Here is a 109144-nt window from a genome sequence, read left to right as displayed (position 1 = left end):
CTTGCTGCCACAGGTCATCCTCGGAATGCCTGTCACTGAGATTATCGTGTCTCACTTGAGGGGTGCAGTCCAGTCCAGCACTGTCACCGTAATTTTGGGCCTGCACTGCATTCCTCTCCCGGTGCTTGCGGCGTCAGGGATGAGTGCATCCGGCGAGATGTCGATGTGACCTCTCTCACAGCCCGCGACGGGATTGTGCGTCAATGTCGTCCCATGTGGTCCTGGCACGTCGACAAGGGAGGTGATGACATGCGCTGGAGTGAAGCAGCCAAGGGATTTGCGGTCGTCGTGGCGGTGACCGTCGCCGGAGTTCTGTCCACGACCTATGTCGACCACCGATTTGCCGCGCTTGAAGCATCGCCGGACGCGACAACGAGTCCGTCCCAGGCAACCGCCGCTTGCGTCGGCGAGGATGGCCGCTGGCACAATTGGCCGTGGGCGAACGTGCCGATGCTCTCGCCGGCGTGTCGGCAAGATCGATAGCGTGTCGGGCGGATGAGGGGAGCGCCATCCGCCCTGCGGGGATCATCGATGTCGGCTTTGGGCTGTCGGCCGCGAGCTCGATGAGCAGCCACTTGCCAATCAAGCTTGATCACGGGGGAAGTGCGCGTCCTCCGGAATTCGGGCCGGCGACTGTTGGCAAGTAAGACGGCGGATTACGCTGCGCTCATCCGCCCTACGAACTACGAATTACGCCGACGATTGCCGACTCGAAGTTTCAGGCATCCCACGGCGGCCGCGAATCCGGCTTTGACTCCAGGTTGCCGAAGTGATCATCTTCTCTGCTGACGGGAGAAGCAGGGCTCCAGCCAATCACACGCACCCAGGGAGGCGATGATGAACGGCAACAACAACAAGCTCGTGGCGGAGGCGATCGGGACGTTCTGGCTCACCTTCGGCGGTTGCGGCAGTGCGGTGATCGCGGCCGGGGTGCCTGATGTCGGGATCGGGATGCTCGGCGTGGCGCTGGCGTTCGGGCTCACCGTGGTGACGATGGCCTATGCGATCGGGCACATCTCGGGCTGTCATCTCAATCCGGCCGTGACGGTGGGGCTGGCGTGCGGCGGGCGGTTCCCGAGCAGCCTGATCGTGCCCTACGTCATCGCGCAGGTGGTCGGCGCGATCGTCGGTGCGGCCGTGCTGTATGCGATCGCCAGCGGCGCGCCGGACTTCAGCATGGCCGGCGGCTTTGCCGCCAACGGCTATGCGGAGCATTCGCCCGGCAGATATGGGCTCGGGGCCTGCCTGCTCAGCGAGTTCGTGCTGACGATGATGTTCCTGTTCGTGATCATGGGCGCGACCCATGGCAAAGCGCCGGCCGGATTTGCGCCGCTGGCGATCGGGCTGGCGCTGACGCTCATTCATCTCATCAGCATCCACGTCACCAACACCTCGGTGAACCCGGCGCGCAGCACCGGGCCGGCGCTGTTCGTCGGCGGCTGGGCGCTGGCACAGCTCTGGCTGTTCTGGGTGGCACCGCTCGCCGGCGGTGCGGCCGGCGGCTTCATCTATCGCTGGCTCAGCCCGGAGCCGGCCGGCGAGGTGACCGGCGAGCGCGCCGGGCAGGGCGTGGTCGCGAAGAGCGCCTAGCGAGATTTTCCCACGCGGTCGCGCTCACACCTTCATGTCGATCACGGTGCGGCTCATCTCGTCGCTCGCCTTCAGCACTTTCGCGTTCGCGGCAAAGCTGTATTTGGCGACGAGCTGGCTGATCATCTCCTGCGCGAGATCGACGTTGGGCGCGGCGACCAGGCCGTCCTTGTTGGCGAATGGCGCGGAGGGATCGTAGCTCGCGGACGTGCCCGAGCTCGACCGGGTGATGGTCGTCTGCGTGCCGCCGCCGGCGACGTCGCTCTGCACCAGCGCGAGCGGGTCGTAGGCCTTCGGCGCGCCGGCCGGCAGCGTGCCGTCGGCATTGGGCAGCGCGCCCGTGCTCCGGGCATTGGCGATGTTCGAGGCGGACACCTCGAGCCGGCGCGAGGCGGCCTGCATGCCGGAGACTGCGATGGTGGCGGTGGGGCTCATGGCGGCGCTTGCTGGTGACGTGATGCGTCAGCTAAGCCCGCGGCGCACCAAGCAAGCGTCAAGACCGCCGATGAGACTCGAGCGTCCGGCGTAAGGTCCTGTTCACCATCACGATCTCAACCCGGCCTGTTCGGATCATCGCGCAGCAGCGCCAAGGCGCTGGGCACGTCCTTGGCTGCGGAGACGAGTACATATTCGCCACGCGCCGCGCGGACGCCGCCGGTGACCACGACCGCCCGCTTCGGGCACAGGCCGAAGCAGCTCGTCATGACGATGCGCGCCGGCTTCTCGCCCGCGCCGTTGCCGGGGCCGTCCGGGGATTTCAGCGCGTTCTTGATGGCCTTCCTGATTTCCTTGGGGTCATCGCTGCGCTTCAGGCATTTGCGGCAGACGAGCACCGGAGCGGCGCGGCGGGGGCGGGCGAGAGCAGGGAGGGCCATGCCTCCGAGCTAAGCGGCCGGCCGAGGCGCCGCATCCCTCGCGGATGCGCAGCCGTCGTGCGGCGAGCGAGGTTCCGGGGCTTGGGTTGCAACCTTCCGAGCTTGGGCTATTGCCCATGATCGGGGCATATGATCTGGTCCGAATGACCCGGCCGCGTCCGGCTGGGGATGGTGGCGGGCTTCGGTTCCCGGCGCCGTGGCGGCCATGCCATAGTGCCGGCCGATCACCGTCGTGCCCCTGCTCGGCCGGGGGACGACGTGTCTGAGAAGGAGACCGCTCTGCGTCATGGCAGGCGACAGCGAAAAATCCCGGCTCGACGACGCCGCCCGCGCCGGCTGGCTGTATTTCATCGCCGGCCACACCCAGGACGAGATCGCCCGGATGCTGCAGGTGTCGCGCGCCTCGGCGCAGCGGCTGGTGTCGCTGTGCCTCGCCGAGCGGCTGATCACCTTCCGACTCGAACACCCGATCGCGTCCTGCATGGCGCTCGCGGCGCAGCTCAGGGAGCGGTTCGCGCTGGTGCATTGCGAGGTGGTACCGACCGATCCGGCCGCCCCGGCGGGCGCCGCGGGGATCGCCGAGCGCTGCGCCAACCTGCTGGAGACGACCTTGCGCGCCGAGACGCCGGTCATCATTGCGCTCGGAACGGGGCGGGCGGTGCGCGCCGCGGTCGAGCGCGTCTCGCCGGTCGACCGTCCCGAGCACCAGATCGTCTCGCTGGTCGGCAACATCCTGGCCGACGGCTCGGCGAGCTTCTTCGACACCGTCGGCCGGCTCGCCGACCGCACCGGCGCGCGGCATTATCCGATGCCGCTGCCGTTCCTGATGGGCAGCGAGGACGAGCGCGACCGCATGGTCCGGCTGAATGCCATCGCCAAGGTCAAGGCGGTCGCCGACAAGGCCGATCTCAAGCTGGTCGGCATCGGCCAGATGGACCAGAAGGCGCAGATGCATGTCGACGGCTTCGTCACCCGCGACGAGCTCACCGAGATGATGCGGCTCGGCGCCATCGGCGAGATCACCGGCTGGGCCTATGACGCCGGCGGCAAGGTGATCGCTGGCGGCACCAACCGCCGGCTCACCAGCATTCCGCCCGAGGTGCCGGCCCGCGCCATGACCATCGCGGCGGCGCTGGGGCCGGCGAAGATCCCGGCGATCCGCGCCGCACTGACCGGTCGTCTCATCAATGGCCTGATCACCGACGAGGCCACGGCGCGCGCCGTCCTGGGGTGAATGCCCGCGGCGCTGCGCTTCCTTCTATCAAAGTCCGATCTCTGTCGCGCCGCACAACCTGTGGGCGCCGGCGCATGCTTGACAAAGCCCGACCAGTGTTGTGAACATCAGCTCAGCCCGTGAGCATATATTCAAAAGACACGGGAAGGGAGGAGACCGTGAAGACCATCTTCACTCGGACGAGCACGCTTGCCGCCCTGATGGGCGCCGCCACGCTGCTGACAGTTACGCCCGCACTGGCGGAGACGAGCCTGACCATCGCCACCGTCAACAACGGCGACATGATCCGGATGCAGGGCCTCACCAGCGAATTCACCAAGGCCAATCCCGACATCTCCGTGAAATGGGTGACCCTGGAAGAGAACGTGCTGCGCCAGCGCGTCACCACCGACATCGCCACCAAGGGCGGCCAGTTCGACATCCTCACCATCGGCACCTACGAGGTGCCGATCTGGGCCAAGAAGAACTGGCTGGTGCCGCTCGACAAGCTCGGCGCCGACTACGACGCGAACGACATCCTGCCCAAGATCAAGGACGCGGTGTCCGTCGACGGCAACCTCTACGCCGCGCCGTTCTATGGCGAGAGCTCGATGGTGATGTACCGCACCGACCTGTTCGACAAGGCCGGGCTGAAGATGCCGGAGAGCCCGACCTGGGACTTCGTCATCGACGCCGCCAAGAAGCTCACCGACAAGCAGGCCGGCGTGTTCGGCGTCTGCCTGCGCGGCAAGGCCGGCTGGGGCGAGAACATGGCGTTCCTGACCGCGATGTCGAACTCGTTCGGCGCGCGCTGGTTCGACGAGAAGTGGCAGCCGCAATTCAACACGCCGGAATGGAAGAAGACGCTGTCGACCTATGTCGAGCTGATGAAGGAGGCCGGCCCTCCCGGCGCCAGCTCCAACGGCTTCAACGAGAACCTCGCGCTGTTCAACTCCGGCAAATGCGCGATGTGGATCGACGCCACGGTGGCGGCCTCGTTCGTGACCAATCCGAAGGAGTCCAAGGTCGCCGACAAGGTCGGCTTCGCGCTGGCGCCGAACACCGGCCTCGGCAAGAACGCCAACTGGCTGTGGGCCTGGAGCCTCGCGGTGCCCGCCGGCTCCAAGAAGGTCGAGGCGGCGGAGAAGTTCATCGCCTGGGCGACCAGCAAGGACTACACCAAGCTCGTCGCATCGAAGGACGGCTGGGCCAACGTGCCGCCGGGCACGCGCACCTCGTTGTACAAGAACGAGGACTATCTGAAGGTCGCGCCGTTCGCGAAGATCACGCTCGCCTCGATCGATGCGGCTGACCCGAGCCATCCGACCGTGAAGCCGGTGCCCTATGTCGGTGTGCAATACGCCGCCATTCCCGAATTCCAGGGCATCGGCACCGCGGTCGGTCAGCAGTTCTCGGCGGCACTCGCCGGCTCGATGACGGTGGATGCGGCCCTCAGCGCGGCGCAATCGGCCACCGAACGCGAGATGAAGCGCGCCGGCTACATCAAATAGGCGCGCCAAGTTTATCAGCTCGACACGAAACTCCTCCCGAGCTGATCACTGGCGGCCATCCCTACCCATGGGGATGGCCGCATTTTCTCTCTGGTCTAACGCGAGATCCGTAGGGTGGGCAAAGCGAAGCGTGCCCACCGTCCGGCCGCAACCGTGAAGTCGGTGGGCACGGCGCTCCGCGCCTTTGCCCACCCTACCGCAAACTCACAATCGTCATTGTGAGGAGCGAAGCGACGAAGCAATCCAGAATCCCGCCCACGACTCTGGATTGCTTCGCTTCGCTCGCAATGACGGCGGTGTTTATCGAGCAAGACGGATAGCGACAATGGCCACTCGACAGACTCAACTGCTCGCGCGGGCGCTGATGTCGCCGGCGGTGATCCTGCTGTTCATCTGGATGATCGTGCCGCTGGCGCTGACGATCTACTTCTCGACCTTGCATTACAGCCTGCTCGATCCCGGCTCGGAAAGCTTCGTCGGCTTCGAGAACTTCACCTACTTCCTCACCGATCCGGCCTTCCTCGCCTCGCTGCAGAACACGCTGGTGCTGGTCGGCTCGGTGCTGCTGCTGACCATCGGCCTCGGCATTCCCCTTGCGATCCTGCTCGACCAGCCCGTCATCGGCCGCAACTTCATCCGCCTGATGGTGATCGCGCCGTTCTTCGTGATGCCGACAGTCAGCGCGCTGGTGTGGAAGAATCTCCTGATGCACCCGGTGTCCGGCCTGTTCGCCTGGATCGCGACCTCGCTCGGAATGACGCCGGTCGACTGGTTCACCGACGCGCCGCTGCTCGCGGTCATCTTCATCGTGGCCTGGCAGTGGCTGCCGTTCGCCACGCTCATCCTGCTGACCGCGCTGCAGTCGCTCGACGAGGAGCAGAAGGAGGCCGCCGAGATGGATGGCGCCAGCGCGCTGTCGCGCTTCATCTACCTGACTGTGCCGCATCTGGCGCGCCCGATCACGGTGGTGATCCTGATCGAGACCATCTTCCTGCTCACGGTGTTTGCCGAGATCTTCGTCACAACCGGCGGCGGGCCGGGGCTGCAGACCACCAACATCGCCTTCCTGGTCTATTCGCAGGCGCTGATCCAGTTCGACGTCGGCACCGCCTCGGCCGGCGGCCTCGTCGCGGTGGTCATCGCCAACATCGTCGCCTTCTTCCTGGTCCGCATCGTCGGCCGTAACCTCGAGGCGTAACACCATGGCGCGCAAGGTCACCGGACGTCATGTCGCGATCTCCACCGTCGCCGCCTGGCTTGCGGGCTTCGTGATCTTCTTCCCGATCCTGTGGATGGTGCTGGCGAGCTTCAAGACCGAGCTCGAGGCGTTCGCGACGCCGCCGTCGTTCCTGTTCTTCCACTGGACCACCGAGAACTACGTCACCGTGCAGGAGCGCAGCGACTATCTGCACCACGCGCTGAACTCGCTGATCGTCGCCGGCGGCTCGACGCTCATTGCGATGCTGATCGCCATTCCGGCGGCGTGGTCGATGGCGTTTGCGCCGACCAGGCGCACCAAGGACATCCTGCTCTGGATGCTGTCGACCAAGATGATGCCGCCGGTCGGCGTGCTCGTTCCGATCTATCTGATCTACAAGAACATGGGGCTGCTCGATACGCGGACTGGGCTGGTCTTCATCCTGTGCCTCGGCAATCTGCCGATCGTGATCTGGATGCTGTTCACCTACTTCAAGGAGATTCCCAAGGACATTCTCGAGGCAGCGCGAATGGACGGCGCCACGATCGGGCGCGAGCTGATCTACGTGCTGACGCCGATGGCGATCCCGGGTCTCGCCTCGACCCTGCTGCTCAACCTGATACTGGCCTGGAACGAGGCGTTCTGGACCTTGAACCTGTCGACCCTGGAGGCGGCGCCGCTGACGACCTTCATCGCCTCCTATTCGAGCCCCGAAGGCCTGTTCTGGGCGCGGCTGTCGGCGGCTTCGACGCTCGCGATCGCGCCGATCCTGATCATCGGCTGGTTCAGCCAGAAGCAGCTCGTGCGCGGGCTGACCTTCGGCGCAGTGAAGTAATAAAGGGGCTGAATCATGGGACGGATCACGCTTGAGGGTGTGCAGAAATCGTTCGGGCCGGTCCACATCATCAAGGGCGCCGACCTCGACATTCCCGACGGTGCCTTCGTGGTGTTCGTCGGCCCCTCCGGCTGCGGCAAGACCACGCTGCTGCGCCTGATCGCAGGGCTGGAAGATGTCTCCGGCGGCCGCATCCTGATCGACGGCAACAATGTCGTCGACGTGCCGCCGGCCAAGCGCGGCCTGTCGATGGTGTTCCAGTCCTATGCGCTGTATCCGCACATGAGCGTGCGCGGCAACATCGCCTTCGGCCTGAAGATGGCCGGGCTGCCAAAGGCCGAGATCAACAGCAAGGTCGAGGCCGCCGCGGCGACCTTGAACCTCACGCCCTATCTCGACCGCAAGCCGCGCGAGCTCTCCGGCGGCCAGCGCCAGCGCGTCGCGATCGGCCGCGCCATCGTGCGCGAGCCGAAAGCGTTCCTGTTCGACGAGCCGCTATCCAATCTCGATGCCGCGCTGCGCGTGCAGATGCGGCTCGAGGTGACGCGGCTGCAGAAGCAGCTCGGTACGACGGCGATCTACGTGACGCACGACCAGGTCGAGGCCATGACCATGGCCGACAAGATCGTGGTGCTGAACGCCGGCCGCATCGAGCAATATGGCTCGCCGATCGAGCTCTATCAGCGACCCGCCAATCTGTTCGTCGCCGGCTTCATCGGCTCGCCGAAGATGAACTTCATCACCGGCGCGGAAGCGGACAAACACCATGCGACCACGATCGGCGTGCGGCCCGAGCATGTCGCGGTCGTCGATGAGGGCGGCGGGGGCTGGCCCGGCAAGGTCGTGATCGCCGAGCATCTCGGCAGCGACACCTTTCTCTACGTCGACGCCGGCGCGCTGGGCACGCTGACAGTGCGCGTCGTCGGCGAGAAACGGCTCAGTGCCGGCGACGCTGTAACGCTGCGGCCCGAGCCCAGCCGCATCTACCGCTTCGACCAGAGCGGCAATTCGATCTTCGCATGAGAGGTGACGTCCCCTCCGGGCGTCAACGACAACAACGGACCACGACGATGTATCTCGAAAAATTCAAACTGAACGGCAAGACCGCGTTGGTCACCGGCGGCGGGCAGGGCATCGGCCTGGCCTGCGTCGAGGCGCTGGCGGAGGCGGGCGCGCATGTGGTGATCGCCGATCGGGATGCGAAGGCGGCCGCGGACGCACAGGCGGCGATGAAGGCCAAGGGCTTCACCACCGAGACCGCGCTGATGGACGTGACCAATTCGGCGCAGGTTACGGCGGTCGCCGACGATCTGGTGGCGCGCTACGGCAAGGTGGACATTCTCGTCAACAATGCCGGCATCGCGCGCAGCGAGACACCGGCCGAGACCGTCACCGACGAGCACTGGCTCAACGTGCTCGATGTCAACCTCAACGGCACCTTCTGGTGCTGCCGCGCCTTCGGCCAGCACATGCTGGCGGCCAAGAGCGGCAGCATCGTCAATATCGGCTCGATGTCCGGCTTCATCGTCAACAAGCCGCAGGAGCAGTGCTTCTACAATGCGTCCAAGGCCGCGGTGCACCATCTGACCAAGTCGCTGGCGGCCGAGTGGGGGGCGCGCGGCATCCGCGTCAACGCGGTGGCGCCGACCTATATCGAGACGCCGCTCAACGCCTTCGTGAAGAGCAATCCGCGCATGTACGACGCCTGGATCGGCGGAACCCCAATGGGCCGCATGGGTCAGGTCGAGGAGATCGCCTCGGTGGTGCTGTTCCTGGCCTCCGAGGCGGCAAGTTTGATGACCGGCAGCGTCGTCGTTGTCGATGGCGGCTACACTTGCTGGTAAGCTCTCGTCAAATTGACGGGAGCGGAACATGCAGGCCTTTGTCGGTGTCGATGTCGGCACGACCAGCACGCGCGCCGGAATTTTCGACAGTCACGGTCGGCTGCTTGCCGCGGCGCGGCATCCGATCCAGACCTGGCATGAGGCCGGCGATGTCGTCGAGCAATCGTCCGACGACATCTGGCGCGCGTGCTGCGCGTCGGTCAAAGCCGCGCTGGCGGAAGCGGGGATCGCGCCGGATCTGATCAGGGGCATCGGCTTCGATGCGACCTGCTCGCTGGTGGCGCTCGATCCCACGGGCGCGCCGGTCACGGTCAGCAGCTCCGGCGACGCCCGCCGCAACGTCATCGTCTGGATGGATCATCGCGCGCTGACGGAGGCACGCGACATCAATGCGACCGGGGACGACGTGCTGCGCTATGTCGGCGGCTCGATCTCGCCGGAAATGGAGATGCCCAAGCTCTTGTGGCTGAAGCGGCATCTCCGCAAGAGCTTCGACGCCGCCGGCCACTTCTTCGATCTGGCCGACTTCCTGACCTGGCGCGCGTCAGGCTCGCTGGCGCGCTCGATGTGCACGGTCACCTGCAAATGGAATTATCTCGCCCACGAGACGCGCTGGAGCGCAGCCTATTTCCGGCGCATCGGGCTGGACGATTTCGTCGCAGACGATTACGCGCGGATCGGCACCGAGATCGTCGCACCGGGCACGCCGCTCGGCCACGGGCTGTCCCGCGTCGCAGCCGAGGAGCTCGGGCTGGCCCCGGGCACGCCGGTCGGCGCCGCGCTGATCGATGCCCATGCCGGCGGCATCGGCGCCATCGGTGGCCGAGCGGCTGACGGCGGTGAGGTGAATGTCTGCGACCGCCTCGCCTACATCATGGGGACCTCGGCCTGCATCATGGCGACGACGCAGGCGCCGTCCTTCGTGCCCGGCGTATGGGGACCTTATTATCAAGGCATGGTGCCTGGGTCCTGGCTCAACGAGGGTGGCCAGTCCGCCGCGGGCGCGGCGATCGACCATCTGCTGCGCTCGCACCCGGCCTCTGTCGAGGCGACCGCTGCGGCGCGCGCGGAAGGGCTCGACCTGATCAGCCTGCTCGAAAAACGGATCATGGCGCGGGTGCCGAATGCCGGCAGTGCGGCGCTGCTGGCGCGTGATCTCCACATTCTTCCGGAATTTCTCGGCAACCGCTCGCCCTATGCCGATCCGGATTCGCGCGCCGTCATCGCCGGCCTCGATCTCGATGCCGATATCGCGGCGCTGGAGCGGCTGTTCGTGGCGGGGTTGTGCGGGCTCGCCTATGGCCTGGCCGACGTGATCGATGCCTTCGCCGCCAATGGCGTCACCAGCCGCACGCTGGTGATGGCCGGCGGCGCCTCGCGCAGCCCACTGGTGCGCCAGATCATGGCCGATACGACCGGGTTGACGGTGGCGCTGCCGGGGACCCAGGAGCCGGTGCTGCTCGGGGCGGCCATGCTGGGCGCGGTCGCCAGCGGCGCCTTCCGCTCGATCGGCGACACGATGGCCTCGATGTCCACGCTGGGGCGTCTCAGCGACCCGACCGATCCGAACATCGCGGCCTTCCATCGCCGCAAGCGGCGCATCCACGGCATGCTGCGGACGCTTGATCGCGAGAGCCGTTCCGTGATGCATGGGGGCCACGGGGAGGCATGACCATGATCCTGAGCTGCGGTGATGCGCTGATCGATTTCGTCCCGGCCAGATTGCCTGACGGGCGCGATGCCTTGCGGCCCGTGGTCGGCGGCTCGTGCCTGAACGTCGCCGTCGGTGTGGCCCGGCTCGGTGCGCCCACGGGCTTCGTCGGCGGCATCTCGACCGACCTGTTCGGCAGCATGATCGCGGCGCATGCCCAAGGCTCGAACGTCGACCTCGGCTACGCCACGCGCAGCCCGGACCAGACCACGCTCGCTTTCGTGCGCCATGTCGGCAGCGAGGCGCAGTATGCCTTCTACGACGCCGAGACCGCCGCGCGGAAATGGACGTTCAGACCCGGCAGCATCCCTTTTGCTGACATCGACGCCATCCATGTCGGATCGACCACGCTGATCCACGATCTCGGTGCCGCGGAGACCCGTGCGCTGATCGCCGCCACGCAAGGCACGGTGACGATCTCCTTCGACCCGAACTGCCGGCCGAATCTCGTGACCGACAAGGCCGCCTATCGCGCCGGCATGGATAGATTTGCCGCGAGCGCCGATCTGATCAAGATGTCGGATGTGGATTTCGACTATCTGCATGGCCACGACGATTACGCCGCACGGGCCGACGCGCTGCTTTCGCGCGGCACCAGCCTGGTCGTCGTCACCCGCGGCCCCAACGGGGCGCTCGGCTGGCATGCGCAGGCCGGCGCGGTCGAGGTCTCGGTCCCCCAGGTCGAGGTGGTCGATACGATCGGCGCCGGCGATACGTTCCAGGCGGGGCTCCTGTTCGCGTTGCGCAAGCTCGGCCGCATCGGCCGGGAGGCCCTGAAGGCATTGAGCCAGACTGAAATGCGCAAGGCGCTCGCCTTTGCCGGGGCGTGTGCGGCCGTCACCTGCACCCGCGAGGGCGCCGACCCGCCGCGCTGGGACGACATGGCTGCAACCTGGGATCGCCTGGGCTGAAGCACCCCATTGCACTCGTCATTGGGAACTGGTTGGCTGTTCCCCCGTCATATGTGAGGTCCGGACAGCGGAGCGCGATCGCGAAGCGTCCTTGTCGGGGCCGCCGAAATCATGACGCGACAACGAGTTGCAGGGAGGAGAACTATGGCAGTCGCCGCCAGGACCGAGCCGCTGTCCCGTCACGCGCTGGCCTTCGTGCTGGCAGGCGGCCGCGGCAGCCGCCTGCTCGAACTCACCGACCGGCGTGCCAAGCCGGCGGTCTATTTCGGCGGCAAGTCGCGCATCATCGATTTCGCGCTGTCGAACGCCGTCAATTCCGGCATCCGGCGCATCGCCGTGGCGACACAGTACAAGGCGCACAGTCTGATCCGGCATCTGCAGATGGGCTGGAACTTCTTCCGTCCCGAGCGCAACGAGAGCTTCGACATCCTTCCGGCGAGCCAGCGCGTCTCGGAGACCATGTGGTACGTCGGCACGGCCGACGCCGTGTACCAGAACATCGACATCCTCGAGACCTACAACACGAAATACATCGTCGTGCTGGCCGGCGACCACATCTACAAGATGGACTACGAGCTGATGCTGCAGCAGCATGTCGACCAGCGCGCCGACGTCACCGTGGGCTGCCTGGAGATGCCGCGTGAGGAATCCTCGGGCTTCGGCATCATGCACATCAACGATGACTACACGATCCGCGACTTCATCGAGAAGCCGGCCGATCCGCCGCCGATGCCGGGCAAGCCCGACAAGTCGCTCGCCAGCATGGGCATCTATGTGTTCGACGCCAAGTTCCTGTTCGAGGAGCTGAAGCGCGATGCTGCCGACCCGAACTCGAACCATGATTTCGGACGTGACGTCATTCCCCACATTGTCAGGAACGGCCGCGCCGTTGCCCATCAGTTCTCGCGCTCCTGCGTTCGTGCCGATCACGATCCGCGCAGCTACTGGCGTGACGTCGGAACCGTCGACGCCTATTGGGCCGCCAATCTCGACCTGACGGACGTCGTGCCGGAGCTCGATCTCTACGACCGCTCCTGGCCGATCTGGACCTATTCGGAGATCACGCCGCCGGCCAAATTCGTTCACGACACGGATGGCCGCCGCGGCGAGGCGACCTGCTCGCTGGTCTCCGGCGGCTGCATCGTCTCCGGCGCGCAGGTGCAGCGCTCGCTGCTGTTCACCGGCGCGCACCTGCATTCCTACGCCAGAGTGCAGAACGCGGTGCTGCTGCCCTACGTCAACGTCGCCCGCCACGCCCGCCTGACCAACGTCGTCGTCGACCGCGGCGTGCAGATTCCGGAAGGGCTGGTTGTCGGCGAGGATCCGGAGTTCGACGCCAAGCGGTTCAGGACCACGGAGAACGGCGTGACCTTGATTACCCAGCCGATGATCGATGGGCTCAATTCATGACGCCGCTGCGCGTTCTGTCGGTTGCCTCCGAGGTCTATCCCATCGTCAAGACAGGCGGTCTCGCCGACGTCGTCGGCGCGCTGCCCTGGGCGCTGCTGGCCGAGGACGTCGAGGTCCGCACGCTGATTCCCGGCTATCCCGCCGTGATGAAGGCGCTGGAGCAGGCCAGCGAGATCAGCTCATTGCCGAACTTCTTCGGCGGCAACGCCCGGCTGCTCGGCGGCAGCCATGGTGCGCTCGATCTGTTCGTGCTCGATGCGCCGCATCTCTACGACCGCGAGGGCAACCCCTATCTGGGGCCCGACGGCAAGGATTGGCCGGACAATGCGTTCCGCTTTGCCGCGCTGGCCCGCGCGGCGTCCTATATCGGGCTCGGCGCGGTGCCGGCCTTCGTCCCCGACATCGTCCACGGTCACGACTGGCAGGCCGGGCTGGTGCCGGCCTATCTGCTCTACAGCCACCGGCCGCATCCGGGCACGGTCATGACGGTGCACAATCTGGCGTTCCAGGGCCGCTTCCCCCGTCATTTCCTGCCGCCGCTCGGACTGCCGCCGGAATCGTTCTCGATCTACGGCCTCGAATATTACGGCGACATCAGCTTCCTCAAGGCGGGGTTGCAGTTCGCCGACAAGATCACGACGGTGTCGCCGACCTATGCGCGGGAGATCCAGAGCGACGAGCACGGCATGGGCCTCGGCGGCCTGCTGCGGCAGCGATCGTCCGACCTCGTTGGCATCCTCAACGGGATCGACACGGCGGTGTGGGATCCCGGCAGCGATCCGGCGATCGCCTCTCATTTCGGCATCGACCGGATCGAGGCGCGGGCGCCCAACAAGGCTGCGCTGCAGACGCGCATGGGCCTGCAGGTGGCGCCGGAGACGTTCCTGCTCGGCGTCGTCAGCCGGTTGACCTCGCAGAAGGGGCTCGACCTGCTGCTGTCCTGCCTGCCGACCTTGACCAGTAGCGGCATCCAGCTGGCCCTGCTCGGCGACGGCGAGGCCGAGCTGCGCGACGCGTTCCGCGCCGCGGCCGCGAACGATCCCGGAAAGATCGGCGTCGTCATCGGCTACGACGAGGGCTTGGCGCATCTCATCCAGGCCGGCTGCGACGCGCTGGTCGTGCCGTCGCGGTTCGAGCCGTGCGGGCTGACACAGCTCTGCGCGTTGCGTTATGGCGCGCTGCCGATCGTCACTGCGGTGGGCGGTCTCGCCGACACCGTCATTGACGAGACGGAGGCCGGCGTCGCCGCGACCGGGTTCAAGTGCGCGTCCGTGACAGCGGAGGCGCTCGACCAGACCCTGCGCCGCGCCGCTGCGGCCTTCTACGCCGCGCGCAGCAACGCCTCGAATTGGACCCGCATGCAGCTCAACGCGATGCTGACCGACGTCTCCTGGCGCCACCGCGCCGGTCGTTATGCCGAACTCTACCGGCAGATCGTCGCGCAGCGGCGTCCGGCAGGCTGAGCGCCGCGGCGTGCGGGTCAGGACGCCTATGTCTCGATGAGAACCTTCAACGCATGGGTCTTGGCCGCGGCGCCGAACGTCTCGTAGGCATCGAGGATCTGATCAAGCCTGAAGCGGTGGGTGATCAGCCGCTTCGGCTCGAGCTTGCGCGACTGCACGGTCTTCAGCAGCATCGGCGTCGTCACGGTGTCCACCAGCCGTGTCGTGATCGCGATGTTGCGGTCCCACAGCTTCTCCAGATGCAGATCGGCCTTGACCCCGTGCACGCCGACATTGGCAATCACACCGCCGGGGGCGATGATGTCTTCGCAGGTGACGAACGTCGCGGGCACGCCGACCGCCTCGATCGCCGTGTCGACGCCGCGGCCGTTCGTCAGGGCCATGACCTTGTCGACCGCCTTGCCGTCGGTGTTGTTGATGACGCTGGTGGCGCCGAAGCGGGTGGCGACCTCGAGCCGGTTGTCGTCGAGGTCGATCATGATGATCTCGGCCGGCGAATAGAATTGTGCCGTCAGCAGCGCCGCCAATCCAATCGGACCGGTGCCGACGATCGCCACCGTCGAACCCGGCTCGACCTTGCCGTTGAGCACGCCGCATTCGAAACCGGTCGGGAGGATGTCGCTCAACATCACCAGCGCGTCCTCCTCGGTGCCCGCGGGCACGTGGTAGAGGCTGGTGTCGGCGTGAGGCGTCCGCACATACTCCGCCTGGGTGCCGTCGATCTTGTTGCCGAGGATCCAGCCGCCGTGGCGGCAGTGCGAATACATGCCGCGCCGGCAATAGTCGCACGTTCCACAGGCCGAAATGCAGGAAACGATGACGTGGTCGCCCGGCTTGAACGCGCGCACGGCGCTGCCGACCGCATCGACCACACCGACACCCTCGTGACCGAGAATGCGGCCCGGCGTACATGTCGGCACGTCACCCTTGAGAATATGAAGGTCGGTCCCGCAGATCGTCGTCTTCAGGATTTTGACCACCGCGTCGCCCGGCTCGATGACGGTCGGCTTCGGGCGCTCGTCCAGGGATTTCTTGCCGGGACCATGATAGACCAGGGCTTTCATGACTTACCTCCGCAGGTTTCTGCCCGGAGGATGGATGGCGCAAGAGAGGTCGCGCGCCGTTGAGGCGTATCAATCCTGACCAGAGTCCCTATCACTATCGTGTGTCCCGGGTGGCCAGGGCGAGATGCGGACGGCGGACGCGCGTCGCGCCTCCAATGCAGTCCAGCCCGGCTCAGATCACATGCGCATCGCTCTGGACGCATCGGCGCGGCTCGCGGATAGTCTCCCGGCTTCCTACCATTCCGCGTGAGATTTCATGACCGACAGCCAGCCTTCGTCCGTGTCCTTCGACCTGATCATCCGCGGCGGCACCGTCATCGACGGCACGCGTGCGCCACGCTTCGAGGCTGATATCGGCATCAAGGATGGCCGCATCGTCGCCATCGGCGGGTTTGACGGCCGGAAGGCCACGCGCGTGATCGACGCCACCGGCCTCATCGTTGCGCCGGGCTTCATCGACTCCCACACCCATGACGACAGCGCCGTGCTGGTCGATCCCGACATGACCTGCAAGGTCTCGCAGGGCGTGACCTCCGTCGTGACCGGCAATTGCGGCGTCAGCATCGCGCCGCTGAAGCCAGGCTCGCCGCGGCCGATGCCGCTCGGCTTGCTATCGCCAAGCGAGGGACAGGTGGTCGAGTATGCCGCGTTCGCCGACTACGTCGCCGCGTTGCGCGCGGCGCCGGCTGCGGTCAACGTCGCGCCGATGGTCGGCCACACCGCGCTGCGCGCCTCGGTCGTGAGCGATCTCGGCCGGGCCGCGACGGCAGACGAGATCGCCGAGATGCGCGCCCACGTGCAGGAGGCGCTCGATGCCGGCGCCATCGGCGTCTCGACAGGGACGTTCTATCCGCCGGCGGAGGCGGCGCCGACCGAGGAGATCATCGAGGTCTGCCGTCCGCTCACCGGCAGCGGCGGCGTGTATGCGACGCATATGCGCAACGAGGCGAACGAGGTCATCCAATCGCTGGAGGAAAGCTTCGCCATCGGCAAGGCACTCGACGTCCAGGTCGTGATCTCGCATCACAAGGTGGTGGGCCCTGCCAATTTCGGCCGCACCAGGGAGACGCTGCCGCTGATCACCAAGGCGATGAGCTGCCAGTGCGTCGCGCTCGACTGCTATCCCTACAACGCCTCCTCGACCATGCTGCATACCGATCCGGCCAAGCTGCAGGTCAAGGTCGTCGTCGCGGCCTCCGGACCCCATCCGGAAGTGGCGGGGCGCGATCTCGCCGACATCGCCGCCGATTGGGGCGTCGACCGGCTCGAAGCCGCGAAGCGGCTGCAGCCGGCTTCGGCGATCTACTTCGCGATGGACGAGGCCGACGTGCAGACCATCCTCGCCTTCGAGCCGACCATGATCGGCTCCGACGGCCTGCCGTTCGGCGAGCGTCCGCATCCGCGGCTCTGGGGCACATTCCCGCGTGTGCTCGGCTACTACTGCCGCGAGCTCGAGCTGTTCCCGCTGGAAACCGCGGTGTGGAAGATGAGCGGGCTGACGGCGCAGAATTTCGGCATCAAGGGACGGGGCACGCTCGCGGTCGGCAACCATGCCGACATCACGCTGTTCGATGCGGCCAGCGTGCGCGACGGCGCGACCTATGATGCCCCCTGCGTGCCGGCCGCCGGCATCGAGGCCGTCATCGTCAATGGCGCGCTGACCTGGTGGCAGGGCGCGCATCAGAAGGCGCATGCGGGGCAGGTGATCACCCGCGGTACGCTGCAGTGAGCTACGCGGCCATCGCGCGCGCGAATTCCGGGTAGCATTCCGCGAGTTCGTCGCGGATCCGGCCGCGGATCAGCTCGACCGTGGCGCGATCAGGGCCGGCCGTCGGCGGTACCATTTCCGGGGAAGCGTAGTCGAACCCGGTTCGGTCGCGGACGTCCTCGGCCGTATAGCCGGAATGCACCGAGCGCAGCCGGAAGCCGGCGCGCTCGCGGTCGAAATCGAACAGCGCGAGATTCGTCAGCAGCGCATGCGGCCCGCCGCGGCGCTTCACCTCCGGCGTTACGGCGGCGGCGCTGACGAAGTCGACCTTCGGCACCAGCACGCGCGGCGAATGCTCCTCGCGGAACAGGATCACGCGCGGGATCAGATGATAGAGATAGGCCGAGCCGAACGAGCCCGGCCAGCGCACGTCCATCCGCGGATAGTCGCCGGTGCCGACCAGGTTGATATTCCCGGCGCCGTCGATCTGGCCGCCGCCGAGAAAGAACGCGTCGACGCGCCCCTGCGCGGCACAGTCGAACAGCTCGACGCCGCCATTGGTGAAGAAATTGTGCCGGCTGGAGCCGAGGATCGAGATGCGGACCGGCGGCTTGCCCGCTTGCGCGTTGCGTGCGCGCAGCAGCATCGCGCCGGCCGCCGGGACCGGCGACGAGGCGCCGACGGCGACATGGCGGACGCCCTCGAGCAGATCGGCGATGACGGTGATCAGCAGTTCCTTGCGTGCGCGCTCGTCGTGCATGGTCATGCCACCTTGCTACGGCTCAGGAAGGCGGAGAGATAGGCGCGAAAGCCTTCGTCGCTGCGCGCCATCGCGGCGTAGCGCGAAAGCTCGGCGCCATCGGTCTCGTACTCGTCCCACAGCGGCAGCGGCCAGGCCCCGTTCTCCGCGACTGCGATGGCATCGACGTAGAGCGCCGGCAGTACGCCGGCCGCGGAGTCTTCGGTCGCCAACAGATCGCGATCGACGATGCGCTCGACGGTGACCAGCGTGCGCTTCGCCGCATAGGCCATCGTCGCCAGCTCGCGGTAGCGGCCGATGCGGACATTGCCGAAGCGGTCGGCCTCGGGCGCATGAAACAGCGCCACGTCCGGCGTGATCGCCGGCACCACGACCACCTTGCCGGGCTCGCCGACCGGACTGTCGATCACCTTCCAATCGGGGCGGACCCGCAACAGGTCGCTGCCGATGATGCCGGCGATCGGCATGAACGGCACGCCCTTCTGCCCGGCCAGCAGGCCGGCATGGATCGCAGGGCAGGTGGCATCGCGCAAGGTGATGCTGCCGTCGCGCACGGCCGCGACGAAGCGCGGGGCGCCGCCGGCCTCGCCGAGCGAGACGGCGCTGGTTTCCACCACCGCGGCCACGCCGGCGCCGATCAGCAGATCGGCCTGCAGGCCTGATATCGGCACGCAGACGAGATGCAGCCCGGTCAGGCCGGCCTCGATCATGGCCGCCGTCGCCGCCATCGAGACGCCGGCACGGTCGACCGGGATCGCGATCGATTGCTCCGGTGCGATGGATGCGACGAGCGCCTCCAGGCCGACCATCTCCGTCATCGGCTTATCCTCCCGTTGTTGCTTGGCCGCCGAGTGTAGCGATGGGCCGCGGGTCTGTCAGTGCTCGTATGCGATCGTCGAGCCGCGGATGATGAGCTCCGGCGCCAGTACGATGTGGTCGGTCACGGCCTCGCGCCCGGCAAGGCGGTCGAGCAGCAGCCGCGCCGCGGCTTCGCCCATGTCGCGCTGGGCGATCCGCACCGTGGTCAGCGGCGGCGCGACCATGTCGACGAACGGCATGTCGTTGTGGCCGACCACGGAGACATCGCCGGGGCAGGCGAGGCCGCGCGCGGCGAGCGCGTCATAGACGCCGAGCGCCAGCAGGTCATTGGCGGCGACGATGGCGGTCGGGCGCGTCCGCCGCGCGAGCAGGCGCAGCGCAGCCTCGCGACCCGCCGCCCGCGTATAGGCTTCGACGGCTTCGACCGGCGCATGGCGGGCGGACAGTCCCGCAGCCGCGATGCTGGCCTCGAAGCCGGCGCGGCGGCGCGCGCCGGTCGAGATGTGCTGCGGGCCCGCGACGTGACCGATGCGGCGGTGGCCGAGCGCGACGAGATGCTGGACGGCGAGACGCATGCCGGCGGCATCGTCGCTGGCGGCCGACGGCAGCAGTCCGGCGGCATCGACGCGATTGACCAGCACAACAGGGAGCGCCGCGTCCAGGCAGTGCTTCACGACATCGTCGCGCAGGCTCACCGTCGCCAGCACCAGACCGTCGACGCCGCGGGCAATCAGCCGGTCGACCAGATCCTGCTCCGAGCCCTTGCTGCCGACGTCGACGACGATCGTCGCATAACCCTCGGCGTTGAGATGATCGGCGATGCCGGACAGCACGGGCGGGAAGCCGGGATCGGCGATATCGGGCGCGAGCACACCGATCAGGCCGCTGCGCCCGGTGCGCAGGCCCTTGGCGGCCATGTTCAGCCGATAGCCGAGCGCGTTGGCGGCGGCCTGGATCCGCTCCACGACATCGCCCGCCACCAGATGCTTCATGGCCGGGCTGAGCGCGCGCGACACCGTGGAGGGATGCACGTCGCAGCGCGCCGCGACATCCTTGATCGTCGGACGTGAGGACGCCGCTGCGCGCGGGCTCCTTGTCGATGGCGACGTCCTTTTCATCTCCGCCCCCTGATGCCGCAGCGCAACGACGTTTTGATCGCGCGGTACCTTGACACATTTTGCGTGCATGCAATAAACCCGGCTCTGCAATCGATTGCAATAGCACAATGGGAAACGCCCACATGACAGCCAGCGCGTTGAAGCCGCATCTGGTCAGCCCGGAGCATCTCGATCCGCATTGGCGCTGGGGGCGGGCGATTCCATCGCATGGCCATGTCTCGGTGGATTTCGAGCGCCGCGTCGATTTCGACAGGTTGCGGCGCTACCGGCTGGCGCGGGCGCGCGCGGCGCTGAAGGCGTCGGGCTATGGTGCGCTGCTGCTGTTCGACGTCAACAACATTCGCTACGTCTCCGGCACCAAGATCGGCGAATGGGAGCGCGACAAGCTGTGCCGTTTCGCGCTGCTGGCCGGCGACGGCGAGCCGATCGTGTGGGATTTCGGTTCGGCAGCCGTCCATCATCGTCTGTTCTGCGACTGGCTGGCGCCGGAGAACTGCCGGGCCGGCATGCTCGGCATGCGCGGCACCGTGCCGCCGGCGGTCGGGCTGATGAAGGCGCATGCCGAGGAAGTGATGAGCCTTTTGCGCGCAGCCGGCGTTGCCGACATGCCGGTCGGCGTCGACCTCGCCGAGACCGCGATGTTCTTCGAGTTGCAGAAGGCCGGCATGAAGGTGGTCGACGGCCAGCAGGTCATGCTGGACGCGCGCGAGATCAAGAACATCGACGAGATCATGCTGTTGAATCAGGCCGCGGCCATGGTCGACGGTGTCTATCATTCGATCTACGAGCACCTGAAGCCGGGCGTGCGCGAGAACGACATCGTCGCGCTCGCCAACAAGATGCTCTACGAGATGGGCTCCGACGACGTCGAGGCGATCAATGCCATCTCCGGCGAGCGCTGCAATCCGCATCCGCACAATTTCACCGACCGCATCCTGCGTCCGGGCGACCAGGCGTTCTTCGACATCCTGCAGTCCTATCAGGGCTACCGGACCTGCTACTACCGCACCTTCAACGTCGGCCGCGCCACGCCGGCGCAGCACGATGCCTACAAGCAGTGCCGCGAATGGCTCGACAATGCGATCGCGCTGATCAAGCCGGGCGTCTCGACCGACACCGTCGCCAAGGTCTGGCCAAAGGCCGAGGAGTTCGGCTTTCCCTCGGAGATGGCGGCCTTCGGCTTGCAGTTCGGCCATGGACTTGGACTTGCGCTGCATGAGCGTCCGATCATCTCCCGGCTGGTCTCGCTGGACAATCCGATGGAGATCAAGACCGGCATGGTGTTCGCGCTCGAGACCTACTGTCCGGCGACCGACGGCTTCTCGGCTGCGCGGATCGAGGAGGAGGTCGTGGTCACCGACAAGGGCTGCCAGGTGATCACGCTGTTTCCTGCGGAAGAGCTGCCGATCGCCAACCGCTACTGAGCGGATGGGCAATGCGCCCAATAGAGCGATCTTTGTGATTTTCGTCATTGCGAGCGAAGCGACGTGTCCGCCGTAGCTCGAAGAGCGAAGGCGGAAGCAATCCAGGGCGGGAGTCGTGACTCTGGATTGCTTCGTCGCTTCGCTCCTCGCAATGACGAAGACTGTGATCAGTAACGAGGAGAGGACGATGACCGCGACGCATTCGCTCGGCTGGATCGGCATGGGGCGCATGGGCTATCCGATGGCTGAGCGCCTGCTCAAGGCCGGCCACAAGGTGTCGATCTACAATCGCACCCGCGCCAAGGCCGAGCCGCTGGCGGCGAAAGGCGGCGTCATCGTCGATCATCCCCGCGATCTCGCCGCGTGCGACATCGTGTTCACGATGGTGTCGACCGGCAAGGATCTCGAGCAGGTGTATTTTGGCGACCACGGCCTGGTGGCCGCAAGTTCTGGATCGCGTCCCCAGATCCTGGTGGACTGCTCCTCGATCGGTATCGAGCAGTCGGAGGCGATCGCCGCCAAGCTGAATCAGCTCGGTTGCGAGTTCGTTCGCGCGCCGGTGTCCGGCAACGGCAAATGCGTCAAGGCCGGCAAGCTGTCGTCGGTCGTCTCCGGCCCCAAGGCCGCGTTCGATACGATCGAGCCGTATCTCGCCAAGATCGCCGTCTCCGGCGTGTCCTATGTCGGCGAGGGCGAGCTCGCGCGCATCTGCAAGATCGCGCACAACGTGTTCCTCGGCGTCGTGATCCAGAACCTCGCCGAGATCACCATCCTGGCGCAGAAGGCCGGCGTGCCGCGCCATGCCTTTCTCAACTTCATGAATGCCAGCGTGATGGGCTCGACCTTCACGAAGTACAAGAGCAACGCGCTGGTCAATCTCGATTGGACCACGACCTTCACGCCGCCGCTCTTGCGCAAGGATCTCGATCTCGGCCTGTCGGCGGCGCGCCAGCTCGACGTCGCCATGCCGGTGACGGCGGCGACGCGCGAGGCGCTGCAGGCCCATGTCGGCGCCGCCTCGCTGCAATCGGACCCGGCCGCTTATCTGGAGAAGGATTTCGCGGCGCTGCTGGAGACGGTGGCGCTCGCGGCGGGTCTCAAGCTGCAGCCGGAAAATGTGCCGATGCCGACCGGGCTGGAAACCGAGGGCTAAGCAGGCGCAGGGGTCGTGAGGGCCCGCCAGCGCGTGTCGCGCGCCGACGGGCGGCGGTGCAGGCGGGCATCGAGCGCCTCGCGGGCCGGCAGCAGCGCGCCGCTGCGGATGAGGGACAGGATGTAGGTGTCCTCGATCACCTCGCGCTGGGCGTGGCTGCCGCCGATGCGGGCGAGGTCGCCGATGACAGGGGTGAGCTCGCGCGCGCAGGCGCGCCAATTCTCTTCGGCGAAGGCGCGCAGCGCCCGCAGCATGTGCGGCACGATGCGGCCCGCCGGCAGCGTGCCTTCGGTCTGCCGCCGCTCGATCGCGGCGAGACGGCCCTTGAGCGCCGCGGTATCATCGGTGGCCGCAGCGATCATCACCAGGTGCATCTCGATGAAGGCGAGCGTCGAGCCGGTGAAACGGGGGCTGGCATAGGCCGCCACCTCGGCCCAAGCGCCACCCGGCACGGTGTAGTTCTCCGCCAGCAGTCGCCACAGCAGCGAGGCGCAGTCCGACAGCGTGTTGAGCGGCGGCGCGGTGTCCATCGTCGGTACCAGCACGTCGGTGTAGACTTTGAGTGCCCCGGCGGCATCGCCGCGGTCCAGGGCGCCGAGCGCCTGGTGCCAGCAGATATGACCGTGCAGCATCCCGGTGCGATCGTAGTCGCCGATCCACCCCTCGACGAGCGCATCGGCCTCGTCCAGCGCACCAGCCTCGAACATCGCATGAAGCAGCGCATGCACGGCATAGGCGTTGTGCCGGCGCAACGCGAAGCTGCGCTCGGTGACGGCGCGTCCCTGCGCGATATCACCGGCCTCGGTGAGCGCCCAGCCGTGGTTCGATAGGAACCACCAGTCCTCGCCATAGGCGGCGGCAAACCGGTCGCACAGCTCGCGTCGGGCGGCGTCGTGATCTCTGCGACCGGAAAAGGCCAGCAGGCCGAAGGCGCCGAGCGGCAGCGCCATGATCATGGCGTCACGCGGCCAGCTTTCCAGATGGGCCAAGGTCGCGTCGAGCGCGTCGGTGCCGCGGCCCTCGATGGCGAGCACCAGGGTCGCGACATGGCTCTGCTCGCGCGGCGTGCCGCGCCTGGCGACGAGGTCGCGGGCCCGCTTGATGGTCTGCAGCGCCGCCTCGCGCTGCATATAGATGGCATGAATGCGCGCGCGGGCGGCGTGCGCCAGCGCGAAATCCGGATCGAGCATGATCGCCCGCTCGAACGCATCTGCCGCGCTGGGCCAGAAGGCGAGCAGCAGGTCGACGCCCTCGCGATAGGCCGCGGCCGCATCAGTGGAGGCGGTCGACAGGGGCAGGCCGTAGCGATCCTCCTCCATCTCAGCCCACCCGCGGCCTGCGGCCCTCGATCGGATAGGCCGGATCGTTGTAGCCGGGCGTCGAAGCGTGACCGGTCACGACCAGCCGGTCGATCAGCGCCTCGTCGTCGGCGGCGAAGGGATAGTCAAGCGCGCGGATGTAGTCGTCCCATTGCGCCTCGGTGCGCGGACCCGCGATCACCGAGCTGATGAAGGCGGAGTTGAGCACCCAGGACACGGCGAACTGCCCCGGCGTGAAGCCCTTCGTCTCGGCGTGGCGCTTGATCTCCTGCGCCAGCTTCAGCGATTCGGGCCGCCACTCGGTCTGCATCATCCTGGTGTCGTTGCGGCCGGCGCGGGTCTCCTTGTCCGGCGGCGCATCGGGGCTGTACTTGCCGGTGAGCACGCCGCGCGCCAGCGGGCTGTAAGGCACGACGCCGAGGCCGTAATAGCCGCAGGCCGGCAAGTGCTCGACCTCGGGCATCCGGTTCATCGCGTTGTAGTAGGGCTGGCTGACGACAGGACGGTCAATGCCCATGCCGTCGCAGAGATTGCAGATCTCGGCGAGCCGCCAGGCGCGGTAGTTGGAGACGCCGAAATACCGGATCTTGCCGGCGCGCATGAGGTCGCCAACGGCGCGCACGGTCTCCTCCAGCGGCGTCGCGTGGTCCTCCTTGTGCAAATAGTAGATGTCGATATGCCCGGTGCCGAGCCGCCGCAGGCTTTCGTCCGCGGCCTGCATTACCCAGCGCCGCGACAGGCCGGCGCGATTCGGATCGTCGCCCATCGGGTTGGCGAGCTTGGTGGCGACGATCCAGCGGTCGCGCTCGCGCGCGATGGTGCGGCCGACCACCTCCTCCGACGCGCCCTTGTTGTAGGCATCCGCAGTGTCGATGAAGTTGACGCCGGCGTCACGCGCCTTGGCGATGATGCGGGCCGATGTCGGCTCGTCGGTGGGACCTCCGAACATCATCGTGCCCAGGCAGATCGGCGACACTTTCAGGCCGGAACGGCCGAGCTGGCGATATTGCATTCTTGCCTCATTTCCAAACCGTCACCGCCCGCGGACGGAGTGGATACGATAGCTCTCTCTGCGCGTCATTGCGAGCCACCGGGTCCGCGCGGATGCGCGGCCCGATGACAGGCTCCGCGAAGCAATCCAGAGCCGGGGCGGGACTCTGGATTGCTTCCGCCTTCGCCCGATCGGCTTCGGCGGACGCGTCGTCGCTGCGCTCCTCGCAATGACGGCGGAGAGAGTAGGGCTCTCACTCGCTTTTCAGGATCTTGAACACGCCCGACGCCATCGCGATCACGCGATGCCCGGCCGTCACCTCGGTGGTGATGAACACCAGGCTGCGGGTGATCCGCACCACATGCGGCCGCGACACCAGGGTCTCGCCGATCTTGCCGGACTCGACGAAATGCGTGTCGAACTGGATCGTCGCCATGTGCTCCTTGCCCGCGGCATGGCGGGCCATCATGCCGCAACTGCGGTCCGCCAGCGTCATGATCACGCCGCCCTGGACCAGGCCGCGGCGGTTGTGATGCTTGTCCTCGGTGACGATGGCGTATTCATGGGCGCCGTCGACGACGCGCTGCCACAGCGGGCCGATCAGGTGCAGGAAGCCCGAGGTGTCGACGATCTCCCAGCCGTCGGACGTCATCCTGGCCGCGGCTGATTTCGTCATCGCTGAAGACCTTTCCTGTCGCGCCCGAAATCCGGCTCGCAGATCGTTTCATCCGTCGCTGGCCTGGTGTAGTCAAGCTGCATGCCCATGCCGTTCGACGATGCCACGAGGCGGAAAATCGCAGGCTGCTGTGCCGGTTTCGTGCGGCTGGAGGCGACTGCGGGGGCGGCCTCGCTGAAGCGCGCGGCGGTGGTGATCGCGCTGGCGCCCCACCACGAGACCGGCAACACGGCGCTGCTGCTCACGCTGCGTGCTGCAGGGCTGCGCAGCCATGGCGGGCAATGGGCGCTGCCGGGCGGACGCTGCGATGCCGGCGAGACGACGGTCGAGGCCGCCCTCCGCGAGCTCGCGGAAGAGCTTGGGCTGAGCCTGGCGCCGGATGCGGTGCTGGGCATGCTCGACGACTATCCGACACGGTCGGGCTATCTGATTACCCCCGTCGTCGTATGGGCGGCCAATGGCCGCACGCTGCGGCCGAATCCGGACGAGGTCGCGTCGGTGCACCGGATCGGCCTCGACGCGATCACGGCGGATGACGCGTTCGATTTCACCGCGATCCCCGAGAGCACGCGGCGCGTCATCCGGTTTCACGCCCGCGAGGGCCTCATTCACGCACCCACCGCGGCGCTGATCTATCAGTTCCGGGAGGTGCTGTCCGGCCGCGACACCCGGGTGCATGAGCTGGAACAGCCGGTGTTTGCCTGGAAGTAGCCGCCGTTTCGGCTACAAGGGCGGCATGCTTCATCAGCCGATTCGCACGCTTGTCCTGATTGTCGCCTGCGCCGGGTCCGGCGCGCCGCCTCTGCTGGCCGCGGAACCCGGCGCACCGGTCGCCCCGCGCGAAGCTTTGGCGCAGATGGCATCGCCCGCCGCGATTGCGGAGTATCGGCGCAAACTCGCCGAATATCAGCAGGCGCGCGCGGAGTTCGACCAGGAGGCGGGCGCCTATTGGAAGGCGATCGCCGACAAGCGCCGTGCGCGCAATGCCAAGCGCCGCGATCGTCAGCCGATCGGGCTCGACGACTATGTGCTGGAGCAGCCGCCGGTCTACACCGGGCCGAAGCGGCCGGTGAATCCCGAGCCGGAACCTGAGGGCGAGCCGCGCGAGCGCAAATACATCCCGGTGGTCGCCGACCTCGTGAAGGCGGCACAGGAGCATTTCCAATGGTCGCCGCAGCGCCCCGCCAGCGACATCGATTTCAAGCGCGCCTATGCGCGCTTCGCCGCGGCGTCGGGACTGACTCGCGAGCAGGCGGTGCGCGTCTATGCCTTCGAGACCGGCGGCAACGGCAAGCACGATTCGCAATCGGGCTTCAAGGGCAACCGCGCGATCTCGACGGCGATCGGCTACAATCAGCTCTTGACCACCAACAGCGTCGAGCTGCTGGCCGAGCAGGGTCCGCTGTTCATCCGCCTGCTCGGTGAACGCGTGGCGCGGACGTCCGGGCCGGCACGCGGCGCGATGGAGCACAAGCTCGCGGTCCTGAAGAAGATGGTCGCAATCGCGCGCTCCGTACCGGACGACTGGTCGGCGCATGAGAAGATCGGCAACACGCCGCAGGGCTGGGCCATGCACGCGATGGTGCTCGACATCGACGTCGGGCCGATGCTGCAGACGCACAAGCTCCTGACGTCGGTGCTGTTCGCACGCGCCAAGGGCTACACGAGGCCGCTTTCGGCCGCCGAGCTCGAAATGATGAATCTCACCGGCGACGGCACGGGCTTCGACATGGTGACGATGCCGCTCGAGATGCGCGATCAGGTTCCGACCGCCAACTTCTTCCAGCGCGGCGGCTATGAGCGCAATCCGGTCGCCGTTCGCCACAACACCGTGGCGAAGCTGCTTGCGGTGACGGATTCCAGGATGGACTCGCTCAGCAGCCTGCCCGGCGCCAAGGAGCTGGCGGCCGCGTTCTGAGGCTGCGCGCGCTCGCCTCTACTCATCCGCGCCGAACGAGAAGCTGCCGTCGCCGTCGAGATAGGGGGCGGTCCGCATGTAGAGCTGACCGTTCTGGCCGACGAAGAACAGCGTGCCCTTCGGCACCTTCTTGGCACCCTTGAGCAGCATGTCGGCGTTCTTGGTGCCCATCTTGTAGGCGAGCGTCTTGCCGTCCTTGCCATAGGCGTAACCCATGTCGGGCTTCAGCTCCCACGGCTCCGGCGGTGCGGCGCAGCTCACGCTGGTCAGTGCGCCGAGCGCCCCCAGGGCGATCAGGGCTTTCAGAAACGGGCTCTTCATGTCCTCCTCCAATCGATGTCGTCTCGAACAAATCGCGAACGCGTTGGCATCATCGTGGCCCCGTCGCAGCGCGGTGATCGTTGGCGGATTTTCCATTCGCCGATCTCGCGATTATCCTGCAGCGTGGTTTAGAAACATAGGCCAAGAAAACACTTTGGGGATGATTCGGATGAGCCTCGTCACGAAGATCGGTTGGGTTGCGGCGTTGTCGCTGGTGACGTTGGCATCCGCCCGGGCCGACGACTTCAAGCTGTCCAACAACCAGCGCATCGCCTGCAGCCGCGGTCTCTCCGCCGGCAAGCTCAATACGGCCGTTTGCAAGTCCTACGCCTACCTCTTCAACGTGAAGACCTCGGAATATTTCCGCTGCCAGGTCTCACTGTCGCTGACCCGGGACAACAAGGAGGTCATCAACGTCCAGACCGACGGCGGCTGCACCAGGAAGCCGCGCGTGTTCGACACCGATTCCAAATACGAGTTCGATGCCACCGAGACCGAGCCGGCGAACACCAACTCCTTCTTCGGCAATGGCGGCTATTCGATCTGGGTGGCGGATACGACCCAGCAGAAAGTGCGCGGCTGCATGACGATCTCGTCCGGGCTCGGCTCGGACATCTCCAAGTGCGTCGACATGACGTTCCAATGAGCGGCGGCCTTGCGAGGGAGGCAGCCCGCCGCTCTGGGCTGCACCTGCGGTTCAAGTTGGTGTTACTGTCAATGTAAGATTGAACGCGGGGGCGCATCGGTCCCGGCCTCGCGCCGTGGGAGCGGGAGAGGCTGGTGCGCCAGTCTTTCGGATGGGTTGACCCCGCGCCCGCAGCCGTCCAATTTGCGGCAAAATCAATGGGAGGATCCATGCGTTTCTCGAAAATCTCTGGCACTGCAACCGGTTTCATTCTGGCGGCCGCCTGCATGCTCGCGGCGCCGGCGGCGCAGGCACAGAGCTTCATCAACGTGCTCACCGGCGGCACGTCGGGCGTCTACTATCCGCTCGGCGTCGCCATCGGGAAGATCTACGGCGACAAGATCCCCAATGTGAAAACCCAGGTGCAGGCGACCAAGGCCTCGGTCGAGAACCTGATCCTGCTGCAGCAGGGACGCGGCGAGCTCGCCTTCGCGCTCGGCGACTCCCTGAAGGCCGCCTGGAACGGCGAGGAGGAGGCCGGTTTCAAGACCAAGCTGGACAAGCTGCGCACCATCGGCGCGATCTATCCGAACTACATCCAGATCGTCGCGACGGCCGAATCCGGCATCAAGACGCTGGCGGACCTCAAGGGCAAGAGCCTGTCGGTCGGCGCGCCGAAGTCCGGCACCGAGCTCAACTCGCGCGCGATCCTCGCCGCTGCCGGCATGAGCTACAAGGATCTCGGCAAGGTGGAGTATCTGCCCTTCGCTGAATCCGTCGACCTGATGAAGAACCGGCAGCTCGGCGCCACCTTGCAGTCGGCTGGCCTCGGCGTCGCATCGTTGAAGGATCTGTCGACCTCGTCGCCGATCACCGTGGTGTCGGTGCCGAAGGAGGTCGTCGACAAGATCGGGCCCCCGTTCGTCGCGGCAACCATCCCGGCCAACACCTATACCGGCCAGGACAAGGATGTGCCGACCGCAGCCGTGATCAACTATCTCGTCACCAGCTCGGCGGTATCAGACGATCTCGCCTATCAGATGACCAAGCTGATCTTCGAGTCGCTGCCGGAGCTCGCCAATGCGCACGCCGCCGGCAAGGAGATCAAGCTGGAGACGGCGGCGCAGGACAGCCCGGTGCCGCTGCACCCGGGCGCGATCCGTTACTACAAGGAAAAGGGCATCCTGAAATAAGGACGCTGCTCGCCCGGCATGCCTTGCAGGCCGGGTCATTCGCAACCGGCTGCGCGGGAAACCTTCCGCGCAGTCTTGTCGTTCAGGTGATTGCGGCCATGGTCAGCAGCGCCTGATGGGCGCGTTGGGGGGATCATGACGATCGAAGCCGTGAACATGGAAACGCCGGTCAAGGTCGAGTTCGACAATTTCGAGCACGGCTTTCCGGAGGGCTTCGGTCCCGGCCGCTGGGGCTATCTGGCCTACGGCATCGGTCTCGCGTTCGCGCTGTTCCAGCTTTATGTCGCCGCCTTCAACTATCTGCCGAGCCAGGTCGTGCGCGGCGTCCATGTCGGCTTCCTGCTGCTGCTCACCTTCGGCCTGATCGGCAACTTCACCGCCAGGACCGATGCGGGACGGATCGCGGGCTGGACCGTCGGCGCCATCGGTTTCCTTTGCGGCCTCTATCAGTGGATCTTCTACGCCGACCTGATCGCGCGCGATGGCGATCCGACCCGCGTCGATCTCGTGGTCGGAACCCTGCTGGCGGTCCTGATCTTCGAGGGCACGCGCCGGCTGATGGGACTCGCGCTGCCGCTGATGTGCGGCGCCTGCCTGTTGTACTGGTTCTTCGGCCAGTATCTGCCGGCGCCGCTCAACCATCGCGGTTATGATTTCGATCAGATCGTCACGCATCTGTCGTTTGGCACCGAGGGCTTCTACGGCGTGCCGATCTACGTCTCGGCGACCTACATCTTCCTGTTCATCCTGTTCGGCTCGTTCCTCGAGCATGCCGGCATGATCCAGCTGTTCACCGACGTCTCGCTCGGCCTGTTCGGTCGCACCCGCGGCGGTCCGGCCAAGGTCGCGGTATTCGCCTCGGGCATGATGGGCACGATCTCGGGCTCGGGCGTCGCCAATGTCGTCACCGTCGGCCAGTTCACGATTCCGCTGATGATCCGGTTCGGCTACCGCCGCGCCTTTGCGGCCGGCGTCGAAGCCACCGCGTCGATGGGCGGCCAGATCATGCCGCCCGTGATGGGCGCGGTCGCCTTCATCATGGCCGAGACGCTGGGCGTCGATTACTCGGTGGTGGTCAAGGCCGCCGTGATCCCGGCGATCCTGTATTTCGCCTCGGCGTTCTGGATGGTGCACCTGGAGGCCGGCAAGCACGGCCTGACCGGCATGAAGACGTCGGAGATCCCGAGCGCCTGGAAGGCGCTGGTGGCGCGCTGGTATCTCGTGCTGCCGCTCGCCGCGCTGGTCTACATGCTGTTCGAGGGCTTCACGCCGCTGTATGCGGGCTCGATGGGACTCGCGCTGACGGTGGCGCTGATCCTGGGCACCTCGATCACCATGGGCTTCTCCAACCAGGTGCTGCGCTACGTATTCTGGATCGGGCTCGCGCTCGTCGTCGGCGCGCTGTCGCGCAACGGCCTGCAGATCATACCCGTCGCCTCCGTCGTCGTCGCGCTCATCGTCATCACCGGCTTCGTGCGCGGCGGCATGGGCACCTTGCACGCCTGCCGCGATTCTCTGGCGGAAAGTGCGAAGTCGGCGCTGACCGTCGGCATGGCCTGCGCCATCGTCGGCGTCATCATCGGCATGATGACCCAGACCGGCGTCGGCTCGATCTTCGGCAGCTGGGTGATCGGCCTCGGCAAGACCAGCCTGTTCGCGGCGCTGATCATGACCATGCTGCTGTCGATCCTGCTCGGCACCGGCATCCCGACCATCCCGACCTACATCATCACCGCAGCGCTCGCAGCCCCCGCGCTCGCCAAGCTGGGCGTGCCGCTGATCGCGAGCCACATGTTCGCGTTCTACTACGGCATCATGGCCGATCTTTCACCACCGGTCGCGCTGGCCGCGCTGGCCGCCGCCCCGATCGCCAAGGAGAATCCCGACAAGATCGGGTGGGAGGCGATGCGGATCGCGCTCGCCGGCTATGTCATTCCGTTTCTGTTTGTCTACTCGCCCGCGCTGATGCTGCAGCCAGGCGACCCGATGGAGGCGCAACTCGGCTTCATCGGCGCGGTCGCCTATGCCTCCGTCAAGGCGCTGATCTCGATCGGCTTGTTCGGCATGGTGGCGATCGGCTTCCTGTACGTGCGCATGACCCTGGTCGAGCGCCTGCTGGCGTTTGTCGCGTCCGTCTGCCTGCTCGGCGAATTTCCCTACAGCGACATGCTGGGATTTGCACTGGCGGTGGTGATCGTGGTGTGGCAGTGGCGGCAGCGGCCGCCGGCTGCCGTGGCGGCCTCCGCTTGAGCCTCTGCCTCGCGTCATCGGGTGTGGTGAAGGCGCTGGCCCTCGCCGGCTTCACCTTGGCCTGGACCCACTCGGTCGAGAAGACCGCGTGGCAGGAGGACTGGCGCGTCACGCCTGACGGTCTCGAACTGGTGCAGGCCCGCGTCAAGGGCTCCGGCGCCGGCATGGAGCCGCCGCCGGAGGCACGGCTGGTCGATGGCTGGTTCCAATGGCAGGCCCAGCGGGGTCCGCTGTCGCGGATCGTGCTCGCCAATTCCGGCGCGGCCGGCGAGTGGCGCATCTGCGCGGACGGGCAATGCCGGACGCTGTCGGACATCTTCGGCCATGACATCGGCGCCGCGACGATCACGATGAGCGCCTGTACCGAATAACGAACAAACGACGGGAGAACGCGATGGATCGTCTCAGGGGCAAGGTGGCGCTGGTGGTCGGTGCGGGCTCGATCGGGCCGGGTTGGGGCAACGGCAAGGCCACGGCCGTGACCTTTGCGCGGCACGGCGCCAAGGTATTCTGCGTCGACCGCAACAAGGACGCCGCCGCGGAGACGGCCTCGATCATTTCAGGCGAAGGCGGGCAGGCCGAGGCGTTCACCGCCGATGTCTCGAAGGCCGTCGAGGTCGAGGCGATGGTGAAGGCTTGCGTTGCCGCCTATGGCCGCATCGACGTGCTCGACAACAATGTCGGCATTGCCGAGATGGGCAGCGTGGTCGATGTCGATGAAGCGGAATGGGACCGCGTGTTCGCGGTCAACCTGAAGAGCGCCTATCTCGCCATGAAGCACGTCATTCCGGTGATGATCGGGCAGGGCGGCGGCTCCATCATCAACATCTCCTCAGTGGCTTCGATCCGCCAGGTCGGCATTTCCTATGTCAGCTATGGCGCCAGCAAGGCGGCGATGAACCAGATGACACGCACGACCGCGGTCGAGTTCGCGCCGAAGCACGTCCGCGTCAATGCGATCCTGCCCGGGCTGATGAAGACGCCGATGGTCGAGCACTCCGCGGGGCTGGCCGCGAGCTACGCCAAGGGCGATGTCGAGGAGATGTGGAAGAAGCGGGATGCGCAGGTGCCGATGGGGCATATGGGCGACGCCTTCGACGTCGCCAATGCCGCCTTGTTCCTCGCCTCCGACGAGTCGCGCTATGTCACCGGCACCATGCTTGTGGTCGATGGCGGGCTGACCTGCAGAAGCTAACTCTCTCTGCGTCATTGCGAGCGAAGCGAAGCAATCCAGGGCCGAGCAAGGACTCTGGATTGCTTCGTCGCCTGCGGCTCCTCGCAATGACGAGGTGCGATACACTGCGCGATTATTGCGCCATTGCCAGCATGCTGCCGCCGATCGCGTGCCACGCCGACGTCACGCTGATCGGCCAGTTCAGCAGCTTTACGGCGATCAGCGCGAGTCCGCCATAGACGTAGACCGGGTGGACCCGTCCGAACGTGCGGCGGTCGTGGATGATCGCGACGACGAGCAGCAGGTAGGCGACGAAGGCGGGCGGGATCGTCACGAACACCGGCGGCGGGCCGAGCGGGCCGGGGGGCGCCAGAAATGTCAGGAACCAGCGCGCCACGGCGGCGTCCAGCAGCGAGACGCCGGCGAGCAGCATCAGCCGCTTGTGCGTTTCCGGCTGGCGCAGATGGACAATCGCGAGCGCGAAGACCACGGCAAAGAAGGCGATGCCGCTGAGCGGCACGATCGCAAAGGCGATGCCCTCGTTGGACTGCCCGATCGCGGCCGAACGCTTCATCGCCTCGATGGCAACGAGGAAGCCGAAGATCGTCATCGCCGTGGCGAGCGATACGCCGACGATGCCGAGCGAGCGGTGCCACGCCGTGCGTCCGGATGCGGCAAGCCAGCTCTGCAGCGCGAAATACAAGGTCCAGGTGAAGAACAGGAAGCCGTGGAAATGAATCACGGGCGCGCCGGAGAATGAGCCGCGGGCCAGTGGCAGCCAGTAGGTCGGCGCGAAGCCGATGATCGCAATGGCCATGCAGGCCAGAGCCATGTTGAAATAGAAATAGCGCGCAGGGGACGCAACGACGCCGCGTGCGCGCGAATTGTCGGTCAGAATAGTCATGCGGTTGTGTCTGCGGGAACCGCAACAGGTTCAAATGACGATCGAGGACGTCGCCGGGGCGCGCATCCACAACATCTTGAAGGGAATGCGCGGCACGATCACGCGCATTTCAGCCGGGGGCCGCGATCAGCTCGCGAGCCCCATTCGCAAGGGTTGCCTTCTGCAGGAAAGGACTGTCGCACCGCTGCTGCCGCTGTATAGTTGAAGTCGCCGCAGAGGCGGTTACGCCCCGCGCGCCATGCTGGATCGCCCACGACCTGAGAGAGCCATCTGCCTTGATCTCATCCGCCTCCTCCTGGGCTGCAGCCGGTCGCCGGAATGGGCTGCTGCGCCTTGCCGCGCTGGTCACGCTCGGATGGCTGGCTTCGACCCAGGCCCATGCGGTCGGCGCGGCCGAGCCTGGCAAGGAGCCGGCGGTGGATGCCGGTGCCTGCATGGCGGCCTCGGAGGCGCGCGATGGCGACAAGGTGCTCACCGAATGCGGCGCCGTGATCGACAATCCCAAGGCCGCGAGGGCCGATCGCATCAACGCATTGATCGCGCGCGCCTCGATCTTCATCACCAGGGGGGAGATCGATCGCGCCATCGCCGATTACGGCGTCGCCTTGCAGCTCAACCCGACGCTCGCCAGCATCTTCAATGCACGCGGCGAACTGCATCGCAAGAAGGGCGACCGTCCGAAGGCGCTGGCCGATTTCGCCGCGGCGCTGCGGCTCAATCCGGATCACGCCAGCGCCCGCAGCAACTATCACGCGCTCGCAGTGGAGCTCGAGCGCATGGGCGCGCAGATGGCCGTCGCGGGCCGGCCGAGCTTCAATTGCGCCGCGGCGCGGCGCGCCGTGGAAAAGGCGATCTGCGCCGATCCGGAGCTCGCCAATCTCGATCGCGAGATCGACGGCGCGCAGGCCCGCGTCGTTCGCGAGGCGGCCGGCCCCGCCGCGGCACGCGCCCTGCAGCGCGAACAGGACGCGTTCATCGCGCGGCGCAACGCCGGCTTTGGCAGGCCCGGCTACGATCTCAAGAAGGCGATGCAGGACCGCCTGCGGCGGCTGAACGGCGTCGACGGCTATTGATCATCGGCGTGGCCGCTTGAACCGGGTTCCGGCCGGAGACGACAACGGGGGAGATCAGCGTCTCAACCCGCAACAGTCGAAATTCCGAGCCCACGCCGATGCACGCTTTCATCCATTCGATTTCATCCCGCTCATCCTACCTCGCGCTGCGTTTTGCAACCGGCCTTGCCCTCGGCCTCGGGGCGTTGCCTGCGCTCGCCGCGGATCCCGAATGCGCTTCGGGCAGCAAGGCGCCACCGTCCGAGCTCATCGCCGCCTGTTCGACCGCAATCGAGCAGGCAGCGAGTTCGCCGAAGGATCAATCCATCGCCCTGGTCGCCCGCGCCGACGCCCGTGCCCGCACCTCGGGCGGCATGACCCAGGCCCTGAAGGACCTCGACCGTGCCATCGCGCTCGACGGCAAGAATGCGCGCGCCTACCGGCTGCGTGGCGACCTGATGCGCGAGGCCGGTGGCGATGCCGGCAAGGCGGCGGCCGATCTGAGCATGGCGATCTCGCTCGATCCGAATGACGCCGAGGCCTATGAGCTGCGTGGCGTTGTCTATACCGAGCAGCGCCGTCTTGATCGCGCTCTGGCCGACTACGACGAGGCGATCCGCCTGAAGCGCGACTTCGCGCAGGCCTATGCCGACCGCGGCGTCGCCTTCTACCTGCGCGGCGACAATGAGAAGGCGGTGCGCGACTATGACGAGGCGATCCGGCTCGACCCCGAACGTCCCCGCACTTTCACCAACCGTGCCGCCGCCTACAAGAAGCTCGGCCAGATGGACAAGGCGCTGGCCGATGACGACGAGGCGATCCGGCGCGATCCAAAGGTGTCGGAATATTACGACAATCGCGGCCTCACCTACGCCGCCATGAAGGAGTACGACAAGGCGATCGCCGATTATGACCAGGCGATCCGGATGGAGCAGCGGGCGAATTTCCTCACCAATCGCGGCGATTCCCATCAGTTCAAGAACGAGCTCGGCGCGGCCCTCGGCGACTACGACGCTGCGCTGCGGATCGATCCGAATTTCGCGCTCGCCTACAACAACCGTGCGGTGCTGTACAAGAAGATGGGCGAACGCGCCAAGGCGCTGGCGGATTACGAGGCGGCGCTGCGGCTGGATCCCGGCAACGACAATGCCATCGCCGGCCGGCGCGTCATGCTGGCCGAGATCAAGACGTTCGGCGCCGAGCCGCCGCGCCCGTTGAATGCGCCTTCGGAGCGCAGCGGGCCGTCGTTCGAATGCACCGCCGCCGTGCGCGAGGTCGAGAAGGTCATCTGTGCCGACCCGCAGCTGTCGGTGCTGGACCTCGGCATCGCCGAGAGCTACGCTCGCCGGCTCAAATCGTCCCGTGGTCGCCTTGCGGCCGAACTGCGCAGCGCACAGCGTGACTTCATCGCCGAACGGAATGCCCGGTTCGGCAAGCCCGGCTACGACCTTCGTCTAGCCCTGCAGCGACGTTTGGACATGCTGCGCGACGCAGGGCATTGATCCGCCCGGGAAAGTGACCGGACTCCAGGTTGCGCCTGATCTGGATCAATTCATGACGGCTTGAACTGTCGCTTTGTCCCGTGACAATACTCGGGAATAAACACAGATCTTGGGGAAACGTCATGAGCGCTGCGAGCCGCTATCACGAGGTCCATGCACGGTCGCTGCAGGACCCGGAAGGGTTCTGGGCCGAGGCCGCCCGCGCGATCGACTGGATCGAGCCGGCCAAGACCATCTTCGATCCCGCGATGGGCGCCTATGGCCGCTGGTTTGCCGGGGCCGTCGTCAACACCTGCTACAATGCGCTCGACCGTCACGTCGCCGCCGGCCGCGGCGATCAGCTGGCGCTGATCCACGATTCGCCGCTCACCGGCTCGGTCACGAAGCTCACTTATGCCGAGATGCTGAAGGAGGTGCAGACGCTCGCCGCGATCATGCAGGATTTCGGCGTGGCCAAGGGCGACCGCGTCATCCTCTATATGCCGATGGTGCCGGAGGCCATGGTGGCGATGCTCGCCTGCGCGCGCATCGGCGCGGTGCATTCGGTGGTGTTCGGCGGCTTCGCCGCCAAGGAGCTCGCCACCCGCATCGACGACGCCACGCCGAAGCTCGTGCTGTCGGCGAGCTGCGGCATCGAGCCCGGCCGCATCGTGCAGTACAAGCCGCTGCTCGACCAGGCGATCGAGCTCGCCGACAACAGGCCCAAGGCCTGCATCGTCCTGCAGCGTCCCGAGCATGTCTGCGAGCTCAAGCCCGGCCGCGACTACGACTGGGCGGCGCTGCGCAAATCCGCGCTCGCCAATGGCAAGCTGGCACCATGCGTGCCGGTGCTGGCGACCGATCCGCTCTACATCCTCTACACGTCCGGCACGACCGGCAAGCCGAAGGGCGTGGTGCGGGACAATGGCGGGCACCTCGTCGCGCTGAAATGGTCGATGGAGAATCTCTACGGCATCAAGCCGGGTGAGGTCTGGTGGTGCGCCTCCGACATCGGCTGGGTGGTCGGCCACAGCTACATCATCTACGGCCCGCTGATCCATGGCGCGACCTCGGTAATGTATGAGGGCAAGCCGGTCGGAACGCCCGATGCCGGCGCGTTCTGGCGCGTCATCAGCGATCACAAGGCGGTCGCTCTGTTCACCGCGCCCACGGCATTCCGCGCCATCCGCAAGGAGGATCCGGAAGGCACTTTCCTGCGCAAATATGATCTATCGCATTTCCGCACCCTGTTCCTGGCCGGCGAGCGCGCCGATCCGCCGACGGTGGAATGGGCCGAGCAGCAATTGAAGGTGCCGGTGATCGACCACTGGTGGCAGACCGAGACCGGCTGGTGCATCGCCGGCAATCCGGTGGGCATCGGGCTATTGCCGGTCAAGCACGGCTCGCCGACGGTTCCTATGCCGGGCTACCAGGTCGACATCGTCGACGAAGCCGCCAAGCCCGTGCCCGCCAACACGATGGGCTCGATCGTGATCAAGCTGCCGATGCCGCCGGGCTGCCTGCCGACCTTGTGGCAGCAGGAGGAGCGCTTCAAGGAATCCTATCTCAGCGAATTCCCCGGCTACTACAAGACCTCCGATGCCGGCTACAAGGACGAGGACGGCTATATCTTCGTGATGGGCCGCACCGACGACATCATCAATGTCGCCGGCCACAGGCTGTCGACCGGCGGCATGGAAGAGATATTGGCGTCGCATCCCGACGTCGCGGAATGCGCCGTGCTCGGCATCAAGGATGCGATCAAGGGCGAGGTGCCCTGCGGCTTCATCGTGCTCAAGGCCGGCGTCTCGCGCAGCCCGTCGCAGATCGAAAAGGAGATCGTGGCGCTGGTGCGCGACAAGCTCGGACCGGTCGCCGCGTTCAAGCTCGCCATCACCGTCGGCCGGCTGCCGAAGACGCGCTCCGGCAAGATCCTGCGCGGCACGATCAAGAAGATCGCCGACGGCGAGCAATGGAGCATGCCGGCCACGATCGAGGATCCCAAGGTGCTCGAGGAAATCGGCGAGGCACTGAAGAGCCGGGTGTAGCGTCACGCTGCTCAGGTCACCGGGCGGCGCGGGTCACTCTCAAGCCTCTCCATGAACACGCAAACAGCGTGTTCATGGTCCCGTATGCAGCGGCCGCTCCGTCGCTTGCCCCTCATGGTGAGGAGCGCCGACAGGCGCGTCTCGAACCATGAGGCTGCAGTGGGGGCCTCGCCTTCGAGACGCCCGCCTCTGGCGGGCTCCTCAGGGTGAGGAGCACAAGTTGCACTCGAACACGGCTCTGCCCTGGAGCATCATGAGGCGTCGACATCCGCGCCCTCGGGCTTGACCCGGGCGCCCATTGTCGTCAAGCAACGGGCCGGACCGCCCGATTGACGAGAATGGAACGTTCGATGCGACAGACCTCCGCCCGCCTGGCCCTGGTGCTGATGGCCGTGCTTTCGCTCTCGGCCTGCGCCTCGCGCAACCAGGGTCCTGCGGTGGCGCTCGGCAATGACGATGATGATGCGGTCTGTCAGGCCGGCGGCAAGGTCGCGCCGGGCTCCGCCGAATATGTCGCCTGCCGCAAGGATCGCGACGTGCAGCGGCAGCGCGCCGAGGCGCGTGCCGACCGCCGGCAGCGCGATCTCGGCGAATACATGATGAACCATCCCGACCGGCCCTGAGCGCCAGTGCAAGCGCCTCTCATGGCCCGTGACTTCGATGCAACAGTTGCGTGACATCGGCGCTGCAACAATGCCGATTGATTGAGATCAAATCCAAGCCCATGGCGTCCCTGCCACACCTGTGACCGCAAGGCGCGGCCGTGCCCGCGCAAACGTTGCTCAAGGGTGGTTATGGGGACCTCGATGAACAGAATCTTGAAACTCTCGTCATCGCTGCTGGTGCTGGCGGCGATCTGCGGAGCCATGGGCTCGGCGCAAGCAGCCGACCTGCAGGCGGCGCCGGTCTATACCAAGGCGCCGGTGGTCGAGGCGTGGAATCCGTGGATGCTCCGTGTCCGCGCGCTGGGTGTGCTGCCGGATGCTGGCGGCTCCACCGTGAACGTGACCGGCGTGCCGGCCCTGTCGTCGCCGAACTCCGGCCTGTCGATCTCCAACTCGGTCGTGCCCGAGCTCGACATCAGCTACTTCTTCACCAGGAACATCGCGGCCGAGCTGATTCTCGGCGTCACCCGGCATTCCATCGGCGGCACCGGCTCGCTCGACGGCCTCAACATGGGCAAGGCTTGGCTGCTGCCGCCGACGCTGACCCTGCAATATCACTTCACCGATTTCGGCGCGTTCAAGCCGTATGTCGGCGCGGGCGTGAACTACACGGTCTTCTTCAACCAGAGCGCCGCGAACCAGGTCTGGAACGGCCTTGCCGTCACCAACCTGCACATCTCCAACCAGTGGGGCGCCGCGGTCCAGTTCGGCTTCGATTACATGCTCGACAGGCACTGGGGCCTGAACGTCGACGTCAAGAAGCTGTGGCTGCAGCCGAACTACTCGGCGACCGTCAACGGCGCAATTCCGGTCACCGGCCGCGCCAACATCGATCCGTGGCTGGTCGGCGTCGGCGTCACCTACAAGTTCTGATTTGTCGCGTTCCTCCCAAGACTGCATGGCGCCGGCATCCCCGGCGCCATTTTTTTGGGGGAGAATTGCTGCTGGCTAGTTTTGAGTTTGGCTGGAGCTCGCGCCTCCCCCACCGCTGTCGTCCCGGCCTTGAGCCGGGACCCATACGCCGCGGCGGGAATGAAGGACGAGGCGCTGAGCCACGACCGGCTTGGGCGGTTCCGCAAGCCTGTGGTTATGGGTCCCCGCGTTCGCGGGGACGACACCGATGATTGTGGCAGGCGCTGTTGATGGCCGATAGAGATGGACGCCCGCGCGTCCTACTCTTCGTCCTCGTCCTGCTTCTTGCCGCCGATGGTCTTGAGCTTGGCGAACACGGCGTCGACGTTGAGATCGTCCTCGTCGCGGCCCGCCGGCTCGTACTCGTCCTTGCGGGTGGTCTCGGAGGCCGGCAGCAGGGTGGCGCCGCTGTAATTGGCGTCGAGCGGCTTTTCCTTGGCGGCGCGCTGGACCTCGAAGTCGAGCTCGATCTGCGAGCACAGGCCGAGCGTCACCGGATCCATCGGCGTCAGCGTCTGCGCGTTCCAATGGGTGCGGTCGCGCACGCTGGCGATCGTGGTCTTGGTGGTGCCGACCAGGCGCATGATCTGGGCGTCCTTGAGCTCGGGATGGTTCCGCACCAGCCAGAGGATGGCGCTCGGGCGCTCGTGGCGGCGCGACACCGGGGTGTAGCGGGGGCCCTTGCGCTTGGGCTGCGGCGGCAGCACCACCTTGCTCTCCTGCAACCGCAGGCGGTAGTTCGGGTCGCGCTCGGCCTTCTCGATCTCCTCGCGGGTGAGCTGCCCGGTCGAGATCGGATCCATGCCCTTGATGCCCTGGGCGGCGTCCCCGTCGGCGATGGCGCGCACCTCGAGCGGGTGCATCTTGGTAAAATCGGCGACCTGGTCGAAGGTCAACGCAGTATTGTCGACCAGCCACACGGCAGTTGCCTTCGGCATCAGCGGGGCGTTGCTCATGGCAAATCTCCTTTGTGCTCCGCCCCGGCCCTGGGAGGCGAAACCTGTGGTCATCGGCGATGACGGGAATTGGCCCTATATAAGCCGTCCCGGGGGCGGGGCGCAATGGCCTGGAGAAAACGGCCTTGACAGCGCTCGAAAGCAGTCCCAAGTCCTACCCAAACGAGTGTCAGACCCAAGCTCTTCGCGTATCGACCGCCCCCGCTTGCCGGCCCGGGGGTCCGTGGTCGCCGAAACCAGCCCGCACAGATCAGCTCAGACCAGCCCCATGGCAGCCAAACCAGACCTCAAAATCGTGCTTTGCTCGCCGCGCGGCTTCTGCGCCGGCGTGGTGCGCGCCATCGACACCGTGGAACGGGCGCTCGCCATCTATGGCGCCCCGGTCTATGTCCGCCACGAGATCGTGCACAACAAATACGTCGTCGACAGCCTGAAGACCAAGGGCGCCATCTTCGTCGAGGAGCTGGCGGAGATTCCCGACAGTACCAACGCACCGGTGGTCTTTTCGGCGCATGGCGTGCCGAAGTCGGTTCCCGCCGAGGCCCAGGCGCGGAACTTCTTCTCCCTGGACGCGACCTGCCCGCTGGTGACCAAGGTCCACCGTGAGGCCGCGATCCATTTCAAGCGCGGCCGCGAGATCCTGCTGATCGGCCACTCGCACCATCCGGAGGTGGTCGGCACGGTCGGCCAGCTTCCGGCCGGCGCCGTGACCCTGATCGAGACCGCCGAGGACGCGGCGACCTTCACCCCGAAGGACCCGGACAACCTCGCCTTTGTCACCCAGACCACGCTGTCGATCGACGACACCAAGGACATCGTCGCGATCCTCAAGGGCCGGTTCCCGAACATCTCGGGCCCGCACAAGGAGGACATCTGCTACGCCACCACCAACCGCCAGCTGGCGGTCAAGAAGGTGGCCCCGGTGGTCGACGCGCTGATCGTGGTCGGTGCGCCGAACTCGTCGAACTCGCAGCGCCTGCGCGAGGTCGCCGAGCGCGAGGGCTGCCCGATTGCGGTGCTGGCGCAGCGTGCCTCGGACATCGACTGGGCGCGCTTCGAGGGCATCAAGAGCCTGGGCATCACCGCCGGTGCCTCGGCGCCGGAGGTGATCGTCGAGGAGATCATGGGTGCCTTTGCCGAGCGCTACGTGCTGCATGTCGAGACGGTGTCGGCGGCCGAGGAGAACGAGTTCTTCCCGCTGCCGCGCTCGCTGCGTCCGGAAGCGGCCGCCGAGTAAGCCGGCCGCTTGTTTTCCGCCCTCGGCGGCCTCTCGGCCTTGAACCCGGCGCCCGCATGCGCGATGAAGGGCGCAACGGGCCTGTCCGGTGATGAAGTTCGCATCGGAGAGGCGGGGGCAGGCGAACTTCGACAACTGGGATAGCGCATGGCGGTCTATACCGACGTCGCCGCCGACGAGCTTGCGGACTTCCTCAAGACCTACGACATCGGCGAATTGCTGTCCTACAAGGGCATCGCCGAAGGGGTCGAAAACTCCAACTTCCTGCTCCACACCACCAAGGGCTCCTACATCCTCACGCTGTACGAGAAGCGCGTGGCGGTGGACGACCTGCCGTATTTTCTGGGACTGATGGCGCATCTGGCCGAGCGCGGCGTGAGCTGTCCGCAGCCGGCGCGCAATCGGGACGGCGCGGTGTATTCGAGCCTGTCCGGCCGGCCCGCGGCGATCATCAACTTCCTGGAAGGCATGTGGCCGCGCAAGCCGAACGTCACCCACTGCGCCGGGGTCGGTGCGGCGCTGGCGCAGATGCACCTCGCCGGACGCGACTTTCCGCTGGTGCGCAAGAATCCGCTCTCGGTGTCCGGCTGGCGCTCGCTGTTCGCCCAGGCGGGCGACCGCGCCGACACGGTGCAGGCCGGCCTCTCCGCGCTGCTGTCGACCGAGCTCGATCATCTCTCGCGCGCATGGCCGACGGATCTGCCGGAGGGCGTCATCCATGCCGACCTGTTTCCGGACAACGTGTTCTTCCTCGGCGACAAGCTCTCGGGGCTGATCGACTTCCCGTTCTCCTGCAACGACATTCTGGCGTATGACGTCGCGATCTGTCTCAACGCCTGGTGCTTCGAGGCCGATCATTCGCTGAACGTCACCAAGGCGCGCGCCTTCTTCAACGCCTATGGCCGCGTCCGGCCGCTGTCGGAGGCCGAGCTGGAGGCGCTGCCGCTGCTGGCGCGCGGTGCTGCGATCCGCTTCCTGCTGACGCGGCTGGTGGACTGGCTCAACGTGCCGCCGGGCGCGCTGGTCAAGCCGAAGGATCCGCTGGAATACGCCCGCAAGCTGCGCTTCCATCAGAATGTCGCCAGCGTGCGCGACTATGGCATCGGCGGAGACGCGGCGTGAGCGAGCATCCGGTCGTCAGCATCTACACCGACGGCGCCTGCTCGGGGAATCCCGGGCCCGGCGGCTGGGGTGCGATCCTGCGCTTCGGCGACAAGGAGAAGGAGCTCAAGGGCGGCGAGCCGCACACCACCAACAACCGCATGGAGTTGATGGCCGCCATCTCGGCGCTGGAAGCGCTGAAGAAGTCGTGCCAGGTCGAGCTCTACACCGACAGCCAATATGTCCGGCAGGGCATCACCGGCTGGATCCATGGCTGGAAACGCAACGGCTGGAAGACCGCCGACAAGAAGCCGGTCAAGAACGCTGAGCTGTGGCAGCGGCTCGACGCCGCGCTGAAGCCGCACAAGGTCAACTGGCACTGGGTCAAGGGCCATGCGGGGCACGCCGAGAACGAGCGTGCCGACCAGCTCGCGCGCGATGGGGTGGCGATGGCGCGGATGCAGAAGAACGTGCGAGGCTGACCCGATCGCCACGGTCGATCGTCATCGATCGTGGCGTCGCCTTCTCGTCACGTCCCTCCGAGTGGGCTGCGCTCGATGGCGAAATCGTCAAGCAAGGGGGAGCTGCGGCCTCCGATCAGCGTCGCGACGAGCTCCGAGGCGAGGTAGCTGAACGTGATTCCATTGCCGCCATATCCGTAGGCGCCGTATACGTTCTTGTAGCCCGGGACGACGCCGATCAGAGGCAGCCCGTCATCGGTCGTGTCGAATGTTCCGGACCATTGATAGTCGGTATCGAGAATAGCGTGCGGCCATAGGGCCGAGAGTTCTGCAGCCAGGCGCCGCGACTTCTCCGGGATGGCATGATCACGAGCGTCCGGCTCGATGAGCTCGTCGTCGTCCTCGCCTCCGAAGATGATCCGCCCGTCCGGTGTGGTGCGGGCATAGTGATAGTCGTCGCTGGCCTCCCAGATCAGAACCTCGTCCTTCCAGAGATTCTGCGGCTGGGGCACGGTGGCAATGGCCCAGCTCGACGTCACGCGATGGATCGTCGGCTTGACGATTCGGGGGATCGCGTAGCCGGTTGCCAGCACGACGTGACGAGCCTCGATCTCGTGACCGTCGTCGAGGCCGACGGTCACCCTTGCTTTCCCGCAGTCGAAGAAGACGGCATTGCCTTGAACAAGGTGTGCGCCTCGCGACAGCGCCAGGGACAGCAGGCCGCCTGCCAACTGCACCGGGTCAGCGTCGGCGGCACCGGGGGACAGGATCGCGCCCGCTCGGGCGAAGCCGAAATTGTCGAGGAGAGTGCGGTGATCAAGGAAGATGCCGGGCAGCCCGGCTCGGGTGCGTTGCGCGAGCTCGTCACGCAAAACCCTCGAGTCGTCATCGCGCGCAAGATAGAGCGACTGGCGGGCCCGCAATTCACCGGGCAGCGTCCGCTCCGAGATCTGGCGCTTCAATTCCGTCACCGCGCGCAGGCTGGCCTGATAGCATCGCGCGGCGCGGTCGAAGCCGATCAGCGACCCAAGCTGCCCGAGTGGTCGATCGATTTCCCACAGCAGCATGGCGGTGCTGGCGGCCGTGCTGCCGCGGCAGGGCTGCTCGCGATCAATCAGGACGACGTCGTGCCCTTCGCGGGTGAGCCGTTCAGCCATCATCGCGCCGGTAATTCCGGCGCCGACGATCAGGACGTCGCAGCGAAAACTCGCGACACCGGCCGCCGTCGGAAACGACGGTACATCCGGCCAGGGCGGCCTGACGCTCCGGACGTCGTCCTGCTGCATTTGTTGCGGCTGATCGTTGAAGATGTCGACCTCCCGGCGAACTGAGGAACCGGCCTCTCTAACGCCGTCATGCAACTTCGGTTCGGCGCAAAATGTCTTCGCGAGGTCACTTCCGAGGCGGTCCATTGCGCGGCCTTTCCCCGGTCGACGGCCGAGCGTGGAGGGCCGGGCTGGGACGTCGACAGCGCGCAAAAAGCAAGGGCCGGGAGAGATTCCCCCGGCCCTTCGCCGCATATCCTGGACTTATCCGTTGGAGTCGGCCGCTCCTAGCGCCTTGACGGTCGAATCCGGATCGAGCCGTCCAGCGCGCCTGATCGCCGTCACAGCTGCCCGAGCAGCGTGTCGCCGCCGGAGACCTCGACCTTGCCCGGGGCGGCTTCGAGGTTCAGCTTGGTGACCGTGCCGTCCTCGACCAGCATCGAGTAGCGCTTCGAGCGGATGCCGAGGCCGGCGCCGGACGCGTCGAGCTCCATGCCGATCGCCTTGGTGAACTCGGCATTGCCGTCGGCCAGGAACACGGCCTCGTCGCGCTGGTCGGTGTCGCGCTTCCAGGCGTTCATCACGAAGGCGTCGTTGACCGAGACGATCGCGATGGTGTCGACGCCCTTGTCCTTCATCGCATAGGCGTTGAGGAAGATGCTGGGCAGATGCATCTTGTGGCAGGTGCCGGTGTAGGCGCCGGGCACCGCGAACAGCGCGACCTTCTTGCCCTTGAAGATGTCGTCGGTGGTTTTGACCTGCGGGCCTTCGCCGGTCATGACGCGGAATTGGGCCTGCGGCAGCTTATCGCCAACCTTTATGGTCATTCGAGTTACTCCTTCCCCTGGATGTGTCTTGGATCTGTCTTGCGCGGTGCGCGCTACACTATTCGGCAGGCCGGAAACGGCAACGGCCCGCCGCGATCACGACTCCGTCATCGCACAACGCTGCCGCCCCGCCAACGGATCAGGCCGCCGCTGCCGGCTTCTTCTTCTCGTCGCGCAGCTCCCGGCGCAGGATCTTGCCGACATTGGTCTTCGGCAGCTCGGTCCTGAACTCGATCTGCTTCGGCACCTTGTAGTTCGTGAGCTGCTCGTGGCAGTGCTTGATGATGTCCTCGGAGGTGAGGTTGGGGTCCTTCTTCACCACGAACGCCTTGACGACCTCGCCGGTCTTCTCGTCCGGCAACCCGATCACGGCGGTCTCCAGCACGCCCGGATGGGTCGCGATGACCTCCTCGACCTCGTTCGGATAGACGTTGAAGCCGGAGACGAGGATCATGTCCTTCTTGCGGTCCACGATCTTGACCGAGCCGTCCGTGGCCATGACGCCGACGTCTCCGGTGCGGAAGAAGCCGTCCGCCGTCATCACCTTGGCGGTCTCGTCGGGCCTGTTCCAATAGCCTGCCATCACCTGCGGGCCCTTGGCGCAGATCTCGCCGGGTTGGCCGAGCGGCACCTCGTTGCCGTCATCGTCGCGGATCGACAGGAACGTCGAGGGCAGCGGCAGGCCGATCGTGCCGGTGAACTCGGTCGAGGTCGGCACGTTGCAGGTCAAGACCGGCGCGGTCTCCGACAGGCCGTAGCCCTCGGCGATGCTGCAGCCCGTCACCTGCTTCCACTGCTCGGCCACCGGGCGCTGCACGGCCATGCCGCCGCCGTTGGAGACCTTCAGCTTGGAGAAGTCGATCTTCTTGAAGTCAGGATGATGCAGCAGGCCGTTGTAGAGCGTGTTGACGGCCGGGAAGGTGTTGACCTGATACTTCATCAGCTCCTTGATGAAGCCGGCAATGTCGCGCGGATTGGGGATCAGCAGATTGGCGCCGCCGGCGCGCACTGCGAGCAGGAAGCAGCAAGTCAGCGCGAAGATGTGGTAGAGCGGCAGCGCGCAGACGATCAGCAGCTGATCGACATGCGGCGGCCGGTCCATGACCGGCTGCAGCCAGGCGTCGTTCTGCAGCACGTTGGCGACGACGTTGCGGTGGAGCAAGGTGGCGCCCTTGGAGACGCCGGTGGTGCCGCCGGTATATTGCAGGAAGGCGACGTCGTCGGGGCCGATGGTGGGCTTCTGGAAGCGCTTGCCGCGGCCGGCGGCGAGCGCATCGTTGAACGGCACGGCGCCCGGCAGCGAGAACGCCGGCACCATCTTCTTGAGGCGGCGGACGACGAGGTTGACGATCACGCCCTTGAAGCCGAGCAGGTCGCCCATGCTGGCGACGACGATGTGTTTGACCTGGGTGTGTCCCACCACCTGCTGCACGGTGTGGGCGAAATTCTCCAGCACGATGATCGCCTCGGCGCCGGAATCCTTGAGCTGGTGCTCGAGCTCGCGCGGCGTGTAGAGCGGGTTGACGTTGACGACGGCGTAGCCCGCGCGGAGCACCGCGGAGATCGCGATCGGATATTGCAGCACGTTCGGCATCATCAGTGCGACGCGCGCACCCTTCGCCAGACCCAGGCCCTGCAGATAGGCGCCCATCGCGACCGACATCTCGTCGAGCTCGCGATAGCTGATCGCCTTGTCCATGCAGATGAAGGCGCGGCGATCGGCGAATTTCTTGAAGCTCTCTTCCAGCAGGTCGACGAGCGACGGGTATTTGCCCGGATCGATATCGGCGGGAACGCCGGCCGGATAGTGCTTGAGCCAGATGCGCTCCATGACCCTTCCTCTCTGATCGTCTCTTGTTCGTATATCGGCAGCCGCCTCTCTGGGGCCGGCGGCGCCAATATCGAATTTCCGGCCGTTCAAGGCAAGCGGCCGGCGCGTCGATGAAAGGGGAGGTACAGGCAGTCCGGGCCGAGGGCCCGCGCCAGTTGCTGGCTGCGTCCGTATGCGCCGCGCGGGATCAGCCGTCCTTCGGCGCGGGCTTGCCGTCCGTCTTCGGCTTTGCGGCGGCCTTGGGCTTGGTGGGCTTGGGCGCGTCGGAGCCGGTTTTTTCCGCCGGTTTTCCGCCGGCTTCGTGCTTGGCGGCGACGTGGCGTGCCGCGCCCGGCTTGGCGTTCGACGGCTTGGCATCCGACGGCTTGGCCGCGGCCTTCGCATCCACATCGGTCTTGGCGGCGGTCCGGGTCGCCGGCTTGGCATCCTTGCGGGCGGCGGCGTGCGCCTTCTTGCCGCGGTGCCTGGCCGGGGTCTGCGCGTCGGCATCGGCGGCGACGGCGGCGATCAGCGCCGCGCCGGTGCGCGTCGGGCCGGTGTAGACCACGACCGGCTCGGACGGAGCGGGGGCCGCCGCCAGCAGTTCGGACGGCTTCATGGACGGCGCCTGCAGGCCGGCGAGCAGGGTGCCGCCGGTCGCTTCGCCGTCCGCACCGGCAACGGTGTCCTCGTCCTCATCGCTGGCCGGCCGGTGGCGGCGGCCGTTGCACATGTCGTCGCGCAGGTTGGGCGGCGTCGCGTCGACCGGGGCCAACTGATCGACCGTGCCCAGCGGCGACTTCAGCCAGCTCAGCTGGTTGCCGTTGAAGCCGCGGTCGAGCATCTGGATCGCGCGCACGGCGCGCATCTGTCCCGAGGAGGCGCCGAGCACCACCGCGATCAGGCGCTTGCCGTTGCGGGTCGCCGACGCCACCAGATTGTAGCCCGAGGCGCAGATGAAACCGGTCTTGAAACCGTCGGCGCCGGGATAGCGCCCGATCAGCTTGTTGAAGTTCTGCACCACGCGGCGGCCGTAGCGGATCGACGGGATGTGGACGAAGTATTCGTACTCGGGAAGATCGCGGATGATGGCGCGCGCCAGGATCGCGAGATCACGCGCCGAGGTGATCTGGCCGTCGGCAGGCAGTCCGTTCGGATTGACGTAGCTGGTCTGCGTCATGCCGAGCTTGCGGGCGGTGTCGTTCATCATCGCCGAGAAGCCGTCGATGGAGCCGCCGACGCCCTCGGCGAGCACCACCGCCATGTCGTTGGCGGACTTCACCAGCATCATCTTGAGCGCGTTGTCGACGGTGAGCTGCGTGCCCGGCCGGTAGCCCATCTTCGACGGCGACTGCGAAGCCGCGGTCGGCGAGACCGTGAACAGCGTGTCGAGCGTGATCCTGCCCTCCTTGACCGCCTTCAAGGTGACATAGGCGGTCATCAGCTTGGTGACTGATGCTGGGTACCAGGGATAGGTCGCGTTCTGCGCTTCCAGCACCTTGCCGGTGTCGGCTTCGACGAGCAGCAGCGCCTCGGCATGGGCCCAGCGCGGCGCGAGCACGAGAGCGGCAGCGAGAACGATGATCTGAAGCGGGGAATAGCGGAACAACAGGCGAAGCGTCTGCACTGGTCAGATCCGGTCCTTTGAGACCCGCCTCGCGCAGCGAGGTGGGCAAACGGGCTTTCGGGTTTCAAGCGTGTCCGGTGCCGCTTCGGTTGCGGCAGGTCGCGAACCTATACCGGCTCGACGCTGGCGAACAGAGCCCAGCCATTCAATTCCACGATGAAAGCGTCCCGCGATCAGGCCTTGACGGTGGTGCCGTCGCTGTCCGGCGCGACAAGCGACGCGCGTGCGTTCTCCTGCACCATGAACTGGGCCTTCGCGAGTTCCGCGAAATGGCCGCCCTTGGCAACGAGTTCATCGAACGTTCCGCTTTCGATCACGCGCCCGTTCTCGAACACCAGGATTCGCGTCGCATTGCGAATCGTCGAGAGCCGGTGTGCGATCACGAAGGTCGTGCGTCCCTTCATCACCTCGTCGAGCGCCGCGTTGAGCTTGGCCTCGGTGACGGCATCGAGCGCGGAGGTCGCCTCGTCGAGAATCAGGATCGGAGGATCCTTCAGGAGGGCACGCGCGATCGAGAGCCGCTGGCGCTCGCCACCGGACAGCATGCGGCCGCGCTCGCCGGCGTTGGTATCGAAGCCCTGGTCGGCACGATCGATGAAATCGAGCGCCTGGGCGCGCGCGGCGGCGGTGCGCAGCTCCTCGTCGGTCGCGTCCGGCTTGCCGACCAAAAGGTTCTCGCGGATCGAGCGATTGAACAGCAGCGCCTCCTGGAACACGACGCCGATGTTCCTGCGCAGTGCCGCGAGCTTCAATCCGCGGACGTCCATGCCGTCGATCCTGATGAAGCCGGATTGCGGATCGAAGGCGCGATGCAAGAGTGCAATCGCGGTCGACTTGCCGGCGCCGGTCGGTCCGACCAGCGCGATGGTCTGGCCGGGCAGCGCGGTGAAGGTGAGGTCCTCCACCGCCGGACGCTTGCCGTCATAGGAGAACGAGACGTCGTTGAATTCGACCAGGCCCGAGAGCCGGCCGACCTCGATCGCGTCGGGGCGGTCGCGCACGGCCGGCACCGCATCGAGCACGGTGAAGAACTCGGCCAGCCGTGGCGCCTCCATGAACACGTTGTTGATGAAGGAAACGACCTGCTCGAGCTTCTGGATCAGCATGGTCGCGAACGACACGAACATCACGATCTCGCCCACGGACGTCAGCCCGGCCTGATGCAGGGCGATGCCCAGCGTGAAGATCGCGAGCACGGTGATGGTGGTCGAGGCACGCGTGATGACCGTCACCAGCGCCCACCAGCCGAGCACCGGCATCTGCACCGACAGCAATTGTCCGGCCACGGTGCGCAGGCCCTGCACCTCGGCATCGATGCGCACGAAGCTCTGCACCAGCGCGACGTTGCCGAGCGCGTCGGAGGCACGCGCCGACAGGTCGCTGTAATGCTCCTCGACCTCGCTCTGCATGCCGTAGGTCTTGCGCACGACCAGGGTCGTCAGCACGGTGAACACCACGCACAGCACGAACAAGAGGATCGCGAGCCGCCAGTTCAGATAGAGCGACAGCGGCAGCAGCACCAGCACCGACATGATCGCGGCGAAGTGCTCGCGGAAGAACGACAGCCACAGCTTCCACAGCGCGTCGGTGCCGTTGATCATCACCTTCATCAGCCGGCCGGAATGGGTGCCGGAATGGAACGTCAGCGGTAGCTGCAAGATGTGCTCGAAATAGCTCGTCAGCACCGCATGGCGCTGCCGGTGCGCCAGCCGGTCGGCCTGCAGCGCGACCCAGGCGCTGGCCAGTATCGTGAACAGCCCGAATCCGGCCCAGGCCGCGAGCAGCGGCCAGGCGGTGCTGGTCGAGGCGTTGCCCGAGAGCGAGTCGACAATGCGTCCGAACAGCACCGGCTCGGCGAACTGCGCCACCGCCAGCGCCAGGTTGGCGATCGCGAGAAACCAGCCGAGCCGCGCCTCCTTTCCGAGCAGATGGAGCACGCGGGCATAGATGCGGAGCAGGGACATGGGCGGGGCGCTTCGTGTCGGCAGTTGGAATCAGCGCTGGGCGCGCGGCGCCATGTTAGCAAGGGAACGGCCGCCGCGGCGAGCGCTCAGTTGACCAGCCGGCTGTCGGCGGGCGGCAGGAAGCTGTCGTCGAAGATGTCGGCGGGTTGCGGACGCTTGTGGTGGAATTTGCCGTCCTCGGCGAGTTGGTCGAGGGCCCGCTCGAACCGGGCGGGATCGATGCCGCCGATGCCATCGCGTCGGACGTCCGGCGTCAGCACGTTGTCGACGAGCACGCTCTGCAGCCGCTGCAGCTCGAGCTCGCGGGAGCCGTCATCCATCCGGCCCACCACGTCGGCGATCGCGCCGGCAGGGTCCTTGATGGCAAGCTGGAGGCCCGACGTCAGCGCGCGCAGGAAGCCCTTCACGGCAGCCGGCTGCTTGGCCGCAAAGCCGGGATTGACGATCACCGCATGGCCATAGGCCTCGCAGCCATAATCAGCGAAGCGCAGCACCGCGAGATCGGCGGCGGGCACCCCGCGGTCGCGCAGATTGATCGCCGAGAGATACGAGAAGCCGCTGACGGCATCGACCTGGCCGGCCGACAGGATCGGCTCGCGCACGGCCGCGCCGACGCGCGACAGCTTGATGGTCTCGGGCCTGAGGTGGTTGTGCCTCACGACCGCCGGCCACAGCCGGATCGAGAGGTCGCCCTCGGCGACGCCGAGCGTTTTGCCTTCGATGTCGCCGAGCCCGTTGATGCCGCGACTCCTGCGCGCGATGATCGCGTAAGGCGCCCTGTTGAACAGCACGAACACGGCCTTGACCGGCTGGCTGTTCGACGCGTCGCGATAGCGGATCAGCTCGTTGATGTCGGCGAGCGCCATGTCGGCCTCGCCGGAAGCGACCCGCGCGATCGCATCGGGAGAGCCCTTGGCCGTGGTGATGGTGACCGTCACGCTTTCGGTGGCAAACAGCCCGCGGCTGGCGGCGAGGACCAGTGGCGCCATGCTGCCATCGAGCGGCCGATCCAGCGCGAACATGACGGCGACCGGACGTTTCGGCTCCTCCGCCGCAGCTTCCTGTCGCGACAGGCATGAGGGCACGACGACGACGGCGAGGAACGCCAAAGCAAGCAGGGTGAGGGATCGTCGCATGCGCATCATGTCACGCCGGTATTCGCAGGCCGTACCGGTCTTGTCACGCCGGTATTCTAATCAGTTCGCCGGCCGTCGCGGGATCGAGCCGCGGGATCGTCATGTCAATTTCGTGACAACGTCGCTGTCTCGCTGCCCGCTCGGGGCAGGCGGTGCCTGATCATGTCGGATCGAATGTGAATGGTCCATGAGCAAGGCCTGCGGCGATTTGCGGCTTCGACTCCGGGTTTCGCGAGGGGAACTGTGGGCGCAGTTCGCGAGTTGATACGCGAGATTGGATCGTACGGAGAAAACACATGATCGCACAGCGCGGAAGTTTTTCCCGCTTTGGCCGTGCTACCGTCCTGGCGACGGTGGCCGCGGTGACTTTGACGGCCGTGCAGCCGACACTCGCCTTTGCCGGCTCCGCGCCGGCCGAGAAGGGCGTCGTCGCCAAGACGGCCAATGATGGCGGCCTGACCGATGTCAGCGCGCGCCGGCGCCACTATCGCGGCAATGGCGGTGCGGCGGCTGCGGCTGCCTTTGCCGGCATCGTCGGCACCGGCCTCGCCATCGCGGCGGCGCAGAACCGCCGTTCCTACTACGAGGACAACTATTACTATGGCCGGCCGGCCTATTACGGCTACGGGCCGCGCTATCAGTATTACGGCGGCGGCCCCTATTACGGTGGCGGCTATCATCATCACCCGCATTGGTGATGTGAGATCGGATGAGACGATCCGCCGGCCCCGTGCCGGCGGATTTTTTCTTGCCTGCTGCGAACGTTAATATGCGGGCCATCGATTTTAACTAGTGTGGCGAGATGACTGATTCGATCGATCGGCTCTATCGCGCTGTCCTGGCGGCCAGGGATCTCGACCCCGCGCGATCGCGCACGGCCAAGCTGATGCAGCAGGGCACGGCCAAGATGGCCAAGAAGCTCGCCGAAGAGGCGATCGAGGTCGCGATCGATGCCGTCGGCGGCGACGCCCAGGCCGTGGTGCGCGAAAGCGCCGACCTGATCTACAATCTGGCCGTGCTGTGGGCCGAGCTCGATGTCCAGCCCGAGGACGTCTGGCGCGAGATGGAACGGCGCGAGCTGATGCTCGGCATCGCCGAGAAGCTGCCGAAATCGCCCGCGAAGGTCGCCAAGGCCGCGCCCGGACGGGTGGCGGGGCGACCGATCGTCGCGGCCGACCGGACGATCCGCAAGCGGCACTAGTGTGGCGGTCCGATTCGGACCGGCATATGGGCCATGGACAAATCCTGCCCGGTTTGCTTCATCGCCACCATGCTCAGACGGATCTACGACTGGTGTATCGACGCCGCCCACAAGCCGCATGCCATGTGGATCATGGCCGCGGTCGCCTTCGCTGAAAGCTCGTTCTTTCCGGTGCCGCCGGATGTGATGCTGATCCCGATGTCGCTGGCGAAGCCGCAGCGGGCCTGGCTGTTCGCCGGCGTCTGCACCGCGGCCTCGGTGGCGGGCGGCCTGGTCGGTTATGCCATCGGCGCGCTGCTCTACGACTCCCTCGGCCATTGGCTGATCCAGCTCTACGGCCTCGGCGACAAGGTCGAGGCGTTCCGGGCGTCCTATGCCGAGTGGGGCGCCGTCATCATCCTGCTGAAGGGATTGACGCCGATCCCCTACAAGCTGGTCACGATCACGTCGGGCTTCGCCGGCTATAATCTGTTTCTGTTCATCGTCTGCTCGATCATCGCGCGCGGCGGCCGCTTCTTCATCGCCGCGATATTGCTCAACCGCTATGGCGAATGGATCAGGGTGCGCATCGAGAAACATCTCGGCCTGTGGGTGGCGATCGGCGCGGCCGTGCTGGTGGCCGGCTTCGTCATTGCCGTGAAGCTGATCTGATGCGCCCGTTGCGCCCGGGGCAGGGGGCGGCGGGGGCGGCGCTTCTGGTCGTCGTCTCGGTTCTCTCTGCCGTCGCGGCATGGGCGCAAACGACGCCTTCCTTGGGGCTGCGAGAAGCGCCGCAACAGCCACCGCAGCAGGCGCCTGCCGTCCAGCCTGCGCCGCCCTCCAATCCGGGTCTGGTGGAGGAGCTTGGCAAGCTGTTCGAGAAGATGTCGATCATTCCGCTGAAACCTTCGGGCGATGCCCGCGCCGAGCCGCCGGCGGCCGGCAGCGATCCCACCGGCGCTGCCGCGGATCCGCCCGCCGCGACCCCGGTGCAGCCCACTGGCCCGGTCGCGCCGAAGGGCGGCGCCGACACCAAAGACGTGCTGAAGGAGACCGGCGAGACCTTGTCGCGCCTCGCCAAGCCCTCGAGCATGATCACCGGCCGCTCGGTCTGCCCGATTGCCACCAACGGCACACCGGATTGCAAGCTCGGCGCCGACCGGCTGTGCCAGGGCAAGGGCTACAAGGACGGCAAGAGCCTCAACACCGACTCGGCGGAGACCTGCTCGGCCAGGGTGCTGATCCCGGGCCGGCAGCGCAAGCCGGGCGACTGCCGCACAGATACCTTCGTCACCTCGGCGCTCTGCCAATGACGCCTGCATGCCAGCGCCTCAACGCAAGACCGTGATCGGGCTTTTCCGGTCCCTCTGCGGGCGAATTGCCATCACGGCTTGATGTCGGGCATGCTCGCGATCACGAGCGTCTCCGCATTTCACAACGAGGAATTCCCATCCATGTCCATGCCCGCCTTGTTCAAGGGCCGCCTGTCGATCCCGGTGATCGGCTCGCCGCTGTTCATCATCTCCGTGCCCGACCTGGTGATCGCGCAGTGCAAGGCCGGCGTGGTCGGTTCGTTTCCGGCGCTGAACGCGCGGCCGGCCGCGCTGCTCGACGAATGGCTGGCGCGCATCACGGAAGAGCTCGCCGCCTATGACCGGGCGCATCCGGAACGCCCGTCGGCGCCGTTCGCCGTCAACCAGATCGTGCATCGTTCCAACAACCGGCTCGAGCAGGATCTCGCGCTGTGCGAGAAGTACAAGGTGCCGATGATGATCACCTCGCTCGGCGCGCGCGAGGAGCTGAACCAGGCGGCGCATGCCTGGGGCGGCATCGTCTTCCACGACGTCATCAATCAGTTCTTCGCCCACAAGGCGATCGAAAAGGGCGCCGACGGCCTGATCCTGGTCGCGGCCGGCGCCGGTGGCCATGCCGGCACGATCTCGCCGTTTGCCTTCGTGGCGGAGACCCGGAGCTGGTTCGACGGCCCCATCGCGCTGTCCGGCGCGATCGCGAACGGCCGCGCCATCCGCGCCGCGCGCGTCCTCGGCGCCGACTTCGCCTATATCGGCTCGGCCTTCATCGCCACCAAGGAGGCGAACGCCGTCGAAAGCTACAAGGACATGATCACCAAGTCCGGCGCCGACGACATCGTCTATTCGAACCTGTTCACCGGCGTGCACGGCAACTACCTGAAGCCGTCGATCGTCGCCGCCGGCCTCGATCCGGACAACCTCCCGACCTCCGATCCGTCGAAAATGAGCTTCGGCACCGATACCTCGGGCGAGCGCGCCAAGCCGAAGGCCTGGAAGGAGATCTGGGGATCGGGGCAGGGCATCGGCGCCATCAAGGACGTGCTGCCCGCCGCCGAGCTGATTGCGCGCTTCAAGAAGGAATATGACGAAGCGATCGATCCGCCGCTCTGAGCGGCTTCGCGCCGGACAGAAGAAAAGCGCGGCAGCCAGGGCTGTCGCGCTTTTTTTTGTCGAGGCCGCAACAGAGCGGGCGAGCTACTCCAGCTCGATCGCCTGGAACTTGCCGCGCTCGTCCAGCGCGGTGCCCCAGATCTTGTGCGAGGCCTGGTGCTCGGCGCGGCCGAAGCCGAGCTTGGCGCCGAGACCGAGATCGATGTCGCGCATGTTCTCCAGCGTGTCGATCAGCGCCTCGGTGTCGAGCTGCGGGCCGACCCGGCGCAGCGCCTGGATCAGCACGTTGGCCGAGACGTAGCCCTCGAACGACACGTAGGACGGCGCCTCGCCCGGGAAGTACTTCTCCAGCGCGCTCTTGTATTCGAGCACGGCGCTCGAATAGCCGCCGACGGCCGGCACCACCTGGGTGACGATCACGCCGCTGGCATAGCGCGGGCCGAGCAGCATCAGCTCGTCGGAGAGCTCGGTCGAACCCACGAAGGAGACGTTGGTGTAGATCATGTGCGGGAACAGATCGCGCGTCTTCTCGATGAACTTCGCGGCGGCGCGATAGGTTGCCACCATGACGATCGCCTTGGGCGGGTTCTTCAACGCCCTCAGCTGGTTGACCGCGTCGTCGACGTCGACCGTGTTGCGCTTGTAGTTGAGGCGCAAGATGGACGTGTCGGCGAGACCGAGCGAGCGGAAGGCCTTGGCCACGCCGGAGAAGCCGGCATCACCATAGGCGTCCTGCTGCGCGAACACGGCAATGTCCTTGGCCGGCAGGCGGCGGAGCTTGACGAGGTAGCGCACCACGGTGTCGGTCTCTTCCGCGTAGCTGGCGCGGTAGTTGAACACGTAGCGATCCGGCGGATCGTTGCGCAGCAGGTTGGCGCCGGTGAACGCGCCGTAGAACAGCACGCGACGCTGCAGGGCGTAAGGCATCGCCACCGCAGAGGTCGGCGTGCCGACATTGCCGACGAAGCCGAACACCTTGTCCTTCTCGTAGAGCTGCTTCATCGCGTCCAGCGTCCGCGACGGCTCGTAGCCGTCGTCGGCCGAATAGAGCCGCAGCGAGCGCCCGGCGATGCCGCCGGCGTCGTTGGCGCGGTTGAAGGCGGCCTCGATGCCCATCTTCATCTGCCGGCCGAGCTCCTTGGCAGCGCCCGAGAACGGAGCGGCGATGCCGAAGCGGATCTCGTTGGCGGTGACGCCCTGGACGTTGGTGGTGGACGCCGGCGGCAGCGTCGCGGTCGGTGCCGTCGCAGCGACAGCCGCGGACGGGGCGATCACCCCGGCGAGGCTGGTGGCGGTCTGGCTCGGCGCGCTTTGCCCGAGCGAGCGCTCGAGCTCGGCGAGCTGGCGGCCCGCGGAGTTACAGTCGGTCTGAGCCGCCCCGACGCGGTTGCGTCCATCGGCGACGTAGCCGTTGAAGACGCGGGTGAGCTCGTCACGATCCGAGCCGCCGGTGGAGGCCTCCCGGATCACCTCCCGAAACTTGTCGACAATGGCCTGAACGCGGCCCTGGTCGATCGCCTGACAGGCGGATGCTGCTCCCACGATCGGCCCGACCCGGCTCGCAAGATTACGCACCACATCCGCATTGGTGCCCGCCGCGCTGGCGGGCGTTGCGAGCAATGCCGCAACCAAGAACACGCTACAACGAAAGTTCATTGCCACTATCCCACTTTGGACCCCATCCAGGTCTTCCGCCTGGTGAATTGACGCCGTGTCTGCGACGGAGAAGACATAAGACCGTCACCATGCACAGACCAGCCTTTCCTAAGAGCATGACCATTTCGGTAACCCGACACGCCTTTTTCCGATCATACTTTAGGACCTGCTAACGAAACGTCTTCACCAGTTCTTCCCCTTCGAAGCTAATTCTACTCAAGTTCGATTGCCTGATACGTGCCGGTTTCGTCGAGCGCGGTGCCCCAGATCTTGTGTGAGGCCTGGTGCTCCGCGCGTCCAAATGCGAGCGTCGTGCCGAGGCCGAGATCGAGGCTGCGCATCGATTCGAGCGTGTCGACCAGGCGCTCGGTGTCGAGCGGATTGGTCTGCTTCAGCGCCTGGATCAGAATCGTCGCCGCGATATAGCCTTCGAGAGACGTGTAGTCCGGCGCCTCGCCGGGCGCGTATTTGGCCAGGGCGTTCTTGTAGTCGAGCACGAGGCTCGAGTACCCGGAAACCGCCGGCACGCCCTGCGTCACGATGACGCCGTTGGTGAAGCGCGGGCCGAGCAGCTTGAGCTCGGTCGCGAGCGAGGTCGAGCCGACGGCGGACACGTTGGCGTAGATCAGGCCCGGCACCGCGTCGCGCGTCTTCTCGATGAACTTCGCGGCGGCGCGATCGGTCGCCACCATGATGATCGCCTTGAGTCCCGGCTTGTGCGCCTTGACCTGATTGACCGCCTCTTCCACGTCCATCGTCGCGCGCGGATAGTTGATGCGCGTCACGGTATCGCCGATGTTCAACTGTCGGTAGGCCTTGGCGACGCCGGCGAAACCGTCGTCGCCGAATGGGTCCTGCTGGGTGAACACGGCGATCTGCTTGGGCGAGACGCGCTTCATCTTGATCAGGTAGCGCACCAGCGCGGCGGTCTCCTCCGCGTAGCTCGCCCGATAGTTGAAGACGTAGCGATCCGGCGGATCGCGGCGCACCACCGCCGCGCCGGTGTTAGGGGCGAAGAACAGCGTGCGCCGCTCCAGTGCATAGGGGATCGCCACCTGCGAGTTGGCAGTGCCGACGTTGCCGATGAAGCCGAACACCTGCTCCTTGTCGTAGAGCTGCGTCATCGCCGCCAGCGTGCGGTTCGGATCGTAGCCGTCGTCCGCTGCCACGAGGCGGAGCATGCGCCCGTTGACGCCGCCGGCATCGTTGGTGCGTGCGAACGCGGCCTCGATGCCCTGGCGCATCTGACGCCCGGTCTCCTTGCGGATGCCGGAGAACGGCAGGACCATGCCGAAGCGGATCTCGCGGTCGGTGATGCCGCGCACGGGGCCGGCGGTGACGGCGCCGGTCGTCGTTTCGGCCTTGACCGGTGTGATCGGGGCCGTCGCCGCAGCCGGCTCGCCGAGCGAGCGTTCGAGCTCCGTCAGTTGCCGCTCCGCGGCCGCGCAGGTCGCCTGCGAGGCGCCCGTACGACTACGGCCCTCGGCGATGTAGCCATTGAAGCTGCGGGTCAGCTGATCGCGCTCGCCGTCATTCCTCGTCGCCTGGCGGATGGCTTCGCGGAATTTGTCGACCATGCCCTGGACGCGGCCCTGCGCGATGTCCGGGCAGGCGGAGGCCTGTCCCACGATCGGCCCAACCCGGCTGCCGAGCTCCCTGACGACGTCGGGAGCCGCCGCCAGAGCGGGGCTGAAGGGAGCTGCGAAAACACTCCCGATGATCAACGTGGACCAACGCACGGCCATCGAACCTTCCACCTGCTCAGCCTGTTTCAAACCCTCTTCGTTCTACTATTCGTGGCATTTCGAATTAATGTCGGGTTTCTCTGTCGCTCTTTTGTCGTGGTAGTCGAGGCCGTCGCGCCTCCAGCGGTATCCTATTCAAGTTCGACGGGTTGGTAGGTGCCGCTGTTGTCAAGCGCCGTGCCCCAGATCTTGTGCGAAGCTTGGTGTTCGGCGCGGCCGAAGCCGAGCTGCGTGCCGAGGCCGAGATCGACGTTGCGCATGTTCTCGAGCGTTTCGACCAGTTGCTCGGTATCGAAGTTCGGACCGGCGCGCTTCAGTCCCTCGATCAGGATGCTCGCCGCGATGTAGCCCTCGAGCGAGGTGTAGTCGGCCGGCTCGCCCGGGGCATATTTCGCAAGTGCGGTCTTGTATTCGAGCACCAGGCTCGAATAGCCGGAGACGCCGGGCACGGTCTGGCTGACGATCACGCCCTCGGCGTAGCGCGGTCCGAGCAGCATCAGCTCGCTGGCGAGCGCCGAGCCGGCAACCGCCGAGATGTTGGCGAAGATGACGCCCGGAAATACGCCCTGGGCCTTCTCGATGAACTTGGCTGCGGCACGCGTCGTTGCCAGCATCACCACCGCCTTGACCGGGGTCTTCAGCAGCTTCAGCTGATTGATGGCGTCGTCGACCTCGACCGTGTTGCGCGGATAGTTGACCCGGACGATCGAATTGTCGCTCACCCCGAGCGTTCGGAATGCCTTTGCCACGCCGGCGAAGCCCGCGTCGCCGAAGGCGTCGTTCTGCGCGAACACGACGATCTGGCGCGGATGCAGCCTTCGCATCTTCACGAGATAATGGACCAGCGCGTCGGTCTCCTCGGCATAGCTCGGCCGGTAGTTGAAGACGTAGCGGTCGGGCGGATCGTGGCGCACGACGTTGGCGCCGGTATAGGGCGCGAAGAACAGCGTGCGGCGCTCGAGCGCGTAGGGGATGGCGACCGCGGCGGTGGCCGAGCCGAAATTGCAGATATAGCCGAACACCTGCTCCCTCTCGTAGAGCTGCTTCATCGCATCCAGCGTGCGCGCGGGATCGTAGCCGTCATCGGCGGTGACGAGCTTGAGCATGCGGCCGTTGACGCCGCCGGCCTCGTTGGCGCGATTGAACGCCGTCTCGACGCCGATCTTGAGCAGTCGCCCGCTCTCCTTCACCGGTCCGCTGTAGGGAATGACCATGCCGAGCTTGATCTCGCTCTGCGTCACCCCGCGCACGTTGCCGGCCGGCGGCAGCAGTTGCGCCGGGACGGTCGCGGCCTGCGCCGTCGCAGGTCCGATGCTCACGGCAGGCAGGTTCGCGCGCGCCGGAGGCGGCGCTGCGATGGATCGTTCGAGATCGGCAAGCTGCCGGTCGGCGCCGCCGCAATCCATCCGGCCTGACGTGACGAGGCTGCGGCCTTCGGCCACATAGCGGTCGAGCAGGCGCGTCAGCTCGTCACGGTCGGCCTCGCTGGACGCGGCCTCGCGGATGACGAGCTGGAATTTCTCGATGATGGCCTGGATGCGCGGCCGGGCGATGTCGCGGCACGCGAGTGCTGCGCCAATGATCGGGCCGACGCGGCTGCCGAGCTGGCGCGCCACGCTCACACTCTCGCCGGGCGCGGCAACGGCCTCGCCGGCCACGAGGGACGCAAGCAGGATGGCTGCCACACGGGCGTGAGCCAGCGGACGGCGTGCTGCCGCTTTCTGCGGTAGGACGTCGATCATCGTCGCCTGTGAAGTGTTGGAAGCTGGATCAGTCGTAGAGGGTTAGCGAACCCGCTCCATCTGACCCGTCTTCTGGTTCCACTGCATGAACTGCTGCAGCATCGGCTTTTCGGGATTGTCGGAATCTGCCGCGGGCTCCGGAGCGTCCGCGAGCAGCGACTTGAACTGCGACAGCGCCGGGGCGGCCTGAGCCTCGACCCGCTCCGGCAGCGCGCTGGTCTGGTCCGCCTTGGCGTCCTGCACGTCGGCGGCGACCGGCGGCAGCGTCTTCATCGACTGCACGGCGGCGACGAAGGACGAGCTCGCGTCGGGCTGGCGCCACACCGGCACGATGTTGACGAAGAACAGTGCGACGACGGCGGCGACGCCGGTTGCGGCGGCGAAGCGGCCGGCCACCTTGAACACGACCGAGCGGCGGTCGCGCTCGCGCTCCAGATCCGGCGGCTCGCGCATGACCTGGGGATTCAGCGATTGGCGAAGGGATTCGAACACGGCGGTCTCCAGGCGAGCATCGAGCGGTCCTTGCTGTCCCGAAGCGGGACGCTCGGCCGCCTCCGCTGCCTTGGCATTGTCACCGACGAGAGATAGACGCGCGGCTTCCGGACGTTCGCGCAGCCACCGCGGTGCATAGTGCAGCGGGTCCTGCGGGTTCATCGGATTCTGTTCACTCAACGAACTCATACGCTACTCCTCTGACGCTCGATTCCGGTAAACTGATACGCTTCTGCCACGGTCGTATGAGAGCTAGTTTCAAACGAAGAGCGGGAGCGGTTCTGCCACTTCAGATCACACGGAATCATTTGCAGAATCAGACGTTTCGCGTCGATCAGCGATCGCACGCCAGCAGTCCCTTCCTGCAAGGCGCCGTGGCACGTTTGCCGTGCCTTGGGCGCCTCTATCGATCCCATGCCCCGCCCCCTGACGAGTGTCAATCGATCGGAACTTCCTAAAGCCGTCGGTTCCGAATTATATGTACGTTAAAGTTATCATCATGATGTGATTAAAATGAGGCATGACAGGTCTTGACGCAGATGCTCATGAATTGCGTCTCATTGATGCCAACATTGCGCCTTGATTCGATCATCATCGAACTATGTCGGGCGGGCCGCTGTCGATTTTTGAGCGGCTTAGCGTCGATTTAACCATCCGTTAACCATCTGGCGCCGACAGTTAACCAATCACTAAGAAGGGTTGGGTCGGATGGTCATGAGTGCCAGCGCTGAAACGGTGCGTCCTGTTATTCGTCTGCGCGGGCGCTCCTACGTCGCCTTCGTGTTTTCGCCGGTTGTGCCGATTGCCGATTGGCTGGCTGAGCTCGATGCAACGCTCGCGGGCTCGCCCGGCTTCTTCGTCGGCAAGCCGATCGTGCTCGATCTCTCGGCGCTGGATCTGAGCCCGCTCGCCATCACCCATCTCATCAAGAGCATCGAGTCGCGCAACATCCGCGTGCTCGGGCTCGAAGGCGTCGAGCAGGGGCGGCTGTCGCTCGGCATGCCGCCCTTGTTGTCCGGCGGCCGTCACTGCGCCGTGCAGGAGATCGAGCCGGAGAAGCCACAGCTGCAGCAGCCGACCTCGCTGCTGCTCGACCAGCCCGTACGCTCGGGCCAGTCGATCGTGTTTCCCGATGGCGACGTCACCGTGCTCGGCGCGGTGTCGTCGGGCGCCGAGATCGTCGCCGGCGGCTCGATCCACGTCTACGGCGCGCTGCGCGGCCGCGCGATGGCCGGTATCAACGGCAACGCGGCGGCGCGCATCTACTGCCAGAAGATCGAGGCCGAGCTGGTTGCGATCGACGGCTACTACCAGACCGCCGAGCAGATCGACGCCGCGTTGCGCGGCCGGGCCGTGCAGGCGCGGCTCGAAGGTCATTCCATGAAGATCGTTGCATTGAACTGAGTAGCAGGAGGATTCGTGACATGTCGAAAGTACTCGTAGTGACGTCGGGCAAGGGTGGCGTCGGCAAGACCACCACGACGGCGGCGATGGGCGCGGCGCTGGCGCAGGCCGGCGAGAAGGTCGTCGTCGTCGATTTCGACGTCGGCCTGCGCAACCTCGACCTGGTGATGGGCGCGGAGCGCCGCGTCGTGTTCGATCTCATCAACGTGGTGCATGGCGTCGCCAAGCTGCCGCAGGCCCTGATCCGCGACAAGCGGCTGGAGAATCTGTGGCTGCTGCCGGCCTCGCAGACCAAGGACAAGGACGCGCTGACCGAGGACGGCGTCGGCCGCGTCATCACCGAGCTGCGCAAGACATTCGACTGGGTGATCTGCGACAGCCCCGCCGGCATCGAGCGCGGCGCGATGCTCGCGATGCGCTACGCCGATGAGGCCCTCATCGTCACCAATCCCGAAGTGTCGTCGGTGCGCGATTCCGACCGCATCATCGGCATGCTCGATTCCAAGACCGTGCGCGCCGAGAACGGCGAGCGCGTCGAGAAGCACATCCTCATCACCCGCTACGATGCGGGCCGTGCCGCGCGCGGCGAGATGCTGTCGATCGACGACGTGCTGGAGATCCTGGCGACGCCGCTGCTCGGCATCGTGCCGGAGAGCCAGGACGTGCTGCGCGCCTCCAATGTCGGCTGCCCGGTGACGCTCAACAGCCCGGCCAGCGCGCCGGCGCGCGCCTATCACGATGCAATGCGCCGCCTGCTCGGCGAGGAGGTCGAGATGCAGATCCCGACCGAGCGCAAGGGCCTGATGAACCTGCTCCTGGGACGGAGGGCTGCATGAGTGTGCTGCGGCTCTTTACGGGGCGTGCGGCCTCCGCGCCCGTCGCGCGGGAGCGGCTGCAGATCCTGCTCGCGCATGAGCGCAGCCTGCGCGGCCAGCCCGATCTCCTGATGCAGCTGCGCGAGGAAATCCTCGCCGTGGTTTCGCGCCATGTGGTACTTGATCCGGACAAGGTCATCGTTCGCATGGACCGGGGAAAGCATGTCTCGACGCTCGAGGTCGACATCGAACTGCCCAATGGCGCCGACCGCGCCTTTGCCAGCGCCGGCTGAGACGTGGCGAGGCGCGCGCTGATGCGGCCGATCTTCCGCATCGCGGACAATCGGGTTGCCGTCAGCTCCGATGCTGCGGGACCATGGGATCCGACCATGCAACATGGGTCTGCGCCATCGGCGCTGGCCGTGTGGGCGGCCGAGCGCATTCCCACGAAGTCGCCGATGCGCATCGCCCGCGTCACCATCGACCTGATGCGCCCGGTGCCGCTCGCAGAGCTCCTCATCGAGACCGAGGTGCTGCGCGAGGGGCGCAAGATCCAGCTCTGCGCCGTGCGCTTGCGCGCCGGCGACACGGTGGTCGTCACGGCGACCGTGCTCAAGATCAGGCAGGATGCGGTGCCGCTGCCGGACGATGTCGGCGAGCTGCCGGTCGATCTGGTCGGCCCCGACGAGGCGCTGCCGGAGCCGGCTGATTTCTCGACCAGCCCCTTCGTGCGCGGCATGACGCTCCGCGCCGCGCGCGGCCGCTTCGGCGTCAAGGGACCGGGCGCGATCTGGTACCGCGTCGACTGGCCGCTCGTCGAAGGCCATGCCGTATCGCAGGCGATGCGCGCCGTGGTCGCGAGCGACTTCTGCAACGGCACCTCGGCCGCGCTCGACTTCCACAGCTACACGTTCCTCAATGCCGACCTCACCGTGAACATGGCCCGCGAGCCGGTCGGCGACTGGATCCTGCTGGACGCCGAAAGCTGGATCGGCCCGGACGGCGCCGGGCTGGCGATGGCGCGATTGGGTGATGCGAGAGGCTATTTCGGCCGCGTGGTGCAGAGCCTGGTGATCGAGAAGCGGTGAGGGGGCGGTCCGCCGTCCGTATCTCGTTCATAGCGGGTTGGCGAACTGATCACCGCACCAGTGCTGCTTCGCTTCCAACGGCGCGCCGCGGCGAGGTGTCATGAGGTTGCGCCGGTGATCGGCGGTTGCTTGCTTCGTTACGGGTGAACCAATCAACCCTGCGCCAAGCTCCGCTGCGCCCTCTCCCCCGCTCGCGGGGGAGTGTTGGAGAGGGGGCGCCACGCACACCGCCGCTGGAGCGGCCCCCTCCCTAGCCCTCCCCCGCAAGCGGGAGAGGGAACGCACTGCCGTTGTTGCGACTGAACGAGTCCGACCACGAATGATCTCGCTCTCATGCCGCGCGCACCGTGCCGAGGAAGCGCCCGACCTCCAGCTTCAGCCGGTTGCTGTCCTGCGACAGCGACTGCGCCGCCGACAGCACCTGGGACGAGGCCGAGCCGGTTTCGCTGGCGCCATGCTGCACCTCGGTGATGTTGGACGACACTTCGTGCGTGCCCTGTGCCGCCTGCTGGATGTTGCGCGAGATCTCCTGCGTCGCGGCGCCCTGCTCCTCGACCGCCGCGGCGATGGTCGAGGAAATCTCGGACAGCCGTTCGATGGTGCCGCTGATCTCCCTGATCGCGCCGACCGACTCCTGGGTCGCCGCCTGGATGCCGGAGATCTGCTGGCCGATTTCGCCGGTCGCCTTGGCGGTCTGCTCGGCCAGCGCCTTGACCTCGGAGGCGACCACGGCGAAGCCGCGGCCGGCTTCGCCGGCGCGCGCCGCCTCGATGGTGGCATTGAGCGCGAGCAGGTTGGTCTGCCCGGCAATGGTGTTGATCAGCTCGACGACGTCGCCGATGCGCGCTGCGGCCTTGGACAACTCGCCGACGCGGTCGTTGGTCTTGCGCGCCTGGTCGACGGCCTCGTTGGCCATCCGCGCGGATTCCTGCACCTGCCGGCTGATCTCGGTGACCGACGAGCTCAGCTCCTCCGTGGCGGATGCGACCGACTGCACGTTGGCGGTCGCCTGCTCGGATGCGGCCGCGACGGTGGTGGTGCGCTGCTGTGTGCGTTCGGCGGTCGAGGTCAGCGTCGTGGCCGACGCTTCGAGCTCGGTCGAGGCCGAGGAGACCGTGTTGATGATCTCTCCGACCGCGCTCTCGAAGCTGTTGGCCAGGTCATGCATGTCGCGCTTGCGCCGCTCGACGGCGAGCTTCTCGGCCTCCGCCTGCTCGGCGCGCAGTTTCTCGGTCTCGATGGCGTTGTTCTTGAACACCAGCACGGCGCCCGCCATGTTGCCGATCTCGTCCTTGCGGTCGGTGCCGGGAATCGGCGCCGCCATGTCGCCGCCGGCGAGCCGGCGCATCGCCTCCGTCATCGCCGTGATCGGGCGCGACACGCCGGCCACGATCAGGTAGCCCATCGCGATGCACAGCAGCGCCGCCAGTGCGATCACACCCAGAATCCAGGCGCGCGAGGACAGATAGACCGCGGCGCCCTTGTCGGCTTCCTTCTTGCCCTGCTCGACGTTCCAGGCGAGGTCCTGTTCCAGCGCCTTGCGGGCCAGCACGAAGTCGTCGCGCAGCTTGCCCATGAAGAACGCGGTTGCGGCGTCGACCTGGTTCTTGCGTGACAGTTCGAGCAACTGCTTGCTGTCGTCGAGATAGGCGGTCCACGGCGTCTTGAACGCAGCCACCAGCGCCTTCTCCTCCGACGTCGTCACCGTCGGCTCGTAGAGGCGCCAGGCCTTGTCGAACAGCTCGAGGCTTTCGGCGATCTGCCGTTCCTGGATTGCCTTTTCGTCGGCCGTGGTCGCCAGCAGGAACTGACCCTGCCGGGCACGATATTGCTCGATCGATTTGGAGATGGTTCCGAGCCATCCGGTCGCCGGCAGCCAGTTGTCGCGCACTTCCGCAGCCGAGCCGTTCACGCTACCGAGACGATCGATCGAGAAGCCGCCGAGCCCCATCGCCGTGATCAGCACGATGCCGAACGCCAGCAGGACCTTGTTGCGAATGGACAGGTTGGAAAACGACGGCATCTGCGACTCCGGCTTCGATAGGTCCAGGGATTGGGTGCAGCCGGCTCGAAGAGAGCGCGTTGCTGCAAATCGGCGCGACGAGCGCTCGTCGGTGAGGCGTCATGGTCCGCGCGTGCGGCTGATTTGGCCGGGGAGTTATAAAGATTGCTCTAAACTTGAGCAGACCAGGATAGCCGTATAAATACGGCGCGCTGCGAACTACACGCAGATGGAACTACGCGCAGCTGAACGGAACAAGCGTCATGGCGAAATCAACGAAGGCTGAAGGTGCCGGCGAGGGGAGCCAGTCTCCGTCGGAACTGATCGACGTCCGGATCAAGCAACTCGGTGACTGGCGCGGCGTCACGCTCGGCCATGTGCGTGATCTCATCAGACAGGCCGATCCCGATATCGTCGAAGAATGGAAGTGGCGCGGCGTTCCCGTGTGGTCGCATGGCGGCATCGTTTGCACCGGCGAAACCTACAAGGCGGCTGTGAAGCTCACCTTCCTCAAGGGAGCTTCGGTGCCTGACCCTTCCGGCCTCTTCAACGCCAGCCTCGACGGCAACACCCGCCGCGCCATCGACCTTCACGAAGGCGACGTGATCGACGAGGCGGCGTTCATGGCGCTGATCCGCGCCGCGGTTGCGCTGAATGGGACGAAGCGGAGCGGTCGGAAAGCGTAGCAGGGTCGGCGCAGCAGCGGACGGCAATCCTCACGCGTCGCTGCCCGCCCGGGCTCGCGAGCCAACGGGCCGCTGCGCATGCGCGGCGCGATGACAGGCTTAGCGAAGCACTCCCGTTGCAGGAAACGGTCGAGCACCTGACGAACTCGCTGGAGTTGCGCCGCGCAGCGAAACCGGCTATTCAGCGCCACCCCAACTTCAACGCAGGAGGCGACGATGTCCAGACTCGCACGCTTCCCGGGCTCGCTGCGCGATCATTGACGCGGCCACCGGGATGATTGTCCCGGATATGATCTGACTCTTTCACAACTCATCGAAAAGCCCGCGGCCCTCCTGGCCTGCGCTTGAACACGTGTGTCATGACATCTCATCCTCTGCTGACTCCCCGCCGGGAGCCGGTGCGTTCTTCGTTGTGTGAACGTCGGCTGCGGCGCTATGCGTCTCGTTTCCAGTCCCGCGTCGCTGCGCTGGCGCAGCGCCATCCGCATCTCGCCGACCTCGCGCTGAGCTTTCCGGCGCTGTTGTTCGCGGTGGCGGTGCCGCGCAAACAGGTTGACCCGGAGTCGGCGATTGCTCGCGTGATCGCGGGACGCTCGCTTGCCGAGGCGGCCGCCGCGGCGGGCTTGCCAATGTGGCTGCGCAAGCTGCCGCCGGAGGCGTTCGTTTGTCCGATCCCGCGGCTGCCGGATGGCGATCTGTTCCGCAGGCAGATCGGCAATCACTTGCCGCGCTCGCCGAAGCTGATGCCGATATGGCTGCAACTCGTCTCGGAGATGGCGACCATCGCCCATGAGGCCGCCGCCGTCTGGATCGCGCGGGAGTACATCCGTGCGCCGAAGGCCGTGAACCGCGACCGCGTGCATCTGCTCGCCCTGTGGATCTGGTTCTCTGGCCAGCCCGGCCGTCTCGCCCACGATCTCATCGACCGGCCGTGGACGCCGGACATGGGGCTCGATGCCGCAATCACTGCCGCATCCAATTGGCGCGGTCGGATCTCGCTGCATCTCAATCTCGGTCAATTGCCGATCAGCGACATGTGGCTCGATCCCGGCCGGGTCGGGGACTATGAGTTCAGGCCGCTCGACAAGATTCCGGATCTGGTCGACGAAGCGGCCGCCATGCGCAATTGTGTCCGCACCTACGGCGCTGACATCGTCCACAACCGCTCGCGGCTGTGGAGCGTCCGTCACCGGGGTGAACGCGTCGCGACGCTGGAGGTCGGCCGCCACTGGCGCGATCCTTTGCTGAACATCGTCCAGCTCAAGGGGGCCGGAAACGCGGCCGCGTCGCACGACCTGTGGTGGATCGCGCGACGCTGGCTGCATCTGCACGATCTCTCACAGATCAAGCCGGCCAGGATGAAGTGGGGCCAGGCGCCGCTCGACCACGTCACTTGGCGCGCGCTGTGGCGGCCCTATTGGCTTGCAAAAAGCCGGATTCCCGACTGGCTGCCGCTCGCGCCTTCGCGCGACGCGTTCGGTGCGCTGTGATGAAGCCGCGCGTCGGCGCGGCCGCGCTGGACCCGACGAACGACTCGGGCAGTATCCCGGCCATCGCGCAGAGCGGGGCCATGAACCGACGGAGGTGATTTGCCCGACGAGCGGACTCTCTCACATTCACCGTGGTTCGAGGGCCGCCCCGCGCAGCGGAAACCGCGTGCGCCGAATGTGAAATTCGGCAACGCCTTCAAGCCGATTTGGCCTGTCCAGATCCTCGACGAAAAATATTCGACTTTGCATTATCAGAAATATCTGTTTTCCTCTTCTCATCCCGCCTCACTGACGAGGGGCGCTTCGCGAACGTCACGACGCGTTGGGGTGGGAGGCGGTGGCCGCGACGGGCGCAGCGTGCTCCAAGCATGCCGACGTACGTCTCGTCGCGGACGGTGAAGTCGCAGGGTCCTGGCCTCCCGACGCTGAGGTCAAGTTTCGTGAGATCGCCCAGGGGCATCTTGCGGGACGACGGTGGCAAACAAGCCCGGTCGCCGGGGAGACTGCGTATAATCCGTCAACCCATCGCGCAGGGAAGGCCGGGTCGATCCGGCCGAACCTGTGGTTCTGCCGCGTGCTTTTTGCTGCACGCGGACCGCAGGCCTCGGTCGAGGCCTGGCCTTCCCTGCACCCTCCGTCTGATGGAGGGGAGGACGTCAGCAAGACTCGGACGCCGATGCGCCGCGAGATGGCGATGTCATGTTTGCAGATCGTGCAACAGACGTTCAGGTCGATTTGAGCGGCGCATATCGGTCGAGGGTGACCTATTGGATTCCGGCGCCTCGGGCCACGCAAATAGTGTCGTCCCCGCGAACGCGGGGACCCATAACCACAGGACGTTGTATGAGGCTCGCCTGCCGCGACATCCGCGCTCACCACGCCCTCCTGTGGTTATGGATCCCGGGTCGCGCTTCGCTTGCCCGGGACGACAGCGGAGTGCGGCGGCTGCGAGCAGGGCTAACCAGACATTCGCGCCGTCGTTTCGTCTGGTCTCGATCAATGAATGGTTCGCCGTCATTGCGAGGAGCGCAGCGACGAAGCAATCCAGAGTCCCGCGATGACCCGGGATTGCTTCGCTTCTGTTCAGCCCGGGGACATGGCTGACAGGTGTTCGGAGACATGGTTGACACCTCAAAATTGGCTCGATTCGTCAAGCAAAGGGGCGAGCGATGCCGTGGCGAGAGGTGTCTGTCATGGACCAGCGACGAGAGTTTGTGATGCTTGCCAAGCAGGAGGGAGCCAACCGGCGGCAGCTGTGTCGGCGGTTCGGCATCAGCCCCCAGACCGGCTACAAATGGATCGAGCGGTCTGACGCCGGCGATACGACGCTGGCGGACCGGTCGCGGCGGCCGCATCGAAGTCCGGAGCGCACCGCAGCTGCGACTGAGCAGCAGATTGTCGCGTTGCGCGATGCTCACCCGGCCTGGGGCGCGCGCAAGCTCGCGCATCGTCTCGATCGCGATGGGCAAGCTGTCCCGGCGATCTCCACCGTGCATAACATCCTGCGCCGCTACGATCGGGTGACGGAGCCTGGCGGCACGCCCGGGCAGCCCTACACGCGGTTCGAGAAGGATGCGCCCAATCAGCTGTGGCAGATGGACTTCAAGGGACACAGTGCGCTGGAGAACGGTGTGTCTTGTCATCCGCTCACCGCGCTGGACGATCACTCGCGCTTTTCCTTGTGCCTGGCGGCCTGCGACAATGAGCGCGGCTCTACGGTCAAAGGACATTTGGAGACGACGTTCCGCCGCTATGGACTGCCGGATGCGATGTTCGTCGACAACGGTGGCCCCTGGGGCTTTACTCTCGAAGACCCCTGGACCGCGTTGACGGTCTGGCTGCTGAAGCTCGGCGTTCGAACGATCCATAGCCGGCCCTATCATCCCCAGAGCCGCGGCAAGAACGAACGCTTCCACCGCAGCCTGAAGGCCGAGGTCTTTGCCTTCAAGCGTTACAGGGACCTTCCCGATGTCCAGCGGGCACTCGACGAATGGCGAGCCGTCTACAATCTCGACCGCCCCCATGAGGCTCTCGACTTCAATGTGCCGGCAAGCCGCTATCGGCCCAGCCAACGCACCATGCCGGATCGCCTTCCGACGGTGGACTACGACGAGGGGGAGATCGTCCGTTCCGTGTCGAGCACGAAGGCCTATGTCAGTTTCGAGGGACGGCTCTGGAAAGTCCCTCAAGCCTTTCGCGGTGAGCGACTCGCTATTCGTCCACTCAGACAAGACGGAAAATTCGGAGTTTTCTTTGCCGCTCATCAGATCGCAGCGATCGATTTGCGTGACCCCAAAAGTGTCAACCATGTCCCCGAACAGGTGTAAGCTATGTCTCCGGGCTAAACACTTCGCTCGCAATGACGACGACCACCGAAGCCGCGCTGCCGTGCCGCTACCCCACCATCCGCCCGCGTCCCTCCCAGTACCGCGCGCGCAACACCTTCTTGTCGATCTTGCCGACGCCGGTGACCGGCAGCTCCTGCACGAACTCGACGCGCTTCGGCGCGTGCGCGGAGCCCTTGCGGGCTTTCACCAGCTCGATCAGCTCGCTGGCGTCGATCTGCGCGCCGGCGCGCGGCACCACGATGGCGGTGACGGCTTCGCCCCATTTGTCGTCGGGCACGCCCACCACGGCGCACATCGCCACATCGGCGTGCTGCGTCAGCACATCCTCGATCTCGCGTGGGAAGATGTTGAAGCCGCCGGAGACGATCATGTCCTTCTTGCGGTCGAGGATGTACATGTAGCCGCGCTCGTCGCGGCGGGCGATGTCGCCGGTGTGCAGCCAGCCGTTCTTCAGGGTCTCGGCGGTGGTGTCCGGCCGCTTCCAATATTCACTCATCACATGCGGCGCGCGCACGCAGATCTCGCCGGCCTCGCCCTGCGCAACCTCCTGATCATTGTCATCGAGGATCTTGACCTCGCAGGCCGCGATCGGGAAGCCGCAGGACAGGAACAGCTCCGGCTGCTTCGGATCGTGGTCGGCCTTGCGCAGCACCGACACCGGATAGCATTCGGTCTGGCCGTAGAGCTGCGAGAACACCGGGCCGATGCGCTCGATGCCTTCGACGAGCCGCGTCGGCGACATCGCCGAGGCGCCATACAGCACAAGCTCGAGCGAGGAGAGATCGGTCCTGGCCAACGCGGGATGATCGAGCAGCACGTAGATCATCGTCGGCACGAACAGCGTGAAGTTGATGCGCTCGCGCGCGATCGTCGCCAGCACCGCCTCGGGATCGAAGCCCTTCAGCATGTGAACCGTGCCGCCGCGCATCAGGGTCGGCAGCACCTTGGTGCCGGCGACATGGCTGATCGGGGCGACCGTCAGGTAGCGGGCGCGCTCCGGAATCTCGAAATCGGCGAGGATCGCGGTGGCGAAGCCGCCATATTCCTGGTGATGACGCAGCGCGCCCTTCGACTTTCCGGTGGTGCCGCCGGTGTAGTTCAAGGTCGCGATGTCCTCGGGCGTGGCGAAGTTGCGCGCGGTGGCGTGGCCGGACTGCTCGATCGCGGCGAGGAGGTCGGCGCCGTAGCCGGCTGCGCCAAGCGTGAACACGTGGCGCAGGCCGCCCGAGCGCGCGGCCAGCTCGCCGCCGCGGTCGTGGAACGCGGCGGCATCGATCACCAGCACCTGCGATTCGGAATCGGCGAGCTGGAACAGCTGATCGTCCAGCGAGCCCAGCGGATGCAGCCAGGTGATGGCGAGCCGCGACAGCTGCGCCGCCGTGCCGGCGCACCAGGCATCGGCGCGGTTCGCGCTGAGGAACGCGACGCGTGTTCCCGGCGGCAGGCCGAGCCGCATGAACACGCGCTGCATGCGGCCGATGAGGTCGGTCGCGCCCTGATAGGTCAGCGATCCGCCAGGCCAGCTGAAGGCGGTGCGCGACGGATGACGCGACAGCGTGAGCAGGGTCTGCTCACAGACGACCGGAAACGAATGAAGCTGTGGGCTCATGGACGATCCTTCCGAGATGCCGCGATCGTTGTTGCGTCGCGTGGCTTGTTGCCGACGCTATCAGAAAGCCGATCGCGCTCAAGGTGCGCTTGTCGTCCTCGGAACATCGCTGCGCGCGCCGCGTTGCCCGGCCGAACAACAACGGAGCAAGGCCATGCGCACCTCGACAGCTTTTTTTGCGGGAGCCGGAACGGTTGCCATTGCCGTCGCGGCCGGTCTCGGCGGCGGGCTCATGATCGCGGAAGGCATGCATCCGAGATCGCCGGCGCTCGAGCAGGCCAAGCTCGAGCGTTCCGTGCCGGAGGCGCCGTCGCCAAGTCCGACGGTCACCTCGTATCTTGCGGCAACGCAGGCGGCTGCGATCACGCCGGTCAAGGTGGCGCCTGCCGCAACCGAGACGAGGCCCGTGACCCCGGTCTCGACCGATCCCTCGCCGGCGCCGCAAGCCGCCGCAGCGGAGGCCACAGCGGCCTCTTCGGCGCCCGCCGGCACCCAGGCCGCCGCCGAGGACGTTCAGGACAAGGCCGCAGCGAAGCCCGAGGACGCCGATCTCAAGTCGCGCGGCGCCGAGCGCAAGCGCGCCGCGGAGCAGCGCCGCGCCGAGCGGCACCGGCAATATGTCGAGCGCCGGCGGCAGCGCCGCGAGCAGGATATGCGCGCCGTCGAGCAGGCGGTGCGCGATGACACGACGCCGCGCGCCTATGCGGCGCAGCCGGTCGGCATGGATGGACCGCGCTTCAGCTTCTTCGGCGACGATTGATCGCACGCGGCGGCGTCGTTATCCCTGAGCCGAACAATGATCGGGGAGGACGCGCCGTGCAGGAGACTCGATGGGCCGGGCTGCGGACGCGGCTGCGCCTGCCGCTGATCGCAGCGCCGATGTTTCTGGTGTCCGGGATCGAGCTGGTGAGCGCGGCCTGCGGGAACGGCGTGATCGGCGCGTTCCCGACCGTCAATTGTCGTACTCCCGATGAGCTCGATGCCTGGCTGCGCGAGATCGCCGATCGGCTCGCGCGCCACAGCGATGCCAGTCGGCGGGCGGCTGCGCCGCTCTGCCCGAACCTGATCGTGCACCATTCCAACGCGCGGCTGCAGGACGATCTCGCGGTGCTGTTGCGGCATCGTCCGGAGATCGTGATCACCTCGGTCGGCTCGCCGGCGAAGGTCGTTGCGCCCCTGCATGATGCGGGCGCGCTGGTGTTCGCTGACGTTGCCTCGATCCGTCATGCCGAGCGCGCGGTCGAGGCCGGCGCCGATGGCCTGGTGCTGCTCACGGCCGGGGCCGGCGGCCAGACCGGCTGGCTCAATCCATTCGCCTTCGTGCGCGCGGTCAGGGCGTTCTTCGATGGTCCCATCGTGCTTGCCGGCGGCATCAGCGACGGCGTCGCGCTGCGCGCGGCGGAGATGCTCGGCTGCGACCTCGCCTATATGGGCACGAAGTTCATCGCCACGCGCGAAAGCCTGGCCGATGATCGCTACAAGGCGATGCTGGTCGCGAGCTCGGCCGACGACGTGCTGCTGACGTCCGCCTTCACCGGCCTGCCGACCAGCATGCTGCGGCCGTCGATCGTCGCGGCCGGGCTCGACCCCGAGGCCTTGCCGGCGCGCGGCGCGATCGAGATCGGCAGCGACATCGACATTGCTGCGCGCGAGGCGCGGCCGAAACGCTGGCGCGACATCTGGAGTGCGGGGCACGCGACCTCTGGGGTGACCGACATTCCGTCCGTTGCCGAACTGGTCGCGCGCACGGCCGATGAGTACATGGGCGCCGGGTGGCCACGCTCGTGAGAAAACGTGATGTGTGTCCTTAAGGCACCATTAACCATCGGGTCCCACAATCCGCGGAGCTTGAACTTGGCGGAATCGTGCGATGGGCATCGGGCTACGGCAGGACAAAGAGCGGGCGACGCTTGAGGAGATCCGGATCCGTGTCGGGCATGCCCTGCAGCGGCATCCGCTGTGCCGCAACGTCCAGTTCGACATCATGAGCGTTCCCCGCACCGCCCGCGGCGGGAACTGGACCATCAGCCTGCATTCGGTGGAACCGGCGGCGCTTTGGGAGGCCTCCGACATCGTTGCCGACATCCAGGCCGCGTACGATCTGCTGATCCCGGCCGAGCTGTCTTCGGCGGCGTGAAAAAAATATCCGTCATGTTCACAGGGCGGAATGGTGGCCGGCGTGTTTCTGTGGCATCGTAAAGCCTTAATTAACTCCCACTTTTCGGCAAAGTGCGGCTTTCCGCCGGGATACGGAGAATTGCGTGACGAAGTCGATCGCTTTTGTCGCTTTGCTGGGCGTGCTGATCGCAGGCGCGGCCGTGACGAGCGTCCTGATGCAGGACAGCGTGCCTTCGGCCGGTGCGATGATGCCGCCCGTGGTGGCGAAGAGCCCGCTCTCCAACCGTGAAGCCAAGGGCGACCGCCTGGCGATGGTCACACTTGCGGCCCCCGAGGTGCAGCAGCCGAGTGCCGCCCCGAAGACGACTCTCCGCCAGGCCTATGCCTATGCGCCGTCCGAGGCCGAAATGGCCAAGGCGTCGGCCGCTGCGGTCGTTGCTGCCGAGCCGGTGGTGCCGAAGTCCAAGATTCTCGCCCGGAGCGAGCCGACGCCAGCGCCGCTGAAGCCCGAGGTGCAGAAGGCCTATTCGCTGCTGTCGGACGGCCAGATCGCCGGCATCAAGGAGCGGCTGCGGCTCTCGTCGAGCCAGGAATATTATTGGCCGGCGGTCGAGACCGCGCTGCGCGCCGTCGCCCGTAAGATCCACGCCGGACGGCAGGGCGCGGCGAAGCCGGGCGCGGTGGCGCTCGATCCGGATTCGGATGAGGTGCAACAGCTGAAGTCGGCCGCGATGCCGCTGCTCTGGCAGTTGCGCGAGGACCAGAAGGACGAAGTGCGGCGGCTCGCGCGCACGATCGGCCTCGACAAGGTCGCAGCTGCGATCTGATCCGGGCGATCCCTGCCGTGAACACGTCAAAAGGCCGCGCATTGCGCGGCCTTCGCTGTTCGAGGGGGTCTTTTACCGCGCCGGCGGATTGGCCTCTGGATGCCCGCCGCTCTCGGGACCGGCTCCGGTCGGCGACGACGCGGGCGCGGTGCGCAGGTCCGGGGCCGGCCGCGCCGGCTGGGTCATGGTCGGAGCTTCCGGCGGGGTGATCGCGGCGCCGGCGCCGACCGTGGTGCCGCGATCGGTGTTGCTCGGCGCCGACGGCACCGGCGTCGGCTTGTCGCCGCCGGCAAAGCGCGTCGCGCCGCCGCTCTGATAGCCAGCGACCAGCAGGCCGGCGACCACGAGCCCGAGCACGAACAGGCCGCCGAGCTCGGGCAGCGCGCCAGATGGGGCGACGCCGCGGCTCCGGCCGTCGCCCTCGAGCGCCACCGCCGCGATCTCCCGGTTGTGCCGCGAGCGCAGGAAGGCCAGGAACGCGCCGGCCGCGATGATGATCGCGGCCGCGAGCGTGAAGAACATCAGCCAGCTGATGGGTTGATCGCCTTGCATGTCGAACATCCTTTGATCCGTGAGGGCTGCGCGACGTGCAGTCGCGTCAAACCCGCATGACAATCTCTGTTCGTTGCAATCGCCGGTGGCATGAAAGGTTTCCCGCCCGGCGGCGAAAATCTCGAGTCAGCGCCCGTCGCCGGCGGCCCACAGCGCGTCGAGCCCGGCGCGATAGGTCGGGTAGGCGAAGCCGACGCCGAGCTCCTGCCTGGCGCGGATATTCCGGATGCGCCGGTTGCTGGCATAGAAGCTGCGCGCCATCGGCGACAGCTCGGCGCTGTCGAACGGCAGCTCGGGCGGCGGGGCGATGCCCATCAGGCTGGCTGCATAGGCGATGACGTCCTGCGGCGGCGCCGGCTCGTCGTCCACGATGTTCCAGGCGCCGCCTTGTCCGTGCCGGATCGCACCCATGATCGCGCTGGCGGCATCATCGACATGGATGCGGTTGAACACCTGGCCCGGCTTGACGATGCGGCGCGCCCGCCCGGCCTGCAGCTCGACCAGCGCGTTGCGGCCGGGCCCGTAGATGCCGCCGAGCCGGAGCACCGCGAGCCGGTCGCCGATGACAGCGCGCCATTCCGCCTCGACGCGGACACGGGCCTGCACCCGGTCGTGCTCGGGTGCCAGCGGCGTGTCCTCGTCGATCCAGCCGCCCTGGTGGTCGCCGTACACGCCGACGGTCGAGAGATAGACCACGCGCCGCGCGCGCCCCGCCGTGATCGCGTCGCCGAAGGCGGCCAGCACGGGGTCGTCGCCGCCTCCGGGCGGCACCGAGATCAGCACGACGTCGGCGTCCGCCGTCTTCGCCAGCGTCGCGGCGGCGGGCGCCGTGCCGTCGAACAGGTCGATGTCATCAGGCGCCAGCTCCGCGCGCTTGCCGGCGCTGCGCACCGTGCCGCTGATGCGGGCAAACGCGCCACGGTGCAGCTCTACGAAGCGCTGGGCGGTGTAGCCGAAGCCGATGACGAAGAGGTTCATGGATGCCGTTCACCTGGACTGCGCGAATAGATGAGTCTCCGAGTTACCCGGCGCCGGGCGGCCCGCGCAATTCAAATGACGCGCGCGGAGTCAGCCTGCGGGCGGAGCGGTGCTGACCTGCCGCGCTTGTTATGGCTCCCGTCATGGTCCATGTCGTATGCTCCGGCGACAAGAGATGGACTGCCACGATGAATTTCCATTCGATCTACCGCCATGGCTTTGCCCGCGTCGCCGCCTGCGTCACGACCTCCAGCGTCGCCAACCCGACCGCCAACGCGGCGGCGATCCTGGCGGCGGCGCGCGCCTGCCATGATCAGGGCGCGGCGGTCGCGGTGTTTCCGGAGCTCTGTCTGTCCGGCTACGCGATCGAGGACCTGGTCAAGCAGGACCCGCTGCTCGATGCCGTGCAGCGCGGGCTGCTCACCCTCGTCGAAGCCTCGCACGACCTGATGCCGGTGCTGATCGTCGGCGCGCCGCTGCGCTTCGCCCACCGGGTCTACAATTGCGCCGTCGTGATCCATCGCGGCGAGGTGCTGGGCGTCATCCCGAAGAGCTACCTGCCGACCTATCGCGAGTTCTACGAAGGCCGCCACTTCGCCTCCGGTGCCGGCATCCGCGGCGAGATGATCGAGGTCGCCGAGACCATGGCGCCGTTCGGCACCGACCTGCTGTTCGCCGCCGCCGATGTCGCCGGGCTCGTGATCGGCGTCGAGATCTGCGAGGACATGTGGATCCCTGTCACGCCGGCGTCCGAACTTGCGCTTGCCGGCGCCACCGTGCTCGCCAATCTCTCCGGCAGCCCGATCACGGTCGGCCGCGCCGAGTCTCGCTCACTCTTGTGCCGCTCGACCTCGGCGCGCTGCCTCGCCGCCTATGTCTACGCGGCGGCCGGCGCCGGCGAATCCACCACGGACCTCGCCTGGGACGGCCAGACCTCGATCTTCGAGAACGGCGTGCTGCTCGCCGAGAGCGGGCGCTTCCGCCAGACCGGCCAGACCATCGTCGCCGACGTCGATCTCGATTTGCTGCGCCAGGAGCGCGCGCTGATGGGCACGTTCGACGACAATGCGCGCGCGCAAGGCGCCGGCGTGCACTGGCGCCGCATCGGCTTCGAGCTGCAGCCGGCCGAGGGCGACATCGGCTTCAGGCGCAGCATCGAGCGCTTTCCGTTCGTGCCGAGCGATGCCGCGCGGCTCGATCAGGACTGCTACGAGGCCTACAACATCCAGGTCGCCGGCCTGACGCAGCGGCTGCGCGCCACCGGCACCAAGCGCATCGTGATCGGCGTCTCCGGCGGGCTCGATTCCACGCATGCGCTGATCGTCGCGGCGAAGGCGATGGATCTGCTCGGCCTGCCCCGCACCAACATCCTGGCCTACACGATGCCGGGCTTTGCCACGGGCGCGCAGAGCAAGTCCTACGCGCATGCGCTGATGTCTTCGCTTCAAGTCAGTGCCGCCGAGCTCGACATCCGCCCCGCCGCCACGCAGATGCTGAAGGACATCGGCCATCCGTTCGGCCGCGGCGAACAGGTCTACGATGTCACCTTCGAGAACGTGCAGGCCGGCCTGCGCACCGACTATCTGTTCCGCCTCGCCAACGACCGCGGCGGCCTCGTGCTCGGCACCGGCGATCTCTCCGAGCTGGCGCTCGGCTGGTGCACCTATGGCGTCGGCGATCAGATGGCGCACTACAACGTCAATGCCGGCGTGCCGAAGACCCTGATCCAGCATCTCATCCGCTGGGTCATCGCCTCGCATCAGTTCTCGGCCGATGTCGACCGCACCCTGGAGGCGGTGCTGTCGGCCGAGATTTCGCCGGAGCTGGTGCCGGTGAAGGAGGGCGAGACGCCGCAGAGCACGCAGGCCACGATCGGCCCGTATGAGCTGCAGGACTTCAACCTGTTCTATACGCTGCGCTACGGTATGCGCCCGTCGAAGATCGCCTTCATGGCGCATCACGCCTGGAAGGATGCGGGCGAGGGCGCCTGGCCGCCGCACTTTCCGCCCGACAAGCGCAACGCCTATGCGCTCGGCGACATCAGGAAGTGGCTCGAAGTGTTCCTCAAGCGCTTCTTCGCCTTCAGCCAGTTCAAGCGCTCGGCGATGCCCAACGGCCCGAAGGTGGTGGCCGGCGGCGCATTATCGCCCCGCGGCGACTGGCGCGCGCCGTCGGACGGCAATGCCACGGCGTGGCTGGAGGACCTGGAGAGCGTGCCGAAGTGAGGGACGCAGTTCTCGTGGCATGTCGATGGCGCACCGTTTTGCATCACGGGCGGTGCGCTCCCTCTCCCCGTAAGAACGGGGAGAGGGAGCGCAGCGGCGCTCGCCGTAACCGCTGTTGCCTCCCACCGTCTTGCTCCGCTGCCCCGCTTGCCATATCCGAAAAAGCGTCGCAGCGTAGTTTGCGGCGCTGCAATTGCCTCTTCAAACGGAGCCCCTCCATGAGCGTGACCGCCGCCGGCATTTCCTCGATGGCGACGAGGCAGATCCTCGCCGAGCTCGCGGCCGCCTATGAGGAGGCGACCGGCGAGGTGATCACGATCGAATCCGTCGGCGGCGTCGATGCCGCCAAGCGCATCCGCGCCGGCGAAGCGTTCGATTTCGCGGTGCTGGCTTCCGACGCGTTGCAGAAGCTCGAGGCCGACGGCCACCTCGTGCCCGGCAGCATCATCGAGATCGCGGAATCGCCGATGGCGATGGCGGTGCGCGCCGGCAGCGCCAAGCCCGATCCGCTCGACGAAGCCGCCGTGCGCAAGGCGATGGAGAACGCCAAGGCGATCGGCATCTCCACCGGCCCGAGCGGCACATATGTGCAGAAGCTCGCCCGCGACTGGGGCCTGGAGGGCGATGGCGCCTCGCGCCTGGTCCAGGCCAAGCCCGGCATTCCCGTGGCCAAGCTGCTCGCCGATGGCGAGGTCGATGTCGGCTTCCAGCAGCTCAGCGAGATGCTCGGCGCACCTGGCATCGACATCGTCGGTCTGCTGCCGGACGCGCTGCAGCCGGGCACCGTGTTCGCCGCCGCGTTGTGCAACGCCGGCGCACACACCGACGCCGCACGCGCGTTCATCGAATATCTGGTCTCGGACGAGACCGCCGAGACCAAGCGCCAGCACGGCATGACGCCGGTGTGAGGCGGCGAGGGGCAAGGATCGTCCTGGACGTCACGTGCCTCGCAACTTCCGCATGGAACTTCGCTCCGCCGCGCCCTATGGAAGGACGTGTGCTGAAAGCGAATGGAAGGACTCATGCGTCGCTGGCCTCTCGTATCTCTCATCCCTCCGTTGCTGACCGGCTGCGTCACGCAGAGCGCGGAAAATGACAAGGCTGCGGAAGCCGCCGCGATGGCGACGCATCTGCCGGCCGACTATCGTCAGATCCTCGCCAACGATTTCAAGACCTGGCCGGACTACGCTGGCATGCCCATCACCAAGGCCCAGATATCGAACCCCGCCAAGGAGTTCGGTGACATCCTCAATGGTGGAACCGTGGTCGGCATCTGCGTGCGCTACATGACCAGACCGCGTGCTTTTGGACAGGAGCTCAGCCCGCGGACGGTGGTCGAATCGATTTCCTTCACCAACAAGCGCCTGAATCACGCAGGTCTGAAAGGCCGGCGCGAGATCGCGATGCTCAGCTGCGACGCAAAGCGCGTCTACTCGCCCTTTCCCGAGATCGAGACGGAGTAGGCACGGATCGGAAGCGACCAGCGCATCGGCACCGGCTTGGGGCGCGGCTGCCGGTTGCGCGCGTCGGCCGATCCCTTCGACGGTCCAGGGGCGACGAAAAATGGTCCGCGCGTATGTCGTCCGAGCCCCGCGCCGTTCGTCTTGTCATCGAACGGCAGAGGAGGAGACGAATGATCACATCGCACTATCGCTGGGTGATCGTGGCGGCCGGGGGCGTGCTCGGCTGCGTCGCGGTCGGCGGCCTGTTCTCGCTGCCGGTGTTCCTCAAGCCGATGGCCGCCGAGACCGGCTGGTCGGTCGCGGGGATCTCAAGCGCGATGACCATCGGCTTCCTGGCGATGGCCGTCACCAGCATGGGCTGGGGCACGCTGTCCGACCGGATCGGCCCGCGTCCCGTGCTGCTGATCGGATCGGTCCTGCTCGCCGTCAGCCTGCTGCTGGCAAGCCTGACGTCCTCGCTGCTGGCGTTCCAACTGCTGTTCGGACTGATCGCTGGCATCGCGACAGCGGCGATCTTCCCGCCGGTCATGGCGACCGTCACCGGCTGGTTCGACACCCACCGCAGCCTCGCGGTCTCGCTGGTCTCGGCCGGCATGGGTGTCGCGCCGATGACGATGTCGCCGCTCGCGGCCTGGCTCGTGTCCAGCTACGACTGGCGCACCGCGATGCAGTGCATCGCCGCCATCGTCGCCGCCATCATGATCCCGACGTCGCTGCTGGTGGGCCGTCCACCATCGTCAGCGCCCGACGCCGCCCTCGCGTCGGGCCCTACCGACGGTCCGGCCGAGATGACGCGCGCGGCGGCGCTGCGCTCGCCGCAGTTCCTGATCCTGCTCGCCACCAACTTCTTCTGCTGCGCCACCCATTCGGGCCCGATCATCCACACCGTCAGCTACGCCGTCACCTGCGGCATCCCGCTGATGGCGGCGGTGACGATCTACAGCATCGAGGGCCTCGCGGGCCTCGGCGGCCGCATCGCCTTCGGCCTGCTCGGCGACCGCTTCGGCGCCAAGCGTGTGCTCGTTCTCGGCCTGCTGGCGCAGGCGTTCGGTGCGCTCGCCTACGTGGCCGTGCGCGACCTCGCCGCGTTCTATGCCGTCGCGGCGACGTTCGGCTTCCTTTATGCCGGCACCATGCCGCTCTACGCGGCGATCGCGCGCGACAACTTTCCGCAGAGCATCATGGGCACGGTGATCGGCGGCACGGCGATGGCCGGCAGCCTCGGCATGGCGACCGGCCCGCTGGCCGGCGGCCTGATCTACGACAGCTTTGCCAGCTACACCTGGCTCTATGTCGGCTCGTGGGTGATGGGCCTCGGCGCTGTCATGATGATGATGACATTCCGGCCGTTTCCCAAGCCGGCGTCGCAGCTTGGCGCCGTGCCGATGCAGGCGCCGGCCTGACGCTGCTGCATCGCACCTTCACGCGCGCTGTCGGAATCGGACAACAACGCTTGATCCACCGGCAGGAACTGCGATGTCGCAGCCGGGTTGGGCGAGCGTGGGGTTCAACCGGATGGAGATCGGATCCATGAAGAAGACCCAGCTCGCCATTGCCACCCTCGTCGCCGCCACCCTCGCTGCCGTCCCGCTCGCCGCGCAAGCCAAGCATGCCAAGAAGCACAGCGCCGCGACCTCGACGACCTCGTCGCAGACCACCGGCAGCAACATGCGGGCGACCGGCGGCGCGATGAAGTCCAGCCGCGATTCCACCTCGTCGAGCCAGGGCAACGTCGGCCCAGGCACGAACCAGGCGGGGAGCATGGGGAAGTAGGACGGAATCGTCCCTCGGATTCCGCGTCGGAGTGCCCGGTGCCCGGGCTTTCCGGCGCGCGGTGGCACTCCGCAGCAGCGCAGCGATGCAAGACGCCGCTACACCACAGCGCTGCAAGACGACGCGCTCCACGCGAACGGACGGCACGAAACCACGGGAGCGAACAAACCTTGCGAACACCAATCGGCCTCGCCAATCGGGCGATGAGTCCCGATCAGCAAAACCCGATTACTTCGAGGCTTCCTTGATCTTGTGATCCAAATGCCCGGTGCCGTGGTCCCGGCGCAACTGGCTCAGCGACGTCTCGTTGAGCTGAAGCAGCACGTCGCTCAGCTTCGTCGAGTCCGGATAGCCCGCTGCGAACGACTTCCCGTAGATCTTGCGCAGCGTGCCGACCAGCGTATTGCCGTGCTTCCTGCTGATCTCGCCATCCTTGTCCCGATGGCGGCCGTCCAGGCCCGGTTCCTTCATGCGTCTCTCCCCCTGATGCGACTTCTGCGCTTTTGATAGCCTGCGCTCAATCAACGAGATTGGCAACGCTGCAGCGCGACAGACGAAGTCGCGGGCGCCTGTGCGTCGTTGCGGTTGGCCATCTTTTTCAAGGCGTCGGCCGAAATAAAGATTCCACTTGCCGGTTTTCCGAAACCGCAGATTTTATCTGCGCATCCCGCCTCGTGCAGAGGGCGTACGCGTCGTCACGATACGTGGAGGTGGGCTGCGATGGACGTGGATGCTGCGCCAGACGAGCGCGTGCGTCGCGGACGGCGAAGTCGTGGGGTCCCGGCCTCCCGATGCTGAGGTCAAGCCTGCTGTTGATGCGCAAGCGTCACGCGGGCGATGGGGGCAAGAAAGCCCGGTCCCCAAGGAGAGCACGAAGGACACCGTTAAAACCGATCGCGCAGGGAGGGCCGGATCGTCCGGCTGGACCTGTGGTACCTGCCGCCTGCATTTTTTCGCAGGCGGGCCACGGGCCTCAGTCGAGGTCCGGCTCTCCCTGCGCCTCTCGTATGTCGAGGCGCGCCGACCAGCGCATCCCTCGGACTCATCGAGCCGCGAGACTGCGCGCGCACGCCTGAAGCGACCGCAAGTGGCTGTTTGACATCTGGCTGTTTGACATCCGAATGACGTGACGGTGCTTGTCTGCGCCCGTGACAACGTCGAGCAGCGTCGGGCCGAACCCACGGATAGGAGACGCGGTCAGTCGCAGTACGTCTCAAGGAGCTCGACGGAGAGAAACCGGATCGCGCCATAGAGCGGTCGTGTTCATCCGTGAACGAGGACAACGAGAGCTCCACGCCGCCGGCATTTGCAGCAGGATTGGCCCCAGTGATGGAGAACACCACTCGGCAAACGACAATTGCGGAAGGATGTCGAAACAGTATCACGTTGAGGTTGTGTTGAGAAGGCTTGAGTGTACAATCTTGGGGATGCCAGATTTTCGATGGGAGCGACGGGCTTCCCGATAGGTGTGCTGGCTGAGAGAGGGTCGTGCCGGCATGCCTCTCATCGTCTATCCGCATTGCGACATGCACGTCGCGCTGAAGAAGCCCGCGACCAAGGTGCTGCCGTTCCGCGTGTTCGACCAGGACCTGCCGAACGGCTCGACGACCTACACGCTGACCGACGTCACCGCGGACTGCAATTTTCGAATCCTGGCGCCGTACAACCCGGTCGGGTCCCGGCTGACCAGCTTCGTGACGATTGATCCTGCGGCGCGCACCATCACCGGCGACGACGTCGGCATCAATCTCGTGGTGATCGAATACGGCCCCGGCTACGTCGTCGCGCGTATCCAGGTGCACGACGATGTGCTCGGCTGGTGGTTCGGCAACTCCTCGATCACCACGGCGCTGCATCCGACGGTTGCCCACAGCCAGCCGACGCTGTGCGCGCTGTTCAGCGACGATCCGACCGGGACCGATCTCGTCGGCGACATCACCGGGCACGGCTTCGTCACGCTCAGCTCGGCCAGCCCCAGCACCTTCGTGGTGGCAAATACGAACAATGAGGGACGGTTGAGGGGCGTGAGCGAGGGCGCGGCCCAGCTCGACGGCAGCTTCCTCGGCGTCAACCAGAGCCTGCCGGTGAAGGTGGTCGACTACGCCAAGACCCGCGACAACATCTCCACGGTGCGCGCCGGCGACCTCGCCAATGCCTCCGAGATGCACAACATCCTGTTCCTCGCCGAAGGCTTTCGCGCGTCCGAGAAGGACAAGTTCGACAAGATCGTGCAGGAAGCGGCGGACGGTCTGTTCTCGCAGAAGCGCCACGAGCCCTACGGCACGCTCGCGGGCAGCTTCAACGTATTCAAGGCCTTCCAGGCGTCGGAAGAGCAGGCGGTGACCTGCGGCTGGCGCGTCAACGACGAGGAGACCTCGGAGCTCGGCAAGGGCGGACCGATTCCGTGGAGTTACAGCGTTTCGGACGACAAGAGCATCTACGACGTCGACGAGCTCGTGGCCCGCGTCGGCCTGCCGCTCCGCAACGAGACCGCGCCGCCGGCGCAATTGAAGGCGCGGTGGGCGAGCCAGTCGCTGCCCAACTACGACGCCGCGAAGGTCAACGACACCCTGATCGAAGCGTGGAGGAAGCAGAAATCGCTCGGCATTCTGGAGGCACGTGACACCTTCTACGGCCTGATGCTCGGCGTCCGCTGGGGCGACCGGTCGGCGAAGTCCGGGGCCGCTTTGACGATGCCGGCGGCGGATGCGGCGGGCGATGCCAACCTCGCGCCGCTGATCGCCCGCGCCTATCAGTTCTTCAAGCCGGCCAGCCCCACCCGGCACCTTGCCCCGGATCCGCGCCGGCACCCGCCGGAGCTCGCCAGGAACGGCCGCGCGAACATTGCGGCGCCGATCATGGCCTACCTGTCCGGACTGCGACTCGGGCCGTCGCCGCACACCGCGCTCGGCGCCGAGTGGATACCGGACGGCAGCTTCAAGCGCAGCCGCGGCCTGATCGCCATGATCACCAACGAGGACATGATCGGCGGCACCAATTTCAACCAGTCGACCGTGACCGCCAATTCGCTGCAGAGCCTGAAGACGCTCGACTTCGAATATCCGGCGACCAACACGGCGACGAAGAAAGTGATGCGGCGCAAGCCTGCCAGCGACATCGACGCCGACCTCACCGATATTATCGACACGGTTGCGCACGAATTCGGCCATTCCTTCAATCTCGGCGACGAATACGAGACGAGCGCCGAAGACAATGCGACCGCTTCGAGCGAGGACGACAACATCGTCGCGCTCGCCGACATCTTTCAGGATCCGAGCTACGCCGCCAACCACTCCCGTCTGGTCGATCCGTCCAAGGTGAAATGGTTCGAACTTCTCAGGATCGAGCTTTCGGCCAAGCTGACCCAGGCTTCGACCCAGCAGGGTGGCTCGATCGAGGTCAGGATCGACCCGCGCCAGATCCCGCGCTGGGTGCAGGCGAAGGCGGCCGGCCGCCAGGCGTTTCTCCGCCGCATCCAGATCACGGCGATCGGCCAGCAACTGCCGCTCACGTTCATCGATGCCGATTACCTCGTCAGACTCGACATCGGCGACATCGACCAGAACCTCGGCTCGATCCGGCTCGGCGGGCTGGAATTGCCGCCAGCGCCGTTTCCCGTGTTTCCGAAAGGCTCGCTGCTGTTCGTGCCGCGCCGCGACGATGCGGACGCGCTGGTCTATGTGGTGGAAAAGAAGGTGCGCGACTTCATCGCAGGCAACCATCTGCCGCTCAACAAGGATACCGACACCGCTCATGTGAACGACGAGGGCGACGACCCGAAGGACATCCCGGACTTCAAGCCGCCATGCAAGGCGCAGCGGCTGGTCGGCCTGTACGAGGGCGCATACAACTTCACCGGGCTGGTCTATCGGCCGGCCGGCGACTGCAAGATGCGGAACAGCAGCGGCGCTTTCTGCCATGTCTGCAAATGGCTGATCACCAACCGCGTCGATCCCGCTCTGCACGACGTCGTCGACCGTGAATTCTATCCGGAGGCCAAGAAAAATGGCTGAACCGGGCGCCCTCGAAACGATCGTCGCCGAGATCGGCAAGCTGCTGCTGCCGCTGCGGGCGGCGGTGGAGTCGCCGGCCGCGTTCCAGGGCCTGCTGCTCAAGCTGGGCTGGGATTCCGACGTGATTCCGAAGCCGATCGCCGATCTCGCGGTCGACTTGCAGTTGTTGTTCGATCGGCTCCAGGCGCTGGTCGGCGGTGGGCTGTCGCTCGACGGCGAAGTGGCATCCGACGGCGAGATGACGCTGGAGTCCGGGGCGCTCGAAGACGCCTTCAAGGCCATCGAGGCGATCGCCGGCGTCGTGCAGGCGATCGACGACCTCGTCTCGGCGCCCGGCGGTGCATTTTCGGCGACGCTGAACGCCGACAATTTCAAGGGCGAGTTTCCGGGGCAGCTCGTCGGCTATCTCTTCATCACCTATCTGCGCAACCATCATCCGGGCATCGGTTTCGCGCTGCAGGCGCTCGGCGTCATCAGCACCCGCTATACCGCGCCGGCCGGCAACCGCCCGGACTACATCGACTACAGGTTCAGCTTCCCGGACCTGCCGAAGATCGTCTCCGACCCGGTGACACTGTTCGAGAACGCCTTCGGCTGGGGCACCGACAGCTTCGACTTCTCCGGCTTCGCGCGACAGATCGACAGCCTCGCGGCCGGGCTCGGGCTCGACGTCCGGATGGTGGAGGTGCCGGATCGGGTCGCGCGCGCGCTCGAAGGCGGCCCTCCGACCGGGCGTGCCGCGGTGCGCAAGCGGCTCCGCTTGGTGTTCTTCGAGCGGGCGCGCGACGCGGGTCGGCTATCGGCCGAGCTCGGACTGTTCCCGCTGCCGAAGTCCGGGACCAAGAAGCCGGGCTTCGCGCTGCTGCCGTCGTTCAGCGGGCTGCTGTCGGTGCGGATGCAGCTCGGTCCGACGATCGCGGTGACGATCTCGAGCGACCTCGATCTCACCGGCGGTGTCGGCCTGATGGTGCGGCCGGGCAGCGGCATCGACATGGTGACCGGCTTCGCGGGCAGCGGCGCGCCGACGTCGGCCAAGGGCACCGCGCGCGTCGAAGTGGAATACTCCGCCGCCTCCGGCAGCCCGACCATTATCCTCGGCACCGGCGAGGGCACGCGGCTCGAATACCAATCGGTGAGCGGTGCCGGCGGCTTCACGCTGGTGGCGGGCAAGGACGTCGAGGTGTTCGCCGAGGTGGATCTCAAGGGCCTCGCTTTCGTCCTCGACGCGTCCGGCTCGGACGGCTTCATCTCGACCATCCTGTCGGGGATCTCGACGCGGTTCGAGTTCGATCTCGGCCTCGGCGTCGCCTATCCGCGCGGCGTGTATTTCCGCGGCACCTCGCATCTCGAGATCCAGATCCCAGCGCATATCGACCTCGGTCCGATCGAGGTGCAGGGACTGACGCTCGCGGTGACACCGTCGGGTGGCGGCCTCCCTATCGATATCGGCGCGACGCTGAAGGCGGCGCTCGGTCCGCTGGTCGCGGTGGTGGAAAATATCGGGCTGCGGACCGATCTCGCTTTTCCGGGGAGCGGCGGCAATCTCGGCCCGATCGATCTATCCTTCGGCTTCAAGCCACCGAACGGCGTCGGGCTGTCGATCGATGCCGGGGCGGTGACAGGCGGCGGCTATCTCTTCATCGATCCGGACCGCGGCGAATATGCCGGCGCGCTCGAACTGAAGATCCTCGACTTTCTCTCGGTGACGGCAATCGGCGTCATCACCACCAAGATGCCGGACGGGTCAAAGGGCTTTTCCTTCATCGCCATCATCACGGTCGAGTTCAATCCCGGAATGCAGCTCGGCTTCGGCTTCACCCTGCTGGGAGTCGGCGGACTCGTCGGCCTCAACCGCTCGATGGACCTCGACGCGCTGGTCAACGGCGTGCGCGCCGGCTCGCTGGACTCGGTGCTGTTCCCGCACGACGTCGTTGCCAACGCGCACCGGATCATCTCCGACCTCCGCACCTTCTTCCCGCCGGAGCAGGGGACCTTCCTGATCGGCCCGATGGCGAAGTTCGGCTGGGGCACGCCGACGCTGATCAGCCTGTCGCTGGGGATCATCATCGAGATTCCCGGCAACATCGCCATCATCGGCAAGCTGACGGTGGCGATCCCGGACGAGCGGCTGCCGCTCATCATCATCCAGGTCGCCTTCATGGGCGCGATCGAATTCGACAAGAAGCGCGGCTGGTTCTTCGCCATCCTGTACGAATCGCGCGTGATCTTCATGCCGCTCGACGGCGGCATGGGCGTGCTCGCGTCATTCGGCGGCGACGCCACTTTCATCGTCTCCGTCGGCGGCTTCCACCCGGCCTACAATCCACCGCCGCTGCCGTTCCCGCCGATCCCCCGGATCGCGATCAACATCCTCAACACGCCGGTGGCCCGCATCCGGGTCGACGCCTATTTCGCGGTGACGTCGAACACCGTGCAGTTCGGCGCACATGCGGAGCTTTATTTCGGCATCTCGATCGCCAGCATCGAGGGCCATCTCGCCTTCGACGCGCTGTTCCAGTTCTCGCCGTTCTATTTCATCATCACGATCTCTGCCTCGCTGTCGGTGAAGCTGTTCGGCGCGGGGCTGTTCAGTATCCGCTTCCGCGGCTCGCTCGAGGGCACATCGCCCTGGCACGTCGAGGGCACCGGGAGCATCTCGCTGCTGTTCTGGGACGTCGACGTCGACTTCTCCCACACCTGGGGCGACAAGGAGGACACCAGCCTGCCGCCGGTCTCCGTGCTGCCCCTGCTGGTGGCGGAATACTCGAAGGCGGAGAATTGGACTGCCGCGCTGCAGAACAGCAGCAGGCTGTTGGTGACGCTCAAGACCGTGGACGCGGGCTCCGACCTTGTGCTGCATCCGGTCGGCTCGCTCAAGATCACCCAGCGTGCGATTCCGCTCGGCATCACCCTCGACAAGATCGGCGCGCAGCGCCCGGACGACGCCAATTACTTCGCGGTCGCGGCCGCGACGTCGGGCATCGAGAAGCGCGCCACCATCCGGGAGTCGTTCGCGATCGCCCAGTTCAAGGACCTCAAGGACGGCGAGAAGCTCAGCGCTTCCGACTACGAGGCCGAGGAGGCGGGGCTGGAGCTGTCGGTCACTGGCAACCAGGCCAAGACCAGCTATGTCACCAAGCGCATCGCCCGCTACGAAGAGATCATCGTCGACAACAATTTCAAGCGCGCACGCCGGCGCTTCGTCACGCTCATCTCCGGGCTGTTCACGCACTTCCTGGCCAACAACGCCGTGGCGCGGTCGGAGATCTCGGCGAAGTCGCGCGATCTGAAGCACGGATTCGACGACAAGATCGCGGTCGATCAGGCGTCCTATGTGGTGGTGAGCCTGGTCGACAATTCGCCGATCGCCGGCGCGCCTGCGTCGTTCCAATCGCGCGCCAGCGCCGGTGAATTCATGGCGGCCGAGACGCGGCGCAATCCGAGCTTCGCCAGCGAGGCCCATATCGTGCGCCCGCACGAGATGAAGCGCGCGGCGTAGCGGAGGCACGATGATGGCGGGCGGTCCGGCGAGGCGGCGGGGAGGGGCGGGATGAGCGACACGATCGGCACCTATTCCTTCCTGCCCTGGCTGCGGCTCGGCGTGGCGAACAACATCACCGCAGCCGACAACGACAACGCGGTGGCGCTGCGCGCGACGATCAAGGTCGACTTGTCGCTGGCCGGGCGGCCGGTCCAGGGCGACACGGATCTGACGGCGACGATTTCGCGCGACGTCGCGCTCTATGGTCCCGGCGACATCGTCGGCATCGATCCGAAGGCGGTGGTGAAGGTGGAGCCGCGCGACTGGATCACCAATTTCGAGCCGAACTACCTGCCCTTCGTTGAGTTCTATGACGAGGATTTTCCGTGGCGCTACACGCCGGCGGCGCCGGACGAGTCGCGCCACCGGCTGCGCCCGTGGCTCGCACTGTTGGTGCTCGAGGTGGAGGAGTTCAAGGAAGTCGCGGTGTCGTCGGCGCGGCCGCTGCCGGCGATCGAGGTGACGGGCGATCCGGCCTCGGTGTTTCCGCCCGCCGACCAGCTTTGGGCCTGGGCGCACGTCCACGTCAATCGCGACCTGATCCAGCAGGACGGCGTGGTGGAATCGACCAATGCCGACCAGGCGAGGGCGCGACTGGAGAGCCTGCTGGCCAGCAATCCGGACTACGCCTATTCGCGCGTCCTGTCGCCGCGTCAGTTGAAGCCGAATACGTCCTACCATGCGTTCGTGGTGCCGACCTTCGAGAGCGGCCGTCTCGCCGGCCTCGGAATCGCGCCGGTGGCGAATCCCGCGCTCTTCGCGACCCTGTCGGCCTGGGCGGACTATACCGACCGGCCGTTCCCGACGCTGCATCCGGTGTACAAGCGGTGGTACTTCAAGACTGGGACGGTGGGCGATTTCGAGTACCTCGTCCGCCTGCTGAAGCCGCGTCCGCCGGACTCGCGGCTCGGCCGCCGCGACATGGACACGCAGACGCCGGGTTCCGGGATGCCGCCCATCGCGGTCGCCGGGCTTCACGGGGTGCTGCGGCTCGGCGGCGCGCTCAAGGTGCCGGACGAGGCGCTGACCGGTGCGCAGGAGGCAGAAGCTGCGGCCTATGAGGGCTGGGATGAACCCTATGCGCACGAATTCGAGAAGGCGCTGGCGGGCTTCGTCAACCTGACCGACGACTATGCCCGCGAAGGCGCGCCCGACCCGGTGATCACGCCGCCGCTGTACGGCCGCTGGCACGCGCTCACCGAACGGCTGCTTGAGGAGGCCGACGGCAGCGACGCGCCGCAGCCGCGCAACTGGGTGCACGAGCTCAATCTGGACCCGCGGTTTCGCGTTCCCGCCGCGTTCGGCACGGAAGTCGTGCAGAAGAACCAGGAGGCCTATATGGACGCCGCCTGGGACCAGGTCGGCGACATCCTCGCGGCGAACCGGCGGATCAGGCTGGCGCAATTCGCCAAGGCGGCGGCCGCGATCTGGCATGCGCGCCATCTCGGGCCGCTGAAAGATCTCAGCGCGGAGCGCGGGCTCACGATGATGGCGCCGGTGCAGCGCCGGGTGATCGCCGACGGCTTCACGCTGCGCCATCGGCTCAAGGAAAGCACGGTGCCCCGCGCGGCGCTGTCTGCGCCGTTCCGGCGCGCGCTCCGGCCGCGCGACCAGGTCGCGGCGACGCTCGGCTTCGACTCGCCGAAAGGCGCCGAAGAGCTGCTGGAGAAGATCAATCGCGGCGAGGTCAGCGCGGCGCCGCCGCGGGTCACCCCGGAAGCCTTGCCGGCGGTGGAGGATGTCGCCGCGGAACTTCAGCCGAAGTCGCTGCCCGCGGAGCTGACCGACTGGCTCGCCAAGCACCGCTGGGCGAAGTGGGTATTGCTGGTCGTTCTGCTGCTGCTCGCCGTGCTGCTGCTGGCCGTCGCCATTCCGTTCGCGATCGTGGTCGCGGCAGCGGCGCTGGCGCTGTTCGGATGGCTGGTGCGGCTGGAGAAGCAGTCTGGCATCGCGACCGGCGTGTTGCCGCAAGGGGCTTCGCCCGAGGTCATCGACGCGCTGCCGGGTTTTCCGTCTTTCACCATCCGCGATCCTGATCCCGCCGCGCCGGAGCCTGTCGGCGGCGCTTCGTCCGCCGACAGCCCGGAGGCGGCGCGCTTCAAACTGGCCCTCAAGGACCTCAACCGGCTGCTCACAGTCAGCGCCGATCTCGGCAAGCCGCCGTTGCGCAAGCCGATCGACATCGCCGCGCTCGGAGCGTCGACCTTCGCTGCGATTGATCCCGACAAGACGGTGCCCGCCTTCACCTTCTCCTCGATCACCATTCCGCCGCGAGTGCTGGCCATCAACGGGATCGCGACGCTGCTGCAGCCGGAAGTGTTCAAGCCGGTGATGGCATATCCGGAAATCGACCTGCCGATGTACAAGCCGCTTCTCGGCCTGTCCGACGAGCACTTCCTGCCGAACATCGACAAGATTCCGCAGAACACGATCACGCTGCTCGAGACCAATCAGCGTTTCATCGAGGCCTACATGGTCGGCCTCAACCATGAATTCGCCCGCGAGCTGCTGTGGCGCGAATATCCCACTGACCAGCGCGGCAGCTGCTTCCGCCAGTTCTGGGACCCGAGCGGCGTGATCGACCGGAAGGGCCTGTCGAAGGACGAGCTGCGCGAAAAGCTCCGCGATATTCCGCCGCTCCACACCTGGTCGCTGTTCTCCAAGCTCGGCGATCACGACCATCGCGAGAAGCCGGGCGAGAACGAGGAGGAAGTCGTCCTCGTCATCCGCGGCGAGCTGCTGAAGAAATATCCGACCGCGGTGATCTACGCCCAGAAGGCGCGCTGGCAGCGCGACGACGGCGGCGCGATCAATCCCCGCGTCGAGCGGGTGCTGGAGACCGACGGTCCGGTGGAGGATCGCCTGCGCACACCGCTCTACGAAGCCAAGGTCGATCCCGACATCACCTTCATCGGCTTCGACCTGACCTCGAAGGAGGCGAAGGGGGGCAGCGGCCGCGGCAATTCGACGGCGCCGGGCTGGTTCTTCGTCATCAAGGAGCGGCCCGGCGAGCCGCGCTTCGGCCTCGATATTTCTCGCGATGGGCCGCTCAACGTCTGGAACGACCTCGCCTGGCCCGACGTGCTGTCCGACGCCGACAAGGGCTTCCTGCAGATCAGGCCGGGCGGGCCGACCCTCACCCTGGACGATCCGGTGGCTCCGGAGCTGCAGGAGAAGAAACAACAATACGATGAGGACAAGGCGCTCCGCTGGCATCCGGACAGCAACTCCGCGGAGCTCGCCTACATCCTCTACCAGGTTCCCGTGCTGGTCGCGGTGCACGGCAGCGAGATGCTGCCGAACTGATCGCGCAGCGGACACGACAGGGGGCGGCTGAAGCGAAATGTCCGAGTTCGATGATATCCGCAAGGAGCTGGAAGCGTCGCGCGCCGCGGCCGATGCGACGTCGCGCGAAATCGGCCGGCTTCGCCACACCCGCGCGCGGCTGATCCGCGACCGCGCACGGGCCGAGCGCGTCAGCAAGGGCGCCGACGATCCGGCGCTGGCGGCGATCGACAAGGAGATCAAGGCGGCGGCCTCCGAGATCGAGCGGCTGGGCGGTGCGCTGAGGGCGGCGAAGGACGAAGTGGTCCGCAATATCGGGCTGTTCGCGAACTTCACCGATCCCCGCCGCAACATCGGCCTGCTGTCCGATCAGACGCCGATCCTGCTGATGCCGCTGCGAATCGAAACGCGCTTCAAGCAGGCGGCGGAATTCGGCGGCGACCGCGACGAGCTGTGGGTCCGGGTCTATCCGGACGACATCGCCGTCGACAGCTTCGAGGAGGCGTTGTCGGAAGACGAAGTGAAGCGCGCCCAGGCCTATTGGGCCGACGTCTGGCGGGCGAACCACGACCCCGCCGGGGAGCGGGCCGCCTGGCGAACGCTGCTGAGCGGACAGGGCTCGGGGCGGTCCTACTACGTGATCCAGACTCATCGCCCGCTCAACGAGGTGGCGCGACCGGCCAAAGTGGAAGGCGTGCCGACCGTGATCCTGACGGTGGTGACCAGCGCGCCGCTCGTCGATCCCGAGCGAGGTGCGGTCAGCACGTTCTGGACGGCACTGTGGCGCGCGGGCACCGATGCGGCCGCGCAGGCGGACGCGATCGCCGCGCTCGACAGCGCGCTCGGCGCCGAGCGCGCCGCGGCGGTCCGTGAGGCGTACCGGCCGCGGAATCTCGCCGACGCGCCGCCCGAAGGCGCGGACCGCGCGACCACCACGGTCATCGCCGCGTATCTGGAGTTTCCCGCCACGGACGCCACGCCGATGCGCGAGACCGGCTGGTCGCAGCCGGCGACCGCCCGGACCTTGCCTGATCGCCTCGTCCTGCTCGGCTACAACAACGGAACGCTCGAGCTCGAGCAACTTGGAAAACCGATTCCGTCGCCGCTGCCGGTCACGCCGTCGCCGACCGGAACGGACGACGCATCGGTCGCGGGCGACGGCGACGACATCACGTTCGGTCCGGAGCTCGAATGGGTGCGCAACTTCGACCGTGCCGTCGAGATCGGCATGGGACTCCGGGTGCCGCTAACGCCGGCCGCCTTCCGCCGTGGCTTCGATCAGTTGATGGTGCTCGGTGTGCGGCTCGGGGCCGATGCGGACGCCGGCCGGGTCGCGCTGGAGCAGTTGTTCGTCCATCATCATCAGTCGAAGGCGGGGTTCTCGATCCTGCCGCAGGGCCAGCCGACCAACAACGTCGAGGGCGAGGGCGCCGCCTACAGCTGGCGCGAGGATTCCGACGTCAGCTTCGATCACTACTTCGGCACTCCGCCCCTGGACCCCGACGGATGGTTCGAGCGGACAGACGGACGCTGCCTCGCCGCCACGCTCGGTCTCGATCCGGCCGCGCTGGCGGCGATCCCCTTCTACCATCGCCACGACGTCAACGACGCCCGCGCCATGAACACGGCGCTGTGGCCGGCTACGCTCGGCTACTTCATGGAGAGCATGCTTCATCCGATCTTCGACGATTCGACGGTTGAGCGGACCCGCGACTTCTTCGTCCGGCACGTGTCGGCGCGCGGGCCGATGCCTACGATCCGCGTCCGTCGTCAGCCCTACGGCATCCTGCCGGCGACGCCGCGCTCGCGCATCCAATGGATCTTCGCCGGGTCGAACGTCGCGGTCGGGGCCGCGCACGCACCGGACGATCCGGAATTGCGGTTCCTGATGCGGTTGTATCAACTGCTGCGCAAGGTCGAGGCCGATCTGGAGCCGCTGATGTCGCGGGTGTCCTACATCGGCAAGCCGGGCGGCGACCGTCATCAGATATTGCTCGATGTCCTCGGCCTGCACGCCGGATCGGTAGAATTCCAGCAGCGCTTCGCCGAAAGCTTCAAGGAACTGTACAACCGCCTCGCGATGCAGGGGGCGGGCGGCGCCTTGGTCGCGCTCCTGCTCGCCGCAGGCTATGTCGGAAGCGGGCTCGATCTGCTGAAGCAGCTCGGTTACACGCCGCCCGAGGGAATCGAGGTGCCGGACATCCTTGAGAAACTCTTTCTCAAGGCGCCCAACCAGCTCAAGGGCCCGCTGATCGACGACCGTCCGTTGTCGGAGACCGAGCAGATCCGCGCCTACACCGCGGGCGGCGACAACTACATCGGCTGGCTGATCAAGGCTGCGGCGACCTCCCACGACGCGCTGCGGCTGCAGCAGGGCTTCACCCAGCGCCCGAATGCGCTGCTGTATCTCATGCTGCATCACGCGCTCGACCTGAGCTTCGTCGAGACCAGCATCCGTCTGTTCTTCAATGCCGGGCTGATCGGCGAGACCGAGCTGAAGGCGGCGCGGCGCGAGCCGAAGTTCTTCCAGGTCGAGGAGGCGAGCCTCGCCGTGCCGGCTGCGGCCGGCGGCAGCCGCTGGCGCTACCTCCACCGCAGCGACGCCGCCGTCACCGGAACGGGACTGAGGACGGTCGGCGAGTTCATCCCGACGGTGCTGACCTCGATGGTCGCTACCGCGTATCTCAAGCGCCAGCTCGATGCGCTCGAACGGCTGAAGAGGTCGCCGACGGCGGTGCTGGAACGGGTGTTCGCCGAGCATCTCGACCTCTGCACCTACCGGTTCGACGCCTGGTACGGCGGCATCATGAGCCGCCAACTGGAGCGGATGCGCTATCCGAACGGTGCCGGCCGGGGGACCGCCCAGCCGGGCGCACCGGCCGGCGAGGCGAAGAGGGGAATCTATCTCGGCGCCTATGGCTGGCTCGAGAACGTCAAGCCGGAGTTCAAGAAGCTGACGGCCGTCGAACTGCCGGCAAACCTCGCGGCGATCTTTGCCGATCCCGACGCGCCGCCGCTGATGCGCGACCGCAGCAACCAGGGCTACATCCACGCGCCGTCGCTGAACCAAGCGGTGACCGCCGCGGTGCTGCGCAACGGCTATCTGTCCAACGCCACGCCCGACAATCCGGGCAGCCTCGCTGTCAATCTCAGCTCGGAACGGGTCCGCATCGCGCTATCGATCATCGAGGGAATGAAGGGCGAGCAGAGCCTCGGCGCGTTGCTCGGCTACCAGTTCGAGCGCGGCCTGCACGACCGCCACGACGTCGAAGTGGACGGGTTCATCTACGACCTCCGCAAGGTGTTCCCGCTGGTCGGCGACCGGCTGACTCCGACGCGTACCGGTCGGCTCGACGCGTTCGGTCGGCGGCTGCGGATCGACCGGGTGGAGGCGCGCAACGTCATCGACGGCCTGGCCTTGGTCGAGCACATCAAGACCAGCGGCGTGAGCAGCTATCCGTTCGGCCACGATGCCGACCTGCCGGCGGCGAGCCCGCAGCAGGCAGCCGCGATCACCGCCGAGGCCGCGCGGATTGCCGACATCGCCGACGCGGTCGCCGACCTCGCGATGGCAGAGAGCGTGCATCAGGTGGTGCAGGGCAACTACGACCGTGCCGGCGCCGTGCTCGACACCTACTCCAAGGGAAAATTCCCGGCGACCCCCGACGTGGTGCGTACGCCGCGGTCGGGGGTGACGCTGACCCACCGGGTGGCGCTGCATCTCAAGGCCGGGCTCGACCCGAACGACGGCGCGCTGACATCGCCGCGGGCGAAGGCGGAGCCTGCGCTCAACGCCTGGCTCGCGGGCATTCTGCCGCCGCCGGCAGCGGTCGCCTGCTCGGTGACGGTCACCGACCCGCTCGATCTTTCCGCCGTCAACTACAACGTGACGCAGGCCGATCTCGGCCTGCTGCCGATCGACCTGCTGTATCTGCTCGATCCGGACAACGATCCAGCCGCCAAGGCGCTCGATGATCTGATCGAAGCGCATGTGATCGCCGCTCATACGCCGCGCCCGGACGCCATGCTGACGATCGCCTACCGCGAGAGGATCGCGGCGATCGCCGGGCATGTGCCGCTGTTCGAGCTGTCGGCGTTGATGCGGCATCTCAGAAGCCTGCTGCTGCGCTCGCGTCCGCTCAAGGCGAGCGACATGGCGATGGCCGGCGAGGCGAACGAGGCGGTCGATCTCGACGCGGCGCTCGCACGCGAGCGGGCGACGCTGCCGCGCGTCCTGCTCGTCGGGGGGCTTGCGGATCTCGACACCTTCCGTACGGCGCTGCAGGCCCGCCTGGACGCCAAGCAGGTGGCGCAGATCGCCACGGAGATCGAGCTGACGATCACCGGCTTCGTGTCGGTGATGCAGGGTCTCGGTCCGTTCGCGCCGTTGCAGACCGGTACCGGTGCCGTCTACGCCGACCGGCGGCGGATCTTCTCCCAGTTGCATGCCGCACTCGCCGGCTACATCGCTCGATGGACCCGGCAACTCGCCGAGTTCGACGCACGCATGGCCGCTTACGACGCTGATCCGGGCGCGCCGGACGCGGCGAAGTTCCTGGCGCTGCGGGTGGCCGAAAAGCTGATCGCGACCACGGCGACCGACCCTCTACCGGCGCAACCGGACGATTTCCGCGACGATCTCATGAGCGGCAAGCGCGCCGCTTTCGTCGGACAGCGCGCCGCTCTGATCACGCTTTACGACAATGCGTCCGACCTCGCCGCCCTGCACGACGGCATCGAAGCCTCGAAGGCTGCGAACGCCGCGTTCGACGCCGCGGTGATCGACATCGAAGCCCAGCGCGCGGCGATCGTCGCCCTCGCAGAGGACATGGCGAAGCGCACCGCCGCGCTCGCGCTCGAGCTGACGACGCGGCTGCCGGCGATCCAGGCCCGGCTCGATCAATACGATGCCGCGGCGGAGGCGAAGAACAAGATCGAGGCGTTGACCGCGGCGGCGAAGCTGCTGTTCGGCGACGATTTCAAGATCGTGCCGGATTTCGGCCTGCCAGCGGCGCTGGCCGGTGAATGGAGCAACGCCTGGGGCGCGGGCGCGCAGGCGGACGAGACCATTCTCGGGTTCGTCAAGACGACGATCGGACGCCGCTTTCCGCTCGACGACTGGTTCACGGGTGTCGCGCGGGTGCGGTCGAAGCTGCACGATCTGGAAGCCTCGCAGCATCTCGCCGAGGCGTTCACGGGGGCGGGCGTCGCGCTGCAGGCGCTGCAATTTCCGCATCGCCCCGAGTTGCCGTGGCTCGGACTCGAATTCCCGGAGACCGATGCCGACGGAAAGCCGTTCGTGATCGATGAGGACAAGCTGCTCTATACCGCGCATTTCGCCGAAAGCTTCGATCCGGCGCGGCGGCAACTCGGGCTGTTGCTCGACGAGTGGACCGAAGTGATCCCGCGCCCGACCGAGGATACCGGGCTGGCGTTCCACTTCGACCGGCCAAACGCCGAACCGCCGCAGACCCTGCTGCTGGCGCTGCCGCCGAAATTTGTCGGCGCGTGGCAGTGGCAGGATCTCGTCGACACGGTGCGCGAGACGATGGACCTCGCCAAGAAGCGCGCGATCGAGCCCGACCACGTCGACACCACCGCCTATGCCCGCTTCCTGCCGGCGCTGGTGTCCGCCGTGACCTTCCATCCGATCACGGCCTCGCTCAACCTCGCCTTCAACAACAACCTCGCCGCGGTGCTGGCCGAGACGGAGACGGGCAATGGCTGACCATGTCGCGGTTCAGAACCTCTCCGCCGTGTTCTCCGGCAAGGTGAAGCTGCCCACCATCACGTTGTGGAACAGGCTCGAGGGCCGCCCACGCACGCACGATTTCGACCGCGCGCTCAAGGCCGAGGTTCGTGATCCGCTGTGGCTGCTGACGAAGCAGTGGCAGATGGGCGAGTTTCAGGGCGACGACGCCGGCTCGCCGGTCGTCGCCAAGGTGCACATCGAGACCACCGAACTGACGAAATACCGCGCGGCCGGCAATCCGCCCGAAGCGTTCGCCGACGACGTGCCGCTCGAAGCCAAGGTCGAGCGGCGGCCGATCCCGTTCCGTCTCGCCGGCCAGAAGATGGCGTTCGATCTCCGCATCGCCCTGGGCCGACGCTGGCTGAAGCTCGTCGCCGGCATCGAGCCGGGGCTTGCCCAGCAATTCATCGCGGCGCTGCCGCTCGCCATGCCAGATCCGGCGCTCAAGGCCGATGCGCCGGTCGCCGCCCATCGCGAAGCCTGGCAGACGATGGCGGCGCTCGCCGGCAGGTCCATGGACGGCTACGACCTCGTCGAGCATCTGATGGCCGCGCCCGGCAATCACGCGCACGACCTCGTCGCGCTCGGCAACCCGGCCAGCACTGCTGCGATCGAGACGGCGGAGGCCGAATTCCTGGCGTGGTACCGGGAGGCGTTCTACCAGCCCGCCGCGGGTGCGGCCGATGCCTGGCTGCCCGATCGCCTCGAATACGCCTTTGCAGCGTCGGCGCCCAAGGCGGGCGGCGAGAAGCTCGTGGTCGCCGACGAATACTTCCAGGGGCATCTCGACTGGTACAATTTCGACGTCGACGCCTCCGGCGCAGGGCTCGGTGACCTGGCGGACGCGCCGCCGCCGGCCGCCGTCGAGACGACCTTCACGGCGTCGTTCATCCCGGCGCCGATCCAGTTCGACGGCATGCCGAACACGCGCTGGTGGACCTTCGAGGAGGGACGAACGAATTTCGGCGACATCGATCCGGAGACGACGGACGTCAACAAGCTGCTGCTGATCGAATTCGGCCTCGTCTACGCCAACGATTGGTTCCTGATGCCGTTCACGGTGCCGGCCGGGGCGATCACCAGGGTCGCCGGCATGAGCGTGACCAACGTCTTCGGAGAGCGGATCTGGGTCGAAGCCGCGGGCAAGGGCGCGGATGAAGATTGGCAACGCTGGTCGATGTTTACGCTGGCGACGAAGGGGAGCGACGACATTCCCGCCGATCTCAGCCTGTTCGTCGTGCCCAGCGTGCCGAAGATCCAGGAGGGCGAGCCGCTGGAATCCGTGGAACTGTTCCGCGACGAGATGGCCAACATGGTGTGGGGCGTCGAGTCGCGGGTGATGTTGGCTTCGGGCGACAGCAAGAGCGGACGCAGCGCTGCGCTCGACACCCGCCGCTATTTCCGTCGCCTAGTGGAGGAGAGCCTGCCGCCGGCCCCACTACCTGCGCCGCCGATCGAGAACGACGCCGCGATCCGCTATCGGCTGATGAGCGAGATGCCGGAGAACTGGATCCCGTTCATCCCAGTGCACATCGACAACGACAGCCGCGAGATTCAGCTGCGTCGCGCCGCGCTGCTGCGGGTCATCGACCGCGACCCGGATCCGCCGGTGCGCGTCGAACCTCGCACCGATCTGCTGCGCCACGGTCTCGACCTCCCGCAGCAGCAGGGCTACAATCTCCATGAGGAGGAGGTGCCGCGCGCGGGCATTCGTGTCACCCAGAGCTTCCAGCGCACGCGCTGGTACAACGGCCGCACTTTCGTCTGGCTCGGCATCCGCAAGGAGACCGATCGCGGCGAGCGGTCGAGCAAGCTCGCTTTCGACACGATCCTTCCGAAGCGGAAGGCATGAACGCATGAAACGTCACCGTCGAATCTGGCGTGGCGCGGCCGCCGGCGGTGGAGGGTTGAACGGGCGCGGGTCATTCCCAAGTCGGTCGTTTCTCGCGCGACGGCAGACGCTCGGTGCCCCAAGACTACGTAGTGGCCGGCGAGTCTGACTATCCGAAGGCCCATTCCCGACCTGAGCGCTTCCTTCATGACACAGCAGGAGCAACGGAGAGCGAGCACGAGGAACACCGTTCGAGGTTGAGCGCGGAGAGGTTCGCATTGATTGTGTCGAATCTGAAGCTGCTGCGTTATTGTACGTTGCGGCCCGAGCCTCTTCGGCAGAGGCCCATAGCCATAAGGACAGAGATCACGCGGCCTCGCTTACGGCATGGGGCAACTGCCGGCTCTGCTCAAACCTCGTGACAGGTAGTCCCACCGCAGGCCGTCAGCCTGGCTCGCGAATTCTGTGCAGCGCAGTCACCAAGGCCGCGATCACGCTTATCAACGCGTTCGTACCACGGTCGTTCAAGAACGAATCTCTCTGCGTCATAGTTGAAATCACACCCCAGTCTGCCCACGTGGAGCGCGACGATGGTGCTGGTCGGTGACACCGTCGCACTTAAGGGGAGAACGGTGATCGACACTCCGAAGTTTGGATCCCTTGAAGCCGTCGAATCCGCTAAAGCTCGACAGAGATTCGCAGGCTTGCATCGCATTCGTCAATTCAGCACGAGAATTCAGTGACCACTGCTCTTCGTACGCCCCGTGGCTCAACGCCGCGCAAGAACACATCAGCAAAGCGCTCCGCGTCACCAAAGGTCGCCCTGCGGAAGAAAACATCTGTTGCGACAACAACGAAGGCTCCGATTCGGACCGGCATTTCCTCCTCGTCTCCATTGGGCATGTTGGCGCTGTATCTTACTGCGCAATGGCGTGCTTCGGGCCGAGGCGGACTTGTGTTCCTCGCCGAAAATGAGAGCCGAGCCGAGCTGTTGGGTTCGATCATCCCAGTTATCGAGCCGGCTTGTGATGTGCTCGTCTATCCCCGTTTGAACACGCTTCCGTTCGATCAGCTTGAGCCGTCACGTGATATCGCGGGTCGGCGGAGCTCCGTCTTGAGACGCCTTGCCAGGGCAAAGAAGCCGATCCTGCTGATCACGACGGTGGAGGCCATAATGGAGCTCCTGCCGTTGCCTGCGAGCTGGTCTCGTATCGGATTTCCACTTCGGACCGGGGCCGTCTTTTCCGAGGAAGACCTTGAGGCCCGTCTGAAAGCTCTCGGGTACGACCTGGACGACAGTCCGGATTATCCCGGTGGAGTTTTGTTTCACGGCAACACCTTCGAGATATTCCCTGCCGGCGCGCTCGGACCTTTTAGGATCGAGCATTCCGGAGGGAGAATCCGGCGTATTGCAGCGATCAATCCGATAGACCAGGAGGTGATTTCCGAAGCGAAGGAGCTCCTGATTGACCCGATGTCCGAGCGGCTGGCGTTCACGGGCCGGGCGCGAAGAAGGTCCAGCCTATTGGACTATTGTGCGCGCGCCAAATGGATCGCCGACAGCACCGTGCCCAGGCACGCCGAGACCTGGTTGAGCACGATCGACGATGCGGCCGCCCGCAGTGAGCGTGACCGTGCCTATCTCAGCCGGCGCGAATGGGAGCTGGCGGCGAAGAAGATCACTGTCTTGCCGCCAACCACTCCGTATCGTGCGACGCCAGAGTTCTACAAGGCAGCCTCTCCGCGGAAGGCCCTCCGTGCATTTATCGAGGAAGCCCAGCGCGGCAGCGCACGTGTGCTCTTCGTCGCTGCGGTCGAAGCGGATTTGCGTGTGATGGCCCGGATGAGCGCGATCAAGGCCGAGTGCGTGCCCGATTGGACGCACGCGACCGCAAGGGGCAGGCAGCAGGCCGCATTGCTGGCAGGCTTCGATGCGGGCTTTGTCGTTCCTGGAAAGAAGCCGCTCGTGGTCATCACTGCTGCCGACGTGCTCGGCAGCAGGGCGCACCAGCCGCAACCGACGAACTGGGCGTGGACGCCCGGCTTCGATTCGGGAGATCTCCCCGAACTCGGATCCGTGGTCGTTCATCTGCAACGTGGACTCGCACGCCTTGGCGGCTTGCGATCCATGGGCGCGGGCGATCTTTCGGCGCGCGAGATGGTCAGGTTGGTATTCGCCGGAAACGACGCCGTTCTCGTCCCTCTCGCAGAATTGGCCCTGATCTGGCCCTACGCCGCCGAGCTCGGAGACACCTCGCTGGACAAGGCCGACGGCAGCTCGTGGCGGCCGCGGCGAACGGCTGCCGAGACGGAAATTCACGTGGTCGCAAAGGAGCTGGCCAAGCAGATGAGTCAGCGCCGGCGGCGCCCAGCTCCGAAGCTCGTGCCGCGTCCTGCTGTCTATGAGAAGTTCGTCGCGCGGTTTCCCTATTTCACGACCCCCGATCAGGCGAAGGCCATCCGCGACGTTCTGGATGATCTTGCATCGGGGCACCCGATGGACCGGATCGTCTGTGGAGACGTCGGCTTTGGCAAAACCGAGGTGGCGCTGCGAGCAGCGGCAGCCGCCGTGCTGGCCGGAAAGCAGGTCGCTATCGTCGTGCCGACGACAGTGCTGGCGCGACAGCATGTCGAAACCTTTCGAAAGCGCTTTGCGCCTCTTGGCATCGATGTTGGAAACCTGTCGCGGGTTGCCTCGACCGCCGAAGCGCGAAAGGTCAGGGAGGGCCTCAAGAGCGGAGAACTCAGGATCGTCGTCGGGACCCTCTCGCTCGCATCCAAGGAGGTGAGATTTGCCGACCTTGGTCTGATCATCATTGACGAGGAGCAGCATTTCGGCGCTGCTGAGAAAGCCATGCTGTCGGGCCTCAATAAGAACGGCCATCGGCTCTGGATGAGTGCGACACCGATCCCCCGCACACTTGCAGCGGGCTTGACGGGCTTGCGGGACCTCAGCGTGATCGCAACCCCGCCGGTCCATCGTGTTCCGGTTGCCACCAAGGTGGCACCGCTCTCGGACATAGCTATCGCCGCTGCCCTGGTTCGTGAGCACAGACGTAACGGTCAGAGTTTCGTCATTTGTCCGCGGATCCAGGATCTCGATCCCATGCTCGCCAGGATCCACGCGCTGGCGCCGGAACTACGTATCATGACCATTCACGGCAAGTTGCCAACCGACGAGATCGACGAGAGGTTGATGGGGTTCGTCGAAGGTCGTGCCGATGTACTACTTGCAACCAACATCGTGGAAAGTGGCCTCGACATCCCACGTGCAAATACCATCGTTGTGTGCTGGCCGGAAAAATTCGGCCTGGCACAATTGCATCAGCTCAGGGGGCGAGTAGGACGGGGCGGCATCCGGGCGTTTGCGCATTTCCTGACGGAAGGCGGCTCCGAACGCTCGGAAAAACGGCTTTCCGCTCTTGAGGAATTGAGTCGTCCGGGCGCTGGCTTCGCGATCAGCGCTCGCGACCTCGACCTGCGCGGTGGTGGCGACCTTCGCTCCGATCGACAATCCGGCCACACGCAGGTGTTCGGACCGACGCTTTACGGCCACCTTCTGACGCTTGCCCTGGAGGGAGACCGCGATGGAATGTCCGCGCTCTGGATCCCTGAGTTGAATCTTCCCATCCCTGAGCTGCTTCCCTCGAGCTATGTGCAATCGGAGGCGGTCAGGCTGGAGATCTACGCTCGAGCCGCTCGGTGCCGGAGTGATGACGATCTGGAGGAGCTCGAGGATGAAACGCACCGTCGATTCGGCAAGCTGCCATCCGAGGCCAGCAATTTCTTTGCTGTCGCCAAGCTCAGGGTAAGTTGCAGGCAACGGGGGATCATGCGTCTCGATGTCGGTCCGGATGCAATTGCCGCAACGATGCTCGCAGGGAGGATCAAGAAGTCATGCTCACGGTCGCTGCAGCGCGAGGGCGATCGCGTCGTCTACCCCGGGCGCAGCGATGAACCTGCTTTACGAAGGGTCGAGCAGTTCTTGGATCTGTTGGACGAATGACGAGGGATTCGCCACTCAACTTGAAGCGATGTTGTGTGCCCTTCTCGGGGGCCCCGAAATGAAAGCGATGGCGCTTCACCCTTGGCAAGGACGATTCAGAGAACTCGTGTTGCGGGACACAGAGACGATCGTTCGAGCTGTTCTGAACCGGCTGGTCGGATGCGGTGGATCGTTCAAGTTCAAAGCTGCGCTGGCGACCGACCCAGCCCGGATCCCAACAAACGAATGAGTCAGCGACAGAACCAGCTTCACCTTTTTGCGGCTTTGGTGACCACCGGTCCTCATGATATGCAGAAGGACGCTATGTGGGTTTTGGCCCAATCAGCCCCATCTGAGCGGATGTCGCCGGCTCGTCTGTTCGAGTTCCTGTTGCTGAACGGGTGCACACGTCGACCCGCGCGGTAGCGCGTCCGCGGCGAAACCGGAGACGTGCGCCGGGCGGATAGGCTCGCGCCAGCTGATTGTGCTCGATCCGGTGTTGCATCATGTCCCGTCGGGTCTGGCGCTCGTCGAGCATCAGGACCAGATCCGAGCACGGCTTGGTCGAACACAGCAGCAGAAAGCCGGCTTCAGCGTCCTGAGGGTAGACCGTCAACGCATCGGAGCGGTCCACGGTGCCCGACACCAAGCGCGCGGCGCATGCGAGACACCAGCCCTGCTCGCAGATGTAGGGGGTCTCGATGCCGGCGTCGATCATGCTGTACAGCAGATATTCGTCGGATGCGGCGTCGAATGTGAACGTCCCCTCCGGACGTTCCAGCCGTATGCGAAACCGCCTGGTGCCGCCTTCATTGGTCATGGCCGAGAGCTCCGTCATCGCTCACCACCGGCTGTCGGGCAATGCGACGTCGCCGATGCGGCCGCTGGCGTAGCAGTGCGCGGCCGCGATGATCCGCGCCGCAACCGCCAGCTCGCTTCGATCGCGCGGCGCGTAGACCACGAGGCTCTGCGGTGGCACGGCGCCCGCCATGTAGCGTGCGAACGGATGCACCGTGCCCCAGCCTTTGGCCGCGACCTTCTGCGCCCATTCCGGTCGCAAGGTCAGGTGCAGCGACCCGTCGGGGCGAACGATGAGCCACACCGGCGCGAACACGAAGGCCTCCGGCTGGCCCATGGCATGGATGTCATCGAGCGCGAAGGCGCGGCCTGCGGCGTTCAGCGGCGCCGGTACCTCTTCGACCCCGGCCAGCGCGCATGTGCAGGACACGAGCTGTGCGGCGTATCCGGCGGGCGAGGTGCCGTCGAGCTGGTGGCAGGGCCATGCCGGTGCGAGCCGCGGCGCGCTGCCGGAACGTGTGGCGAGACGACGCAGTCCCGGTGCCATCGCCCAGACGGGTGCAGCACTGCGCAAGCCTGCTCTAGCCGAAGCTGTCATAATGAACCCGCGTGATCGGAACATCGACGGCGCGCAGCAGCGATCTGACCGCGTTCACCATGACCGGCGGGCCGGCGACATAGAACTCGGCCGCCGCGTGATCCAGGACTGCGCTCTGGATGACATCGGTAACGAAGCCGGCCGCATGCGGCCAGTCGGATGGCGCGTGTTCGACCACGGACAGGTAGCGCCCCTGCGGAATGCGCGCGATCGCCGTCTCGAGCATGTCATCGGCGGCGAGATCCGCCGGTGTGCGGGCGCCGTAGATGACATCCACGGGCGATCCGAAATCGAGGCGCGCCTCCGCGGCCTCGCGCAGCATCGCCAGGATCGGCGCGATGCCGGTGCCTCCCGCCACGAACACCTTGCGTCCCTGCTGTCGACGCAGCGTGCAGGCGCCGAATGGCGCCTCGATGGTGATCTGTGCGCCCGAGGCCAAAGCGGCGAGCGCGTTGCTGCCCTTGCCGCCATCGTAGCGCTTGGCAATGAACTGCAGGGCTTTGCTGCCCGGCAGGTTGCACATCGAGTAGCAGCGCCGTAGCCCTTCGCCGAGATGCAGGATCGCATACTGACCGGGCCGGAAGTCGATCGGATCGGCCGTCTCGAAGCTGAACTGGCGGATCTCCGGCGCGAGATCGTCGACGCCGCGCAGGATCGCCTGTTGCTCGACGCATCGCGGCGTCGGCGCGGACCAGTCGCCGGGACCACGCGCGATGGTGACGTCCGAGATCGCGCGGGATTGACAGGCCAGGATGCGGCTGCGTCGCGCGTCGCGCGGATTCATCGCCGGAGCGCCGGGAAAGATCGGATCGACCTGACCGTCGACGAGCGTCACCTTGCAGGCGCCGCAACTGCCCCAGCCGCATTCGTAGGCCAGCGCGATGCCCCGGCGTCGTGCTGCCTGCAGGATGGTGTCATGGTCGGCCGCGTCGATCGCGACGCCGTCGGGCTCGATGCGGAGTTGTCGGGTCATCCACGCCATCCTTCCAGTCCCGGCGGTCGGCGCAGCACGCCGACCGCGCCTGCCAGACTACAAGCCGCAATCCGCGATCAGCCTCGCCTGGGTCGTCATGGTCCGCTCCAGGATCGCCCGTGCACCGTCGGCACCGGGCGCGGTCGAAAGTGCCTCGCTGAGCCCGCGCGCGGCGCGTTCGCCGAGCGGCATCCACTTCGCGACCCACTCCCGCAGCAGAGCCGCGTGCTCCGGGACCTTGCCGGTGGCGTAGCGCACCAGGGCCTTGGTGGTCTCGACCGCATAGGCTTCGTCGTAGTTGCGGAAGTCGTCGTGCAGCAGCGCCAGCAGGTCGTCGTCGTTCGTGCGCGCCAGATCGGCGATCTCGCGATTGAAGACGTGATCGAAGATCGGCCGCAGCACCAGATTGCGGGACACGAACGCCTCGCCCCAATCGTAGGCGATCAGCTGCTTCTCGATCAGCTCGCGCAGGCCCTGCCATTGCGGCGCCTGCGTCCAGACGGTACGGGCAATTCCGCTGTCGGCGAGCTCCTCGCGTCCGGTGTCGAGCGCGAGCGCCTTGGCCAGATAGGCCTGGCGCTGCACCCGGCGCATCTCATTGCCCATCTGGAAGTAGAAAGTGTTGGTCACGAACGCCGACGGCGCCATCTGCGCGACATAGGCCGCGCTCATCTGCATCGCGTGTCCCGGGAAGCGCACCGGCAGATAGGCCTGGCCGAGGAAGTCGAGCCACGGTGCAGACAGCTTACGATAGATGTCCTGGCGCTCGAACTCGTCGATCAGGTTGTCGCAATACACCTCGCGGTCCTTCTGATCGCCGACGTAGCGGCGATAGGTGTAGGTGAGGGGATCGCGATAGCCCTCCCAGTCGTCCAGCGCGAATTTCGAGCCTTCGCGATTGGTGAGGTAGAACTGGTTGATCGACCAGTTCTCGGACAGCTCGAATGGCGCCGGCGCGCGGCGAAAGTGGCTGTGGAACTTGTAGGTGACGGCCTCGTATTCCGACGGCAGCCGGCGCTCGGTCCACAGGCTCCAAGTTTTCTTCTGCTTGCGCGCAGCCGGCTTCGCGGTCATTGCGGTCATGACGTGTCCTCCCGGGATTTGTTATGTGTGGATGGTCCAGACCCACTCGTCGTCCATCGATTCGAGTCGTCCGCCGAACGACACCAGGCTCGGCTCGATCTCGGCGAGCCGGAACGGCCGCCCCAGCGCCGCCTGCATGCTCTTCTGCG

89 protein-coding genes (1 of these 89 only partly in view) are annotated in these 109144 nt (G+C 66.3%); 57 read left to right on the top strand and 32 right to left on the bottom strand.

The features are described from left to right. Positions 1-837 precede the first annotated feature (837 nt). Positions 838-1590, top strand: a complete 753-nt coding sequence (aqpZ, locus tag ACQR10_RS24525) for an aquaporin Z (protein ID WP_315804656.1) — start codon at positions 838-840, stop codon at positions 1588-1590. A gap of 24 nt (positions 1591-1614) precedes the next feature. On the opposite strand, the gene ACQR10_RS24520 is transcribed toward aqpZ, so the two are convergent. Both ACQR10_RS24520 and ACQR10_RS24515 read right to left on the bottom strand, forming a co-directional pair. Beyond that, a complete protein-coding gene (locus ACQR10_RS24520; protein ID WP_316181053.1) occupies positions 1615-2025 on the bottom strand; it encodes a flagellar basal body rod protein FlgC in 411 nt (136 codons plus the stop codon). A gap of 116 nt (positions 2026-2141) precedes the next feature. Continuing rightward, entirely contained in the window at positions 2142-2465 is a 324-nt protein-coding gene (locus ACQR10_RS24515) for a hypothetical protein (protein WP_316218068.1), read from the bottom strand. A 286-nt stretch (positions 2466-2751) separates the two neighbouring features. Here ACQR10_RS24515 and ACQR10_RS24510 point away from each other — a divergent pair, with 286 nt between their 5' ends. The 10 genes from ACQR10_RS24510 (at position 2752) to glgA (ending at position 14561) form a co-directional block, all read left to right on the top strand. Next, a complete protein-coding gene (locus ACQR10_RS24510) occupies positions 2752-3699 on the top strand; it encodes a sugar-binding transcriptional regulator (protein WP_316218067.1) in 948 nt (315 codons plus the stop codon). Positions 3700-3899: 200 nt separating this feature from the next. After that, complete coding sequence (locus tag ACQR10_RS24505; protein WP_316218074.1) at positions 3900-5189, top strand: ABC transporter substrate-binding protein; 1290 nt, start codon at positions 3900-3902, stop codon at positions 5187-5189. A 325-nt stretch (positions 5190-5514) separates the two neighbouring features. Beyond that, positions 5515-6387 carry a carbohydrate ABC transporter permease gene (locus ACQR10_RS24500; protein WP_316218066.1) on the top strand — a complete coding sequence of 291 codons (873 nt, stop codon included), beginning with the start codon at positions 5515-5517 and terminating at the stop codon, positions 6385-6387. A 4-nt stretch (positions 6388-6391) separates the two neighbouring features. Beyond that, positions 6392-7222: a carbohydrate ABC transporter permease gene (locus ACQR10_RS24495; RefSeq protein WP_316218065.1), complete on the top strand. Its 831-nt coding sequence runs from the start codon at positions 6392-6394 to the stop codon at positions 7220-7222. A gap of 15 nt (positions 7223-7237) precedes the next feature. Continuing rightward, entirely contained in the window at positions 7238-8245 is a 1008-nt protein-coding gene (locus tag ACQR10_RS24490) for an ABC transporter ATP-binding protein (protein WP_315804650.1), read from the top strand. 47 nt (positions 8246-8292) lie between these two features. Beyond that, positions 8293-9066, top strand: a complete 774-nt coding sequence (locus ACQR10_RS24485) for an SDR family NAD(P)-dependent oxidoreductase (RefSeq protein WP_316181062.1) — start codon at positions 8293-8295, stop codon at positions 9064-9066. Between the two features lie 28 nt (positions 9067-9094). Further along, positions 9095-10738 (top strand): FGGY-family carbohydrate kinase, encoded by a 1644-nt coding sequence (locus ACQR10_RS24480; protein ID WP_316218064.1) that lies wholly within the window; start codon positions 9095-9097, stop codon positions 10736-10738. Positions 10739-10740: 2 nt separating this feature from the next. Then, positions 10741-11688 (top strand): carbohydrate kinase family protein, encoded by a 948-nt coding sequence (locus ACQR10_RS24475; protein WP_316218063.1) that lies wholly within the window; start codon positions 10741-10743, stop codon positions 11686-11688. A gap of 144 nt (positions 11689-11832) precedes the next feature. Beyond that, positions 11833-13098, top strand: coding sequence for a glucose-1-phosphate adenylyltransferase (glgC, locus tag ACQR10_RS24470; RefSeq protein WP_316218062.1), 1266 nt, complete (start codon positions 11833-11835; stop codon positions 13096-13098). Continuing rightward, on the top strand, positions 13095-14561 hold the full coding sequence (gene glgA, locus ACQR10_RS24465) for a glycogen synthase GlgA (RefSeq protein WP_315804645.1): 1467 nt from the start codon (positions 13095-13097) through the stop codon (positions 14559-14561). Before glgC ends, glgA begins: the two co-directional genes overlap by 4 nt. Positions 14562-14587: 26 nt before the next feature. Here the strand turns inward: glgA and ACQR10_RS24460 are convergent, their stop codons facing one another. Next, on the bottom strand, positions 14588-15625 hold the full coding sequence (locus ACQR10_RS24460; RefSeq protein WP_316181071.1) for a zinc-dependent alcohol dehydrogenase family protein: 1038 nt from the start codon (positions 15623-15625) through the stop codon (positions 14588-14590). Positions 15626-15881: 256 nt separating this feature from the next. On the opposite strand from ACQR10_RS24460, the gene ACQR10_RS24455 reads away from it, so the two are divergent. After that, positions 15882-17354, top strand: a complete 1473-nt coding sequence (locus tag ACQR10_RS24455) for an N-acyl-D-amino-acid deacylase family protein (RefSeq protein ID WP_315804643.1) — start codon at positions 15882-15884, stop codon at positions 17352-17354. 1 nt (position 17355) lies between these two features. Here ACQR10_RS24455 and ACQR10_RS24450 read toward each other — a convergent pair whose 3' ends face one another. The 3 genes from ACQR10_RS24450 to ACQR10_RS24440 are packed head-to-tail and all read right to left on the bottom strand — an operon-like array spanning position 17356 to position 20030. Beyond that, the gene (locus tag ACQR10_RS24450) at positions 17356-18099 is read right to left on the bottom strand and encodes a CoA transferase (RefSeq protein WP_316218059.1); all 744 of its coding nucleotides are present in this window, start codon (positions 18097-18099) and stop codon (positions 17356-17358) included. Then, positions 18096-18911 carry a CoA transferase subunit A gene (locus ACQR10_RS24445; RefSeq protein WP_316218058.1) on the bottom strand — a complete coding sequence of 272 codons (816 nt, stop codon included), beginning with the start codon at positions 18909-18911 and terminating at the stop codon, positions 18096-18098. Before ACQR10_RS24445 ends, ACQR10_RS24450 begins: the two co-directional genes overlap by 4 nt. 57 nt (positions 18912-18968) lie before the next feature. Next, positions 18969-20030 (bottom strand): LacI family DNA-binding transcriptional regulator, encoded by a 1062-nt coding sequence (locus ACQR10_RS24440; RefSeq protein WP_316218056.1) that lies wholly within the window; start codon positions 20028-20030, stop codon positions 18969-18971. 122 nt (positions 20031-20152) lie between these two features. Between ACQR10_RS24440 and ACQR10_RS24435 the strand changes: the two genes are divergently transcribed. Together ACQR10_RS24435 and ACQR10_RS24430 are read left to right on the top strand one after the other, a co-directional pair. Beyond that, positions 20153-21454 carry a M24 family metallopeptidase gene (locus ACQR10_RS24435; RefSeq protein WP_315758877.1) on the top strand — a complete coding sequence of 434 codons (1302 nt, stop codon included), beginning with the start codon at positions 20153-20155 and terminating at the stop codon, positions 21452-21454. A 187-nt stretch (positions 21455-21641) separates the two neighbouring features. Beyond that, positions 21642-22607 (top strand): NAD(P)-dependent oxidoreductase, encoded by a 966-nt coding sequence (locus ACQR10_RS24430; protein WP_316181080.1) that lies wholly within the window; start codon positions 21642-21644, stop codon positions 22605-22607. Here the strand turns inward: ACQR10_RS24430 and ACQR10_RS24425 are convergent. The 3 genes from ACQR10_RS24425 to ACQR10_RS24415 all read right to left on the bottom strand — a co-directional run bounded on the left by ACQR10_RS24425 (position 22604) and on the right by ACQR10_RS24415 (position 25593). Then, positions 22604-23926 (bottom strand): tetratricopeptide repeat protein, encoded by a 1323-nt coding sequence (locus tag ACQR10_RS24425; protein ID WP_316218055.1) that lies wholly within the window; start codon positions 23924-23926, stop codon positions 22604-22606. The genes ACQR10_RS24430 and ACQR10_RS24425 overlap by 4 nt on opposite strands. 1 nt (position 23927) lies before the next feature. Then, positions 23928-24938 (bottom strand): aldo/keto reductase, encoded by a 1011-nt coding sequence (locus tag ACQR10_RS24420; RefSeq protein WP_316181083.1) that lies wholly within the window; start codon positions 24936-24938, stop codon positions 23928-23930. 232 nt (positions 24939-25170) lie between these two features. Then, the gene (locus ACQR10_RS24415) at positions 25171-25593 is read right to left on the bottom strand and encodes a PaaI family thioesterase (protein ID WP_315804635.1); all 423 of its coding nucleotides are present in this window, start codon (positions 25591-25593) and stop codon (positions 25171-25173) included. Positions 25594-25674: 81 nt separating this feature from the next. On the opposite strand from ACQR10_RS24415, the gene ACQR10_RS24410 reads away from it, so the two are divergent. Beyond that, positions 25675-26304 carry an NUDIX hydrolase gene (locus ACQR10_RS24410; protein WP_316181086.1) on the top strand — a complete coding sequence of 210 codons (630 nt, stop codon included), beginning with the start codon at positions 25675-25677 and terminating at the stop codon, positions 26302-26304. A 25-nt stretch (positions 26305-26329) separates the two neighbouring features. After that, the gene (locus ACQR10_RS24405; RefSeq protein ID WP_316218053.1) at positions 26330-27511 is read left to right on the top strand and encodes a hypothetical protein; all 1182 of its coding nucleotides are present in this window, start codon (positions 26330-26332) and stop codon (positions 27509-27511) included. 18 nt (positions 27512-27529) lie between these two features. On the opposite strand, the gene ACQR10_RS24400 is transcribed toward ACQR10_RS24405, so the two are convergent. After that, positions 27530-27832 carry a hypothetical protein gene (locus tag ACQR10_RS24400; protein WP_315804632.1) on the bottom strand — a complete coding sequence of 101 codons (303 nt, stop codon included), beginning with the start codon at positions 27830-27832 and terminating at the stop codon, positions 27530-27532. Between the two features lie 169 nt (positions 27833-28001). Between ACQR10_RS24400 and ACQR10_RS24395 the strand changes: the two genes are divergently transcribed. The 5 genes from ACQR10_RS24395 (at position 28002) to ACQR10_RS24375 (ending at position 33095) form a co-directional block, all read left to right on the top strand. Next, positions 28002-28478 carry a hypothetical protein gene (locus ACQR10_RS24395; RefSeq protein ID WP_315804631.1) on the top strand — a complete coding sequence of 159 codons (477 nt, stop codon included), beginning with the start codon at positions 28002-28004 and terminating at the stop codon, positions 28476-28478. Positions 28479-28687: 209 nt separating this feature from the next. Beyond that, positions 28688-29650 carry a TAXI family TRAP transporter solute-binding subunit gene (locus ACQR10_RS24390; RefSeq protein WP_315804630.1) on the top strand — a complete coding sequence of 321 codons (963 nt, stop codon included), beginning with the start codon at positions 28688-28690 and terminating at the stop codon, positions 29648-29650. A 156-nt stretch (positions 29651-29806) separates the two neighbouring features. Then, positions 29807-31900 (top strand): TRAP transporter permease, encoded by a 2094-nt coding sequence (locus ACQR10_RS24385; protein WP_434885799.1) that lies wholly within the window; start codon positions 29807-29809, stop codon positions 31898-31900. Beyond that, positions 31897-32271: a DUF1850 domain-containing protein gene (locus ACQR10_RS24380; RefSeq protein ID WP_315804629.1), complete on the top strand. Its 375-nt coding sequence runs from the start codon at positions 31897-31899 to the stop codon at positions 32269-32271. The genes ACQR10_RS24385 and ACQR10_RS24380 overlap by 4 nt, the downstream gene beginning before the upstream one ends. 23 nt (positions 32272-32294) lie before the next feature. Then, positions 32295-33095 carry an SDR family NAD(P)-dependent oxidoreductase gene (locus ACQR10_RS24375; RefSeq protein WP_434885794.1) on the top strand — a complete coding sequence of 267 codons (801 nt, stop codon included), beginning with the start codon at positions 32295-32297 and terminating at the stop codon, positions 33093-33095. Between the two features lie 112 nt (positions 33096-33207). Here the strand turns inward: ACQR10_RS24375 and ACQR10_RS24370 are convergent, their stop codons facing one another. Next, on the bottom strand, positions 33208-33978 hold the full coding sequence (locus ACQR10_RS24370; protein WP_434912101.1) for a hypothetical protein: 771 nt from the start codon (positions 33976-33978) through the stop codon (positions 33208-33210). Between the two features lie 34 nt (positions 33979-34012). On the opposite strand from ACQR10_RS24370, the gene ACQR10_RS24365 reads away from it, so the two are divergent. The 6 genes from ACQR10_RS24365 to ACQR10_RS24340 all read left to right on the top strand — a co-directional run bounded on the left by ACQR10_RS24365 (position 34013) and on the right by ACQR10_RS24340 (position 40097). Continuing rightward, complete coding sequence (locus ACQR10_RS24365; protein WP_315804626.1) at positions 34013-34183, top strand: hypothetical protein; 171 nt, start codon at positions 34013-34015, stop codon at positions 34181-34183. A 118-nt stretch (positions 34184-34301) separates the two neighbouring features. Continuing rightward, the gene (locus tag ACQR10_RS24360) at positions 34302-35051 is read left to right on the top strand and encodes a tetratricopeptide repeat protein (protein WP_316218072.1); all 750 of its coding nucleotides are present in this window, start codon (positions 34302-34304) and stop codon (positions 35049-35051) included. Between the two features lie 98 nt (positions 35052-35149). Further along, positions 35150-36532: a tetratricopeptide repeat protein gene (locus ACQR10_RS24355; RefSeq protein ID WP_434912100.1), complete on the top strand. Its 1383-nt coding sequence runs from the start codon at positions 35150-35152 to the stop codon at positions 36530-36532. A 122-nt stretch (positions 36533-36654) separates the two neighbouring features. Then, positions 36655-38559 (top strand): propionyl-CoA synthetase, encoded by a 1905-nt coding sequence (locus tag ACQR10_RS24350; RefSeq protein ID WP_316218049.1) that lies wholly within the window; start codon positions 36655-36657, stop codon positions 38557-38559. Positions 38560-38909: 350 nt separating this feature from the next. Next, the gene (locus ACQR10_RS24345; RefSeq protein WP_315804623.1) at positions 38910-39182 is read left to right on the top strand and encodes a hypothetical protein; all 273 of its coding nucleotides are present in this window, start codon (positions 38910-38912) and stop codon (positions 39180-39182) included. A gap of 183 nt (positions 39183-39365) precedes the next feature. After that, on the top strand, positions 39366-40097 hold the full coding sequence (locus tag ACQR10_RS24340; RefSeq protein WP_315804622.1) for an OmpW/AlkL family protein: 732 nt from the start codon (positions 39366-39368) through the stop codon (positions 40095-40097). Positions 40098-40396: 299 nt separating this feature from the next. On the opposite strand, the gene ACQR10_RS24335 is transcribed toward ACQR10_RS24340, so the two are convergent. Next, positions 40397-41092, bottom strand: a complete 696-nt coding sequence (locus ACQR10_RS24335; protein ID WP_315804621.1) for a DUF1013 domain-containing protein — start codon at positions 41090-41092, stop codon at positions 40397-40399. A 268-nt stretch (positions 41093-41360) separates the two neighbouring features. On the opposite strand from ACQR10_RS24335, the gene ispH reads away from it, so the two are divergent. The 3 genes from ispH to rnhA all read left to right on the top strand — a co-directional run bounded on the left by ispH (position 41361) and on the right by rnhA (position 43912). Next, the gene (gene ispH / locus ACQR10_RS24330) at positions 41361-42329 is read left to right on the top strand and encodes a 4-hydroxy-3-methylbut-2-enyl diphosphate reductase (RefSeq protein WP_315804620.1); all 969 of its coding nucleotides are present in this window, start codon (positions 41361-41363) and stop codon (positions 42327-42329) included. Positions 42330-42476: 147 nt separating this feature from the next. Then, positions 42477-43451 (top strand): homoserine kinase, encoded by a 975-nt coding sequence (locus ACQR10_RS24325; protein WP_434912099.1) that lies wholly within the window; start codon positions 42477-42479, stop codon positions 43449-43451. Next, positions 43448-43912, top strand: coding sequence for a ribonuclease HI (gene rnhA, locus ACQR10_RS24320; RefSeq protein ID WP_315736125.1), 465 nt, complete (start codon positions 43448-43450; stop codon positions 43910-43912). Before ACQR10_RS24325 ends, rnhA begins: the two co-directional genes overlap by 4 nt. A 47-nt stretch (positions 43913-43959) precedes the next feature. Here rnhA and ACQR10_RS24315 read toward each other — a convergent pair whose 3' ends face one another. From ACQR10_RS24315 to ACQR10_RS24290, 6 genes are all read right to left on the bottom strand, one after another. Then, entirely contained in the window at positions 43960-45303 is a 1344-nt protein-coding gene (locus ACQR10_RS24315; RefSeq protein WP_434890848.1) for an NAD(P)/FAD-dependent oxidoreductase, read from the bottom strand. 194 nt (positions 45304-45497) lie between these two features. Then, positions 45498-45983 (bottom strand): peroxiredoxin, encoded by a 486-nt coding sequence (locus tag ACQR10_RS24310; RefSeq protein ID WP_315804617.1) that lies wholly within the window; start codon positions 45981-45983, stop codon positions 45498-45500. 139 nt (positions 45984-46122) lie between these two features. Further along, positions 46123-47814, bottom strand: coding sequence for a long-chain fatty acid--CoA ligase (locus ACQR10_RS24305; RefSeq protein WP_434912098.1), 1692 nt, complete (start codon positions 47812-47814; stop codon positions 46123-46125). A 187-nt stretch (positions 47815-48001) separates the two neighbouring features. After that, positions 48002-49420 carry a serine hydrolase gene (locus ACQR10_RS24300; RefSeq protein ID WP_434912097.1) on the bottom strand — a complete coding sequence of 473 codons (1419 nt, stop codon included), beginning with the start codon at positions 49418-49420 and terminating at the stop codon, positions 48002-48004. Positions 49421-49593: 173 nt separating this feature from the next. Then, positions 49594-51384 (bottom strand): glucan ABC transporter ATP-binding protein/ permease, encoded by a 1791-nt coding sequence (locus ACQR10_RS24295; RefSeq protein ID WP_315804614.1) that lies wholly within the window; start codon positions 51382-51384, stop codon positions 49594-49596. An 86-nt stretch (positions 51385-51470) separates the two neighbouring features. Continuing rightward, entirely contained in the window at positions 51471-52526 is a 1056-nt protein-coding gene (locus tag ACQR10_RS24290; protein ID WP_316181107.1) for an ABC transporter substrate-binding protein, read from the bottom strand. 290 nt (positions 52527-52816) lie between these two features. Here ACQR10_RS24290 and ACQR10_RS24285 point away from each other — a divergent pair, with 290 nt between their 5' ends. The 5 genes from ACQR10_RS24285 to ACQR10_RS24265 all read left to right on the top strand — a co-directional run bounded on the left by ACQR10_RS24285 (position 52817) and on the right by ACQR10_RS24265 (position 56123). Further along, entirely contained in the window at positions 52817-53218 is a 402-nt protein-coding gene (locus tag ACQR10_RS24285) for a hypothetical protein (protein ID WP_316181108.1), read from the top strand. Between the two features lie 104 nt (positions 53219-53322). After that, entirely contained in the window at positions 53323-53721 is a 399-nt protein-coding gene (hisE, locus tag ACQR10_RS24280; protein WP_316181109.1) for a phosphoribosyl-ATP diphosphatase, read from the top strand. Between the two features lie 69 nt (positions 53722-53790). Further along, positions 53791-54372 carry a YqaA family protein gene (locus ACQR10_RS24275; RefSeq protein ID WP_434838203.1) on the top strand — a complete coding sequence of 194 codons (582 nt, stop codon included), beginning with the start codon at positions 53791-53793 and terminating at the stop codon, positions 54370-54372. After that, positions 54372-55013 (top strand): hypothetical protein, encoded by a 642-nt coding sequence (locus tag ACQR10_RS24270; protein ID WP_434838046.1) that lies wholly within the window; start codon positions 54372-54374, stop codon positions 55011-55013. Before ACQR10_RS24275 ends, ACQR10_RS24270 begins: the two co-directional genes overlap by 1 nt. A 141-nt stretch (positions 55014-55154) precedes the next feature. Next, positions 55155-56123, top strand: a complete 969-nt coding sequence (locus tag ACQR10_RS24265; protein WP_316218039.1) for an NAD(P)H-dependent flavin oxidoreductase — start codon at positions 55155-55157, stop codon at positions 56121-56123. Between the two features lie 84 nt (positions 56124-56207). On the opposite strand, the gene ACQR10_RS24260 is transcribed toward ACQR10_RS24265, so the two are convergent. The 4 genes from ACQR10_RS24260 to ACQR10_RS24245 form a co-directional block, all read right to left on the bottom strand. Continuing rightward, positions 56208-57779, bottom strand: coding sequence for an ABC transporter substrate-binding protein (locus ACQR10_RS24260; RefSeq protein ID WP_316218038.1), 1572 nt, complete (start codon positions 57777-57779; stop codon positions 56208-56210). A gap of 212 nt (positions 57780-57991) precedes the next feature. Then, positions 57992-59524, bottom strand: coding sequence for an ABC transporter substrate-binding protein (locus ACQR10_RS24255; protein WP_316218037.1), 1533 nt, complete (start codon positions 59522-59524; stop codon positions 57992-57994). 131 nt (positions 59525-59655) lie between these two features. Then, positions 59656-61266, bottom strand: a complete 1611-nt coding sequence (locus tag ACQR10_RS24250; protein ID WP_316218036.1) for an ABC transporter substrate-binding protein — start codon at positions 61264-61266, stop codon at positions 59656-59658. 42 nt (positions 61267-61308) lie between these two features. Then, positions 61309-61947, bottom strand: a complete 639-nt coding sequence (locus tag ACQR10_RS24245; protein ID WP_315804605.1) for a hypothetical protein — start codon at positions 61945-61947, stop codon at positions 61309-61311. Positions 61948-62466: 519 nt separating this feature from the next. On the opposite strand from ACQR10_RS24245, the gene minC reads away from it, so the two are divergent. Genes minC through ACQR10_RS24225 form a run of 4 tightly spaced genes read left to right on the top strand, consistent with a single transcriptional unit; the run spans position 62467 to position 65065 of the window. Then, complete coding sequence (minC, locus tag ACQR10_RS24240) at positions 62467-63162, top strand: septum site-determining protein MinC (RefSeq protein WP_316181120.1); 696 nt, start codon at positions 62467-62469, stop codon at positions 63160-63162. A 20-nt stretch (positions 63163-63182) separates the two neighbouring features. Further along, the gene (gene minD / locus ACQR10_RS24235) at positions 63183-63998 is read left to right on the top strand and encodes a septum site-determining protein MinD (RefSeq protein ID WP_315804603.1); all 816 of its coding nucleotides are present in this window, start codon (positions 63183-63185) and stop codon (positions 63996-63998) included. Next, positions 63995-64270 (top strand): cell division topological specificity factor MinE, encoded by a 276-nt coding sequence (gene minE / locus ACQR10_RS24230; RefSeq protein ID WP_315716282.1) that lies wholly within the window; start codon positions 63995-63997, stop codon positions 64268-64270. The genes minD and minE overlap by 4 nt, the downstream gene beginning before the upstream one ends. Positions 64271-64291: 21 nt before the next feature. Beyond that, entirely contained in the window at positions 64292-65065 is a 774-nt protein-coding gene (locus tag ACQR10_RS24225; protein ID WP_316181122.1) for a thioesterase family protein, read from the top strand. 331 nt (positions 65066-65396) lie between these two features. Here ACQR10_RS24225 and ACQR10_RS24220 read toward each other — a convergent pair whose 3' ends face one another. Then, positions 65397-67088 carry a methyl-accepting chemotaxis protein gene (locus ACQR10_RS24220; protein WP_316218035.1) on the bottom strand — a complete coding sequence of 564 codons (1692 nt, stop codon included), beginning with the start codon at positions 67086-67088 and terminating at the stop codon, positions 65397-65399. Between the two features lie 242 nt (positions 67089-67330). On the opposite strand from ACQR10_RS24220, the gene ACQR10_RS24215 reads away from it, so the two are divergent. The 3 genes from ACQR10_RS24215 (at position 67331) to ACQR10_RS24205 (ending at position 71570) form a co-directional block, all read left to right on the top strand. Further along, a complete protein-coding gene (locus ACQR10_RS24215) occupies positions 67331-67753 on the top strand; it encodes a DUF1801 domain-containing protein (RefSeq protein WP_315804600.1) in 423 nt (140 codons plus the stop codon). Between the two features lie 410 nt (positions 67754-68163). After that, complete coding sequence (locus tag ACQR10_RS24210; protein ID WP_316218034.1) at positions 68164-69243, top strand: hypothetical protein; 1080 nt, start codon at positions 68164-68166, stop codon at positions 69241-69243. 1169 nt (positions 69244-70412) lie between these two features. Continuing rightward, a complete protein-coding gene (locus ACQR10_RS24205; protein ID WP_316216558.1) occupies positions 70413-71570 on the top strand; it encodes an IS481 family transposase in 1158 nt (385 codons plus the stop codon). A 67-nt stretch (positions 71571-71637) separates the two neighbouring features. On the opposite strand, the gene ACQR10_RS24200 is transcribed toward ACQR10_RS24205, so the two are convergent. After that, on the bottom strand, positions 71638-73200 hold the full coding sequence (locus ACQR10_RS24200) for an AMP-binding protein (protein WP_316218033.1): 1563 nt from the start codon (positions 73198-73200) through the stop codon (positions 71638-71640). 154 nt (positions 73201-73354) lie between these two features. Here ACQR10_RS24200 and ACQR10_RS24195 point away from each other — a divergent pair, with 154 nt between their 5' ends. The 4 genes from ACQR10_RS24195 (at position 73355) to ACQR10_RS24180 (ending at position 76145) form a co-directional block, all read left to right on the top strand. After that, complete coding sequence (locus ACQR10_RS24195; protein WP_316218032.1) at positions 73355-73960, top strand: hypothetical protein; 606 nt, start codon at positions 73355-73357, stop codon at positions 73958-73960. 56 nt (positions 73961-74016) lie between these two features. Continuing rightward, positions 74017-74988: an NAD(P)H-dependent flavin oxidoreductase gene (locus tag ACQR10_RS24190; protein WP_316218031.1), complete on the top strand. Its 972-nt coding sequence runs from the start codon at positions 74017-74019 to the stop codon at positions 74986-74988. Between the two features lie 82 nt (positions 74989-75070). Next, on the top strand, positions 75071-75337 hold the full coding sequence (locus tag ACQR10_RS24185; protein WP_315804595.1) for a hypothetical protein: 267 nt from the start codon (positions 75071-75073) through the stop codon (positions 75335-75337). A 181-nt stretch (positions 75338-75518) separates the two neighbouring features. Next, positions 75519-76145: a hypothetical protein gene (locus ACQR10_RS24180; protein WP_315804683.1), complete on the top strand. Its 627-nt coding sequence runs from the start codon at positions 75519-75521 to the stop codon at positions 76143-76145. Positions 76146-76217: 72 nt separating this feature from the next. Here ACQR10_RS24180 and ACQR10_RS24175 read toward each other — a convergent pair whose 3' ends face one another. Both ACQR10_RS24175 and ACQR10_RS24170 read right to left on the bottom strand, forming a co-directional pair. Further along, positions 76218-76697: a hypothetical protein gene (locus ACQR10_RS24175; RefSeq protein ID WP_316181130.1), complete on the bottom strand. Its 480-nt coding sequence runs from the start codon at positions 76695-76697 to the stop codon at positions 76218-76220. Between the two features lie 126 nt (positions 76698-76823). Then, positions 76824-77675, bottom strand: coding sequence for an SDR family oxidoreductase (locus ACQR10_RS24170; RefSeq protein ID WP_316218030.1), 852 nt, complete (start codon positions 77673-77675; stop codon positions 76824-76826). A gap of 188 nt (positions 77676-77863) precedes the next feature. Here ACQR10_RS24170 and ACQR10_RS24165 point away from each other — a divergent pair, with 188 nt between their 5' ends. From ACQR10_RS24165 to ACQR10_RS24145, 5 genes are all read left to right on the top strand, one after another. Further along, complete coding sequence (locus ACQR10_RS24165; RefSeq protein ID WP_316218029.1) at positions 77864-79900, top strand: NAD(+) synthase; 2037 nt, start codon at positions 77864-77866, stop codon at positions 79898-79900. Positions 79901-80118: 218 nt separating this feature from the next. Further along, positions 80119-80808, top strand: a complete 690-nt coding sequence (locus ACQR10_RS24160) for a substrate-binding domain-containing protein (protein WP_316181135.1) — start codon at positions 80119-80121, stop codon at positions 80806-80808. 114 nt (positions 80809-80922) lie between these two features. After that, a complete protein-coding gene (locus ACQR10_RS24155) occupies positions 80923-81363 on the top strand; it encodes a hypothetical protein (RefSeq protein WP_315804590.1) in 441 nt (146 codons plus the stop codon). A 170-nt stretch (positions 81364-81533) separates the two neighbouring features. Next, positions 81534-82766: an MFS transporter gene (locus ACQR10_RS24150; protein WP_316218028.1), complete on the top strand. Its 1233-nt coding sequence runs from the start codon at positions 81534-81536 to the stop codon at positions 82764-82766. Positions 82767-82893: 127 nt separating this feature from the next. After that, the gene (locus tag ACQR10_RS24145; RefSeq protein WP_315804588.1) at positions 82894-83136 is read left to right on the top strand and encodes a hypothetical protein; all 243 of its coding nucleotides are present in this window, start codon (positions 82894-82896) and stop codon (positions 83134-83136) included. A 228-nt stretch (positions 83137-83364) separates the two neighbouring features. Here the strand turns inward: ACQR10_RS24145 and ACQR10_RS24140 are convergent, their stop codons facing one another. Further along, on the bottom strand, positions 83365-83607 hold the full coding sequence (locus tag ACQR10_RS24140; protein ID WP_315804587.1) for a hypothetical protein: 243 nt from the start codon (positions 83605-83607) through the stop codon (positions 83365-83367). Positions 83608-84632: 1025 nt separating this feature from the next. Here ACQR10_RS24140 and ACQR10_RS24135 point away from each other — a divergent pair. The 6 genes from ACQR10_RS24135 to ACQR10_RS24110 all read left to right on the top strand — a co-directional run bounded on the left by ACQR10_RS24135 (position 84633) and on the right by ACQR10_RS24110 (position 105564). Beyond that, entirely contained in the window at positions 84633-87149 is a 2517-nt protein-coding gene (locus tag ACQR10_RS24135) for a M64 family metallopeptidase (RefSeq protein WP_316218027.1), read from the top strand. After that, on the top strand, positions 87142-90648 hold the full coding sequence (locus ACQR10_RS24130; RefSeq protein WP_316218026.1) for a DUF6603 domain-containing protein: 3507 nt from the start codon (positions 87142-87144) through the stop codon (positions 90646-90648). The genes ACQR10_RS24135 and ACQR10_RS24130 overlap by 8 nt, the downstream gene beginning before the upstream one ends. Positions 90649-90699: 51 nt before the next feature. Then, positions 90700-93996 carry a hypothetical protein gene (locus tag ACQR10_RS24125; RefSeq protein WP_316218025.1) on the top strand — a complete coding sequence of 1099 codons (3297 nt, stop codon included), beginning with the start codon at positions 90700-90702 and terminating at the stop codon, positions 93994-93996. A gap of 37 nt (positions 93997-94033) precedes the next feature. After that, on the top strand, positions 94034-99703 hold the full coding sequence (locus ACQR10_RS24120; protein WP_316218024.1) for a hypothetical protein: 5670 nt from the start codon (positions 94034-94036) through the stop codon (positions 99701-99703). Continuing rightward, positions 99696-101579 carry a hypothetical protein gene (locus ACQR10_RS24115; RefSeq protein ID WP_316218023.1) on the top strand — a complete coding sequence of 628 codons (1884 nt, stop codon included), beginning with the start codon at positions 99696-99698 and terminating at the stop codon, positions 101577-101579. Before ACQR10_RS24120 ends, ACQR10_RS24115 begins: the two co-directional genes overlap by 8 nt. 880 nt (positions 101580-102459) lie before the next feature. Continuing rightward, positions 102460-105564, top strand: a complete 3105-nt coding sequence (locus tag ACQR10_RS24110; RefSeq protein ID WP_316218070.1) for a DEAD/DEAH box helicase — start codon at positions 102460-102462, stop codon at positions 105562-105564. 301 nt (positions 105565-105865) lie between these two features. On the opposite strand, the gene ACQR10_RS24105 is transcribed toward ACQR10_RS24110, so the two are convergent. The 5 genes in view from ACQR10_RS24105 to ACQR10_RS24085 are tightly spaced (at most 57 nt apart) and all read right to left on the bottom strand, a layout consistent with a single transcriptional unit that may run on beyond the window. Continuing rightward, complete coding sequence (locus ACQR10_RS24105; RefSeq protein ID WP_316218022.1) at positions 105866-106363, bottom strand: 2Fe-2S iron-sulfur cluster binding domain-containing protein; 498 nt, start codon at positions 106361-106363, stop codon at positions 105866-105868. A 21-nt stretch (positions 106364-106384) separates the two neighbouring features. Continuing rightward, positions 106385-106915: a luciferase family protein gene (locus ACQR10_RS24100; protein ID WP_316218021.1), complete on the bottom strand. Its 531-nt coding sequence runs from the start codon at positions 106913-106915 to the stop codon at positions 106385-106387. A gap of 7 nt (positions 106916-106922) precedes the next feature. After that, complete coding sequence (locus tag ACQR10_RS24095) at positions 106923-107912, bottom strand: 2Fe-2S iron-sulfur cluster binding domain-containing protein (RefSeq protein ID WP_316218020.1); 990 nt, start codon at positions 107910-107912, stop codon at positions 106923-106925. A gap of 57 nt (positions 107913-107969) precedes the next feature. Further along, entirely contained in the window at positions 107970-108995 is a 1026-nt protein-coding gene (locus ACQR10_RS24090) for an aromatic/alkene monooxygenase hydroxylase subunit beta (protein ID WP_316218019.1), read from the bottom strand. A gap of 21 nt (positions 108996-109016) precedes the next feature. After that, positions 109017-109144, bottom strand: the end of a protein-coding gene (locus ACQR10_RS24085; protein ID WP_434912096.1) for an MmoB/DmpM family protein. It continues 172 nt past the right edge of the window; only the last 128 of its 300 coding nucleotides appear in the window; its start codon lies off the right edge, out of view — the gene reads right to left on this strand; it ends in the stop codon at positions 109017-109019.

The sequence above is a fragment of the Bradyrhizobium sp. HKCCYLRH2060 genome, assembly GCF_051168135.1.
Taxonomy (GTDB): Bacteria; Pseudomonadota; Alphaproteobacteria; order Rhizobiales; family Xanthobacteraceae; genus Bradyrhizobium.
This window is presented reverse-complemented; position numbering and strand designations above follow the sequence as displayed.

What these genes read in the sequence shown, in the direction of transcription:
- aqpZ (WP_315804656.1), top strand. Translation starts at nt 838, where the DNA reads ATGAACGGCAACAACAACAAGCTCGTGGCGGAGGCGATCGGGACGTTC.
- ACQR10_RS24520 (WP_316181053.1), bottom strand. Translation starts at nt 2,025, where the DNA reads ATGAGCCCCACCGCCACCATCGCAGTCTCCGGCATGCAGGCCGCCTCG.
- ACQR10_RS24515 (WP_316218068.1), bottom strand. Translation starts at nt 2,465, where the DNA reads ATGGCCCTCCCTGCTCTCGCCCGCCCCCGCCGCGCCGCTCCGGTGCTC.
- ACQR10_RS24510 (WP_316218067.1), top strand. Translation starts at nt 2,752, where the DNA reads ATGGCAGGCGACAGCGAAAAATCCCGGCTCGACGACGCCGCCCGCGCC.
- ACQR10_RS24505 (WP_316218074.1), top strand. Translation starts at nt 3,900, where the DNA reads ATGGGCGCCGCCACGCTGCTGACAGTTACGCCCGCACTGGCGGAGACG.
- ACQR10_RS24500 (WP_316218066.1), top strand. Translation starts at nt 5,515, where the DNA reads ATGGCCACTCGACAGACTCAACTGCTCGCGCGGGCGCTGATGTCGCCG.
- ACQR10_RS24495 (WP_316218065.1), top strand. Translation starts at nt 6,392, where the DNA reads ATGGCGCGCAAGGTCACCGGACGTCATGTCGCGATCTCCACCGTCGCC.
- ACQR10_RS24490 (WP_315804650.1), top strand. Translation starts at nt 7,238, where the DNA reads ATGGGACGGATCACGCTTGAGGGTGTGCAGAAATCGTTCGGGCCGGTC.
- ACQR10_RS24485 (WP_316181062.1), top strand. Translation starts at nt 8,293, where the DNA reads ATGTATCTCGAAAAATTCAAACTGAACGGCAAGACCGCGTTGGTCACC.
- ACQR10_RS24480 (WP_316218064.1), top strand. Translation starts at nt 9,095, where the DNA reads ATGCAGGCCTTTGTCGGTGTCGATGTCGGCACGACCAGCACGCGCGCC.
- ACQR10_RS24475 (WP_316218063.1), top strand. Translation starts at nt 10,741, where the DNA reads ATGATCCTGAGCTGCGGTGATGCGCTGATCGATTTCGTCCCGGCCAGA.
- glgC (WP_316218062.1), top strand. Translation starts at nt 11,833, where the DNA reads ATGGCAGTCGCCGCCAGGACCGAGCCGCTGTCCCGTCACGCGCTGGCC.
- glgA (WP_315804645.1), top strand. Translation starts at nt 13,095, where the DNA reads ATGACGCCGCTGCGCGTTCTGTCGGTTGCCTCCGAGGTCTATCCCATC.
- ACQR10_RS24460 (WP_316181071.1), bottom strand. Translation starts at nt 15,625, where the DNA reads ATGAAAGCCCTGGTCTATCATGGTCCCGGCAAGAAATCCCTGGACGAG.
- ACQR10_RS24455 (WP_315804643.1), top strand. Translation starts at nt 15,882, where the DNA reads ATGACCGACAGCCAGCCTTCGTCCGTGTCCTTCGACCTGATCATCCGC.
- ACQR10_RS24450 (WP_316218059.1), bottom strand. Translation starts at nt 18,099, where the DNA reads ATGACCATGCACGACGAGCGCGCACGCAAGGAACTGCTGATCACCGTC.
- ACQR10_RS24445 (WP_316218058.1), bottom strand. Translation starts at nt 18,911, where the DNA reads ATGACGGAGATGGTCGGCCTGGAGGCGCTCGTCGCATCCATCGCACCG.
- ACQR10_RS24440 (WP_316218056.1), bottom strand. Translation starts at nt 20,030, where the DNA reads ATGAAAAGGACGTCGCCATCGACAAGGAGCCCGCGCGCAGCGGCGTCC.
- ACQR10_RS24435 (WP_315758877.1), top strand. Translation starts at nt 20,153, where the DNA reads ATGACAGCCAGCGCGTTGAAGCCGCATCTGGTCAGCCCGGAGCATCTC.
- ACQR10_RS24430 (WP_316181080.1), top strand. Translation starts at nt 21,642, where the DNA reads ATGACCGCGACGCATTCGCTCGGCTGGATCGGCATGGGGCGCATGGGC.
- ACQR10_RS24425 (WP_316218055.1), bottom strand. Translation starts at nt 23,926, where the DNA reads ATGGAGGAGGATCGCTACGGCCTGCCCCTGTCGACCGCCTCCACTGAT.
- ACQR10_RS24420 (WP_316181083.1), bottom strand. Translation starts at nt 24,938, where the DNA reads ATGCAATATCGCCAGCTCGGCCGTTCCGGCCTGAAAGTGTCGCCGATC.
- ACQR10_RS24415 (WP_315804635.1), bottom strand. Translation starts at nt 25,593, where the DNA reads ATGACGAAATCAGCCGCGGCCAGGATGACGTCCGACGGCTGGGAGATC.
- ACQR10_RS24410 (WP_316181086.1), top strand. Translation starts at nt 25,675, where the DNA reads ATGCCCATGCCGTTCGACGATGCCACGAGGCGGAAAATCGCAGGCTGC.
- ACQR10_RS24405 (WP_316218053.1), top strand. Translation starts at nt 26,330, where the DNA reads ATGCTTCATCAGCCGATTCGCACGCTTGTCCTGATTGTCGCCTGCGCC.
- ACQR10_RS24400 (WP_315804632.1), bottom strand. Translation starts at nt 27,832, where the DNA reads ATGAAGAGCCCGTTTCTGAAAGCCCTGATCGCCCTGGGGGCGCTCGGC.
- ACQR10_RS24395 (WP_315804631.1), top strand. Translation starts at nt 28,002, where the DNA reads ATGAGCCTCGTCACGAAGATCGGTTGGGTTGCGGCGTTGTCGCTGGTG.
- ACQR10_RS24390 (WP_315804630.1), top strand. Translation starts at nt 28,688, where the DNA reads ATGCGTTTCTCGAAAATCTCTGGCACTGCAACCGGTTTCATTCTGGCG.
- ACQR10_RS24385 (WP_434885799.1), top strand. Translation starts at nt 29,807, where the DNA reads ATGGAAACGCCGGTCAAGGTCGAGTTCGACAATTTCGAGCACGGCTTT.
- ACQR10_RS24375 (WP_434885794.1), top strand. Translation starts at nt 32,295, where the DNA reads ATGGATCGTCTCAGGGGCAAGGTGGCGCTGGTGGTCGGTGCGGGCTCG.
- ACQR10_RS24370 (WP_434912101.1), bottom strand. Translation starts at nt 33,978, where the DNA reads ATGACTATTCTGACCGACAATTCGCGCGCACGCGGCGTCGTTGCGTCC.
- ACQR10_RS24365 (WP_315804626.1), top strand. Translation starts at nt 34,013, where the DNA reads ATGACGATCGAGGACGTCGCCGGGGCGCGCATCCACAACATCTTGAAG.
- ACQR10_RS24355 (WP_434912100.1), top strand. Translation starts at nt 35,150, where the DNA reads ATGCACGCTTTCATCCATTCGATTTCATCCCGCTCATCCTACCTCGCG.
- ACQR10_RS24350 (WP_316218049.1), top strand. Translation starts at nt 36,655, where the DNA reads ATGAGCGCTGCGAGCCGCTATCACGAGGTCCATGCACGGTCGCTGCAG.
- ACQR10_RS24345 (WP_315804623.1), top strand. Translation starts at nt 38,910, where the DNA reads ATGCGACAGACCTCCGCCCGCCTGGCCCTGGTGCTGATGGCCGTGCTT.
- ACQR10_RS24340 (WP_315804622.1), top strand. Translation starts at nt 39,366, where the DNA reads ATGAACAGAATCTTGAAACTCTCGTCATCGCTGCTGGTGCTGGCGGCG.
- ACQR10_RS24335 (WP_315804621.1), bottom strand. Translation starts at nt 41,092, where the DNA reads ATGAGCAACGCCCCGCTGATGCCGAAGGCAACTGCCGTGTGGCTGGTC.
- ispH (WP_315804620.1), top strand. Translation starts at nt 41,361, where the DNA reads ATGGCAGCCAAACCAGACCTCAAAATCGTGCTTTGCTCGCCGCGCGGC.
- ACQR10_RS24325 (WP_434912099.1), top strand. Translation starts at nt 42,477, where the DNA reads ATGGCGGTCTATACCGACGTCGCCGCCGACGAGCTTGCGGACTTCCTC.
- ACQR10_RS24315 (WP_434890848.1), bottom strand. Translation starts at nt 45,303, where the DNA reads ATGGACCGCCTCGGAAGTGACCTCGCGAAGACATTTTGCGCCGAACCG.
- ACQR10_RS24310 (WP_315804617.1), bottom strand. Translation starts at nt 45,983, where the DNA reads ATGACCATAAAGGTTGGCGATAAGCTGCCGCAGGCCCAATTCCGCGTC.
- ACQR10_RS24305 (WP_434912098.1), bottom strand. Translation starts at nt 47,814, where the DNA reads ATGGAGCGCATCTGGCTCAAGCACTATCCGGCCGGCGTTCCCGCCGAT.
- ACQR10_RS24295 (WP_315804614.1), bottom strand. Translation starts at nt 51,384, where the DNA reads ATGTCCCTGCTCCGCATCTATGCCCGCGTGCTCCATCTGCTCGGAAAG.
- ACQR10_RS24290 (WP_316181107.1), bottom strand. Translation starts at nt 52,526, where the DNA reads ATGCGCATGCGACGATCCCTCACCCTGCTTGCTTTGGCGTTCCTCGCC.
- ACQR10_RS24285 (WP_316181108.1), top strand. Translation starts at nt 52,817, where the DNA reads ATGATCGCACAGCGCGGAAGTTTTTCCCGCTTTGGCCGTGCTACCGTC.
- hisE (WP_316181109.1), top strand. Translation starts at nt 53,323, where the DNA reads ATGACTGATTCGATCGATCGGCTCTATCGCGCTGTCCTGGCGGCCAGG.
- ACQR10_RS24275 (WP_434838203.1), top strand. Translation starts at nt 53,791, where the DNA reads ATGCTCAGACGGATCTACGACTGGTGTATCGACGCCGCCCACAAGCCG.
- ACQR10_RS24270 (WP_434838046.1), top strand. Translation starts at nt 54,372, where the DNA reads ATGCGCCCGTTGCGCCCGGGGCAGGGGGCGGCGGGGGCGGCGCTTCTG.
- ACQR10_RS24265 (WP_316218039.1), top strand. Translation starts at nt 55,155, where the DNA reads ATGTCCATGCCCGCCTTGTTCAAGGGCCGCCTGTCGATCCCGGTGATC.
- ACQR10_RS24260 (WP_316218038.1), bottom strand. Translation starts at nt 57,779, where the DNA reads ATGAACTTTCGTTGTAGCGTGTTCTTGGTTGCGGCATTGCTCGCAACG.
- ACQR10_RS24255 (WP_316218037.1), bottom strand. Translation starts at nt 59,524, where the DNA reads ATGGCCGTGCGTTGGTCCACGTTGATCATCGGGAGTGTTTTCGCAGCT.
- ACQR10_RS24250 (WP_316218036.1), bottom strand. Translation starts at nt 61,266, where the DNA reads ATGATCGACGTCCTACCGCAGAAAGCGGCAGCACGCCGTCCGCTGGCT.
- ACQR10_RS24245 (WP_315804605.1), bottom strand. Translation starts at nt 61,947, where the DNA reads ATGAGTTCGTTGAGTGAACAGAATCCGATGAACCCGCAGGACCCGCTG.
- minC (WP_316181120.1), top strand. Translation starts at nt 62,467, where the DNA reads ATGGTCATGAGTGCCAGCGCTGAAACGGTGCGTCCTGTTATTCGTCTG.
- minD (WP_315804603.1), top strand. Translation starts at nt 63,183, where the DNA reads ATGTCGAAAGTACTCGTAGTGACGTCGGGCAAGGGTGGCGTCGGCAAG.
- minE (WP_315716282.1), top strand. Translation starts at nt 63,995, where the DNA reads ATGAGTGTGCTGCGGCTCTTTACGGGGCGTGCGGCCTCCGCGCCCGTC.
- ACQR10_RS24225 (WP_316181122.1), top strand. Translation starts at nt 64,292, where the DNA reads ATGCGGCCGATCTTCCGCATCGCGGACAATCGGGTTGCCGTCAGCTCC.
- ACQR10_RS24220 (WP_316218035.1), bottom strand. Translation starts at nt 67,088, where the DNA reads ATGCCGTCGTTTTCCAACCTGTCCATTCGCAACAAGGTCCTGCTGGCG.
- ACQR10_RS24215 (WP_315804600.1), top strand. Translation starts at nt 67,331, where the DNA reads ATGGCGAAATCAACGAAGGCTGAAGGTGCCGGCGAGGGGAGCCAGTCT.
- ACQR10_RS24205 (WP_316216558.1), top strand. Translation starts at nt 70,413, where the DNA reads ATGCCGTGGCGAGAGGTGTCTGTCATGGACCAGCGACGAGAGTTTGTG.
- ACQR10_RS24200 (WP_316218033.1), bottom strand. Translation starts at nt 73,200, where the DNA reads ATGAGCCCACAGCTTCATTCGTTTCCGGTCGTCTGTGAGCAGACCCTG.
- ACQR10_RS24195 (WP_316218032.1), top strand. Translation starts at nt 73,355, where the DNA reads ATGCGCACCTCGACAGCTTTTTTTGCGGGAGCCGGAACGGTTGCCATT.
- ACQR10_RS24185 (WP_315804595.1), top strand. Translation starts at nt 75,071, where the DNA reads ATGGGCATCGGGCTACGGCAGGACAAAGAGCGGGCGACGCTTGAGGAG.
- ACQR10_RS24175 (WP_316181130.1), bottom strand. Translation starts at nt 76,697, where the DNA reads ATGCAAGGCGATCAACCCATCAGCTGGCTGATGTTCTTCACGCTCGCG.
- ACQR10_RS24170 (WP_316218030.1), bottom strand. Translation starts at nt 77,675, where the DNA reads ATGAACCTCTTCGTCATCGGCTTCGGCTACACCGCCCAGCGCTTCGTA.
- ACQR10_RS24165 (WP_316218029.1), top strand. Translation starts at nt 77,864, where the DNA reads ATGAATTTCCATTCGATCTACCGCCATGGCTTTGCCCGCGTCGCCGCC.
- ACQR10_RS24160 (WP_316181135.1), top strand. Translation starts at nt 80,119, where the DNA reads ATGAGCGTGACCGCCGCCGGCATTTCCTCGATGGCGACGAGGCAGATC.
- ACQR10_RS24155 (WP_315804590.1), top strand. Translation starts at nt 80,923, where the DNA reads ATGCGTCGCTGGCCTCTCGTATCTCTCATCCCTCCGTTGCTGACCGGC.
- ACQR10_RS24150 (WP_316218028.1), top strand. Translation starts at nt 81,534, where the DNA reads ATGATCACATCGCACTATCGCTGGGTGATCGTGGCGGCCGGGGGCGTG.
- ACQR10_RS24145 (WP_315804588.1), top strand. Translation starts at nt 82,894, where the DNA reads ATGAAGAAGACCCAGCTCGCCATTGCCACCCTCGTCGCCGCCACCCTC.
- ACQR10_RS24140 (WP_315804587.1), bottom strand. Translation starts at nt 83,607, where the DNA reads ATGAAGGAACCGGGCCTGGACGGCCGCCATCGGGACAAGGATGGCGAG.
- ACQR10_RS24135 (WP_316218027.1), top strand. Translation starts at nt 84,633, where the DNA reads ATGCCTCTCATCGTCTATCCGCATTGCGACATGCACGTCGCGCTGAAG.
- ACQR10_RS24130 (WP_316218026.1), top strand. Translation starts at nt 87,142, where the DNA reads ATGGCTGAACCGGGCGCCCTCGAAACGATCGTCGCCGAGATCGGCAAG.
- ACQR10_RS24125 (WP_316218025.1), top strand. Translation starts at nt 90,700, where the DNA reads ATGAGCGACACGATCGGCACCTATTCCTTCCTGCCCTGGCTGCGGCTC.
- ACQR10_RS24120 (WP_316218024.1), top strand. Translation starts at nt 94,034, where the DNA reads ATGTCCGAGTTCGATGATATCCGCAAGGAGCTGGAAGCGTCGCGCGCC.
- ACQR10_RS24115 (WP_316218023.1), top strand. Translation starts at nt 99,696, where the DNA reads ATGGCTGACCATGTCGCGGTTCAGAACCTCTCCGCCGTGTTCTCCGGC.
- ACQR10_RS24110 (WP_316218070.1), top strand. Translation starts at nt 102,460, where the DNA reads ATGTTGGCGCTGTATCTTACTGCGCAATGGCGTGCTTCGGGCCGAGGC.
- ACQR10_RS24105 (WP_316218022.1), bottom strand. Translation starts at nt 106,363, where the DNA reads ATGACCAATGAAGGCGGCACCAGGCGGTTTCGCATACGGCTGGAACGT.
- ACQR10_RS24095 (WP_316218020.1), bottom strand. Translation starts at nt 107,912, where the DNA reads ATGACCCGACAACTCCGCATCGAGCCCGACGGCGTCGCGATCGACGCG.
- ACQR10_RS24090 (WP_316218019.1), bottom strand. Translation starts at nt 108,995, where the DNA reads ATGACCGCAATGACCGCGAAGCCGGCTGCGCGCAAGCAGAAGAAAACT.